This is a genomic window from Flavobacteriales bacterium, from assembly GCA_030584065.1.
Taxonomy (GTDB): domain Bacteria; phylum Bacteroidota; class Bacteroidia; order Flavobacteriales_F; family PHOS-HE28; genus PHOS-HE28.
On sequence record CP129489.1, the window covers coordinates 1,776,410 to 1,891,752 of the forward strand.

The 115,343-nt window shown below is 65.0% G+C and carries 88 protein-coding genes, 1 tRNA gene and 6 pseudogenes (1 of these 95 cut by a window edge); 53 read left to right on the forward strand and 42 right to left on the reverse strand.

The window, feature by feature from the left end:
- Positions 1 to 96, reverse strand: partial view of a hypothetical protein gene (locus QY325_07745; protein WKZ67814.1) — the 5' portion only. 459 nt of this gene lie to the left of the window's left edge; only the first 96 of its 555 coding nucleotides appear in the window; its start codon is at positions 94 to 96; its stop codon lies off the left edge, out of view.
- 74 nt (positions 97 to 170) lie between these two features.
- Between QY325_07745 and QY325_07750 the strand changes: the two genes are divergently transcribed.
- Positions 171 to 383, forward strand: a complete 213-nt coding sequence (locus QY325_07750) for a membrane or secreted protein (protein WKZ67815.1) — start codon at positions 171 to 173, stop codon at positions 381 to 383.
- 11 nt (positions 384 to 394) lie between these two features.
- Here QY325_07750 and QY325_07755 read toward each other — a convergent pair whose 3' ends face one another.
- Genes QY325_07755 through QY325_07785 form a run of 7 tightly spaced genes read right to left on the reverse strand, consistent with a single transcriptional unit; the run spans position 395 to position 7,426 of the window.
- Positions 395 to 1,387 (reverse strand): FAD:protein FMN transferase, encoded by a 993-nt coding sequence (locus tag QY325_07755; protein ID WKZ67816.1) that lies wholly within the window; start codon positions 1,385 to 1,387, stop codon positions 395 to 397.
- Between the two features lie 53 nt (positions 1,388 to 1,440).
- Positions 1,441 to 2,748: an NADH:ubiquinone reductase (Na(+)-transporting) subunit F gene (nqrF, locus tag QY325_07760; GenBank protein ID WKZ67817.1), complete on the reverse strand. Its 1,308-nt coding sequence runs from the start codon at positions 2,746 to 2,748 to the stop codon at positions 1,441 to 1,443.
- A gap of 8 nt (positions 2,749 to 2,756) precedes the next feature.
- Positions 2,757 to 3,371 carry an NADH:ubiquinone reductase (Na(+)-transporting) subunit E gene (gene nqrE, locus QY325_07765; protein WKZ67818.1) on the reverse strand — a complete coding sequence of 205 codons (615 nt, stop codon included), beginning with the start codon at positions 3,369 to 3,371 and terminating at the stop codon, positions 2,757 to 2,759.
- Positions 3,372 to 3,383: 12 nt separating this feature from the next.
- Positions 3,384 to 4,061 carry an NADH:ubiquinone reductase (Na(+)-transporting) subunit D gene (locus tag QY325_07770; protein WKZ67819.1) on the reverse strand — a complete coding sequence of 226 codons (678 nt, stop codon included), beginning with the start codon at positions 4,059 to 4,061 and terminating at the stop codon, positions 3,384 to 3,386.
- Entirely contained in the window at positions 4,058 to 4,861 is an 804-nt protein-coding gene (gene nqrC / locus QY325_07775) for an NADH:ubiquinone reductase (Na(+)-transporting) subunit C (GenBank protein ID WKZ67820.1), read from the reverse strand. Before nqrC ends, QY325_07770 begins: the two co-directional genes overlap by 4 nt.
- Positions 4,862 to 4,870: 9 nt before the next feature.
- Positions 4,871 to 6,061 carry an NADH:ubiquinone reductase (Na(+)-transporting) subunit B gene (locus QY325_07780; GenBank protein WKZ67821.1) on the reverse strand — a complete coding sequence of 397 codons (1,191 nt, stop codon included), beginning with the start codon at positions 6,059 to 6,061 and terminating at the stop codon, positions 4,871 to 4,873.
- A gap of 12 nt (positions 6,062 to 6,073) precedes the next feature.
- A complete protein-coding gene (locus tag QY325_07785; GenBank protein ID WKZ67822.1) occupies positions 6,074 to 7,426 on the reverse strand; it encodes a Na(+)-translocating NADH-quinone reductase subunit A in 1,353 nt (450 codons plus the stop codon).
- Positions 7,427 to 7,522: 96 nt separating this feature from the next.
- Between QY325_07785 and QY325_07790 the strand changes: the two genes are divergently transcribed.
- From QY325_07790 to QY325_07800, 3 genes are all read left to right on the forward strand, one after another.
- On the forward strand, positions 7,523 to 8,842 hold the full coding sequence (locus QY325_07790; GenBank protein WKZ67823.1) for a DUF5103 domain-containing protein: 1,320 nt from the start codon (positions 7,523 to 7,525) through the stop codon (positions 8,840 to 8,842).
- 96 nt (positions 8,843 to 8,938) lie between these two features.
- Complete coding sequence (locus QY325_07795; protein ID WKZ67824.1) at positions 8,939 to 9,316, forward strand: hypothetical protein; 378 nt, start codon at positions 8,939 to 8,941, stop codon at positions 9,314 to 9,316.
- A gap of 123 nt (positions 9,317 to 9,439) precedes the next feature.
- Positions 9,440 to 10,954 carry a potassium/proton antiporter gene (locus tag QY325_07800; GenBank protein ID WKZ67825.1) on the forward strand — a complete coding sequence of 505 codons (1,515 nt, stop codon included), beginning with the start codon at positions 9,440 to 9,442 and terminating at the stop codon, positions 10,952 to 10,954.
- Here QY325_07800 and QY325_07805 read toward each other — a convergent pair.
- Both QY325_07805 and QY325_07810 read right to left on the reverse strand, forming a co-directional pair.
- Entirely contained in the window at positions 10,951 to 11,805 is an 855-nt protein-coding gene (locus QY325_07805; protein WKZ67826.1) for a hypothetical protein, read from the reverse strand. The genes QY325_07800 and QY325_07805 overlap by 4 nt on opposite strands.
- A 336-nt stretch (positions 11,806 to 12,141) precedes the next feature.
- Positions 12,142 to 12,331, reverse strand: a pseudogene (locus tag QY325_07810) (cold shock domain-containing protein).
- Positions 12,332 to 12,779: 448 nt separating this feature from the next.
- Between QY325_07810 and QY325_07815 the strand changes: the two are divergent.
- Positions 12,780 to 13,223, forward strand: a complete 444-nt coding sequence (locus QY325_07815) for a hypothetical protein (protein ID WKZ67827.1) — start codon at positions 12,780 to 12,782, stop codon at positions 13,221 to 13,223.
- A gap of 163 nt (positions 13,224 to 13,386) precedes the next feature.
- A complete protein-coding gene (locus QY325_07820; GenBank protein WKZ67828.1) occupies positions 13,387 to 13,890 on the forward strand; it encodes a histidine phosphatase family protein in 504 nt (167 codons plus the stop codon).
- A gap of 15 nt (positions 13,891 to 13,905) precedes the next feature.
- On the opposite strand, the gene QY325_07825 is transcribed toward QY325_07820, so the two are convergent.
- Entirely contained in the window at positions 13,906 to 14,268 is a 363-nt protein-coding gene (locus QY325_07825; GenBank protein ID WKZ67829.1) for a CoA-binding protein, read from the reverse strand.
- 98 nt (positions 14,269 to 14,366) lie between these two features.
- Here QY325_07825 and QY325_07830 point away from each other — a divergent pair, with 98 nt between their 5' ends.
- Positions 14,367 to 15,197 carry a UDP-2,3-diacylglucosamine diphosphatase gene (locus QY325_07830; GenBank protein WKZ67830.1) on the forward strand — a complete coding sequence of 277 codons (831 nt, stop codon included), beginning with the start codon at positions 14,367 to 14,369 and terminating at the stop codon, positions 15,195 to 15,197.
- Between the two features lie 10 nt (positions 15,198 to 15,207).
- Here the strand turns inward: QY325_07830 and QY325_07835 are convergent, their stop codons facing one another.
- Positions 15,208 to 16,956 (reverse strand): GNAT family N-acyltransferase, encoded by a 1,749-nt coding sequence (locus QY325_07835; GenBank protein WKZ67831.1) that lies wholly within the window; start codon positions 16,954 to 16,956, stop codon positions 15,208 to 15,210.
- Positions 16,957 to 17,217: 261 nt separating this feature from the next.
- Between QY325_07835 and QY325_07840 the strand changes: the two genes are divergently transcribed.
- Positions 17,218 to 18,141 (forward strand): M23 family metallopeptidase, encoded by a 924-nt coding sequence (locus QY325_07840; protein WKZ67832.1) that lies wholly within the window; start codon positions 17,218 to 17,220, stop codon positions 18,139 to 18,141.
- A gap of 69 nt (positions 18,142 to 18,210) precedes the next feature.
- Here the strand turns inward: QY325_07840 and QY325_07845 are convergent, their stop codons facing one another.
- Positions 18,211 to 18,798 carry a hypothetical protein gene (locus tag QY325_07845; protein ID WKZ67833.1) on the reverse strand — a complete coding sequence of 196 codons (588 nt, stop codon included), beginning with the start codon at positions 18,796 to 18,798 and terminating at the stop codon, positions 18,211 to 18,213.
- Between the two features lie 61 nt (positions 18,799 to 18,859).
- Positions 18,860 to 18,943, reverse strand: a tRNA-Leu gene (locus tag QY325_07850).
- A gap of 288 nt (positions 18,944 to 19,231) precedes the next feature.
- Here QY325_07850 and QY325_07855 point away from each other — a divergent pair.
- Positions 19,232 to 19,561, forward strand: a complete 330-nt coding sequence (locus QY325_07855) for a hypothetical protein (GenBank protein ID WKZ67834.1) — start codon at positions 19,232 to 19,234, stop codon at positions 19,559 to 19,561.
- Between the two features lie 109 nt (positions 19,562 to 19,670).
- On the opposite strand, the gene QY325_07860 is transcribed toward QY325_07855, so the two are convergent.
- From QY325_07860 to QY325_07875, 4 genes are all read right to left on the reverse strand, one after another.
- Positions 19,671 to 20,210, reverse strand: coding sequence for an META domain-containing protein (locus QY325_07860; GenBank protein WKZ67835.1), 540 nt, complete (start codon positions 20,208 to 20,210; stop codon positions 19,671 to 19,673).
- Between the two features lie 412 nt (positions 20,211 to 20,622).
- Positions 20,623 to 21,558: a carboxypeptidase-like regulatory domain-containing protein gene (locus QY325_07865; GenBank protein WKZ67836.1), complete on the reverse strand. Its 936-nt coding sequence runs from the start codon at positions 21,556 to 21,558 to the stop codon at positions 20,623 to 20,625.
- A 12-nt stretch (positions 21,559 to 21,570) separates the two neighbouring features.
- The gene (gene dinD / locus QY325_07870) at positions 21,571 to 22,419 is read right to left on the reverse strand and encodes a DNA damage-inducible protein D (GenBank protein WKZ67837.1); all 849 of its coding nucleotides are present in this window, start codon (positions 22,417 to 22,419) and stop codon (positions 21,571 to 21,573) included.
- Between the two features lie 350 nt (positions 22,420 to 22,769).
- A complete protein-coding gene (locus QY325_07875; GenBank protein WKZ67838.1) occupies positions 22,770 to 23,297 on the reverse strand; it encodes a hypothetical protein in 528 nt (175 codons plus the stop codon).
- A gap of 189 nt (positions 23,298 to 23,486) precedes the next feature.
- Here QY325_07875 and QY325_07880 point away from each other — a divergent pair, with 189 nt between their 5' ends.
- From QY325_07880 to QY325_07900, 5 genes and pseudogenes are all read left to right on the forward strand, one after another.
- Positions 23,487 to 23,876 (forward strand): hypothetical protein, encoded by a 390-nt coding sequence (locus QY325_07880; GenBank protein WKZ67839.1) that lies wholly within the window; start codon positions 23,487 to 23,489, stop codon positions 23,874 to 23,876.
- A gap of 184 nt (positions 23,877 to 24,060) precedes the next feature.
- Positions 24,061 to 25,266 (forward strand): DNA (cytosine-5-)-methyltransferase, encoded by a 1,206-nt coding sequence (gene dcm / locus QY325_07885; GenBank protein ID WKZ67840.1) that lies wholly within the window; start codon positions 24,061 to 24,063, stop codon positions 25,264 to 25,266.
- The gene (locus QY325_07890) at positions 25,263 to 26,459 is read left to right on the forward strand and encodes a type II restriction endonuclease (protein WKZ67841.1); all 1,197 of its coding nucleotides are present in this window, start codon (positions 25,263 to 25,265) and stop codon (positions 26,457 to 26,459) included. Before dcm ends, QY325_07890 begins: the two co-directional genes overlap by 4 nt.
- A 363-nt stretch (positions 26,460 to 26,822) precedes the next feature.
- A protein-coding gene (locus QY325_07895) for an IS3 family transposase (protein ID WKZ67842.1) occupies positions 26,823 to 27,894 on the forward strand; the annotation gives its coding sequence in 2 pieces (ribosomal slippage) (positions 26,823 to 27,088 and positions 27,087 to 27,894; 1,074 coding nt in all).
- Between the two features lie 233 nt (positions 27,895 to 28,127).
- Positions 28,128 to 29,200: pseudogene (locus QY325_07900) on the forward strand (IS3 family transposase).
- Between the two features lie 198 nt (positions 29,201 to 29,398).
- On the opposite strand, the gene QY325_07905 reads toward QY325_07900, so the two are convergent.
- The 7 genes and pseudogenes from QY325_07905 to QY325_07935 form a co-directional block, all read right to left on the reverse strand.
- The gene (locus QY325_07905) at positions 29,399 to 30,349 is read right to left on the reverse strand and encodes a ParB N-terminal domain-containing protein (protein ID WKZ67965.1); all 951 of its coding nucleotides are present in this window, start codon (positions 30,347 to 30,349) and stop codon (positions 29,399 to 29,401) included.
- 782 nt (positions 30,350 to 31,131) lie between these two features.
- Entirely contained in the window at positions 31,132 to 31,347 is a 216-nt protein-coding gene (locus QY325_07910; protein WKZ67843.1) for a DUF2281 domain-containing protein, read from the reverse strand.
- A gap of 160 nt (positions 31,348 to 31,507) precedes the next feature.
- On the reverse strand, positions 31,508 to 31,894 hold the full coding sequence (locus QY325_07915; GenBank protein WKZ67844.1) for a putative toxin-antitoxin system toxin component, PIN family: 387 nt from the start codon (positions 31,892 to 31,894) through the stop codon (positions 31,508 to 31,510).
- Positions 31,895 to 31,901: 7 nt separating this feature from the next.
- The gene (locus QY325_07920; protein WKZ67845.1) at positions 31,902 to 32,165 is read right to left on the reverse strand and encodes a hypothetical protein; all 264 of its coding nucleotides are present in this window, start codon (positions 32,163 to 32,165) and stop codon (positions 31,902 to 31,904) included.
- 142 nt (positions 32,166 to 32,307) lie between these two features.
- Positions 32,308 to 32,826, reverse strand: a pseudogene (locus QY325_07925) (methylmalonyl-CoA mutase family protein).
- Between the two features lie 190 nt (positions 32,827 to 33,016).
- Positions 33,017 to 33,273: pseudogene (locus QY325_07930) on the reverse strand (methylmalonyl-CoA mutase family protein).
- 195 nt (positions 33,274 to 33,468) lie between these two features.
- A pseudogene (locus QY325_07935) lies at positions 33,469 to 33,741 on the reverse strand (methylmalonyl-CoA mutase family protein).
- Positions 33,742 to 34,029: 288 nt separating this feature from the next.
- On the opposite strand from QY325_07935, the gene QY325_07940 reads away from it, so the two are divergent.
- The 6 genes from QY325_07940 (at position 34,030) to QY325_07965 (ending at position 42,874) form a co-directional block, all read left to right on the forward strand.
- Positions 34,030 to 34,386: a hypothetical protein gene (locus tag QY325_07940; GenBank protein ID WKZ67846.1), complete on the forward strand. Its 357-nt coding sequence runs from the start codon at positions 34,030 to 34,032 to the stop codon at positions 34,384 to 34,386.
- A 106-nt stretch (positions 34,387 to 34,492) separates the two neighbouring features.
- Positions 34,493 to 38,815: a CusA/CzcA family heavy metal efflux RND transporter gene (locus QY325_07945; protein ID WKZ67847.1), complete on the forward strand. Its 4,323-nt coding sequence runs from the start codon at positions 34,493 to 34,495 to the stop codon at positions 38,813 to 38,815.
- A gap of 12 nt (positions 38,816 to 38,827) precedes the next feature.
- Positions 38,828 to 40,207, forward strand: coding sequence for an efflux RND transporter periplasmic adaptor subunit (locus tag QY325_07950; protein WKZ67848.1), 1,380 nt, complete (start codon positions 38,828 to 38,830; stop codon positions 40,205 to 40,207).
- 4 nt (positions 40,208 to 40,211) lie between these two features.
- Complete coding sequence (locus QY325_07955) at positions 40,212 to 42,092, forward strand: heavy metal translocating P-type ATPase (protein WKZ67849.1); 1,881 nt, start codon at positions 40,212 to 40,214, stop codon at positions 42,090 to 42,092.
- A 33-nt stretch (positions 42,093 to 42,125) separates the two neighbouring features.
- The gene (locus tag QY325_07960; GenBank protein ID WKZ67850.1) at positions 42,126 to 42,506 is read left to right on the forward strand and encodes a heavy-metal-associated domain-containing protein; all 381 of its coding nucleotides are present in this window, start codon (positions 42,126 to 42,128) and stop codon (positions 42,504 to 42,506) included.
- Between the two features lie 14 nt (positions 42,507 to 42,520).
- Positions 42,521 to 42,874 (forward strand): DUF3703 domain-containing protein, encoded by a 354-nt coding sequence (locus tag QY325_07965; protein WKZ67851.1) that lies wholly within the window; start codon positions 42,521 to 42,523, stop codon positions 42,872 to 42,874.
- Between the two features lie 55 nt (positions 42,875 to 42,929).
- On the opposite strand, the pseudogene QY325_07970 reads toward QY325_07965, so the two are convergent.
- The 3 genes and pseudogenes from QY325_07970 to QY325_07980 all read right to left on the reverse strand — a co-directional run bounded on the left by QY325_07970 (position 42,930) and on the right by QY325_07980 (position 47,863).
- Positions 42,930 to 43,396: pseudogene (locus QY325_07970) on the reverse strand (methylmalonyl-CoA mutase family protein).
- A 19-nt stretch (positions 43,397 to 43,415) separates the two neighbouring features.
- Complete coding sequence (locus tag QY325_07975) at positions 43,416 to 44,333, reverse strand: hypothetical protein (protein ID WKZ67852.1); 918 nt, start codon at positions 44,331 to 44,333, stop codon at positions 43,416 to 43,418.
- On the reverse strand, positions 44,333 to 47,863 hold the full coding sequence (locus QY325_07980; protein WKZ67853.1) for a methylmalonyl-CoA mutase family protein: 3,531 nt from the start codon (positions 47,861 to 47,863) through the stop codon (positions 44,333 to 44,335). Before QY325_07980 ends, QY325_07975 begins: the two co-directional genes overlap by 1 nt.
- A gap of 440 nt (positions 47,864 to 48,303) precedes the next feature.
- Here QY325_07980 and QY325_07985 point away from each other — a divergent pair, with 440 nt between their 5' ends.
- Both QY325_07985 and QY325_07990 read left to right on the forward strand, forming a co-directional pair.
- Entirely contained in the window at positions 48,304 to 49,032 is a 729-nt protein-coding gene (locus tag QY325_07985; GenBank protein WKZ67854.1) for a hypothetical protein, read from the forward strand.
- On the forward strand, positions 49,011 to 49,826 hold the full coding sequence (locus tag QY325_07990) for a hypothetical protein (protein WKZ67855.1): 816 nt from the start codon (positions 49,011 to 49,013) through the stop codon (positions 49,824 to 49,826). The genes QY325_07985 and QY325_07990 overlap by 22 nt, the downstream gene beginning before the upstream one ends.
- Here the strand turns inward: QY325_07990 and QY325_07995 are convergent.
- The gene (locus QY325_07995; protein ID WKZ67856.1) at positions 49,821 to 50,036 is read right to left on the reverse strand and encodes a hypothetical protein; all 216 of its coding nucleotides are present in this window, start codon (positions 50,034 to 50,036) and stop codon (positions 49,821 to 49,823) included. The two genes, QY325_07990 and QY325_07995, sit on opposite strands and share 6 nt — an antisense overlap.
- A 106-nt stretch (positions 50,037 to 50,142) precedes the next feature.
- Here QY325_07995 and QY325_08000 point away from each other — a divergent pair, with 106 nt between their 5' ends.
- On the forward strand, positions 50,143 to 51,033 hold the full coding sequence (locus tag QY325_08000) for a T9SS type A sorting domain-containing protein (GenBank protein ID WKZ67857.1): 891 nt from the start codon (positions 50,143 to 50,145) through the stop codon (positions 51,031 to 51,033).
- 67 nt (positions 51,034 to 51,100) lie between these two features.
- Positions 51,101 to 51,985, forward strand: coding sequence for a T9SS type A sorting domain-containing protein (locus QY325_08005; protein WKZ67858.1), 885 nt, complete (start codon positions 51,101 to 51,103; stop codon positions 51,983 to 51,985).
- A gap of 1 nt (position 51,986) precedes the next feature.
- Here the strand turns inward: QY325_08005 and QY325_08010 are convergent, their stop codons facing one another.
- Positions 51,987 to 52,634, reverse strand: a complete 648-nt coding sequence (locus tag QY325_08010) for an NAD-dependent epimerase/dehydratase family protein (GenBank protein WKZ67859.1) — start codon at positions 52,632 to 52,634, stop codon at positions 51,987 to 51,989.
- A gap of 28 nt (positions 52,635 to 52,662) precedes the next feature.
- Between QY325_08010 and QY325_08015 the strand changes: the two genes are divergently transcribed.
- Together QY325_08015 and QY325_08020 are read left to right on the forward strand one after the other, a co-directional pair.
- Positions 52,663 to 54,249, forward strand: a complete 1,587-nt coding sequence (locus tag QY325_08015) for a bifunctional GNAT family N-acetyltransferase/carbon-nitrogen hydrolase family protein (protein ID WKZ67860.1) — start codon at positions 52,663 to 52,665, stop codon at positions 54,247 to 54,249.
- A gap of 45 nt (positions 54,250 to 54,294) precedes the next feature.
- Positions 54,295 to 55,542 carry a hypothetical protein gene (locus QY325_08020; protein WKZ67861.1) on the forward strand — a complete coding sequence of 416 codons (1,248 nt, stop codon included), beginning with the start codon at positions 54,295 to 54,297 and terminating at the stop codon, positions 55,540 to 55,542.
- 49 nt (positions 55,543 to 55,591) lie between these two features.
- Here the strand turns inward: QY325_08020 and QY325_08025 are convergent, their stop codons facing one another.
- Together QY325_08025 and QY325_08030 are read right to left on the reverse strand one after the other, a co-directional pair.
- Complete coding sequence (locus QY325_08025) at positions 55,592 to 56,176, reverse strand: hypothetical protein (GenBank protein WKZ67862.1); 585 nt, start codon at positions 56,174 to 56,176, stop codon at positions 55,592 to 55,594.
- Between the two features lie 32 nt (positions 56,177 to 56,208).
- Positions 56,209 to 56,778: a hypothetical protein gene (locus QY325_08030; GenBank protein WKZ67863.1), complete on the reverse strand. Its 570-nt coding sequence runs from the start codon at positions 56,776 to 56,778 to the stop codon at positions 56,209 to 56,211.
- 98 nt (positions 56,779 to 56,876) lie between these two features.
- Between QY325_08030 and QY325_08035 the strand changes: the two genes are divergently transcribed.
- Entirely contained in the window at positions 56,877 to 58,328 is a 1,452-nt protein-coding gene (locus tag QY325_08035) for an alpha/beta hydrolase fold domain-containing protein (protein WKZ67864.1), read from the forward strand.
- A 44-nt stretch (positions 58,329 to 58,372) separates the two neighbouring features.
- On the opposite strand, the gene ftsH is transcribed toward QY325_08035, so the two are convergent.
- The 7 genes from ftsH to QY325_08070 form a co-directional block, all read right to left on the reverse strand.
- Entirely contained in the window at positions 58,373 to 60,352 is a 1,980-nt protein-coding gene (gene ftsH / locus QY325_08040) for an ATP-dependent zinc metalloprotease FtsH (GenBank protein WKZ67865.1), read from the reverse strand.
- 107 nt (positions 60,353 to 60,459) lie between these two features.
- Positions 60,460 to 60,630, reverse strand: coding sequence for a cation:dicarboxylase symporter family transporter (locus tag QY325_08045; protein ID WKZ67866.1), 171 nt, complete (start codon positions 60,628 to 60,630; stop codon positions 60,460 to 60,462).
- 89 nt (positions 60,631 to 60,719) lie between these two features.
- Positions 60,720 to 61,418: a cation:dicarboxylase symporter family transporter gene (locus QY325_08050; GenBank protein ID WKZ67867.1), complete on the reverse strand. Its 699-nt coding sequence runs from the start codon at positions 61,416 to 61,418 to the stop codon at positions 60,720 to 60,722.
- Positions 61,419 to 61,570: 152 nt separating this feature from the next.
- On the reverse strand, positions 61,571 to 64,156 hold the full coding sequence (locus tag QY325_08055; GenBank protein ID WKZ67868.1) for a T9SS-dependent M36 family metallopeptidase: 2,586 nt from the start codon (positions 64,154 to 64,156) through the stop codon (positions 61,571 to 61,573).
- A gap of 322 nt (positions 64,157 to 64,478) precedes the next feature.
- Positions 64,479 to 65,225, reverse strand: coding sequence for a head GIN domain-containing protein (locus tag QY325_08060; GenBank protein ID WKZ67869.1), 747 nt, complete (start codon positions 65,223 to 65,225; stop codon positions 64,479 to 64,481).
- Positions 65,222 to 66,292, reverse strand: a complete 1,071-nt coding sequence (locus QY325_08065) for an acyloxyacyl hydrolase (protein ID WKZ67870.1) — start codon at positions 66,290 to 66,292, stop codon at positions 65,222 to 65,224. Before QY325_08065 ends, QY325_08060 begins: the two co-directional genes overlap by 4 nt.
- Before the next feature lie 13 nt (positions 66,293 to 66,305).
- Positions 66,306 to 67,184, reverse strand: coding sequence for an exopolyphosphatase (locus tag QY325_08070; protein ID WKZ67871.1), 879 nt, complete (start codon positions 67,182 to 67,184; stop codon positions 66,306 to 66,308).
- A 139-nt stretch (positions 67,185 to 67,323) separates the two neighbouring features.
- Here QY325_08070 and QY325_08075 point away from each other — a divergent pair, with 139 nt between their 5' ends.
- From QY325_08075 to QY325_08110, 8 genes are all read left to right on the forward strand, one after another.
- Positions 67,324 to 68,847 carry an AbgT family transporter gene (locus tag QY325_08075; GenBank protein ID WKZ67872.1) on the forward strand — a complete coding sequence of 508 codons (1,524 nt, stop codon included), beginning with the start codon at positions 67,324 to 67,326 and terminating at the stop codon, positions 68,845 to 68,847.
- A 113-nt stretch (positions 68,848 to 68,960) separates the two neighbouring features.
- Complete coding sequence (locus tag QY325_08080) at positions 68,961 to 71,087, forward strand: T9SS type A sorting domain-containing protein (protein WKZ67873.1); 2,127 nt, start codon at positions 68,961 to 68,963, stop codon at positions 71,085 to 71,087.
- 4 nt (positions 71,088 to 71,091) lie between these two features.
- The gene (locus tag QY325_08085) at positions 71,092 to 73,236 is read left to right on the forward strand and encodes a hypothetical protein (GenBank protein ID WKZ67874.1); all 2,145 of its coding nucleotides are present in this window, start codon (positions 71,092 to 71,094) and stop codon (positions 73,234 to 73,236) included.
- 13 nt (positions 73,237 to 73,249) lie between these two features.
- Positions 73,250 to 75,454, forward strand: a complete 2,205-nt coding sequence (locus tag QY325_08090; protein WKZ67875.1) for a SprB repeat-containing protein — start codon at positions 73,250 to 73,252, stop codon at positions 75,452 to 75,454.
- Between the two features lie 4 nt (positions 75,455 to 75,458).
- Positions 75,459 to 77,651, forward strand: a complete 2,193-nt coding sequence (locus tag QY325_08095) for a T9SS type A sorting domain-containing protein (protein WKZ67876.1) — start codon at positions 75,459 to 75,461, stop codon at positions 77,649 to 77,651.
- Positions 77,648 to 79,837, forward strand: a complete 2,190-nt coding sequence (locus QY325_08100) for a hypothetical protein (protein ID WKZ67877.1) — start codon at positions 77,648 to 77,650, stop codon at positions 79,835 to 79,837. The genes QY325_08095 and QY325_08100 overlap by 4 nt, the downstream gene beginning before the upstream one ends.
- A gap of 2 nt (positions 79,838 to 79,839) precedes the next feature.
- Positions 79,840 to 82,065, forward strand: coding sequence for a T9SS type A sorting domain-containing protein (locus QY325_08105; protein ID WKZ67878.1), 2,226 nt, complete (start codon positions 79,840 to 79,842; stop codon positions 82,063 to 82,065).
- 4 nt (positions 82,066 to 82,069) lie between these two features.
- Positions 82,070 to 84,781, forward strand: coding sequence for a hypothetical protein (locus QY325_08110; protein ID WKZ67879.1), 2,712 nt, complete (start codon positions 82,070 to 82,072; stop codon positions 84,779 to 84,781).
- 25 nt (positions 84,782 to 84,806) lie between these two features.
- On the opposite strand, the gene QY325_08115 is transcribed toward QY325_08110, so the two are convergent.
- Positions 84,807 to 87,431: a valine--tRNA ligase gene (locus QY325_08115; GenBank protein WKZ67880.1), complete on the reverse strand. Its 2,625-nt coding sequence runs from the start codon at positions 87,429 to 87,431 to the stop codon at positions 84,807 to 84,809.
- Positions 87,432 to 87,596: 165 nt separating this feature from the next.
- Here QY325_08115 and QY325_08120 point away from each other — a divergent pair, with 165 nt between their 5' ends.
- The 12 genes from QY325_08120 to meaB all read left to right on the forward strand — a co-directional run bounded on the left by QY325_08120 (position 87,597) and on the right by meaB (position 106,159).
- Positions 87,597 to 88,058 (forward strand): DUF1573 domain-containing protein, encoded by a 462-nt coding sequence (locus QY325_08120; GenBank protein WKZ67881.1) that lies wholly within the window; start codon positions 87,597 to 87,599, stop codon positions 88,056 to 88,058.
- A 16-nt stretch (positions 88,059 to 88,074) separates the two neighbouring features.
- Positions 88,075 to 88,497 (forward strand): DUF1573 domain-containing protein, encoded by a 423-nt coding sequence (locus QY325_08125; protein WKZ67882.1) that lies wholly within the window; start codon positions 88,075 to 88,077, stop codon positions 88,495 to 88,497.
- Between the two features lie 99 nt (positions 88,498 to 88,596).
- Positions 88,597 to 89,826, forward strand: coding sequence for a pyridoxal phosphate-dependent aminotransferase (locus tag QY325_08130; protein ID WKZ67883.1), 1,230 nt, complete (start codon positions 88,597 to 88,599; stop codon positions 89,824 to 89,826).
- A gap of 117 nt (positions 89,827 to 89,943) precedes the next feature.
- The gene (locus tag QY325_08135; GenBank protein ID WKZ67884.1) at positions 89,944 to 90,276 is read left to right on the forward strand and encodes a hypothetical protein; all 333 of its coding nucleotides are present in this window, start codon (positions 89,944 to 89,946) and stop codon (positions 90,274 to 90,276) included.
- A 5-nt stretch (positions 90,277 to 90,281) separates the two neighbouring features.
- On the forward strand, positions 90,282 to 92,945 hold the full coding sequence (locus QY325_08140; GenBank protein ID WKZ67885.1) for a hypothetical protein: 2,664 nt from the start codon (positions 90,282 to 90,284) through the stop codon (positions 92,943 to 92,945).
- Positions 92,946 to 93,107: 162 nt separating this feature from the next.
- Entirely contained in the window at positions 93,108 to 93,569 is a 462-nt protein-coding gene (locus tag QY325_08145) for a hypothetical protein (GenBank protein WKZ67886.1), read from the forward strand.
- 4 nt (positions 93,570 to 93,573) lie between these two features.
- Positions 93,574 to 95,361 carry a T9SS type A sorting domain-containing protein gene (locus QY325_08150; protein ID WKZ67887.1) on the forward strand — a complete coding sequence of 596 codons (1,788 nt, stop codon included), beginning with the start codon at positions 93,574 to 93,576 and terminating at the stop codon, positions 95,359 to 95,361.
- A gap of 154 nt (positions 95,362 to 95,515) precedes the next feature.
- A complete protein-coding gene (locus QY325_08155) occupies positions 95,516 to 95,956 on the forward strand; it encodes a hypothetical protein (protein ID WKZ67888.1) in 441 nt (146 codons plus the stop codon).
- A gap of 13 nt (positions 95,957 to 95,969) precedes the next feature.
- A complete protein-coding gene (locus QY325_08160; GenBank protein WKZ67889.1) occupies positions 95,970 to 99,455 on the forward strand; it encodes a T9SS type A sorting domain-containing protein in 3,486 nt (1,161 codons plus the stop codon).
- A 271-nt stretch (positions 99,456 to 99,726) separates the two neighbouring features.
- Complete coding sequence (locus QY325_08165; GenBank protein ID WKZ67890.1) at positions 99,727 to 104,529, forward strand: hypothetical protein; 4,803 nt, start codon at positions 99,727 to 99,729, stop codon at positions 104,527 to 104,529.
- A gap of 60 nt (positions 104,530 to 104,589) precedes the next feature.
- Positions 104,590 to 105,162, forward strand: coding sequence for a hypothetical protein (locus tag QY325_08170; GenBank protein WKZ67891.1), 573 nt, complete (start codon positions 104,590 to 104,592; stop codon positions 105,160 to 105,162).
- 4 nt (positions 105,163 to 105,166) lie between these two features.
- Entirely contained in the window at positions 105,167 to 106,159 is a 993-nt protein-coding gene (gene meaB, locus QY325_08175) for a methylmalonyl Co-A mutase-associated GTPase MeaB (GenBank protein ID WKZ67892.1), read from the forward strand.
- On the opposite strand, the gene QY325_08180 is transcribed toward meaB, so the two are convergent.
- Positions 106,131 to 106,667 (reverse strand): hypothetical protein, encoded by a 537-nt coding sequence (locus tag QY325_08180; protein WKZ67893.1) that lies wholly within the window; start codon positions 106,665 to 106,667, stop codon positions 106,131 to 106,133. The two genes, meaB and QY325_08180, sit on opposite strands and share 29 nt — an antisense overlap.
- 101 nt (positions 106,668 to 106,768) lie before the next feature.
- On the opposite strand from QY325_08180, the gene QY325_08185 reads away from it, so the two are divergent.
- The 5 genes from QY325_08185 to QY325_08205 are packed head-to-tail and all read left to right on the forward strand — an operon-like array spanning position 106,769 to position 111,979.
- A complete protein-coding gene (locus tag QY325_08185) occupies positions 106,769 to 107,953 on the forward strand; it encodes a pyridoxal phosphate-dependent aminotransferase (GenBank protein ID WKZ67894.1) in 1,185 nt (394 codons plus the stop codon).
- Positions 107,950 to 108,945: a bifunctional ADP-heptose synthase gene (locus QY325_08190; protein ID WKZ67895.1), complete on the forward strand. Its 996-nt coding sequence runs from the start codon at positions 107,950 to 107,952 to the stop codon at positions 108,943 to 108,945. The genes QY325_08185 and QY325_08190 overlap by 4 nt, the downstream gene beginning before the upstream one ends.
- On the forward strand, positions 108,942 to 109,664 hold the full coding sequence (gene ubiE, locus QY325_08195; GenBank protein ID WKZ67896.1) for a bifunctional demethylmenaquinone methyltransferase/2-methoxy-6-polyprenyl-1,4-benzoquinol methylase UbiE: 723 nt from the start codon (positions 108,942 to 108,944) through the stop codon (positions 109,662 to 109,664). The genes QY325_08190 and ubiE overlap by 4 nt, the downstream gene beginning before the upstream one ends.
- A gap of 44 nt (positions 109,665 to 109,708) precedes the next feature.
- Positions 109,709 to 110,428, forward strand: coding sequence for a porin family protein (locus QY325_08200; GenBank protein ID WKZ67897.1), 720 nt, complete (start codon positions 109,709 to 109,711; stop codon positions 110,426 to 110,428).
- A 3-nt stretch (positions 110,429 to 110,431) separates the two neighbouring features.
- Positions 110,432 to 111,979 (forward strand): FAD-dependent oxidoreductase, encoded by a 1,548-nt coding sequence (locus QY325_08205; GenBank protein WKZ67898.1) that lies wholly within the window; start codon positions 110,432 to 110,434, stop codon positions 111,977 to 111,979.
- 13 nt (positions 111,980 to 111,992) lie between these two features.
- Here the strand turns inward: QY325_08205 and QY325_08210 are convergent, their stop codons facing one another.
- Positions 111,993 to 112,739 (reverse strand): RNA methyltransferase, encoded by a 747-nt coding sequence (locus QY325_08210; GenBank protein ID WKZ67899.1) that lies wholly within the window; start codon positions 112,737 to 112,739, stop codon positions 111,993 to 111,995.
- Between the two features lie 98 nt (positions 112,740 to 112,837).
- On the opposite strand from QY325_08210, the gene QY325_08215 reads away from it, so the two are divergent.
- Positions 112,838 to 115,285 carry a BamA/TamA family outer membrane protein gene (locus QY325_08215; protein ID WKZ67900.1) on the forward strand — a complete coding sequence of 816 codons (2,448 nt, stop codon included), beginning with the start codon at positions 112,838 to 112,840 and terminating at the stop codon, positions 115,283 to 115,285.
- The last annotated feature ends 58 nt before the right edge of the window (positions 115,286 to 115,343 follow it).

A 115,343-nucleotide genomic window follows, 5' to 3' on the forward strand; every position in this document is an offset into this window, starting at 1 on the left:
CCTCAGCCGGTCGCGTATCACATCCGGGTGGAGGGTGGTGCGGAAGCGGAACCGCGGGCGGAACTCAAGCTCGGTCATGCCGATGAAGATGGCCATCGGCGCATTCCCGGATGCTGACTCCGGTCAGGAGCGGAGTACATTTGCGGGCCGGGATTGCCCGACCCTGCATCATGAGCACGCTCCTCACCACCGCCCTGCTGGGCATCGGCCTGCTGGGACTGGCCTTCGCCGGCATCGCGATCAAGATCTGGGCGAAGAAGGACGGCCAGTTCGCCGGCACCTGCGCCAGCAACAACCCCTTGGTGCAGGCAGAAGGCGGGGGCTGCGGCTTCTGCGGTGCGCGGCCCGAGGAGAAGTGCCGGAGGGAGGAAGTCGGTGGTTGACGCCCTCAACCTCACTCAGGCCAGCCCTCCGTCATCCACAACGCGTACCCGCCCTTGCCATCATCGCTGATGAGGTAGCCTTGCACCTCGGGGTGGGTGCTCAGCCATTGCTTGGCGCCATCGGTACCCATCACCATCAGCGCGGTGCCCAAGGCATCGGCGGTGGCGCAATCGTCAGCGATTACGGAGGCGCTCAGGAGGTCGCTCATGGCGGGCCGGCCCGTGCGCGGGTCGATGGTGTGGCCGTAGCGCTTGCCGTTCACCTCGATGAACTTGCGGTAGTTGCCGCTGGTGGCCAGGCTGCGCTCCCTCAGCGGCACCACGGCTTGCCGCACGTGCGCATCGCCCTCCACGGGCTTGTCGATCTGGATGGTCCAGTCCTCGTTGCGCGCATTCGATCCCGAAGCCCGCACCTCGCCGCCCACCTCCACCAGGTAGTGCTCGATGCCGCGCTGCCGGAGCAGGAGCGCCATCATGTCCACTGTGTAGCCCTGGGCGATGCCATTGGGGTCGAACTGCACGCAGGGGCCGCTCTTGCGGAAGGTGAGCGGCGCCATCGCGTTCGCCCGTTCCCAGCTGTCGGGGATGTAGATGCGGGGCATGCCCACGCAGCGCAGCAGGCTGTCCACGGCGGTGGTATCGAGCGCCGCGCGCCCCTCCTTGCCCAGGCCCCAGGCCCGCACCAGCGGCAGCACCGTGGGGTCGAAGGCGCCCGCTGTGGCGTTCCACTGCTGACGGGCGAGGGCCAGGACCACCTGGAAGTGGCGGTCGTCCGTGGCGAAGGAATCCGGGGCGGCATTGAAGCGGGTGACCGTAGAGGTGCTGTCCCAGAGGCTCAGGCTGCGGTCGATGACGCGGAACAGGCTGTCCACCGGCATCGTGAGGTCGCGGCCCACCGAATCGAGGTAGGTGATGCGGAACGTGGTGCCCTGCGCCTTGCCCTCCAGCGTGGACCACTCCGGCGCCCGCGTGCCGCACGCGGCCAATGCCAGGCCGAGCGCCATGAACGAAAAGCCCCGCGCGCGGCGGGACTTTCCGGTGCTCACCGGTACGGGCATCATCCGCCGAAGTCGTCGAAGCTCACGTTCTCCTTGGGTACGCCCCAATCGTCCACCATCTTCAGCACGGCGGCGTTCATCATGGGCGGTCCGCAGAAGTAGAACTCGATGTCCTCGGGGGCCTCGTGCTTCTTCAGGTACTGGTCGATCACGGCCTGGTGCACGAAGCCGGTGAAGCCATCGCCCTCGGCATCGTTGATGTCCTTCTTCACCTTCCAGTTGTCCTCGGGCAGGGGCTCGCTGAGCACCACGAAGAACTTGAAGTTCGGGAACTCGCGAGCGATGCTGTTGAAGTGCTCCAGGTAGAACAGCTCGCGCTTGCTTCGGCCGCCGTACCAGTAGGTCACCTTGCGGCCGCTCTTCAGCGTGTGGAAGAGGTGGAAGAGGTGCGAGCGCATGGGAGCCATGCCGGCACCGCCGCCGATGTAGAGCATCTCGGCGTTGGTCTCCTTGATGAAGAACTCGCCGTAGGGTCCGCTGATGGTGACCTTGTCGCCGGGCTTGCGGCTGAAGACGTAGCTGGAGCAGATGCCGGGGTTCACGTCCATCCAGCCGTTCTTGGCACGGTCCCAGGGCGGGGTGGCGATGCGGATGTTCAGCATCACGATGTTGCCCTCGGCCGGGTGGTTGGCCATGGAGTAGGCGCGGAAGATGGGCTCGGGGTTCTTCATCTTCAGGTCCCAGAGCTTGTACTTGTCCCACTCGCCCTTGAAGTCCATGGGGTCGCGGCCCAGCGCCTGCAGCTCCGGGTGCGCGGTGATGTCCATGTCCTTGAAGTCCACCTCGCAGGGGGGCACATCGATCTGGATGTAGCCGCCGGCCTCGAAGTGCAGCGTCTCTCCGGGCGGCAGCTTCACCACGAACTCCTTGATGAAGCTGGCCACGTTGTAGTTCGAGACCACCTCGCACTCCCACTTCTTGATGCCGAAGATCTCCTCGGGCACCTTGATGTCCATGTCCTGCTTCACCTTCACCTGGCAGCCCAAGCGCCACTTGTCGGCGATGGCCTTGCGGCTGAAGTAGGGCGCCTCGGTGGGCAGGATCTCGCCGCCGCCCTCCAGCACCTGGCACTTGCACATGGCGCAGGTGCCGCCGCCGCCGCAGGCGCTGGGCAGGAAGATCTTCTGCTCGCTCAGGGTGCTGAGGAGGCTGCTTCCCGCGGCCACCTCGATGGTCTTCTCCCCGTTGATGCGGATCTTGACGAGCCCGCTCGGCGATAGCTTGGTCTTGGCGTAGAGGAGCACGCCGACGAGCAGCAGGGTGACGATCAGGAAGACCGCCAGGGTGATGAGGATGGTGGGACCCATGCTTCAGATCAGATCTTGATGCCCATGAAGGCCATGAAGGCGATGCCCATGAGGCCGGTGAGGATGAAGGTGATGCCCAGCCCGCGCAGGGGCGCGGGGATGTCGCTGTAGCGGAGCTTCTCGCGGATGGCGGCGATGGCCACGATGGCGAGGAACCAGCCCACCCCGCTGCCCAGCGCGAAGCTGGTGGCCTCGGCGATGGTGCTGTACTGGCGCTCCTGCATGAAGAGCGCGCCACCCAGGATGGAGCAGTTCACCGCGATGAGCGGCAGGAAGATGCCGAGCGCGCCATAGAGCGCCGGCGCGAACTTCTCCACGATCATCTCCACGAGCTGCACGATGGCGGCCACCACGGCGATGAACATGATGAAGGCGAGGAAGCTCAGGTCGATGTCGGCGAAGCCAGCGCCCAGCCAGCTCAGCGCGCCCTGCTTCAGCACATAGTTCTCCAGCAGGTAGTTCACCGGCACGGTGACGCCCAGCACGAAGATCACCGCGGCTCCCAGGCCCACGGCCGTCTTCACCGTCTTGCTCACGGCGAGGTACGAGCACATGCCCAGGAAGTAGGCGAAGATCATGTTGTCGATGAAGATCGCCTTGACGAAGATGTTGACGAGGTTCATGGCGTGCTGGGGTTAGGCCTGCTCGATGAGCTTCGTGTTGCGGGAGCGCTGGATCCAGATGATGATGCCCACGATGACCAGCGCCATCGGGGGCAGGATCATCATGTTGTTGTTGAAGTAGCCCCCGCCGGCCGTGGCGTACCACGCCTCGGGGATGATGCGGAGCCCCATGATGCTGCCGTTGCCGAAGAGCTCGCGGAAGAAGGCCACCACCACCAGGATCCACGCATAGCCCAGTGAATTGCCGAGGCCGTCGAGCGCGCTGGGCCACACCTTGTTGCCCATGGCGAAGGCCTCGTAGCGGCCCATGAGGATGCAGTTGGTGATGATGAGGCCCACGTAAACGCCCACCTGCTTGCTCACGTCGTACACATAGGCCTTCAGCACGATGTCCACCAGCGTCACCAGGCCGGCGGCGATCACCAGCTGGGCGATGATGCGGATGCGGCCCGGGATCATGTTGCGCAGGGCGCTGATCACCATGTTGCCCACCACCACCACGGCCAGCACGCTAAGGCTCATCACCACGGCGTTCTGCACCTTCACGGTGATGGCCAGCGCCGAGCAGATGCCGAGCACCTGCACGGTAATGGGGTTGTTGTCGTTGAGGGGGTCGGTGATGAGCTTCCGGTTCTTCTTGCTGAAGAGCCCTTCGCTCGCCTTGGCGGGTGCTGCGGTGGCGGTGCTCATGGGTTGACGGAGGTTGTGAGGGTGGTATCGGCGGCGAGGCTGTCGGCCACGATGGGCTCGGCCACCGGTGGCGGCGGCGGCGCCACCACGGATTTCAGGTACTTGTCATAGGTGGCCAGCGTGCGCAGCAGCATCTCGCTCACGCCATCGCTGGTGATGGTGCCGCCGCTGATCCCGTCCACGCCATGCGGGTCGGTGGTGCCGGTGCCGCCCTTGTACACCTTGATGCCGGCGTAGCTCCCGTCCTCCTCGGTGAAGGTCTTACCGGGGAACTGGCCGGTGAAGACCGGGGTGGCGATTTCCGCGCCCAGGCCGGGGGTCTCGCCCTTGTGGTCGAAGGTGCTGCCGAACACGGTGCGGCCATCGCTCTCCACGCTCAGGTAGCCCCAGATGGGCCCCCAGAGGCCCGTGCCCACCACCGGCAGCACGAAGAGCTCATTGCCTTCAGCGGTAGCCTTGTACACCGGGTACTTCAGGTCCTCGGCCTTCAGCACGCCGGCCTTCCAGTCCTTGTACTGCTTCAGCACGTCGAGGCTGAAGGCATCGCCTTCCACGGGCTTCCCCTCCGCATCCACGAGCAGGGTCTCCTTCACCAGCTCCTGGTACTTGGCGGGCGCGGCATCGCGCTCCACCTTCACGTTCATGCTGGCGAGGATGTTCTGCATCTTCTCGCGCCGCACGTTCTCATCGTAGGCGGGCTTCAGCGCCAGGAAGGTCACCGCCAGCAGGGTGCCCACCACCACCACCAGCACGGTGGCGAAGATGAAGGTGAACGAGTTGCTGTTCTTGTCGAAGGCCATGGCGTTCGGTTAGGCGGTTTGCAGGGCGGCAGCGCGCTTCAGGCGGCGCTTCACATTGGCCTGCACCACGTAGTGATCGATGAGCGGTGCCATCACATTCATGAACAGGATCGCCAGCATCATGCCCTCGGGGTAGGCCGGGTTCACCACCCGGATGAGGATGGCCATGGCGCCGATGAGGAAGCCATAGATCCACTTGCCGGTGTTGGTCTGTGCGGCGGTCACCGGGTCGGTGGCCATGAACACCAGGCCGAACATGAAGCTGCCGAGCATGAGCTGGTGCAGCACGGGAATCTGCATGTAGGCGTTGCCCAGCGAGGGGCCCACCAGGTTGAAGAGGCTGCTCATGGCCGCACCGCCCAGGAACACGCTGAGCATGATGCGCCAGCTGCCGATGCCCGTGAGCAGCAGGATGGCCGCGCCGATGAGGCAGGCGAAGGCGCTGGTCTCACCGATGCTGCCGGCTTCGAAGCCCCAGAAACTGTCCAGCATGGGCACCACGCCCGCCATGTTGCCCGACGCCGCATGCCCCAGCGAGGTAGCGCCGCTGAAGCCATCCACAACGGCCTGGCCGGGCTCCAGCGCGGTGTTCACCCACACCTTATCGCCGCTCATCATGGTGGGATAAGCGAAGAAGAGGAAGGCGCGCGCGGTGAGCGCCACGTTGAGGATGTTCATGCCCGTGCCGCCGAAGACCTCCTTGCCGATCACTACCGCAAAGGCGGCGCCCACGGCCACCATCCAGAGCGGGGTGTCCACCGGCATCACCAGGGGGATGAGCATGCCGCTCACCAGGTAGCCTTCCTGGATGGGGTGCCCCTTGATGCTGGTGAAGAGGAACTCGATGCCCAGGCCCACGCCGTAGCTCACCACCACGATGGGCAGCACCTTGATGGCGCCGAAGAGGAACTTGTCCCAGAAGCCCTCGCCCGCCTGGGTGAACTCGCCCAAGGCCAGGAAGTGCTGGTGCCCCACGTTCCACATGCCGAAGAGCAGGCACGGGAGCATGGCGGTGATCACGATGCTCATGGTCCGCTTCAGGTCGATGCCATCGCGGATGTGGGCCCCCTTCTCCGTGGCGTGGCCGGGGGTGAAGAGGAAGGTCTCCAGGCCGTCGAAGACCCAATGCAGCTTCTCGAGCTTGCCCCCCTTGCTGAAGGCGGGCTTCATGCCATCGACCAGGTTGCGCAGTGCTTTCACGTCGGCAGCGGCTTAGGTGGTTTCCTTCTTCAGGGCATCGAGGCCATCGCGCACGATGCTCTGGCTGTTGATCTTGCTGGTGCACACGAACTCGCAAAGGGCGAAGTCCTCGGGCGCCACTTCGTAAAGCCCCAGCTTCTCCATTTGTTCGATGTCGTTCACCAGGATGGCCTTCAGCAGATGCACCGGGTAGATGTCGAAGGGGAACACCTTCTCGTACTGGCCGCTCATCACGAAGGCCCGCTCCTCGCCGTTCTGGTTGGTGTCGGGGGCGAACTTCTTGCCCGGCATCAGCCAGGTGGGGAAGCTGCGGTTGGCGCTGAACTTGTCGAAGCCGGGCGCCGCCCAGCCGTCGGTGATGAAGAACTTGGGCTGGTCGCCCTCGGGAAGCTGGGTCACCTGGGTGTGGTAGAAGCCCAAGAAGCCGTCGGGGCCCACGTTGTCGCCCGTGAGGCAGTTGCCGCTGATCACGCGCACCTTGCCCTCCACAGCGCCCACGATGTCCTTCATCGGCGCGCCGATAACGGTGCGCACGTACCGCGGGTTGCGCGCCTCACTGCCCGTTACGGCCACGGTGCGCGAGGCATCGTATCGGCCCTGCCGGAAGAGGCGGCCGATGAGGATCACGTCCTGCACGCTCACCGTCCATGCCACCTCGCCCTTGTTGATGGGGCTGATGTGGTGGATCTGTACGCCCACGTTGCCGGCGGGGTGCGGGCCGCTGAAGGTGTGGCGCACCACGCCCTTGGCATCGAGGAACTCGCGCGCCGCCGTCTTATCGCTCACGCTCAGGTGCACCTTGCCCTTGGTGAGCTTGGCCAGGGCATCGAGGCCCGTCTGGAAGTCGGCGCCGTGGTTGCGCACCACCAGGTCCTGGTCAGGCGCCAGCGGATTCGTATCGAAGCCCGAGATGAAGATGGCCTTCGGTTCGTGCGCGGGATTGGCCACCACATCGAAGGGGCGCTGCTTGATCACCGGCCATGCGCCGCTCTTCAGCAGCTTCTGCACGATGGTCTCGCGGTTCATGCTGGCCGGGTCGCCGCTGCCGAAATCCTCGTAGCGCGTCTGTGCATCGGCCAGCACGCGCACCTCCAGCACCTTGCGCTTCTCGCCACGGATCACCTCGGCCACCTCGCCGCTCACCGGGCTGGTCCACAGCACCCGGTCATTGTACTTGTCGGCGAAGAGCGCGGAGCCGGCCTGCACGGCGTCGCCGGGCTTCACCAGTACCTTGGGCACCAAGCCATGGAAATCGGTCGGTTTGATCGCGATGACCTTCGCGGGTTCCGCCTGCACAAGGACCTTCTCGGCTTCGCCCCTCAGGCGGATGTCGAGTCCTTTGCGGATCCGGACGATGTTCGGCATGTTTGCAAACCCTCCCTTCCCGAAAGGGCGCGGCAAATGTATGAACGGAACGTTTCGCGGTACGAACGCCGAAAATCCTTGATGGGCGCGGGATTCATGTGCATACCGACCCTCGTGGCGCTCGCTCTCATCCTACCCGCATGCGCGGGAACGGCCCCCACCGCAGGCGCTGCGCCCGCACCCGAGGAGCCTCCTTACTGGCCCCCCAGCGAGCCGGTGGCCGAGGACCGCATCTACTCCCCCACCATCCGCACCGTCCAGCTCTTCAAGGCGGGGTTCGAGCTGGCTCCGCCCGTGATCGAGCTCGGCGGCAACGACCAGGTGGTGCTCCGCTTCGACGACCTCGCTCCCACCGTGGAGGACCTCTCCTACACCCTGGTGCATTGCGACCACTTGTGGCAGCCCACCGACCTGCAGCCTGGGCAGTACCTGGAGGGCGCCACCAACGCCTACCTCCCCGCTGGGCGCACCAGCTACAACACCCTGCAGCCCTTCATCCACTACGAGCTCGCCCTCCCCAACGCCGACATGCGGCCCGCACGCAGCGGCAACTACCTCCTCAAGGTGTACCGCGGCGGTGACGAGGAAGACCTTGTGCTCACCCGCCGCCTCCTCGTCTTCGAGCCCCGTGCCACCATCGATGCGCGCATCATGGCCACGCGCCAGGTGGACCTGCGCGATGTGGCACAGCAGCTCGACTTCACCGTGAACACCAATACCCTGCCCGTGCAGGATCCCTTCGGCGAGGTGCATGTGACCCTGCTGCAGAACATGCGCTGGCACGATGCCCGCACCGGTGCACAGCCCCGATTCGTGCGCGGCACCGAGCTGGTTTACGACTTCCCGGCACAGGGCCTCTTCATGGCCGGTAACGAGTACCGCAACTTCGATGCGAAGGACCTGCGCTTCACCACCAACCGCATCCGCCGCATCGCGCCCGGCCTGGGCGAGCGCATCTATGAGGTGTGGCTGCTGCCCGAATCGCGCCGCAGCATCCGGCGCTACAACACCCTGCAGGACCTCAACGGGCGCTACCTGGTGCGCAACGACCAGGTGGACGGTGACCCCCTCGGTGCCGACTACGTGAACGTGCACTTCGCGCTGCCCATGGAGGCGCCGTTGATGCAGGAGGTGTATGTGTACGGCCAGCTCACGGACTGGCAATGCCGGCCTGAGCACCGGATGGCCTGGAGCCCCGCTGACAGCGCCTACACCGCAACCCTGCTCCTGAAGCAGGGCTTCTACGACTTCAGCTTCGTCACCCTGCCGCGCGGCGAGCAGGTGCCCGACATCACCGCCATCGAAGGCAGCCATTTCGAGACGGAGAACGACTACCTCGTACTCGTGTACTTCACCGACCGCATGCAGCGCTGCGACCGGCTGGTGGGCGTGCGCTTCGTGAACAGCCGCCGGTAGGCGCCGCAACCGTCCGGCAGGTCGCACCGCCCCGTGCACGGCTTGTGCGGACAGGCCTGCGATCGCATTAGCTTCTGGCCCGTGACCTTGACGGGAATGATGGCGATCCCCAAGACCCCCTGCCCGGTGCGCGGCCTGGTACCGTGGGGCCAGGGCATCTGGCCCATCGTGTGGCGCGGGCCGCACCCTGTGCTCGGCTGGATCTACACCATACACGAGAAGCCCGAGCACGGCCCCTTGCAGGTGCACTGGAACGTGAGCCAGGCCGACATCGTGCGGGCCATGGAGGCCTTCGCCGCCTTCAAGCCGCACCAGCGCGTGCCGCTGGGGCCCACCGCTCACGGCCGCATCGTTGCGCGCAAGTGGAGCTTCGAGCGCGGCAGCTTCTTCTACCTCATCCAAGGCGCGCGTGCCGGCAGCCAGTGGAGCGTTGAGCAGAGCGAGCTGCTGCAGCGCGTGCAGCGCTTGGGGTGAGCGCGCCGAGGCGCATGGCACGCGCACGGATGCGCTGAACGCGCCGCACCGTGGACCATGGCGCCACGCCGAGCCCCATCCCTGAAGGACCGGCCGCGGAACGCGCGGTAACTTGTTCCCCGCATGCTCAATGCCTTCCCCATCGAGGAGCTCCTCTTCCTGTGCGCGGTGCTGCTGCTCGGCAGCATCATGGCCAGCAAGACCAGCGGGCGGCTGGGCGTGCCGTCGCTGCTGCTCTTCCTGGGCGTTGGCATGCTGGTGGGCAGCGACGGGTTGGGCTGGGTGCACTTCGACGATCCGAGGCAGGCTCAGCTCATCGGCAACATCGCACTCATCTTCATCCTATTCAGCGGCGGGCTCGATACGCGGTGGGACAGCATCCGACCCGTGCTGCGGCAAGGCATGGTGCTCTCCACCTTCGGGGTGGTGGTGACGGCGGTGGTGGTGGGGCTGCTGGTGCCCTGGATCACGCCCTTGGGCTGGAAGGAGGGGCTGCTGCTGGGCGCCATCATCAGCAGCACCGATGCGCCGGCGGTATTCACCATCCTGCGCTCCAAGGGCGTGGGTCTGCGCGGCAACCTGCGGCCGCTGCTGGAGCTGGAGAGCGGCAGCAACGACCCCATGGCCTACCTGCTCACGACGGCAGCGCTGCAGCTATTCACGCTGGATGCCGAGGGCATCAGCTACTGGGCGCTGGGCGGAATGCTGCTGCAGCAGATGGTGATCGGGGCCTTGGCGGGCTGGGCCATGGGCATGCTCACCACGCGCGTCGTGAACCGCGTGCAACTCGATTTCGACGGGCTCTACCCCGTGCTGCTGATGGCGATGGTGCTGCTCACCTATGCAGGCACCCAGCTCATCGGCGGCAACGGCTTCCTGGCGGTGTACCTGGCCGGCATCGTTCTGGGCAACCGCAACTTCATCCACAAGAAGAGCCTTGTGCGCTTCTTCGACGGGCAGGCCTGGATCGTGCAGATCGGCATGTTCCTCGTGCTGGGGCTGCTGGTCTTCCCCAAGCAACTGGTGCCGGTGATGGTGCCGGGGCTGCTGGTGAGCCTGGTGCTCATGTTCGTGGCTCGGCCCATTGCCGTGCTCCTCTCGCTGCTCCCGTTCCGCACCACCTGGGCCAAGCGCGCCATGATCGGCTGGGTGGGCCTGCGCGGCGCAGTGCCCATCGTGCTGGCCACCTATCCCATGGTGATGGGCATCGACGGCGCGGCCTACATCTTCAACATCGTGTTCTTCATCGTGCTCACCTCGGTGGCCATCCAGGGCACCACACTGCCGCTGGTGGCGCGCTGGCTCAATGTGCACCGGCCCGAGGAGTCGCGCCCGCGAACGGCGCTGGAGGTGGAGATCAGCCCCGAGGCGCGCGGGGTGCCCCATGTGCTGGAGGTGCCCGTGGGCAGCGCCGCAGTGGGCCTGCCCGTGCTGCGGCTGGGACTGCCGCGCGGGACGCTCATCACCATGGTGAAGCGCGACAGCGGCTTCATCGCGCCCAGCGGATCGACCGTGGTGCTGGGCGGCGACCGGCTGGTGGTGCTCGCCCGCACCCCTGAGCTGCTCGATGAGCCGGTGGCCCGACTGGGCCTTGTCCCACTGGGGCCCGTGCAGGCCGCTGTGCCCGGTGCCGCCTAGCCGATGCGCTCGAATCGCAGCAGGTTGGGCCGCTGGTCCTTGCCCTCGTTGCTGATGAGCAGCGCACCGCCCGGCAGGAAGGTGATGCCCTCGGGCTTGGGGAAGAGCGCGGCATCGAGCACATGCAGCGCCACCACCGCGCCGGCACGGTCAACCACCAGCAGCGTGCGGTCAATGGCGCTGAGCAGGTAGTAGTGGTCGCTCACGGGATCGACCGCCACGGAACTGAAGCGCAGCTTGAGCGCTGGCACCGTGCGCCCCTTGGGCGTCACGCGCTCGGGCACGGCGAATCCCTTGGCCCGCGCCTGTTCGGCGATGCGCTCCAGGGAGAGTTCCAGCACCGGCTGCTCCAGCAGGCGCTGCGCGACCGGATCGTAGGCATGGATGGCGCGGCGGTCGCGCGCCTCGGGCCCGCCCTTCTCAACGCCCTTGGGGCTGATGAGGATGAGGCCCTTGCGCTCATCGTAGCCGAGCCCCTCCAGATTGGGCTGCGGCAGCTGCACACGGAAGGTGTCGAGCACAGTCATCGCCAGGTGGCCCATGGCCATGCGGTAGATGAGGCCGTCGCTGCGCAGCGCATAGTACTCGCCGCCCACCCGGGTGAGGCCCTCCATGTCGCCCGGCTCGCCGAAGGCCCGACGGCCGGCGATAGCGCCCGTGGCCAGGTCGATCAGGTAAACGGTTGCGGCTTCATCGTGCAGGCAGGCCACGGTGCGCGCATCCACATCGGTGAGGGCGCTCACCTCAACCAGCTCGGCAGGCAGCGCGTGCCGACGGTCGGGGTGCGCGAGATCGAAGGGCTGCGCAGCGGCGAAGAGGGGCGCCAGCAGGGCGATGATCAGCGGTCGCATGGCGCAAAGATCGGCCCATCCCGATCAGGGACCTACCGCTGGGCCAGGCCGGAGCGCCTTGAAGCGCCCGCGCTGCACACCTGATGGCGGGTGCGGCTTACGCGTACACCGCCAGCAACGCGAATGCGACCAGGGCGGTGAGGAGGGCGAGGACCAGCAGGTCGGGGTGCACGCGGCGAAGGAAAGCGGTCATGGGCGTTGTTTCGGGCGCGAAGCAAGCGCGGGCATGTTGCCGGTGGTGGGCCCGTGCATGAAGCTTGCGCTATGTCCGCTACCGCCCGAAAGGCAGCGCCCCACGCCGGGCGGAGAGCTCCGTGAACGGACGGATGTGGCCGATCAGGCGTACTGCACGTTCACCGCATTGGGCCCCTTCGGACCCTGTTCCACTCCGTGGGTGACCATGTCGCCTGCGCGGCGGGGCGCACGGGTGCCGGTCTTGTGAACGAAGAGGTCCTTGCCGCCTTCATCCGGGGATGAGATCAAACCCTTTCTCCGTGCTGAAGAACCTCACTGCAACACTTGACATGCACTGGCTGTTATTGCACACCGAACGATGCGGCACCTGGTGGTTCCGGAATAAGCACCAGGGACCGTTCTGAAGACAGGCCCTGCGCAAGCGCACCCGACGGTCGCCGGATGATGATGCTGAAGCGCAGGTGCGCCAAGCAGCGCATGAGGCTGCAATACCGAGGGCCCCTCCTTGCGGAAGGGCCCCCGAAGGAAGCCGACAGGAATCATGCATGGCAAGGACCTCCCTTCCTATCCGCCATGCCGCACCATCGGACTGCCTGCTCTTGCAGGGCCTTGCGGCCACGGTGCAAATGGAAAGCGTGGTCCCCGCTCCCGCACTGACGGTAATCATTCTCGTCGCGCGTGCCGATCGTGGGATCGATCGTGCAAAACGAAAGGCGCCCATACGGCCCCACGAAGCCTGCACGGGATACATTGCCCCCACGAACGAAGGCGAGAACGAGATGACTTTCAGCGCACAGATCGACGACCTCACCACCGCCCTGCGCCACACGCGCACGCGCCTCCTGGCCCCGGTGGACCCCTTCCAGCAACAGCTCCCGCGCGACCCCGCGATCTTCGTGGAGGACACGCTCTACTACGTGATGGACCACTGGGCGGCCGACCTGCGCGAGCAGGGCAGCGTGCTGGAGGAGGACACCGAGTGGACCGGCGACGGCCGAAGCCACTACCCGCGCTACGTGCTGCGCATGGCTGGCGGCAACCTGGTGCAGCTCCACTTCACCGGCGAGTACCCCCGGTCGCTCTTCCTCAACATCAGCAAGGGCTTCCGCAACGGCCAGCAGTTCAGCGATGCCCGCCATGTGCAGATCGAGCTGCCCATCACCACCGATGCCAACGCCCTGCTGGCCAGCCTCCTCGACGGCCTGAAAGGGGTGTCGGTGTAGCGCCGCATAGGTCATCGGTGCTTGAAGGCCCGCACGGCGGCCTGCTGCTCTGCCATTCGGGAGGCTCGTTGCACAAGGCTGCCCTCCGCGCCCATCCGGTGATGGCGCCCCATGGGCTCGATTGATATGGCCTGCATCTTGCGCGCTACGCTAACTTGGCTGCATGCGCACGCTCTACCTCTGCCGCCACGCCAAGAGCAGCTGGGCCGACCCCGGCCAGTCCGACCATGCGCGCCCGCTCAACGAGCGCGGCCTGCGCGATGCGCCAGCCATGGCGCACCACTTCCGCGGGCGGGGCGAGCCGCTCGACCTTATCGTGAGCAGCGACGCCGCGCGCGCGCTGGCCACCGCCAAGGCCTTCGCTCGCGAGCTGGGCATCGCCGGCGAACGCTTCGTGCTGGAGCCGCGGCTCTACCATGCCGATGTGCCCACCATCGGCCGCGTGGTGGCCGCGCTGCCCGACAGCGCCCAGCGCGTGATGCTCTTCGGCCACAATCCCGGCTTCTCGGCGGCCGTGGAATACTTCAGCAGCGAGGATCTTGGCGACCTGCCCACCTGCGCGCTGGTGCGCATCGATTTCGTGGCCGACGGCTGGCAGGGCACCGGGCGGGACCTGGGCACCTTGGTCTGGCACGAGTACCCCAAGCGCCTGCTGGGCCTGGAGTAGGCTCTGCCGTGCCGCTCAGTACTGGCCCGTGGCCAGCATCACCAGCGTACAGGCCTCCACCGCTTCGATGCCTTGGCGCCGCAGCGCGCGCGCAAAGGCGGCATCCTCCGTGCCGGGGTTGAAGATCACGCGCCGCGGCCCCAGCGCCATGATCCGCGCCCGCCACGGCTCCAGGTTCATGGGCGCGAGATAGAGCGTCACGGTATCCACCCGCGCATCGGCTGGCAGTTCGGTGAGGATGGGCACCGCGCCGATGCGCCCCGGCCGGCGGCCCACGGCCAGCACGGGATGGCCGGCCGCCGCCAGACGTTGCACAGCCATGTGCGCATAGCGGTGGGGCTTCTCGCTCGCGCCCAGCACCAAGGTGGTCCCGATCATGCCGCAAAGGTGGCCATCAACAGGGGGTGTTCGCGGACCGCTGAGACGTAACGCATGATTCACCTTGCGGCCACATGGCCTGGGGAGCTTCGCGGGGGATGAAACGACCCATCGACGTCCTCGTCCTTTCCGACCTCCACCTGGGCACCTACGGCAGCCGTGCCGAGGAGCTGCTCGCGTACCTGCGCGAGGTGAAGCCACGCCTGGTGATCCTGAACGGCGACATCGTCGACATCTGGCAGTTCAAGAAGAGCTACTTCCCCGCAGCGCACATGAAGGTGCTGAAGCGCCTGATGAAGCTGGCGTCGCGCGTGCCGGTGTACTACATCACCGGCAACCACGATGAGGCGCTGCGCCGCTACAGCCCGGTGCGCCTGGGCAACCTGCGTTTGGTGGACCGCCTGGAACTGACGCTCGATGGCGAGCGCTACTGGTTCTTCCACGGCGACATCTTCGACGCCAGCACCCGCCACGCCAGGTGGATCGCCAAGCTCGGCGGCATCGGCTACGACCTGCTCATCCGCATCAACGACCTGGTGAACCGCATGCTCACCCTCCTCGGACGGCCGCGCATGAGCTTCAGTGCCCGCATCAAACGCAGCGTGAAGCGCGCCGTGGCCTACATCAGCGACTTCGAGGAGACCGCCGCCGAGGTGGCCATCCACGAGGGATTCGACTACGTGGTGTGCGGCCACATCCACCAGCCGCAGCTGCGCACCATCGCCACCGACCGCGGCAGCGTCCGATACATGAACAGCGGCGACTGGATCGAGCACCTCAGCGCATTGGAGTATGCCGGCGGTGCATGGTCGCTCTACACGCATCCGCGCGGCCATGCGCATGTACCGCCCTCCGCGCTCACCTCAGCCGCAGCGCCTTCCCCGCGCAAGGTGCCTGACGCGGAACCGGAGCCATGCCAGCCGGCGTAGACGGCCGCACTCAGCCCTCCATCCCCTTCTTCAGGTCCTCCACGGTCCGCTCGGGCAGCTTGTTCAGGTCCAGCACCATCAGCCCGTCGAGCGCATCGTTGAAGCGCGGGTCGCGGTTGAATCCGATGATGCGGGCATTGAGGAGCAGGTACTTCTTGAGGAGCACGGGCATCGCCGTCTCGTGGGGGTCCACCTCGGCGATGAGGCGGTCCATCTTCTTGAGGTCGGCCATGCTGGCCTGCACCAGGGCCTCGCTATCGGCCTTGTCGGGCTTCACCCGGAAGCGGTTGCGCGGGTGCACATGCCTTGCCAGGTCCACATCATAGTGGTTCTGGCGCACGAACTCCATGATGAGGGCGCGCGAGAAGCGGCTGTAGGTGCCGCTGATGGAGACGGGGCCGATGAGGTAGTGCTGCTCGGGATTGGCGATGATGTGCAGCAGCAGGCCGCGCCAGAGCATGAAGAGCGGCAGCCGCTGGCGCTGGTACTCCTGGGCGATGAAGGAGCGGCCCAGCTCGAAGCTGCGCCGCAGCACCCGCTCCATGGGACGGTCCATGCGGAAGAGCGTGCTGGTGTAGAAGCCGCGCTTGCCGTAGCGCGCCATGATGCGTCGGCCGTCGCCGATGCGGTAGGCGCCCGCCAACCGGCCGTTGGCGCGGTCCCAGAGGAAGAGGTGGTCGTAGTAGAGGTCGAACTCGTCGAGGTCGATGGCCTTGTTGGTGCCCTCGCCCACGGCGCGGAAGGTGAGCTCGCGCAGGCGGCCGATCTCGCGCAGGAGCTGCGGGATGCGGTGGCTGGGGGCCAGGTAGAGGTCGAACTCCGCCTGGCTGTTGAGCTTGAGGTCCTCCAGCCCCGCCACCTCGCGGGCCAGCGTTGCGGAGGCGCCGGCTTCCACCACCTCCTTGGGGCGGCTGGGGAAACGCAGCGGGCTGAAGAGCTCGCGGCGCACGGTGAGGCCGCTGCCCAGGGCGTAGGTCTTGGCCCGCAGGAAGCGGGCCAGCTGCTCGGCGCTGCTGAAGGCGGCGATATCCTTGGGTGCGATGGGCTTGCCGATGCGCATGCGCACGGTGCGGCCGCGCATGCGCAGCATCTCGGTGGGCAGCGCCAGCGTGCGCAGGTTGGGGTGGATCATGCCCAGCATCTGGAACACCAGGCTGTTGGCGCCATCGAACCATACGGGCACTGCAGGCACCTGGGCGCGCTGCAGCAGCTTGATCGCGGGGGTCTTCCACCGTGTGTCGGCCACGGCCTTCACCTCGGTGCGCCAGCTGCTCACCTCACCGGCCGGGAACACGCCCAAGGCGTGGCCCTGCTTCACGTGCTCCATGGCCTGGCGCATGCCTTGGAAGCTGCTCAGCGAGCCGAGCTGCTCGAAGGGGTTGACACCGATGAAACGGTCGCGCAAAGGGGCCAGCTGCTGCAGCAGGAAATTGGCCATCACTTTCAGATCGGGCCGCACGCGCCCCAGCACATGCACCAGCGCCAGCCCGTCGATGGCGCCATAGGGATGGTTGGCCACCACCACCAGGCCCCCATCCTTGGGCACCTGCTCCAGGTCCTGCTCGGGCACCTCGATCTCCAGCTCCAGCTCGCGGAAGATGGCGGCGCAGAAATCCAGGTCGTGCAGGTGCGCGGCACTGGCGTAGATGCGCTCCAAGCGTTTCAGTCCGCTCACCTCGGTGAGCAGTGCGATGCGCGGGTCGCCCGGGCGCATGTGGCTGGCCTTGGCCAGATCGGCGGGTTCTACGAGCCGCTTCATCCGTGGAGGCGAAGGTATCCCGGGGCTTCCGGCGGCGGCCCGCTGTTGATAACGCGCCGCCCAACGCCCGACCCCGTCTGCTTGAGCCCCAAGGAGTGCAGCCCCGCCCGTTAACGTCAATTAACAGGCGGCTCGTCCCCCTCAGAACCCGCATCCGTCGCGGTGTCCGCGAAATCCGTCGACTTATCGGCGCCACTTGTGGACAGAAGAGGCAACCCCCACTTGGCTCCTTCGACTCCGCGGATAGTTTTGCCCGCCACCATGCGGCTCAACGCTCTCCTCACCCTCCTCGCCGGTGCGCTGATCAGCGCACCGCTGCGCGCCCAGGTGGACACCAGCGGATACGGCGGACCCGATGGCGTGGACATCTACGACGAGCTGGTGCCGGCCGACGAAGCGGAGGACGCCACGGTGGAAATCAGCCGTGCCGCCCGTGCTCTGGGCATCCTGAACGATGTGAACGACTCCCTCTCGGTGATTCCCGGCTACGACATGTACTGCCACTGGAACACCGAGGCCATCTTCGACCGCGGCAATACCTCCCGCTTCACGCACGACACGCTGTGCCTGCACCTGAGCGTACGCGACGACGACCATGCCCTTCCCTGTCCCGGGCATCTCACCTCCCCCTTCGGCCCCCGCAAGGGCCGCATGCACTACGGGCTCGACCTGAAGCTGCAGAAGGGTGACCCCGTGGTGTGCGCCTTCCCCGGCATGGTGCGCATCTCCAAGTACAACAAGACCTTCGGCCATGTGGTGGTGGTGCGCCACCATAACGGGCTGGAGACGCTCTATGCCCACCTGAGCAAGCGACTGGTGCAGCCCGGACAGGTCATCGCAGCAGGCGATACACTGGGCCTTGGCGGCAACACCGGCCGCAGCTACGGCAGCCACCTCCACTTCGAGGTGCGCTTCCTGGACCAGCCCATCGACCCCGCACTCATCTTCGATGTGGAGAACGGCACGCTCAAGGCGCGGACCTTCGAGATCAATAAGGACACCTTCTCCGCCATGGCAGCGGCCAAGGCGGCGGCCGGCGCGCGCCGGTACCATGTGGTGCGCCGCGGCGACACGCTCTCGGCCATCGCCCGCCGGTACGGTACCTCGGTGAGCGCCCTGTGCCGGATGAACGGCATCCGCGAGCGCTCCGTGCTCGCCATCGGGCAGCGCGTGCGCTACAACTGATCAGCCGCGGGAGCCTTGCTCCAACTTGGGATGGGGCCATGGCGCGCCGGTCGGGCGCAGCCTCCGCGCTCAGCGCCCCGCTTCCACCGCCCGTTTCACCCGGCTGATGTGCTCGAGCATGTCCTGGTTGTACTCCGGCGACAGCACCACGTCATCGCCATCGCGCGTACGCAGCAGCAGCAGGTCGGCCCGCGCGCTGGGCATGCGGTCGATCATCTGCCGGCCCAGCCCCAGGGTGTAGGAGCTCAGGCCGATGTCGATGGTGCAGAAGCGCAGGTAGGCCCGCTCGGCGGCGCGACGCGAGCCGCCGCGGTCCTCCACCCGCACCGCGGCCTTCTTGCGCACGTAGTCGCGGCAGGCGGAGCGCTCGATGAGGCTGGCATCCACGATGTCCTGCGGGGCGATGGTGCGCTGGTGGCGGCCCCGGCTCAGCATCAGCCGGCCATCGCGGATCACGTACGAAGCCCTGCGTCCACGGTCGCGCAGCACGGCCAGGGCCGTCAGCACCGCCACCACGCCGGCCGCGATGCCGATCCAGTAGAGCCGGCCTGAGGAGAACCCGTAGCTGGCCGCCACGAGGAGCAGGAACGGCGCCATGCCCAGCACCAGCAGGGTGTTGTTCCACTGCTTGCGCGTCCTGAACCGCTTGTCGGCCATGGTTATGCTGCTTTGCGTCGCCTTCAAACTCGAAGGGCGGCCCGGTGGGCCGCCCTTGCTGTACCGGAGAAGGGACTCGAACCCTTACAACCTTACGGTCACACGCCCCTGAAACGTGCGCGTCTACCAATTCCGCCACTCCGGTGAGTGCCCCTGCTGGCAGGGGGCGCAAATATAGTGGCCCGGACAATGCCGCAATGCATCACGGTGCAGCCGCGGCTTTCAAGTGCGGCTTCCCGGAAGCACGAAGCCCCCATCCCGCAAGCGGGACAGGGGCGACGTGACTCTTCAGACTGACCTTTGAACTACTTGGACAGGTGGTTGAACGGCAGCCGCTGAACGGGGGTTTCACAGCGCCGGAAAAAAATCGGAGGGTGTGCTGCTGGCTCAGGAATGCCGCTGCCGCGGGAGGCCGTCTAGCTTCGCCTCCCCCATGAGCATCGCCGACGCCCGCCACCTCGCCCTTGCCGGTCTCGGCGGCGAGGAGTATGCGCACTTCGGCAAGGCCGCCTACCGCATCGCGCCGCGCAAGCCCGGCGGCAAGGCCGGCCGCACCTTCATGACGCTGTGGATCGAGGAGGGCTTCGCCGTGCTGATGCTCGACCAGGAACTGCAGGCCGCCGCATTGGACCTCTCCCCTGCCTTTGAGCCCTACCCCGGCAAGTGGGGCGCTCACGGCGCCACCTTGGCCCGGCTCGATCGGCTCGATGCGCGCACCTTCCGCCAGGCGCTGGAGATGGCGCACCGGCATGCACGGCGATGAGGCGGCGCCTCCCGGGCTGCTGACAGCACCGGCCACGGTATGCTTGAAAGGGGCGCAGGGCCCTCCGATGGAAAGCCCTGCGCCATGGCCGACGAGCATGCTCCGGCAGTCAGAACGCCTCCGTAGAAAGGAAGCGTGGCGAATCGGAGAGGCGGATGAGCATGGCTGTTTCGCCGCGCGGGCTGCGGAGGAAGAGCCGGCTGCCCGCCACTTGGATGCCCGTCGTCGCTTGAAGCGCTTCCACCAGGTCCGCCTCCTGCTCAGCCGTGCCGGGGCAGAGCTTGTGGGTGGCGCTGACGTCGCTGAACTGGATGGCCTCCCCGCTGGCGCGCACCGACCCGTTGATCTGATTGCAGCCTGTGAATCCCGTCAGCTCACCGCCTTGGATGCGGATCCACGGCATCAGCGCAGCAGGCTGCTGCACCCGGCGCGAGAAGAGGCGCAGCACCTTCCACGTGCCCGTCTGCACGGGCGGCGCGAGGTGCTTGGCTGCGTCGGTGACCTCCGGTTCGTGACCGGTCCAATCCGTAGCATCCACCGGTGCATCGATGGGTGCACTGGTTGGAACTGCCGTTTCCTCCTTGCGGCATGCCACTGCGGCCGCGATGACCCCGATGAGGAGCAGGTAAGGCCTTCTGTTCGTTCTCATGGCATTGGGTATTGGTTCTAGAAAGCGACCGAAAGCTCCCCTTGCCATGATGCCTTCGCAATACCCACTCAGCAGGATTGTGCCGACCGGTTGAGCCGTCCTGTGGCGGCGTGCAAGGCACTGCTGTCCACGCGAGCGGAGGGCCTGCGTGCTCGGCATAGGCGGCCTGGCCTTTGCGGCCCACCACGAGCTGGAAGCGCGCATCGTTCTCTTCGAACGTGCGCACCATCCACGCGAAGGTGGAAGTGCAGTTGCAGGGTTGGGCGTGGGTGGTCAGCAGGATCGTGGTTAAAAGCAACGGATGACGCGAACAGTGCGTGCATTGCATCGAATGCGAAATACGGAGATGACGCGTCCATTCGCTGCCGCCTTGGGCGTAGATGGGGATCCCAGACTGGTAAGCGCAAGCCCCTCAATCGAGCATCATCGGCACCACCAGCTCCACCTTGGCCACGGCCGGGTGACGCGCCAGCTGCTCCAGCTGCCCGATCAGGAATGGACCCGCCAGGCCGGAGACCGGCTTCGCTTCCACACCATCGCTGACCGCCTCCGAGAGCATCGCTTCGTCCGCGTAGCCGGAAGTGGTCTCCGTCAACCGGAAGCCGAACGTATCGAGGATCCGGTTGACCTCCATCATGTAGCCGAATGCGCCTGAACGCTCCATGCCGCCCGCGTAGAAAGTGATGCGCACGATGCCCGTGAAGGGGTGCTGCTGGGTCATGCTGAGCCCCGCGTGCGGCGTAACGCCCACCCATTCATGGAGATCGCGCTTCTGGTGCTCGGCATAGAGGCCAGCCGCTTTCACCGTCGGGTTCTTGCGCACCGCTTCCAGCTCGGCATTGTGATGCAGCTTGAACTTGCCGCCGCGCTTGAGCCGCAGATAGGTACAGGTATGGGGCTCACACACCAGACCCTGTTCCGCGAACCAAGGTCGTAGGCTGTCGGTGCGAACGCCAGGGTGGCAGTCCACTTCCAAGCGGCGCTCATCGAAGACCAGCCGGGGTTGACGATACCCTTCATCGATCAGGTGATACGGCCCCGTGCGCATCGTCATCCGCACCGTGTCAGGCATGGACCCATACCACTGGCAGCCGTTCAAAAGCTTGCCGGTGGCCTTCACCTGTAGCGCGTCGTAGCCCTCCGGCACCTGCTCGAAGGTGAATACGCCGTCCTTCTTCTCTGAGGGCTTTACACCGCGGTCGCGCACATCGCGCAGGGTGATGTGGGCACCGGGGAGCGGCTTGCCCTGCTCATCGTGGACGAGCACCACGAGGCGCTGGGCGCTGGCGAGTTTGAACGCGCAGGCGAATAGGATAACGAAGGGCCCGCACGGGTAGAAGGTGAACATGGTGCGCGCTCGCTATCGTTTCGGCTTCAACCGCTTCGTACCCTGCTTCACCTGCTTGGCCTCGCTCTTCAAGCGTCGTTCGACCTTCTTCACATCCTCTCCCGGCGGGAGCTGCTCCGGCTTGATGCCACGCTGGAGCATACTGCTCCGAACAGCCTTGTTGCTGGCCACATGCTCGTCACCGATCGACTTCGTACCGCGCAGGTCCTTCTCCAATACGTTGTGGCTCGTCATCTCCGTGGCGAAATCCTTCGCCTTGATCGCCAGGGTGGAAAGGAAGTCGGCCAGCGGACGTGCGTCGGGTGCGCCCAGCTTGCGTTTCATGTCGTTGGTGCTCGCGCCGCCGAAGAGCGCTTGGTCACCCTTGCAGCGGATCACCGCGAAGCCCGCGTGGTCCACGCCACGTTCGTAGATGATGCCGCTCAACTTCTTCTCACTCTTCATCAACTTCTCCCGGGCTGTCACGCGGGCCACGTCGAGCAGGCGCTGCTCGATCACCTCCTGCTTGCGCGTCTGCACGGCGAAGTAGGTCTGTGCGAAGGCAATGGCGGGCTTGGCCGGATCACCGTTCTGAGCGATGAGGTAGCAGGCGTACCGCGTGAGGGCGATGTCCTCGATCATGCGCTCGCTTCCGGAGCCAAGGGTGACCATTTTGCCGATCCCGGCAAAATGGTCGGAGACCGCTTCCCCAGCGGCTGCACAGGCCTCTTTCGCCTTGTCGATGACCGTGGAGAAATTGCTCCACTTGGTATAGCCGAGCACGACCTGCAGCTCCCGCGCGCTCCAGCACTCCACACCGTTCACCTCACCGCTCGCCGCCTCGAAACGTGCGAACAACTCCTGGATCTGGTCCTTCTTCATGACGACCTTCCCGTCGATCGGGGTTCGGACAAGATAGTGGCGGGTCTTACTTCCCGAACACCTCCCTTCGCCTTCGCTGAAGCTGCGGCGAACGCGACCGGAGCCACTCCAGGCCTTGTCCGCCGTAGCCTGGCGGAGGCGGATACTCCGCTTTCTGGCCGGCGGCCTCCGCCGGAATGGCCAGTGGCTTGCCCGTTGTCCGCCGCAGCTTCAGCGAAGGCGGGTTCGTAGGCCTTGAAGCTCTGGCCCACGGTCGCCTCGGCGAAGTGGTCCATGCCTCCGCTAAAGCTACGGCAGGCAGGCGCGGAGCGAAGGGGCGCATACGAGCCGTAGCTCGGTATCGAAGGTGATCAGCCCGCGGTCAAAGGCCTTGTCGTGGAGGGCGTTGAGAGCGATGCCGTTCTGTGGATCAAGACGGTGCTGCTCGGCCACGTTCCACGGCACGATCCCGCGAAGCGGGACAAGTAGTGCGAGGCCACGAGCAGATCGCGGATGCCGAGTCCGGTCACCGCGCACCGACCGTTGTAAGCGTTGAGCACGGCTTGGCGGAAGTAGCGCTGGCCCCGGCGCACCTTCACCGAGGCGGTGCTTTCGGTGGGGCCTTCGGGCATACGGAGCACTTTGCCATCCGGTTGTACCACGACCGGCGCATCGGGATCGCCGGTCATCAGCTGGGCCAAGAGCGCCTCGCTCTCAGGGGCCAAGGCCTCGTGCTGGGCGTGGAACTCCGCCCACACCTGACGGTCCAGCGCACTGGCGCCGGACAAGCCCCTGATGCCCCGCGCGGCCAATCGCTCGTCCAAGGAGGCCAGGTTGCTGAGCTTCATGGCCACGCTGCCCGGCGTGCGCTCCATCCGCTGGGCCACATCGATCAGCACGGGGTTGCCCTGGTCGAACTTCCCAAAGGGGATCTTCTCGTACAGGTTCAGGAGGATCAGCAGCTCCTCGCGCGACCATGGTTTGCGGGTGGTGCTTGACGATGCCGTTCCAAGTTTTCAACAAGACTTGGACCCGCCGCAATGTGTTCCTATAATGCTGTCGAAGTACTGTTGAAAAATCCGTCAATCATGAGCGTCACCTCGAACCCCATTCCACACAGCGAGCAGGAGGCCCTGGGCATGCTGCTCCCGACACTTGGTCAACCCGTGCAGCAGCTTTCGCATGACGCGTTCAAGCAGGCATGGTCAGCTGTGTTCTATCTGTATGGCGGGTTGCATCCTGATGATGCCACCGACCACGGCACCCAGCTCATCACGGGCTTTGATGGTCCCGAGGAGTACAGGTCCATCGATCCGCGACTTGTCGTGCCCCGCTATCAGCAAAGTGGCTGGCCGGTGGTGCTTGCACCCTTGGCTGCCGAAGCATGGACTAGGTATGAACTGGGCCTGCTTAGCGAGGATGAACTCTATTGCGCTGAGGTGCAACATGCCGGGTTCATGGAGCGGATGAAGGGCTGAGCGATTCCCAGGGTCTGCCGTTGATATTTCTTTCCTCTGAGCCGACCTCCATGTTCATCCTGGTCCGAAACTTTACAACGAAGAACGAGGCATGAAGAAGACCGCAAAGCCGCTCAAGCGCAAGGCGCCGTTGAGGAGGCAAGCCGCATCGAAGAGCAAGGAGTCGAAAGAGAGCAAGGCCCCCATGGCCATCAAGCGCTACTCAGGGAAGAAGGATGAGCGCGTTGCGGTGGTTGGAGAGCCAATGGTGCCCTACGGTCAAGGGTCATTCCGCTTCATCGACCTGTTCTGTGGCATCGGTGGCTTCCACATCGCTTTCTCCAAGCAGGGTGGCGAATGTGTGTTCGCATCAGACTGGGACAAGTACGCCCAGATCTCCTACGCCGCGAATCACGGCCTTACTCCCATCGGTGACATCACCAAGGTGCCTGTGAAGGACATCCCTAAGCATGAGGTCCTTTGCGCGGGCTTCCCTTGCCAGCCCTTCAGCATTGCAGGTGTGTCTAAAAAGAACAGCCTCGGGCGCAAGCACGGCTTTGAGGATGAGCGGCAAGGCAACCTATTCTTCAACATCGCGGAGATCCTGGACCACCACCGTCCGGCGGCCTTCGTGTTGGAGAACGTGAAGAACCTGAAGAGCCATGATCGCGGGAATACCTACAAGGTGATCATGGACATCCTGCGGAACAAGCTCGGTTATCATGTCGTGGAGCCCCGCATCATCGATGCCAAGCCTTACGTGCCGCAACACCGGGAGCGCATCTTCATCGTTGGCTTCTGCGATGCCGCTGCGGCAGAGCGGTTCAAGTGGCCTACGCCTCCAAGCGAAGGCCCCAAGCTGCATACGATACTTCAACCCCGTGTGCCTGAGAAGTACACGTTGACCGACCATCTGTGGGCCTACCTCCAGAACTACGCCGCCAAGCACAAGGCTGCGGGCAATGGCTTCGGCTTCGGTCTTGTGGGGCCGGATGACACAGCGCGCACATTGAGCGCACGCTACCACAAGGATGGTTCGGAGATCCTGATCAACCAAGGCCGGGGGCGTAATCCGCGTCGACTCACTCCTGATGAATGTGCCTTGCTCATGGGCTATGAGGACTTCGAGATCGTGGTGAGCGATACGCAAGCCTATCGCCAGTTCGGCAACTCGGTCGTGGTCCCTGTTGTTACGGCGATCGCTGAGCAGGTGACCAAGGCCTTGGGCCTAACCAGTGAGCAACACAAGCTGATGGCTTCCCATGCGGCCGAGCCAAGCACCACTTACACCAAGGCCAAGGCTTCCAAAGTCGGAGCGAAGGCTGTAGTTGAACAAGATCTTAACGATCTTTCGGGGGCGATCAAGCCAGGCGCAAAGCAGAAGCGCAAGGCTGATCTTGCCCTTGCATGAGCCAGTCCCTTGCAGACGTCTTTGATGCCGTAGCGCACAAGCGCCTTGTGCAGGTCGACCTTCCCGGAATGGGGTCGAACCAGCATGAATTGAATGGTGTATCAGCGCTTCGCGAGTTCTTCCAGACCAGCGAAAAGGTCGAAGGACCATTGCATTGGCACTACTTCGCCGATGATAAGGAGGTTGAAGAGCAGGAAGGGCGTTTCAGTTTCTATGATGCGAGGGCCAAGTCCGCCGAAAGGACGGGGCGCTCTGAGTGGCGTTTCTATTACTCCGGTGAGTTCCTTGCGAAGTGTGCACCAGGCGATGAGTTGATCATTGTTCGCGCGGCAGGCAAGGTGCATGCACTTGTATTTCAGCGAGGCTCAGCTCGTTTACGCGCGGCGCTTCTCCTGTTCGGCATTAGTTCCACAGGGGAGCAGATCAGTCTTCTGTCAAGTGAAGCAATAGCCAAGAGCGACCTCGCGCTTTTTCGGCGACAAGTCATCGAAGAGCTTGAGCTCGACGTCCAGTTGCCTGTTGCCGGTAACGACAAGGACTTGGTCATTGAGCGCTTCGGTGAGAAGTTCCCTTCAACCGCTGTCATGTCAGCCTTCGCGCGTGAGCAGGTCGGTTCGGATGTTGGGGACGCCGATGCTGCCTTGGTCGCGTGGCTTGATCGTGAAGAACAGCTCTTCCGCGCTCTGGAGGAGGTGATCATTAGCAAGCGCATCCAGCAAGGCTTCAAGGAGGTGGATGACTTCATCCAGTACTCGCTTACGGTTCAGAACCGCCGCAAGTCGCGCATGGGGCATGCCTTGCAGCATCACTTGGCCGAAGTGTTTACGCTCCACAAGGTTCAGTTCAAGGCTCAGGCGAAAACCGAGGGTGGCAACAAGCCCGATTTCATCTTTCCTGGCGAGGCTGAGTATCACAACGCATCCTTCGACGAGTCGCTGCTTCTCATGCTTGGTGTGAAGTCCAGCGCGAAGGACCGTTGGCGTCAGATCCTTCCGGAAGCTTCGCGAATCGCCACCAAGCACCTATGCACGCTGCAGCCTGGGATCTCAGAGAACCAGACCGATCAGATGGCCAGCGAACGTGTGCAATTGGTGATACCTAGTTCGATACAAGCCACTTACACGGATGCCCAGCGCTCCAAACTTCTGAGCGTTGCCGGCTTTATTGACTTGGTGCGTAGCAAGCAAGCGTGATGGCCAAGCGACACGACGTCTTCACCAAGGCCAAGCGCTCGGAGGTGATGTCGAAGATCCGGGGCAAGGGCAACAAAGCCACAGAGGTCGCCCTAGCCAAGCTATTTCGGGCCAGCGGCATCACCGGCTGGCGCAGACACTATCCCATTACAGGGAAACCAGACTTTGCCTTCCCCAAGCTGAAGTTCGCCGTCTTCGTGGATGGCTGCTTCTGGCATGGCTGCCCCAAGCATGGCACCCGGCCCAAGGGTGTAAGCTTCCCCGAAGTTCGGCCATTCATTGCTGGAGGTGAAGTGATCCTTGGCCCCGCGGGGCCAAGGATCGCTTCGGCCGGCCAGGGGCTACATTCAACCACACGTAGCCATGAGAAAGAGCAAGTTCACCGAGCATCAGGTCATCGCCATCCTCAAGCGTCACGAGGCTGGCTCGAAGGTGGCCGACCTGTGCCGCGAGCACGGGATCAGCAACGCCACGTTCTACCAATGGAAGGCCAAGTATGGCGGCATGGAGCCCAACCAGGTCAAGCAGCTGCGTGACCTGCAGGAGGAGCTCAGCCGCCTGAAGCGCATGTACACCGAGCTGAGCATGGTGCATGATGCCTTGAAGCAGGTGGTGGAAAAGAAGTGGGGCGCCTGACGAGAAGCGCGAGATCGTTCAGGCGATGATACAGGAGCACAGCATCTCCGAGCGCCAAGCCTGCGGCAGCGTGGGCTTGGCGCGCAGCACCGCGCAGTACTGCAAGACCCCAGCGGATGACACGCCCATTATCCAGGTCTTGGAACAGCTCACCCAGAAGCACCCGGCCATCGGGGTGTGGCAAAGCCATCATCGGATGCGCTTGATGGGTCACCTGTGGAACTTCAAGCGGGTGTATCGGGTCTACACCGGTCTGGGCCTCAACATTCGTCGCAGGGCCAAGAAACGGCTGCCTGCACGGGTGAAGCAGGCGCTGTTCCGTCCTGCTGGTCCGGACCAGGTCTACAGCATCGACTTCATGCATGACAGCCTCTGGGACGGCCGGACCTACCGCTTGCTAAATGTGATCGACGACTACAACAGGGAGGTGCTCGCGATCGAGGTGGACACCTCACTGCCCGCACTGCGCGTGATACGCGTGCTGGAACGCATCAAAGCAGTGCGTCCGCTGCCCAAGATGATCCGCGTGGACAACGGCCCGGAGTTCATCAGCGCCAAGCTCGACCACTGGTGCCGCGAACACGGCATTACCTTGACCTACATCCAGCCAGGCAAGCCCACCCAGAACGCCTACATCGAACGCCTCAACGGCAGCATCCGTCGTGAACTGCTCAGCGCCTACGTGTTCCGTACCTTGGACGAGGTGCGCGAGAAGGCCGATGAGTGGATGACCGATTACAACCATCACCGCCCACACAAGGCGCTTGGCTACCGGCCGCCAGCGCCCATCCGATCCTAAACCTATGCCCCAGGAGCCTCTAGTTATGATCGGCCCGAAAACAGGGGAAGCTTACAAGGGCAACAGCGCGTTTTGGTCCGCGAAGCTGGACGCCAACAAGGCCCGGGACCGCAAGGTGAATCGTGAGCTTCTAGCCATGGGATGGCGCGTGCTAAGGATTTGGGAATGTAAGCTCCCCCAAGATCAGGTGCGTGGGATAGTAGAAACCCACAACCCACCTGAACTTTGGAGCAATGAAGAAGAGTAAATGGACGGAAGCGCAGATCGTAGGGATGCTGCGCGAGCATGAGCAGGGCCGCAAAGTGGCGGACATCTGCCGGGAGCACAGAGTAAGCCAGCCGACGTTCTACCAGTGGAAGGCCAAGTATGGTGGCATGGGCGCAAGCGAGCTCAAGGAGCTACGGGCATTGCGCGAGGAGAATACCAAGCTGAAGCTCAAGCTGGCCGACACGATCCTGGACCGTGACATCCTCAAGGAGATCCTGGGAAAAAAGCCCTAGGGCTCGCCGAGAAGCGTGAGATGGCACACTGGCTTGTAACGCAGTGCAAGCGCAGTGTTCGGCGGGTCTGCAAGCTGCTATGCTTGAGCCAGAGCGTGTATCGCTACGAGCCCAAGCCGAAGGACGATATCGACGTGATCGAACACATGAACCACTGGGTGACCAAGAAACCGACCTGGGGCTTTTGGAAGGTGTACACTCGTGTACGCAAGGACGGCCGTGTGGTGAACCACAAGCGCCTACACCGGCTGTACACCACAGCAGGGCTCAACCTGCGTCGACCTACGAAGAAGCGCGTTCCGGACCGGGTGAAAGAGCCACTGTGTTTGCCGATCGGCCCGAACATCACTTGGAGCATGGACTTCATGGCCGACCGGCTGCTGAACGGCAACAAGCTGCGCACGTTCAACGTCATTGACGACTTCGGCCGCGAGGCACTGAACATCACGATCGACACCTCTATCCGCGCCCAGTACGTGACGCGTGAACTGGACAAGTTGATCGAGTGGCGTGGCAAGCCAGAGCGGCTGCGAGTGGACAATGGCCCTGAGTTCATCGCCCAGGAGATGGAATTGTGGGCGGAACGCAACGGCATCGCACTTACGTTCATCGAGAAGGGGCGTCCCATGCAGAACGGCCTGATCGAGCGATTCAATCGCACCTACCGGGAAGAAGTGCTGGACGCCTACCTGTTCGAGAACCTCGAACAGCTTCGCCAGCTGACCATCGAGTTCATCTGGAGCTACAACAACGAGCGGCCCCATGATGCACTCCTGGACCTGACCCCGCGCGAGTTCCTGTTGAAATGTGGACAACTCCCTGCCCACTACGCAGGCTCACGCGCGGACTTCCCCACATTCCAACAGGATGATCACCACAGATCAACAGAAGTGGTGATCTTTAGGAATTCGCGCGCCTGATCAGGGGGAGCTTACAGGAACATGACCTAACCGATAGGCGTGTTTCCCATACCATTAACCGCATTGAAGAATACATCCAGATGTCTACCGCGAAGTAGGGTTTCGGAACAATACCATTTCCTTGAACTGAGCTGAGTCTAGTTGGTTATCGACTTCTCTCTCATTGTTCGCTGCAGTTGGTCCTCTCCAAACAGGAGATAGTCGCCAATTAATGACCCCGTTCCTTATACTATTCAGCACTGTTTCGGTCCATTCTGGGGAATAGGCGCAACCTGGCGGTGTGCTAGGTAAACTCATTGCATGAACAATCACAAATTCTAATCCTTTGTTAAACCTCTTTATGCATTGTTTCCACCACTTAGTTTTCACTGAATGCTGAAGATGTGTATCATTCTCCATATAACCGAAAAGCTCCTCCTCGAAAATCTGGCAGAGTTTATCCATATTCTTAATTTCAGCATCCCTTAAGTAACCCTCAGATTGAAATGGTGCATCAGCAGGAAGAGAATTGATGAACGCCTCTACGAACACATTCCAAGATTGGTCCGTAAGTCCGTGGTTTCTCCAATTTTCACGATAGTGTCCAAGCTCGTCAAGCTGTGAGGTTACTCTTCCAATTATACGGAGCTTGGCTTCCGACCGACTAATACCCTCCCATGCAAGAGACTCACTAGCCTCGGCGCCAAAGCGGCGCTGCGCGTTTGTGAGTTCATCTTCGCTAATTGCAGAGTACTTTAATGCCTTATGTGTATACTGGTACTTATTCTGTGTGAATTCATCATGTGCATTTGCAACAACTTCTAGAAAATCCTCATGATTTGGCCCTTTAAACACAGTAACTGGAACTGGTTGATTGGGCCGAGCGATGAGGTAAGCGCACAATCGATGATTGCCATCAAATACTTTTAACTGACCATCCGAGTATCGGCATAGAATAGGCGAAAGCAATGGATTAGATCTCAGGTGCCATGCTAGGTTGATGACCTTGCGAACATCCGCTGCGCGTGTCTGTACTTGCCTGTCTACCCATAGCAGGGCTGGAGGAACAACAGTTGAAAATGAAGTCCATCTTTTATTGGTGAACTATTGATGCATGACAGGATACTCCCTGTCTTGAAAGGTGGCTATATGTCGTTGATCATCCCATACAATATGCGCCTTGTACTCTGCAGCATCAGGTGATCTCCCCGGAAGAAGGTCGTCTGAGAATCTTGTATTGGAGGCTTTGCGATGTATTTTAATATACTCAATCCATTCCTGTCCAGTGTACTTATTGCCCTTCCCCTTGTGACAGTTCCTTCTTGCGGCAGTATCATATCCATCTTCAAAACAGGAAACTCCATCCCTTGCTGCATGAACAGGGTATTGATTGGCAACAAGGTCTGCTTGACGATCTCCGACTAATCCTTGGGCTAGCCAATGATCGAACTGGATATCTCCGAAATGTGCATATCCGTCGAAGTTTGAATGTGGTAAGCCCAAGCCGTCGCACACGTAGCATCGTGGCTTCTGCTCAAGTCTGCGCTCCTTCTCTGCTCGCGTCATGGCTTTGTTTCACTTATCGTTACATATTCCTCCGGTACTGCCCCCCCACCTCGAACATCGCTTGCGTCAACCGCCCTAGCGAGCAGTACTTCGTCGCCTCCATCAGCACCGCGAATCCCGCTCCGGCATCCGTAGGCCTCGTACCTCGGCCACGGTCGCTACGGCGGGACTTCGCGCTGCTTAGCATGGTGGTCATCACAAGTCGATCAAGGGCACAACGTAGACCCGGACGTGCGCATCCACGGTAACGATGTACGTATCGAGCAGCAGCTTCATTCCATGTACTCCTTGAAGTCATCCAAGGGTGCATCGAAGTCGTCCGGCACCGTCACCATGCCCTTGGCCAAGCCGGGCACCGGCGTCTTGCGCTTCTCCTGCGGCTCATTGCCCTGCCGGCGACGCATCAGGAACTCGATGAAGTCGAGCACCTGCTGGCGAACATCCTCCGGGAGGGAGGATAGCTGGATGTAGTTGTGCGCCTTGGCCATGACACGAAGATAAGCCCGGAGCGGGTCCGGTCACATGTTCCTCCGGTTCTGACCACCTACCTCGAACAACCTGTCCCGCCTTAGCGGATCGCTTGCGTCAACTGCCCCAGCGAGCAGTCCGTCGTCGCCTTCATCAGCACGGAGCAGTTGACGCCGATGATCATTTCAAGAACTCGTCCGTGAAGTTCCGCGCGCTCAGTATCCGTGTGTGTCCATAGCTCCGCATCGAGAGCAGGTCGTCATCGCCGGTGATCAGCAGATCAGCCTTCCCCTTCTTCGCCATCAGCAGCAGATAGTCATCCTTGGGGTCGCGGGAGAGGGGAGCCTGGCCGGTGGACCGCACCTCCACGGATTCCCCAGCTTCCGCCAGGGCGAGGATCAGTTGATGGGCGAACTCTACAGGGAAATGCTTGCGGAACCTCGCTCGTGCGGCCACATCCAGCAGCTCGGCCAGTAGTTGGGGGCTCACCAGCAGAACGAAGTCGCTGTGGCGCAAGGCAGCCACGAAGCCTCCCAGCCGCTTGCCGATCAGGAAGCTGATGAGCACGTTGACGTCAACGACGACGCGCAGCGCGGCTCGCTTCCTTTTTGGCGGCGGCATAACGTTGGGCCCTTACGATATCCACCTCCTTGCGGATGGTCTCTTCATCGATGTCCACGCCCTTGAGCTTGGACATGAGTTCCTCCAGCCGGTCGAGCGCGCGTTCCCGCTCCAAGGCCTTGACCAGGGCCGCCTTCTTTTTCTCAGGCAATTGCTTGGCCAGCTCCACCACCTGGTCGGGGGTGAGATCGATACGGAATCCGCGGTCGAATGACATGACCCAAAGATAAGCGATGCCCGGCCTTACATGTTCCTTCTGTACTGCCCACCCACCTCGAATCCCGCTCGTATGCCCGTACGCCTCGTTCCTCGGCAACGGTCATAACGGCGGGACTTCGCGCTGCTCAGCATACGCCTCATCACATATTACGTCGGTACTGTCCACCGACCTCAAACATAGCGGCGGTGAGCTGCCCCAGCGAACAATACTTCGTCGCCTCCATCAGCACCGCGAACATATTCTGGTTCCTGATCGCCGCCTGCTGAAGATCCTTGATCGCCTTGGCCGCCTCTGCCGAGTATGCCTGCTTCAAGTTCTCGACGGTGGCGATCTGCGCCTCCTTCTCCTCCTCGGTGGCGCGGATCACCTCCTTGGGCAGGATGGTGGGCGAGCCCTTGCTGCTGAGGAAGGTGTTCACGCCGATGATGGGGTATTCGCCGGTGTGCTTCAACGTTTCGTAGTAGAGGCTTTCCTCCTGGATGCGGCTGCGCTGGTACATGGTCTCCATGGCGCCCAGCACGCCGCCGCGCTCGGTGATGCGATCGAACTCGGCCAAGACGGCCTCCTCCACCAGGTCGGTGAGCTCTTCGATGATGAAGCTGCCTTGCAGCGGGTTCTCGTTCTTGGCCAGGCCGAGCTCCTTGTTGATGATGAGCTCTTGGGTACCACACCGCACCCCGTTCCGGCGCCATCCGCCTTCGGCGGCCCCTTCGGGCGGGCGCGCTCGTCCGGCCATGCTGCGTTGCTCGTCGGTCGGCTACCTCGTGGTAGCCTCCCTTCCTCGCGCCTTGCCTGGCCGAACGATCATCGCCCGTGGCATCCGTTCGGGGCACGGCGTGGTACCCTGTGGCCATGGCGCGGCGCACGCTTTCCTCGGTGCCTGAGCCTGCCCCGGCCTCCGAGCCGGGGTGGTGATGGCCTCGTCGTAGGCGTTGGTGTGCAGGCTGTTGCAGTTGTCGTAGATGGCGTAGAGCGCCTGCAACGTGGTGCGGATGTCGTTGAAGTCGATCTCCTGCGCGTGGAGGCTGCGGCCGCTGGTCTGGATGTGGTACTTCAGCATCTGGCTGCGCTCGTCGGCGCCGTAGCGGTGCTTGAGCGCCTTGGCCCGTTGGGTGCCACGAAGTCCACCGAGCAGCGCCACTGCGGTGTAGCCGCTGCCCTTCGGGTGAGCGCCGCTCATTCGCCCATACTTCGTTGCTTCCTCAGTCAGCTACCTATGGGTAGCCTCTCTTCGTCGCGCCTCGTCTGGCCGAACGATCGTCACTCATGGCATCTGCCCGGCGAACTCCGAGGCACCCCGGCGGCGCGCCACGCGGCCCATCACGGCGTACTCGGGGTCCATGCCGTTGCTGAAGAAGAAGCTCAGGTTGGGCGCGAAGGCGTTGATGTCCATGCCCCGGCTCAGGTAGTACTCCACGTAGGTGAAGCCGTTGGCCAAGGTGAAGGCAAGCTGGCTGATGGGGTTGGCGCCGGCCTCCGCGATGTGGTAGCCGCTGATGCTGACGCTGTAGAAGTTGCGGACCTTCTTGTCGATGAAGTATTGCTGCACATCGCCCATCAAGCGCAACGCGAACCTGCCTGTCCGGTAGGCAGGCTCGGTGCTGAAGATCGTTGTTCTGCGCCTGGTGGTTATGCCCGCCCTGAGCTTGTCGAAGGGTTGGGCGTGCCCCCTCGCAAAAGCCTCGGGGTCGCGTGCTTCGCTTTAGCCGGACTTGTCAGGGCCAGCATCCACGGCGCTGCGGGGTCCTCCTTCGTCGGCCTCCTCGCTGCTCGTGGTTGCAAGGCCCTTCCAGCGCCGGGCTGCCGCTTCGCCCGCTCACGCAGATCCATTGTACCACGTTGAACGTGTACTTTTGTCCCAATGCGCCGCCTCCTCTTCCTCCTAACCCTTGCCCTTTATGGCTATAGCGCCATGGATATGCGCGAGTGGGTGCGAGTGCCGCAAGTGGTACTTCATATGCTGGAGCACCACAGCGATCTGGGCCACCATGACGAGGAAGGCTCGGACCATGAGCACGGTACCGGCCACGACCACATGCCCTTCGATTGTGATTGCCATGGCGAGTTCTGCGCATGCAGCGGCACGGTGGCCTTGTCCACTGAACCACAAGCCGCGCTGATCTCGCTTGTTCCGCTCACCGCCACCTTGGGTGCCGCTGAACTTCCCATCGCTTCGGGTGCGTTCTCGGGCAACGTGTGGAACCCGCCCAAAGCCTGAGTTGCCGCCACGTGCGGTAGTTCCTGCCTGTTCCGCCTGAGCGGATCGGGCTTGTCCGCGTTCCCGCGAACGCATTCCATTTCGTTCCATCTCGAAGTCATTTCCCATGATCGACCGGATCATCAAGTTCTCCATCCACAACAAGGCCATCATCGGGCTGTTCACGCTCGTGCTGGTGCTTTACGGGGCGTACTCGCTCACGCAATTGCCGATCGATGCGGTACCCGACATCACCAACAACCAGGTGCAGGTGATCACCACCACGCCTACGCTGGCCGCGCAGGAGGTGGAACAGTTCGTTACCGCGCCCATCGAGCGGGCCATGGCCAGCCTGCCCGATCTGGTGGAGATCCGCTCCATCAGCCGCTTCGGGCTAAGTCTTGTGACCATCGTATTCGATGAGGACGTGGACGTGTACTTCGCCCGCACCTTGGTGGACCAGCGCCTGGGCGAGGCCGCCGCACTGATACCGCCCGGGGTGGGCACACCGACCATGGCCCCGGTAAGCACCGGGTTGGGCGAGGTGTACCAATACGTGCTGCACCCCAAGGAAGGGTACGAGGGCACCTTCAGCCCCAGCGAGCTGCGCACCATCCAGGAATGGATCGTAGTGCGGCAGCTGTTGGGCACACCCGGTGTGGCCGAGGTGAACAGCTACGGCGGCGAGGTGAAGCAGTACGAGGTGAGCGTGGACCCCAAGCGCTTGCAAAGCATGGGCGTCACCATCGGTGAGCTACTGCTCGCGTTGGAGAGCAACAACGAGAACACCGGCGGCGCCTACATCGAGAAACGGCCCAACAGCTACAGCATCCGGGGCGAAGGACTGCTGCGCACGCTGGACGACATCCGCAAGGTGGTGGTGAAGATCCCGCCCGGCGGTGTGCCGCTCCTGGTGGGCGATGTGGCCGAGGTGGGCTTCGGTGCGGCCCCGCGCTACGGTGCGCTCACCCGCAATGGCGAAGGCGAAGCGGTGGGCGGCACGGTGATGATGCTGAAGGGTGGCAACAGCGCCGAAGTGGTGAAGGCTATTGAAGCGCGCATACCGAACGTGCAGAAGGCCCTGCCGGAAGGGCTGATGATCGAACCCTATCTGGTGCGCAGCGAACTGGTGGGGCGGGCCATCGGCACGGTGAAGACGAACCTGATCGAGGGCGCGTTGATCGTGATCTTCGTGCTGGTGCTCTTTCTAGGAAATTGGCGCGCGGGCCTCATCGTGGCCTCGGTGATCCCACTGTGCATGCTCTTCGCCATCATCCTCATGAACGCCTTCGGCGTCAGCGGCAATTTGATGTCGCTTGGTGCCATCGATTTCGGATTGATCGTGGACGGCGCCGTGATCATCGTGGAGGCCACCCTGCACCACCTGCATGCGCGCTTCAAGGGAAGGATCCTTACCCGCGAGGAGATGGACCGCGAGGTTTTCGTGAGCGCCAGCAAGATCCGGACGAGCGCGGCCTTCGGCGAGATCATCATCCTGATCGTGTACATCCCCATCCTCACACTGGTGGGCATCGAGGGCAAGATGTTCCGCCCCATGGCCATCACCGTCAGCTTCGCCATCCTGGGTGCCCTGTTGCTCTCGCTCACCTATGTGCCCATGATGAGCGCGCTGGTGCTGCCGCGCAACACGGCGCACAAACCCAACTTCAGCGACCGCATGATGGACCGTTTCCAGAAGTGGTACGATCCCATCATCGGCTTCGCCTTGCGCAACCGGATCAAGACCGTGGGTGTGGCCGTGGCGCTCTTCATCAGCTCGGTCTTCCTGTTCGCACGCATGGGCGGCGAGTTCATTCCCACCTTGGAAGAGGGCGACTTCGCCTTCCACAGCATCCTGCCGCAGGGCGCATCGCTCAGCCAGAGCATCGCCAACAACGCCAAGGTGGAGAAGATCCTGCTGCAATTCCCGGAGGTGAAGCAGGTGGTGGGACGCACCGGCAGCGCCGAGATCCCCACGGACCCCATGCCCCCCGAAGCCACGGACCTCATGATCATCTTGAAGGACAAGGACGAATGGACCACCGCGCACGACCGCGAGGCTTTGCAGGACACCATGCTGCAAGCCTTGAGGCAGGTACCCGGCGTGTTCTACGAAGCCACCCAACCCATCCAGATGCGCTTCAACGAATTGATGACCGGCATACGGCAGGACGTGGCCGTGAAGATCTACGGTGAGAACATGGACACCCTCGCGGTGATCGCGAACAAGGTGGCGGCGATCATCGGCGAAGTGCAAGGTGCGGGTGAACCGCAGGTGGAAAAGGTGGTGGGCCTGCCACAGATCACCATCACCTACGATCGTGCACGGGTAGCGCAGTACGGCCTCAACATCCGCGAACTGAACCGCACCGTGCGCACGGCCTTCGCGGGCGAGGCCACCGGCGTCATCTACGAGAACGAGCGCCGCTTCGATCTGGTGGTGCGCCTCGGTGACCAACAGCGGCAGAGCATCGACGATGTGCGCACCCTCTTCGTGGCGCTGCCCGGTGGCGGACAGATCCAGTTGCAGCAGGTGGCCGATGTGTCCTTGACACCCGGCCCGGCCCAGATCAGCCGGGAGGATGCCAAGCGCCGCATCGCCGTGGGCGTGAACATCCGTGGCCGTGACGTGGAAAGCTTCGTGGAAGAGCTCCAAGGCCGCATCGATGCCGAAGTGCCAATGCCCGCGGCCTACTACTACACCTTCGGCGGCACCTTCGAGAACCTGCAGGCAGCTAGCAAACGCCTGATGCTGGCGGTGCCCATCGCGCTGGCCCTCATCTTCCTGCTGCTCTTCTTCACCTTCAACAGCGTGAAGCGCGCCCTGCTGATCTACACCGCCATCCCCATGAGCGCCATCGGCGGTGTGCTTGCGCTCATGGCGCGCGGCATGCCCTTCAGCATCAGCGCGGGCGTGGGCTTCATCGCGCTCTTCGGCGTGGCGGTGCTCAACGGCATCGTCCTCATCGCCACCTTCGACCAACTGGAAAAGGAAGGCATCAGCGACCTGAAGGAGCGCGTGTTGAAAGGTACCCGCACACGGCTGCGTCCCGTGCTGATGACGGCGGCGGTGGCCTCGCTCGGTTTCCTGCCCATGGCCTTGAGCGGCAACGCGGGCGCGGAAGTGCAACGCCCCCTGGCCACGGTGGTGATCGGTGGCCTCATCACCGCCACGGCCCTCACCCTCATGGTGCTGCCGGTGCTTTACCTGCTCTTCATGGGCGGAGGCAGGAGGCGCAACGATGCCAATGGCGGCAAGGCGAACGCACCGCTGATCGTCGCGACCGTGCTGTTGATCATGATCGGCGGCACCAGCAGCGCACAGGAACCGATGCCGATGGACACGGCGATCGCACGCGCCTTGCGCACCCATCCGAGCATGACCGCTGCGGAACTGCGTGTGCAGGAACAGGATGCCCTGCGTGGCACGGCCTTCGGGCTGCAGCCGCTCAACGCGCAATTCTCCCATGGCCAGACCCAGGGGCCGTATCCCAAGGACATTATCCTGGAAGCCAATACCGGGTTCGCATTTCCCACCACCATTGCCCGACGCGCGGCCTACCTGAAGGAAAGCCTGCACCTTGCGGAGAACGAAAAGCTGAACACGGCGGCCTACGTGAAGGAGAGCGCGGGAGGGGCCTACCTGCAATGGGCCATGGGCCTTGAACAGGTGCGTATCCTGCAACAGCTGGACAGCGCGTACGCATCCATGGCGGCCTTCGCGCTGCAGCGCTTCGAGCTCGGTGAGACCGGCCGCTTGGAAAGCACCAGTGCGCAAAGCCGCGCCGAGCAGGTGAAGGTGCGCTTGCGCCAGGCACAGGCTGATCTGGTGGCCTACCAGGTGGAAGTAGAACGCTGGACGGGCCCGCTCAGTGGTGCCGTGCCGGTGCCCGAGGAATTGCTCAACACCGCACGAGCGCCGGATCCCGGCGGCGGCAACGACCCGCTCCTGCTCTCCTTGCAGCAGCGCACGCAGGTGGCCGAGGCCGAATGGAAACTGCAACGCAGCCAATGGGCACCCAGCCTGCAGGGCGGCGGCTTCTACCAGACCTTCGATGGCACGTCGCCCTTTTCGGGCTTCCTCATCGGTGCTTCGATCCCCCTGCCCGGCAGCGGCCAGGGCGGTCGCACCTCGGCGGCACGTTTGCGCAGCGAGATCGCCGCGCAGGAACTGGAAGCCGCACGCCGACAGCGCAGCAGCGAGCGCGCCACCACGCAGGCGCAGCTCACTCAATTGCGCGAGAGCCTCGCCTTCTATGAAAGCACCGGTGCCGCGCTGGGTGCTACCCTGCGCGACGATGCCCTGCGTGCCTATCGCGCGGGCGAAGCCGACTACTTCCAATTCACTCAAGGCATCGAGCAGGCCTTTCAACTCAACGCCGAGCACCTGCGCGTGCGTTACGAGCTCGCACTTACCGTCCTCCACCTCCGTGCCCTCAATGGGCTCTAAGACCGCATAGACATGAAAACGCAACCGATCAACAGCGCTCTTCAGCGCATGCCGAATACGCTCTTTCTGCTCCTGCTCACCATCGCACTGGCCGCCTGTGGCGGTGGCGCGGCCTCCGGCGAAGAAGAAGGCCATGGCCACGGCGAAGAGGAGGGCCACGGCGGTGGGAGCACCGTCACCGTTTCGCCGCAACAATTCGCCGCCATCGAGGGCAAGCTTGGCAAGGTGGAGATGAAGGACCTCACCACCGCCCTCAAGGCCGTCGGCTTTTTGAAAGTGCCGCCGCAGAACGTCGCCGACATCACCGTGGCCATGGGAGGCACCGTGCGCGAAGTGCTGGTGCAGGAAGGCGACCATGTGAACAAGGGGCAGGTGCTCGCTACGGTCACCGACCCTTCGATCATCCAACTGCAACGCGACTACCTCGATGCGAAAGCACGACTGGTGTACGCCGAAACGGAATTGGAACGCCAGACCGAACTGGCCCGCGCCAACGTGAGCGCGCAGAAGACCCTGCAACAGGTCACGGCGGAACACGCCTCCTTGCGGGCCAGCGTGAACGCCCATGCCGAGCAGTTGCGCCTGATCAACATCGACCCCGAGAAGCTCACTGCCAATGCACTGCGCTCAGCCGCGGGCATCGTAAGCCCCATCGATGGCACCGTGGCGCACATCGCGGTGAACGTGGGAAGCAAGGTGAGCAACGATGCCACAATGTTCCGCGTGGTGAACAACAGCAAGCTCCACGTGGACCTCTTCCTCTACGAACAGGACATCGCCTCCGTGAAGGTGGGCCAGACCATCGACCTCAGCCTCACCAACCTGCCGGGCAAGAACTACACGGCCGTGGTCTTCGCCATCGGCAGTGCCTTCGAACGCGAGACGAAGACGATCCCGGTGCACGCGGAGATCACCGGCGACAAAGTGGGCCTGATCGACGGCATGGGCGTTACCGGGCGCATCAGCGTAGGCAACGCCACCACCACCGCCGTGCTCACCGAGGCCATCGTGAACATGGAAGGCAAGGACTACGTGTTCATCAGGACCGAAGGTGAAGAGGAGCATGGGCACGGGCATGATGAAGAGCCCGCGCACAAGGAGGAACCGGCGCACAAACACACCGAAGGGGAAGCACACGATCACGCGAAGGAGAACAAGGCAACCCATGCACAAGGTGAGGTGCACGAACATGACCATAGCGATGAACATGCGCACGAGGCCGCAACCGGCAGCATGAGCTTCCAACGCATCGAAGTGAAGCGTGGAACGACCGATGGCGCGTACACAGCAGTAACCTTCCTGCAACCGGTGGACCCGGACGCCGAAGTGGTGACCGGTGGCGCCTACTACCTGATCGCGATGATGAACACGAGTGAAGGACACGAGCATTAAGATCATGAGCACCCATCATTCCCTCGCTGCTCGTTCCACCTGGCGGACCTACCTGCCTGCTATTGTTTCGTTCATCCTGCTCCTCAGCGGCATCGCCATCGACCAGCTGGCACCGCAGCTCTGGCAACAGGCATGGTGGCGTTTCGCCTGGTACTTGGCCGCGTACCTGCCGGTAGGCTGGCCGGTGCTGGTGAATGCGGTACGTACCATCGCGAAGGGCGCGGTCTTCAGCGAGTTCTTCCTGATGAGTTTGGCCACCATCGGCGCGTTCTACATCGGCGAGTACCCCGAGGGCGTGGCGGTGATGCTGTTCTATGCCGTGGGTGAACTGTTCCAGAACGCCGCCGTTGATCGGGCCAAGCGCAATATCCAGGCCTTGCTGGATGTACGTCCGGATACCGCGAACGTGCTGCGCGACGGCATCCCGGTGGAAACGCCCGCTGCTGAGGTGAAGGTCGGTGACATCCTCCGCATCCGCGTGGGCGATCGCGTGCCGTTGGACGGTAAGCTCCTCAGCGACCAGGCCTCCTTCGATACTGCGGCCCTTACCGGTGAAAGCGTGCCGCGTACCATCGTGAAGGAAGCACCGGTGCTCGCGGGCATGATCGCCACGGACAAGGTGGTGGATATGGAAGTGACCAAGCCCTTCGGCGAAAGCAGCCTCGCACGCATCCTCGACCTTGTGCAGAACGCGGCGAAAAGCAAGTCGCCTACGGAGCTCTTCATCCGCCGCTTCGCGCGCATCTACACGCCCATCGTGGTGGCGCTGGCCGTGGGCATCGTGCTGGTGCCCATGCTCATCGTGGAACCTTACGTTTTCAATACATGGCTTTATCGCGCGCTCATCTTCCTGGTGATCTCGTGCCCTTGCGCGCTGGTCATCAGTATTCCGCTGGGTTATTTTGGTGGCATCGGCGCGGCCAGCCGAAAAGGCATCTTGCTCAAGGGCGGCAATTATCTGGACGTGCTCACCAAGGTGAACACCATCGTGATGGACAAGACCGGCACGCTCACCGAAGGCGTGTTCGCCGTGCAGGAGGTGAAGCCAGCTACGGACATCACCGAAGACCGTTTGCTGGGTGTGATCAAAGCGATGGAGACGCACAGCACGCACCCCATTGCGCAGGCGGTACTGAAACATCCGCAGGGCGATGTGGTGGGCGATGCGACGAACGTGGAAGAGATCAGTGCGCATGGCATGCGTGGCATCGTGGAAGGCAAGGAGGTGCTCGTGGGCAACACGCGCTTGCTGAAGAAGTTCAACGTGGCCTATCCAGCAGAAGTGGATGCTGTGGAAGACACCATCGTAGTCTGCGCCATCGGCGGTGCATACGCGGGTTACCTCACCGTGGCCGACAGGATCAAGGCCGATGCGAAGGAGACGATCGGCCTGCTGAGGGCCCAAGGCATCCGGGATATCGTGATACTCAGCGGCGACAAGACGGCCATAACCCACCGCGTGGCTGCTGCACTTGGCATAACCAAAGCCTTCGGCGATCTGCTACCCGAGGACAAGGTGACCAAATTGCAAGAAGCGAAGAAGGACCCCACCGCCGTGGTCGCCTTCGTGGGCGACGGCATCAACGACGCACCCGTGTTGGCCCTCAGCGATGTGGGGATCGCCATGGGGGGCTTGGGCAGCGATGTGGCGATCGAGACCGCCGACGTGGTCCTCCAGAACGACAAGCCCAGCAGCATCGCCGAGGCCATCCGCATCGGCAAGGCCACCAAGCGGGTGGTCACGCAGAATATCGTGCTCGCCTTTGGAGTGAAGGCCATCGTGCTGGTGCTTGGCGCGGGAGGTTTGGCCACGCTTTGGGAAGCCGTGTTCGCGGATGTGGGCGTGGCGCTGTTGGCGATCCTGAACGCGAGCAGGATGCGGTGAGGGTTCTGGAACATAACTTGCGTGGCTACGAACATGAAACAGCTGACCACCCTGCTCTTTGCCTTTTGCACACTGGGCCTATCTGCACAAACCGGTGCAGTTTCCCCGCCCGCCAAAGGCAAGAAGACCGCCACCATCGCCATCCAGAGCACTGGCATCTGCGATATGTGCGAGAAGACCATCGAGACCGAACTCGTCTATACCAAGGGCGTGAAGAAGGTGGATGTGGACCTCAGCACCGCTGCCGTGAGCGTGACCTACGATCCGCGCAAGACCGACGCGGACAAATTGCGTGCAGCACTCACCAAGCTGGGGTACTCCGCTGATGGTACACCGGGTAATGCCTCAGCATTTGCCAAGTTGCCCCAATGCTGCCAGAATGAAGGCTGCGGCAAGTTGCCGGTGAAGCAATGAAGCTTCATTGGGCCATGCCGACGCAGGTGCGGCCATACTACGGAGCAGAGTTGCGCAAGAGCGAAGAGGCTCGCACGCTCGGCGATCTGCAACTCGAATGGCACCATCTCGAGCGGGCCCATATTCTCGGCCAGCGTTGGCCCTTGGAGCACAACGCGGTGCATTGGCGCATGCTGAAGTTCGGGTTCCGTACCAAGAACATGCGCGAGATCATCGGACAGTTGCCGCGTCTGGTCTTCGGTGGGGTGAAGAGCTTCGCGGGCACGGTGCCGATCGGGAATACGGGCGGAGCGAATGTGCCGGCGCTGAAGCCGCTGGCGTTACCAGACGACCTAGCAGCGATACTCAATGACACCTTTGCCGTGTGATCGATAGTGCGATCACCGTGTCCGAGAGTGAATGGAGTATCGTGCCCTTCGCGGGTCACATATTCCGCCGATACTGCCCCCCCACCTCAAACATTGCAGCAGTTAACTGACCCAGGCTGCAATACTTGGTCGCTTCCATCAAGACCGCAAACATGTTCTCGTTCTTGATCGCAGCCTCTTGAAGCTTCCGAGTGCGGCTTTCCCTTCAGCCTCATAAGCCTTCTGCACGTTCTCCACGGTGCGGATCTGCGCTTCCTTCTCCTCTTCCGTAGCACGGATCACTTCCTTCGGGAGAACGGTCGGCGATCCTTTGCTCGACAAGAACGTGTTCACCCCAATGATCGGATACTCACCCGTGTGCTTCAGGGTCTCGTAGTACAAGCTCTCTTCCTGGATCCTTGAGCGCTGGTACATGGTCTCCATGGCGCCCAGCACGCCGCCGCGCTCGGTGATGCGGTCGAACTCGCTGAGCACGGCCTCTTCCACCAGGTCGGTGAGCTCCTCGATGATGAAGCTGCCCTCGCGCGTTCCCTTGCTTTGATCACACTACGATGTACCGCTCTTGCAAATACGTTAGCCACTTATCGAAATCGGGTGATGGCGAATGCTCCTGGCAGATATCAAGAAATCGTTCATAAGTAAGCGTCATGAACCTGCCGTCCGGTGCGGCTAGGAAGGACTTGTAGCCTGTGCAAGCGTCGTCCATGTGCTTATTGCCTTTCGGGAACAAGGTGAGCGAGGTAGCGTGGGCAAATCGCTCAGGATGCTTGAGCAGAATGCTCTCCGCGAGTAGGTGGTTCCGCCAGATCTGCCGGTAATCGTCTGTGATCACCTGTGTTTCGCATCCCGGCTTGAATATCCCACAGGCAGCCATGACCTTGAAGTAAATAGAGGCTCGGTCATTCACAGTTCGCTCTTCCGTGGAGCCATGCTTCAATTTGTAGGCGCGTTCGGTGTACTTCACCTCAATCCCGATAAGCCCCCGCCGACCTTCCTTATCAGTGCTTTCGGTATATGCATCGAAAGATGTACCATCATTCAAATACTCTGAACGTGGCGACGGCGCAAACTCGATGCGAATCGGATCGACAGTGCTCAAGGGTTCTCCAAGCAAGTCTGAGAAAACCTGCAGGCGATACTTATCGTCCAAGTTCAGGGGCCAGAGCATGTTCAACGGAATGTGCTCGCTCCGAAGCATGTTCCCATAGACCTTCTCGCTCGTTATCGGATAACGCTTCCTAGCGGCTTCCAAGATGCCTAACTCGGGATAGAAGTTGCATCCTGCATCCGCGTCGCATGGCGTTAGGAAGTTGCCGTAGTTCTTCGTCTTACTCCATCCGTGTGGCAATTTCAACCGCTCTGCACGGAATCTTGATTGATGAAGGCGCGCCTTCTTCAGGAATTCGGACTTATCGAGTCCGTCATCCCCGCTGTATTGTGGTCCGATACCGTAACTCATCACATATTCCTTCTGTACTGTCCGCCGACTTCGAACATGGCCGCAGTGAGTTGACCGAGACTACAGTACTTGGTGGCTTCCATCAACACTTCGAACATGTTCTCATTCTTGATCGCAGCTTGCTGGAGGTCTTTGATGGCTTTGGCCGCCTCATCCGCATAAGCAGTTCGGAGATTCTCGACGGTCGCTATCTGGGCTTCTTTCTCCTCTTCCGTAGCTCTGATGACCTCTTTCGGCAAGATCGTCGGTGATCCTTTGCTCGACAGGAAGGTATTCACCCCGATGATGGGATACTCACCCGTGTGCTTCAAGGTCTCGTAGTACAAGCTTTCCTCCTGGATGCGGCTGCGCTGGTACATCGTTTCCATCGCACCCAAGACCCCACCACGTTCCGTGATCCGATCGAACTCCGTCAACACCGCTTCCTCGACGAGATCCGTCAATTCTTCGATGATGAAGCTGCCCTGCAACGGGTTCTCGTTCTTGGCCAGGCCGAGCTCGCGGTTGATGATGAGCTGGATGGCCATGGCGCGGCGCACGCTTTCCTCGGTGGGCGTGGTGATGGCCTCGTCGTAGGCGTTGGTGTGCAGGCTGTTGCAGTTGTCGTAGATGGCGTACAGCGCCTGCAACGTGGTGCGGATGTCGTTGAAGTCGATCTCCTGCGCGTGCAGGCTGCGGCCGCTGGTCTGGATGTGGTACTTGAGCATCTGGCTGCGCTCGTCGGCGCCGTAGCGGTGCTTGAGCGCCTTGGCCCAGAGGCGACGCGCCACGCGGCCCATCACGGCGTACTCGGGGTCCATCCCGTTGCTGAAGAAGAAGCTCAGGTTGGGCGCGAAGGCGTTGATGTCCATGCCCCGGCTGAGGTAGTACTCCACGTAGGTGAAGCCGTTGGCCAGCGTGAACGCGAGCTGCGAAATGGGGTTGGCGCCGGCCTCCGCGATGTGGTAGCCGCTGATGCTGACGCTGTAGAAGTTGCGGACCTTTTGGTCGATGAAGTACTGCTGAACGTCGCCCATCAAACGCAGCGCGAACTCGGTGCTGAAGATGCAGGTGTTCTGCGCCTGGTCCTCTTTGAGGATGTCGGCCTGCACGGTGCCGCGGACGCTCTGCAGGGTCTCCGCCTTGATCTTCTCGTAGACGTCTTTCGGGAGGACTTGGTCGCCGGTGATGCCGAGCAACAACAATCCTAGGCCATCATTGCCCGCAGGTATTTCTCCGTGGTAGCGCGGTCGAGGTGAATGGTGAATGGGAGTTGGTGAATGGGAAGAGCCCTTCCCTCCATTCGCCATTGACCATTCGCCATTCGCCTTCTCCAACTTCTCCCAGCGCTCCTTGATCTTCTTCTCCACCTCGGCCTCCAACCCGTGCTCACGGATGTACTTCTCACAGTTCTGGTCGATCGCGGCGTTCATGAAGAAGCCGAGGAGCATGGGCGCGGGACCGTTGATGGTCATGCTCACGCTGGTGTTGGGCGCGGTGAGGTCGAAGCCGCTGTAGAGCTTCTTGGCATCGTCCAGGCAGCAGATGCTCACACCGCTGTTGCCCACCTTGCCGTAGATGTCGGGCCTGCGACCGGGATCGTGGCCGTAGAGCGTCACGCTGTCGAACGCGGTGCTGAGGCGCTTGGCGGGCATGCCCTGGCTCACGTAGTGGAAGCGCTTGTTGGTGCGCTCCGGACCGCCCTCGCCGGCGAACATGCGCGCGGGGTCCTCGCCCTGGCGCTTGAAGGGATAGATGCCCGCGGTGTAGGGGTACGACCCCGGGGTGTTCTCCTGCATGGCCCAGCGCACCTTGTCGCCCCAGCTGCGGAACTTGGGCAGCGCCACCTTCGGGATCTTCAGGTGACTGAGGCTCTCGGTGTGGTTGGGCACCTTGATCTCCTTGCCGCGGACGGAGTAGGTGTAGAATTCACCGGAGTATTTCTCCTCCTCCTTCTTCCAGTTCTGGAGCATGGACCAGAGGTGGGGGTCGAGGTCTTTGCGGATGTCCTCGAACTTCTTCACCAGCTCAGTAACGAGTGGTGAGTGGCGAGTGGCGAGTGTGCCGTCGGAGGCAGCACTCGCCACTCGCGACTCGTCACTCACCACTCCGTGAAGGACGTCAGGCCCGCCGAGCGTGAGGATCGATGAGTACAGACCATAGAGTTGGTCCGCAATACGTGCCTGTTTCGTCACCCGATCATCATACCTCCGGTTGTTCTCGCTGATCTCGCTGAGGTAGCGGCTCTTGGCGGGGGGAATGATCCACACCTTCTCGCTCATCTCGTCCATCCCGTGGAAGGTGCTCTTGAAGTCCACGCCGGTCTTCTCGGCGATCTTGGTCATCAAGCGGGCGTAGAGCGTGTTGGTGCCGGGATCGTTGAACTGGCTGGCGATGGTGCCCACCACGGGGAGCGTGTCATCGTCGGCGTCCCACAGCTGGTGGTTGCGCTTATACTGCTTCTTCACGTCGCGCAGGGCATCGAGGGCGCCGCGCTTGTCGAACTTGTTGATGGCCACCACGTCGGCGAAGTCGAGCATGTCGATCTTCTCCAGCTGCGTGGCCGCGCCGAACTCCGGCGTCATGATGTAGAGGCTCACATCGCTGTGGTCCAGGATCTCGGTATCGCTCTGGCCGATGCCGCTCGTCTCCAGGATGATCAGGTCGAAGCCCGCGGCCTTCAGCACGCTCACGGCCTCCTTCACGTGCTTGCTGAGGGCCAGGTTGCTCTGGCGCGTGGCGAGGCTGCGCATGTATACACGCTCGCCGCGGATGCTGTTCATGCGGATGCGGTCGCCCAGCAGCGCGCCGCCGGTCTTGCGCTTGCTCGGGTCCACGCTGATCACGCCGATGGTCTTGCCTTGGTCCGGGCTTGACCCGGACTGGTCCAGGATGAAGCGGCGGATGAGCTCGTCCACCATGGACGATTTACCCGCGCCGCCCGTACCCGTGATGCCCAGCACGGGAGCCTTGTTCGCCTCGGCCTGCTTGTGGATCTCGTCGGCGATCTTGGCGAACACCTCGGGATGGTTCTCGGCCGTGCTGATCAACTTGGCGATGGCCGGCCAGTTCTGCGGCGTCAGCTTCTTCGCCTCGCCGTTCACCTTATCGCTCAGGTCGAAGTCGGCCTTCTCCAGCATGTCGTTGATCATGCCCTGCAGGCCCATCGCGCGACCGTCATCCGGATGGTACAGGCGCGTGATGCCGTACGCGTGCAGCTCCTCGATCTCGCTGGGCAGGATCGTCCCGCCGCCACCGCCGAAGATCTTGATGTGCCCCGCGCCCTTCTCCTTCAGCAGGTCGAACATGTACTTGAAGTACTCCACGTGCCCGCCCTGGTAGCTGGTCATGGCAATGGCGTGGGCATCCTCCTGGATCGCGGTGTTCACCACGTCCTCCACGCTGCGGTCGTGCCCCAGGTGGATCACCTCGGCGCCGGTGCTCTGGATGATCCGCCGCATGATGTTGATGGCGGCATCGTGGCCGTCGAACAACGAGGCGGCGGTGACCACGCGGATCTTGTTCTTGGGCTGGTAGGGAGGAGCTTGCACGAACGTTGACATGTACGGAGGCCGCAAGTGAGGTACGCGGCTTGCCGCGAAGGTACCGGTCCAAGTTCGATCGGTAAACGTTTGGGCGTGCCCCTTCCCCCGGATGCCACTCCGGGGCTCAGGGTCCGGCTCTTCGCTGTACTCCTCCCCCTCGCCCCCCTCGAATCCGCTCCGCTGCGCTCTGGGCCCCCGGGTGCGGGGTGCCGCTGCGATCCGTCACGCGGATCCCCGGACTACAAAGCGCTTCGGTACATTAGCCACACTACCAATGACAAGAAACATGGCAATAGCGATCAGCGGCGCGGTCATCGTAGAAAACGGCAGCCGTATAAAGTACCGGCAGAAGTGCGATAAGTGCGGCCATTCCCCTAGTACGGTCATCGCTATTGGAGCACCCACGGGTGCCAACAAGCTCACGACATCATTCAAATGCCCCAAGTGTGGAAACCAGCAGCGCTTTGAGATCGCCGGTCGTTGAACCGCAAGCCAGGACCTATTCCGCTTGGCTCGAAGTGGAGATAGGTCTTGATACCAGTTCGATAGCGCTATCATGGCGACAGCGGAAGCAACTATTCGAGGACAGGATCGAGGCCTGCCTTCAAGGGCTAGAGCGCGCCACCCCAGGAATCCGGGCCAAGCTTGAAGTGCATCCTGCCCGGCCATTCGCTTTCACGGGCGCGCTCAGCGTAGAGGATATCCGTGCGATATGGCACCTGCCTGAGCTGCGCATGCTTTCCGACCGCGATGCTCAAGAGCTACCTGTGCCCGATGATGCTGGTCGCCTGCCCTACGCCGTGGAGGTGCTCCAGCATGTCCAAGCGGAAGAGAGCACGGTCGTCGATCAAGAGCGCATGGTCGTGATCGTCCACGCGACCGATGAGGATGAGGCTAAGCGCATCGCGCTGGCTGAATGCAGCACCATGCCCGCACACTTCATGGGTGGTGACTACCGCATCCACCGCCGCTGGTGGACCGCTGAGCGCGCCATCCTCAACACCCTCTACGACGAGCGCACGCGTCACGGAGAAGCGATCGTCGTTGATCAGTGGAGCCAATCGAAGCTGAAAGACCAACTGAATTGGCGGCCAGATGCCAGCGTTGAACACGTGGCGTATGGAAGCCCGAAACAACGGCCGAGTACATGGGAATGGATGATCGCAGCGCCTTGATCGAAGCACTCAGATTCAGCTATGAATCTGAGTATTGCCGTAGCGGTGCACCAGATTGGGCTTTCCAAGGTGTCGCACCAGCGATTCCATACATCGGTGAGCGCTTCCTTGAATCTCCTATAAAGGCATTGATCTATGCCAGTGCGGAGAATCTCGCCAGTGACACTGGGCATCTAGAAGGACTTCGTACGCAAGATGTGAGGCAGCAAATGGTACGCTCATATGGACTGAAGCCACGGGCGAATCAAGACCAGAACGTGCATATCGAGCCCATCAACAATGGTGCGCTGCTCAAGGTGGCTCGCCATATTCTGTCCTACCACCCGAGCGATGAAGCGCTCTTAAAGCATTCATCGAAGTTTTTTCTTGAACAAGTAGCGGTCGCTAATCCAGGCAAGTTCAGCATCGACCCATCGAAGCACAAACAGAAGGTTAACCTGGACTACGCAAGGGACTGGAAGAAATTCAAGGACCAGATCGCCTACGTTCAGGCAGACTTGGAGCACCTAACACCTCATTGGCTGATCCTTCCAGCAACTATCCATCGCTCACTCGTTCGAGCCGGGCTGAAGTCTGCTCTTGAACGCATTCCAACCATCGTATCCATCCAACAAGTTCAACAACGAGCTATCGTCCGGAAGCATGGGAATAGAGTTCCCAAAGACGACACCATAGAGTTGCCCGGTGGGTACGGAGACTGGAAGGCCCCTCACTATTCCAACACATACATCCGTTGGATGATTGAGAATGCTGGCAGATTCGCCATGCAAGAGAAAGGCCGAATAACTCTATAGCGCAATGTTAACTACATCCTCCACGCCGCGGTCGTGCCCCAGAGCCTGCCCCGGCCTTGAGCCGGGGTGGATCACCTCGGCGCCGGTGCTCTGGATGATCCGCCGCATGATGTTGATGGCGGCATCGTGGCCATCGAACAACGAGGCGGCAGTGACGACACGGATCTTGTGTTTCGGGACGTAGGGCGGGGCTTGGACGAAGGTGGACATGCGTGAACGCCGGAGGACTGATCGCGGCTTGCCGCGAAGGTACCGGTGGAACACCGTTCCTCAAATCATCAGTAGAAGGCCACGGGAGTAGGCGTAGGTTAGTCATATGCAAGTACGCAACGCCCTCCTCTCCGGTTTCCTGCCTGCCACTCTTTCTGCGCAGAACTGGTGCGCACCCGGTGCGACTTGGAATTACGCCACGCAAGCCTCTTGGGGCGAGGGATGCTATGAGCACTTGTACGTCGGCGCCACGTTGCTAGGTGGGGTTATCGGTCAGAACATCTTCACAGCATCGAACTTCTACTACGTGGACCTTGGGGCCGTGGTGTATGAGCCCCCTCATTACTACATCACTACGCGATGGCAGGACGATATCGCATGGTGGTGGGTGCCGGACCTCATGGACTGGGACACCTTGTACAATTTCGGCGCGGTACCAGGGGACAAATGGCTCCCTCCGAACTTCGTGGGCCTGTGCCCGCCCTACGAGTGGATCGAGGTTGTCGATACCGGATCCGTCCTCGTCTCGGGTGTCTCGCTGCACTACCTCGACATCATGCAGGCCGGTACGGAGGACACCGTGTACAGCCGCATCACCGAACGGTTCGGCTGGGAGTGGGAGATCAACATTTGGCCACCGTGCGTGGGCCCACCCGAGATCATCTCGGGCCTGATCTCTTATAGCGACGATGAGATCAGTTGGACGAACCCCGCGTGGACCGAAGGGTGCTTCGGTGTTGTTGGTATCGAGGAGCAAAGCAGTTCGGGGATCCGCCTCTTCCCCAACCCCGGCAACACCCAATTCACCCTAGACCTCCCAGCCGGCCCGCACACCATCACCCTCTTCGATGCCACGGGCCGCCTAGTGCTGCAGCAACGCACCACCGACACCCGGCCGGTGGTCGGCACGGAAGTGCTGCCCGCAGGGCTTTACCGCATCAGTGTGAGCGATGAATGCGGCATGGTGACGGGCGCGATGTGGGTGAAAGCGGACTAATGGCTGATGGGACTGCACAGGCAGCATTCCATCCAACCACCCCGTCTCCTGCCTACATTCGCTCATCATGCGCGCTGCACTCTTCTCCCTGGCCCTACTGCCCGTGCTTGCCGCCGCACAGAGCTGGTGCCCGCCGGGGGCCAGGTGGACCTTCCGTTACTTGGACCAAGCCTTCGGAGGCGGACAAGGCGTGACCCGTGTGGTCTACGAAGGAGACACGCTGGTCGGTGGTTTCACTGCCCAGAAGCTGCGAGAGACGGATGTGACCGCTCCGTGGGGCTCGACCAACTACGCATCATCCACGTACTCGGCCCCCATACTGACCAGATCCGCCGATGGCATCGTGTATGTCTGGGACGGGAGCAATGCCTTCGATACCTTGATGTGGTTCAGCGCCGCGCCCGCTCAGTACTGGGCAAGCCCTGGCTTGGACAACGACCCCTACAACCGGATCACCGTCCTCGATACCTCCACCGTCGTGATCGGGGGTACGCCGTTGCGACAACTCATCGTGCAACGCGGTGACTGGGATTGGATGCCTCCTGACACGCTGCGGGAGCGCATCGGCTTCCACTTCAACTATTTGAACGGATGGTCGTGGTTTCTCACCGACCAGCCTTGGAGCGGGCTCATGTGCTACAGCGATCAGAGTATCGACTTTGTGGTACCGGGTATTACGGACTGCGGCTTCACGCTAAGCGTGAACGAGCTTTCATCGGAGGATCACCTCGGGATGTTCCCCAACCCCGGCACCACCCACTTCACCCTTGACCTCCCACCCGGCCCGCACACCCTCACCATCTTCGATGCTACAGGCCACATGGTCCTGCAACAGCGCACCTCCGATGCCCGGCCGGTGATTGCCACGGAAGCGCTGCCCGCCGGGCTGTACCGCATCACCGTGCGCGATGAACAGGGAGCAGTGGCGAGTGCGACGTGGGTGAAGGAATAGGCTAGCCCTTCGCCAGCGCCTTGATGTCCTTCACCTCCACCACGTTCTTCGGATAGCCCTTCTCGACGGCGTGGATCATGGCCAAGCCCACCTGCTTCATGCTGCAGGTCACCCAGGGCATCACCAGACCGAAGACCGGTACTAGTGCGCGCATCCACCACTTCGGGTTCTTCATGCCGGGGCTCAACGTCATGATGCCCGGACGGAAGTTGAACTGCTGCCGGAACCCGAGCCGCGAAAGTTCGTTCTCGGTGCGTCCCTTCACCCGCGCCCACATCAGGCGTCCTTTCTCCGTGCTGTCCGTGCCGCTGCCGGAAACGTAGATGAAGGTGGCCTGGGGTGAACCCGCGCGCACGGCCTTCGCGAAGGCCATGGTGGTATCGTAGGTGGCGCGCGTGTAGTCCGCCTCGTTCATGCCCACCGAACTGATGCCCGCGCAGAAGAAGCAGCCATCGTAGCCGATGAACCGGTCCTTCACCGATTCCAACTTGAGGAAATCGGGCACCAGCAGCTCGGTCAACTTCGCATGGCTGCGACCGCAGCTCCGGCGTCCAACCACGAGCACTTCCTCCACGACGGAGTTCCCGAGGCATTCGAGCAGCACCCCTTCACCCACATAACCGGTGGCACCAGTAAGGATGATCTTCATTCCCATGGGACGAAGGTACCTTTGAGGTATGCCCAAGGATATCCGCATCCGCCTGCGCCACTTGAAGCTCGAGGATTTCCAGAACCTGCGCGAGGCCATGGTGCAGGCCTATCCGGACATGGCCGGCGCCATCTGGCGGGAGGACCACATCCGCACCCTCATCGCCCGCTTCCCCGAAGGGCAGTTCTGCGTCACGGTGAACGGCAAGGTGGTGGCTTCCGCGCTATCCATCATCGTCGACTATGACCTCTATGGTGACAACCATACCTACCGCCAGATCACGGGGAACTACACGTTCAGCACCCACGACCCGTCGGGCGATGTGCTTTACGGCATCGATGTGTTCGTGCACCCCGAGTACCGCGGCATGCGACTGGCGCGGCGGCTGTACGAGGCCCGGAAGGTGCTGTGCGAGCGCCTCAACCTGAAGGCGATCGTCGCGGGCGGGCGTATCCCCAACTACGCCAAGTACGCGGATGAGCTGAGTCCGCGGGCCTACATCGAGAAAGTGCGCCTCAAGGAGATCTACGACCCTACCCTCTCCTTTCAGCTCAGCAACGATTTCCACGTGCTGAAGGTGATGAAGGGCTATCTGGAGGGCGACAGCAGCTCACGTGAGTATGCCACCCTCCTCGAATGGAACAACATCTACCATGACCAGCGGCCCAAGATCGCCGGCCGGGCCAATGAGGTGGTGCGGCTGGGACTGGTGCAATGGCAGATGAGGCCCATGACCAACCTCGGCGCCCTATGCGACCAGGTGGAGTTCTTCGTGGATGCCATCAGCAGCTACCAGGCGGATTTCTGCCTCTTCCCGGAGCTCTTCAATGCACCCCTGCTCGCCGAGTTCAACGACCTCGACGAGGCCTCGGCCATGCGCGGACTGGCGCGGTACACCGAACCGCTGCGCGACAAGTTCATCGACTACGCCATCCGGTACAATGTGAACATCATCACCGGCTCCATGCCCCTGCTTGATGGAGACCACCTGAAGAACGTGGGCTACCTCTGCCGGCGCGATGGAACCTGGGAGAAGTTCGAGAAGGTGCACATCACCCCGAACGAGGTGCAGTATTGGGGCATGACGGGCGGCGATGAGGTGAGGGTCTTCGATACGGATTGCGGCAAGGTGGGCATCCTCATCTGCTACGATGTGGAGTTCCCCGAACTCTCGCGCCTGCTGGCCCTGCAGGGCATGCAGATCCTCTTCGTGCCCTTCCTCACCGACACGCAGAACGGGTATATGCGCGTGCGACGGTGTGCGCAGGCCCGCGCCATCGAGAACGAGTGCTACGTGGCCATCGCCGGCAGCGTGGGCAACCTGCCGAAGGTGGAGAACATGGACATCCAGTTCGCCCAGAGCGCCGTGTTCACCCCCAGCGATTTCGCCTTCCCCACCAACGGCATCAAGAGCGAGGCCACCCCGAACACGGAGATGACCCTCATCGTGGATGTGGACCGCGACCTGCTGAAGGAGCTCAATGCCCATGGCAGCGTGCGCATCATGCGCGACCGCCGCACTGATCTCTACGACCTGAAGCTGCTGAAGAACCCACCGGCGATCGCAAGACCCGGCAAGGATGACCGTTCAATTCGGTCCGGTATCAGAAAGTAGTCAGCCCATCGTTACTTGCTCCATCCGATCGCATTGAGCGTTCACATGATCCGATCGGTACTCTTCTGCCTGTTCTGGCTGACGGTGAAGTTCAGTACGTTGGCCTGCACCGCCTTCAAGGTCTCCCACGAGAGCCGCACCTTCATCGGCTGCAACGAGGATTCGTGGAGCATCAACGCCAACGTGCGTTTCGAGCAGGGCCGGGATGGCGGCTACGGCACCCTCTACTTCGCGAACTACAACGGCCACCCCACGCGCGCCATGGCCGACCAGCTGGGCATGAACGAGGCCGGGCTGGCGTTCGATATCCTGATCGTGGAATACGGACCGGTGAAGCGGCGCACCAATATGCCCACGGTGGAGACCCCCGATGCCATCCGCCACATCATGCGCAGCTGCGCCACGGTGAAGGAGGTGGAAGCCTACCTGCGCACCGTGAACACGGGGCCGGCAGTCGGTCAGCTCTTCTTCTGCGATGCGCAAGGCGCTTACCTGGTGCTGGAGCCGGATACGCTATTCACCGGCAACGACCCGTGGTTCGCGCTCGGCAACTGGCGCATGAGCCGGTGCAGCGATCCCGGCACCATTCCGATCGCGCGCCTCCAGGCCGGCCGGCAGGTGCTGATGAACGGGGGCGGCACATCCTGGGAAGGCGCGGAGAACGTCCTCTACACCATGACCGCGTGCCGATCGAAGATGGGGGAAGGCACTCTGTACAGCGTGCTGTTCGATCCTGCCGAAAAGAGGGCCCACCTCTACTTCTACCACGACTTCAGCGAGCGTGTCACCTTCGACCTGAAGGAGGAACTGGCCAAGGGCGACCGTCGCGTGGACATGGCCTCGCTCTTCGGGCCGCGTCCCGAATATGATCGGCTGAAAAGCCACCTCACGCCCTTCCACCAGCGTTGGCTGTTCTGGGCCTTGCTGGCAATGGCCGCTGTGGCGGTCATTGTGGGCGCGGTGAACCTGGTGCAGCTCATCGGCCGAAGCGTGGCCAAGGTCCGAGGGCGGAGCGCCCGTTCGCTGATCACGCCCATCCTTTCAGGACTTGCCAACGCGACGGTGATCGGCCTGATCGGCGTGCTGCTGATGCAGGAAGGGGTGTACTACTTCGGGCTGGGCAGCGTGCTATCCGCGCTTGCGTGGGTACCGCTCCTCTTCATCACACTCAGCGGTCTTCACTTGTGGCGGACGAAGAGAACCAACGAGGCGGCGTGGCTGCGCATTGCGGCGATCATGATCATCTCGCCGATGACTGCCGCGCTCGCCTGCTGGGGCATGCTGCTTCCATGAGGAACACCGTTCCAAGGGCGCAGCAGCACTCAAGCGGCCGGACCCTTGGCTACCCTGCCCTGCGGAACACCAGCCCCAGCCATCCACGGTCCACGCGGATCTCCTGCAGCACGCCGTCGCGGTACACGTAGTGGTTCTTCTCCTTGTTGGGAAGCCGCAGGATGTACTCGCCCGGCGCGATGCGCTCCACGGGGCACTCGGACAGCTCGCTCTCCACGAAGACGCTGTCCTGGCCAAGCGGCTCCTCATAGTATAGCCGAGTGGTGGTCCACGGATTGGCCGGCAGCGCCGCGCTGTACACCTTGTCAGGGTGCACCACATAGAGCCCGCGCCCTCCGATGGCGCGGAGTGCGCTGCTGTCCCTCAGGGTCGCGCCATCCCGCACGATGGTATGGCAGCCGGTCACCCGCCCATCCACGTAGAGCGTGCGCACCACCGTGTTCACCTCGCGCTTCCACAGGAAGGTGAAGTTGGAGCGTGATGTCATCGAGTAGGTCACGCTATCGCCCCGGGCCACGCGCAGCACGTTGATGGTACCCAGTTTCTTCCCGTTATGCAGGATGTGGAAGAAGCCATCCTGGGCCGTGCATGCGCCGGCCACGAGGAGCAGGCAAACGGAAAGCACGCGCATCATCGGCGGGGAGGCGAGCTAAATATAGGCGTCCGCTACCGAATGCCCTCGTCGGGGAACACGAATCGGCTGGGGCCGCCCAAGGGATCCTTCTCCTCCTTCGGCTTGGCGAATACACGCTGCGAAAGGACCAGCGCGAGCACGCCGATCAGCGCCGTGAGCGCGCTTCCTGCGATGAGCCACGGATCGCCCTGGCCCTTGGCCACGGCCTTCAAGGCGCCCAACAGGCCCGATGCACCCAGCAGGTTGCCCCAGCCCACCCACTCGATCACCTGGCCCTGCCAACGGTAGATGCTCCAGCCCACGAGCAAGGAGGCGATGGGCACCAGGCTCAGGTAGGCCGTGGCCTGATCCATGCGGATCGCATCCTGCAGCACGGGCCGCAGCACGCGCACGGCTGCCGATGCGGCGATTGCCGCCATCAGGGCCATGTGCACGGTGCGGTACCGCTCGCGCGCCTGCTGCGATGGCCTGTAGCGCAGCAGTTCCGCGATCCGCTTCGGCCTGGCTTCGGGATGCTCCATCACCAGGGTCTCGAATACGGCCTGCTTGGACATGCCGAAGCCCAGCAGCTCCTTCGCCTTCGCTCGGATGGCCTTGCTCATGGATGCGGCGAAGGTCGGTGGCAGAAGCCTGCACGGGCCGCCGCCGGTTGAGCGCGGCGGCCGTTCATCCATGCTCCGAGGGTTACCTTGGTGGCATCATGCGGCCCGGCCCATTGCTCCTGATCGCCCCGTGCATCCTCGTCTCGCCATGCGCCATCGGCCAGGATTACTCAACGCCTGACCAGTACGGCTTCACCGTGGAGAGCGACCTGGTGTACGGCATCGCCGCCAACTACCTGGGCGTCGCTGACACGCTGCGGCTCGACATCTACAAGCCCATCGGCAATCCCGACACGCAGCGCCCCCTGGTGGTCTGCGCCCATGGAGGAAGCTGGCTCGCCGGGTGCAAGGACGAACCCAACGGGATCGTGCAGCTGGCCCAGCAGTTCGTGAAGCGCGGCTATGTGGTGGCCAGCATCAACTACCGCCTCGGCTGGCACAAGGACGATTACGTGAGCGACCCCGTGGCGGGCTACCCGCCCTCCCTCTGGCCCGAGGCCTACCGCGCCCTTTATGCCGCCGACACCCTGGAGATCATGCGCGCCATCTACCGCGGCATGCAGGACATGAAGGGCGCCATCCGCTACATGAAGGAACGGGCGCCGCAGGACAGCGTGTGCGTGGAGAAGGTCTTCGTGGCCGGCGAGAGCGCGGGCGCCTTCATCGCCCTGGCCACCGCCTTCCTCGACCGCGATGCGGAGAAGCCTGCCAGCTGCGCCGCCCTGCCCGATGCCCCTGCACCCTACTTCAAGTGCGCCAACCTCACCGCACTCGAATGCGTGGTGCGCGAATGGGAGGTGGACGCGCCGATGCGCGCGCGCCCCGACCTCGGCCCCGTGGAGGGCATACTGAACCTGAACGGCAGCGATGCCCGCGTGCGCGGCGTGGCGGCCTTCTACGGCGGCGTACCGCTCGATGCCCTTGCGCTTGACTGGATGCAGGGCCCCGACACGCCCTCGGTGTACCTCTATCACCAGACCTGCGATGGCGTGGTGCTCTCCGGCGCAGGCCGGCCGTATGCCACGATCAGCACGCATTGCAACCTGGGCGCCACGCCCTGGCACCATGGCCTTCCGATCATGGTGGGCAGCGCAGGCCTGCAGCAGCTCTTCAGCACGCTGGATGCTCCTCCGCCCCTGCTGGCCGATCTGCAGCCCTGCGATGCCTTCAACCCGGGCCTCGCCCTCTTCGAATGCGCGCGCTACGGCGACAACGGCAGCTACCATTACACCGCCAACCTCCCGCTCCGCGCCGCCAACCTCAGCGGCTGGTGGGCCGCCATCGCCACGGATCCGGACGCCTGCCTGAGCACGGGCCAAGGTGAGCGGTCCGCCTCTCTGCCTCTTGCCTATCCGCAGCCGGCCAGCACGCTGCTCCATGTGCCGGACTGGGCCGGTGAGCCCATCCGCATCCTCGATGCCGCGGGCCGCACCGTGGCCCGCATGCGCGTGCAGGGCGAAGCGGTGGATGTGAGCGGCCTGTCCCCGGGCATCTACCTCCTGCGGCGCGAGCGCGACGGCCTCGCGCTGCGGGCCCTGGTGCACCGCTGAGCGCACCAGCTGGTCGGAGCATCCCCTGCGCTGCGCCGCCCCATTCAGACGAGGGGCTCACGCGCCTTCGTCGCCGGCTTCAGCCCCGTCACCTCCTGGATCTCCCGCTCGTCGAGCGTCTCGCGGTCGAGCAGGGCCTTGGCCAGGGCATCCAGCTGCGCGCGGTGCGCGCTGAGCAGCCGCGTGGCCTCGGCGTGGCATTCGCCGATGATGCGGCGCACCTCCGCATCGATCCGCTGGGCGGTGTGCTCGCTGATGTCCTTGCGCCCCAGCGCGCCGTAGCCGTTGCTGAGGTAGGGGTTCTCGCGCGCGGCCAGCTCCACCATCCCCAGCTCGTCGCTCATGCCCCAGCGGGTCACCATGCGCCGCGCGATGCCGGTGGCCTGCTCGATGTCGTTCTCGGCGCCGGTGGTGCGGTCTCCGTAGACGATCTCCTCGGCCACGCGTCCGCCCAGGATGCCCACGATGCGTGCCTTGAGGAAGCCCTCCGTGTAATTGTAGCGGTCCTCGTCGGCACGCTGGTACGTGACGCCCAGGGCCTGTCCGCGCGGCACGATGCTGACGCGCTTCACGGGGTCCGAGCCGGGCACCAGCAGGCCCAGGACGGCGTGCCCTCCCTCGTGGTAGGCGATGCGCTCGCGGTCGGCGGGGTTGAGCAGGAGCGCCCGTGCCGGGCCCAACAGGACCTTCTCGAGGGCATCCATGAAATCGGCCTGCATCACCTCTTGGCGGTTCCGGCGCGCTGCCAGGAGAGCGGCCTCGTTCACCAGGTTCTTCAAGTCGGCGCCGCTGAGGCCGGGCGTGGCGGCGGATACCTCGGCGAGCACCACATCAGCCGCCAGCGGCACCTTGCGCGTGTGCACCTGCAGGATGGCCTCCCGCCCTCTCTTGTCGGGCAGGTTCACCACCACGCGGCGGTCGAAGCGGCCGGCGCGCAGCAGGGCCTTGTCCAGGATGTCCGGCTGGTTGGTGGCAGCCAGCACGATCACGCCGGTGGTGCTGCTGAAGCCGTCCATCTCGGCGAGGATCTGGTTCAGGGTCTGCTCCTGTTCCTGCGCGCCACCGAAGGCGGTGAGGCCGCGCGCCCGGCCGATGGAGTCGATCTCGTCGATGAAGATGATGGACGGCGCGTTCTCGCGGGCCTGCTTGAAGAGGTCGCGCACGCGGGCCGCCCCCACCCCCACGATCATCTCCACGAATTCCGAGCCGCTCATGCTGAAGAAGGGCACGTCGGCCTCGCCCGCCACGGCCCGCGCCAGCAGCGTCTTGCCCGTGCCCGGCGCACCGATCAGCAGCACGCCCTTGGGTGCCGCGCCGCCGAGCCGGGTATACTTCTGCGGGTCCTTCAGGAAGTCCACGATCTCCACCAGCTCGTCCTCCGCATCGTCGATGCCGGCCACGTCCTCGAAGGTCACGCGCTTGTCGGTCTCCTTGTCGAAGCGGCGCGCGCTGCTCTTGCCCAGACCGGTGAGGCCGCCCATGCCCCCTCCCAGCGGGCCCTGGCGCATGCGCCGGAACAGCCAGATATACATGGCGATGATGAGCAGCGCCGGACCGAACATGAACAGGAAGGAGAGGATCGGGTTGGTATCCTCCACGATGGGCTCGGCACTGATCTCCACGCCACGGTCGAGCAGCAGTTCCTCCAAGCGAGTGTCGGCGAAGGCGGGCAGGATGGTGGTGAAGTGCTTCACCTCGGTGGGCTTCCTGCCGCGTACATCCGCGGCGGTGGTATCCTGGGGCCAGGTGACGGGCGCGGTGAAGGTGCCGCTGATGGACTCGCCCTTGCCGTACACCTCCTTCACGTTCCCGCGCTCCACCTCGGCCTTGAAGAGCGTGTAGGGCACGGTGACGGGCTCCTCGGCGCCGCCTTTCATGAAGGAGCGCACGAACCAGATGTTGAGCAGGAGGATGATGACGAACCAGAACCACGAGATCCGCGGCAGCTGGGGCGGCTTGGGGAGGGCGTTCCGACCCGGTGGCTGCTGACGGGCGTTGCCCGGCGATGGGGTGTTGGCTGCCATTCCCGCGAAGGTATCGGCTCCGGTGCACGACCGCGGTAGATCAGCGCACCACCGCCGTCATCATCGGAACCATACCGATGCCGTCGGAGCCATCCCCGCAGTGGCCATCACCGCTCCGCCCTGCGCGCCCTCCCCTCGAACCAGAGGCAGGTGGTCATGTCGTTCATCACATTCAAGGCGGAGCGCACCATGCCCAGCAGGCGGTCCACGCCGATGATGATGCCGATGCCCTCCACGGAGATGCCCGCACTGCTGAGCATGGTGGCCAGCACGGTCACGCGGTCCCAGGTGCGGAAGGCGTGCCGATCGACGCGGTCACAGTGGTCACCACCACCATCACGATGGCCGGGGTGCCCAGTTCGAGGCCCTAGACCTGCGCGAGGTAGATGGCGGCAATCGCCTGGAACACGGCCGTGCCGCTCATGTTGATGATGGCACCCATCGCCACCACGAAGCGGGCGATGGGCTCGCGGATGCGCAAGGTCTCCAGCGCGGTGCGCAGGTTCAGCGGCATCTCCGCCCCGGAACTTGCGGCACTCAAGGCGAGCCGCATCATGTCACGGCATCCGCGCAGGAACCTTTCGGGGCGCACGCCGCACCACCACGCCAACAGCACATTCGCCAACGCCAGCAGGGCCATGGCTAGCAGCACGGCGAAGACGTGAATGCCCAGCCCGCTCAGCGCATGCCAGCCCACCGACGCCGTCACCTGGCACATGAGGCCGAACACCGCCAGCGGCGCCAGCTTCATCGCCCAGCGGATGATCGTCATGCAGATCTCCTGTACGACCCCCAAAAGGTGGATCACCGGTTCGGCGGTGGTGGCATCCAGCGACAGCATCGCAATGCCCGCGATGATGGCGAAGGCCACGATGCACACCATCTCGCCCGAGGCCATCGATGCCAGCGGGTTCTCCGGCAGCAGGTCGGTGAGGAAGCCCATGACCGAAGGCCGCACGGTGGAGATGATCGGCACCGCTGCTCCCGCGCTCCAACTCTGGGCCGCGAGCAGATCGCCGGGGCGCAGCCTGCTGGCCACGCCGATGCCGATAACGATGGCCGCCACGTGAACGCCATGAGGAACAAGCCCCCCGGGCCCAGCCCCTTCGGTTAAGCAGGGGTCGCCACCACCTACGATGCCCCGGTCACCGAGCTGACCACGGGGAGATCATGATCATCCGGATGAGCCTGATGAAGAGAAGGCCCGCTGGCGAAGGCTCACTGCACCACCAAGCGCTCGGTGAGCACGCGTCCCTCGACGCTCAGCTCCGCGACGTAGACCGCCGGGGGAAGCCCCGCCAGGTCGAGCACCGCACGCACGGTGCCGGCGGGTATGCGCTCGGTGCGCCACAGCCGCCCATCGACGCCAAGCACGCGGAGCCGCGCATCGGTGCGTAGGGCCCTGGGCAGCACCAGCTCGGTGCGGCCGCCCGCCGGGTTGGGCTGCAGGCCGAAGGCGGAAAGCCCTTCAAGCGCGCCGAGGCCCGTGCTCAGGCATTCGTTGGGCACATCGAAGGCCTCCTGCTGATCGAAGCGGCTGAAGGAATCGCCCTGGTCGGCGCCGAGGCCAAGGCCGCGCCGTGCGAATGCATGCCAGATGAGGCAGGCGTTCTGGCCGCCGGTGAGCAGCTCATCGGCCAGCAGGATCGCATCGCGCCCGTCCACGAAGCCGGGGTTGCATGGCTGCAGCTTCATGCCATCCATCACCAGCTGGAGGGCCAGGTTGTTGCCGCCGGTCCCCGCATACAGGTCCGGATCGTAACCGTACTCGTCGACCAGTGCCCAGGTGAGGTCCCAGAGCATCGAAGCCCACACGAAGCCCACGCCGTGCGGCTGGGACAGGTCCCCCTCGTTGGTGGCGCCGTAGGTGTAGGGGTTGACGGACAGGTCCGTGGTGTATGGTGCAGGCCGGATGCCCGCTCCTGCCGGCCCCTGGTCGCGGACGAAGGTGCCCACGCCGCGCGGCATGGCGGCCGCATCGCCGGGCTGCATGGTCAGCACCATGCCGATGTAGTCGCTCCAGCCCTCGCCCATCTGCTCCTCGTTCCACAGACAGTCCACGTTGGCGGGACCGCCGGTGAGGCGGTTGCTGACACCGTGGCCGTACTCGTGCGCGATGATGCCATTGTCGAATCCCGAATCCCGCAGGTCCTCCCCATCCTCGCCCACCAGGGTGGCATTCACCGGGCCGTTGAGCAGCGCCTGCTTCAGCAGAAGGCCGTCCGCCTGCGAGATCATCACGCTGGGGATCACGATGCCCTGTCCGCCAGTGCCGCCCATGGCGATGGGGTCGCCAGCCGTGTTGTTCACCACGATCACGGCCAGTGCACCGGCCGCCTGAAGGGCCTCCACCTTGCTGATGAAGGTGCATTGGCCGCGGTCCACCATGGCGATGCTGCCCGCGATGGCGCCCGCGTTGGTGAGCGCTTCGCAGGCGTTGTTCACCGGGGCCGTGCCGTCCTCGGCCAGCACGAGACCGGCCGTGATGGGCTCGGTGGGCAGCGGCGGACCGAAACCGGCCAGGGCATTCACGTACACGCCCGCCACGGTGGCCGGGGCATTCACCGTGAGCGAGCTGTCAATGCCTGCGCGCCACAGGTACATCTGCATGCGGCCGCTCTGGCCGTCGGCCGGTGTGCCGAAGTTGGCGTTGTTCATGCCGCCGCCGTCCTGCGCCTGCGCGATCACCTCATCGTTGCCCTCGCCGCCGGCATCGAGGTTGTTGGCCTGGAAGTTCCCGCTCGCCGCATCGAAGCCATAGCGATGAAGGACATCGTGCAGCGCGTTGCAGGCGAAGAAGAGATTGGTGATGGAGGCGTCCAGGTAGTCCTGCGGCCCCTGCGGCGGCGCATAGTCGAAGTCGAAGCTCAGGGCGGCGCCGCCGTCCGGGCTGTAGCCCGGCTGGTCGTCGTCGTCCGCATCCTCGTAGGCGAACACGTTGTTGCCGCGGGTGATGGTGTACTCCGCCCCCGGCACGCCATCGGTATCGTGCCAGCCGAACGGCGATGCCTGTACGTCGGCGGGCTCGCTCACCAGCACCTGCGGGCCGTGGGCCGGGCTCTCCGTTGGGAAGGGGAACACGCGGTAGCCCGAGCCGTCGAGCGGCAGCGGAGCCGGAGGCGCGTCAGCGCGCACGAGATCGCTGAGCGCGGAATACGGCCGGCCGAAGGCACCGGGCGCGTGGCTGCAGCGCACGATGCGGTCCATGGCGTGCACGATGGCGCCGTTGGATGCATCCACCGCCAAGTGCCACCAGTTGGGCGCATCGGCCGCACGGATGGTGAGCTCCCAGCAGAGCAGCACGGCACCCTCGGCGCCCACGGCATACGACAGCCGCGCCGGTATGGGGTCCAAGGAGACCCCAGCGCCATCGAGCAGCAGCTCGGTGGGCGAGCGCTCCTCGAGCACGCGGGGCGAGGCCTCGCCCAGGCCGAGCTCGCGAGCGGCACGGCGCAGCGCCCCCTGAGCATCCAAAGCCGGCTGCGGCACCGATGCGCGCTGGGTCAGGCCGCGCTGCAGGCGATCGCCGTGGCCCACCACCTGGCCTTGGCGCACGGCGAAGTTGGCCACGGCGCCCAGCACGGGCAGGCCATGGACGGTCTGCTGGATGTACACGTAGCTCACGCCCTTGCGATCGGCGTGCATGTCGGTGACGGCATAGGCGGAGGCCTCTTCGGCCGTGAGGCCGAGCGCCGTATGCCGCTCCAGCATCCAGCGCTGGACAACGGTTTCAGCATCCTGTGACCAGGCCGGGGCGGCGAAGGCGCAGGCGATGAGGAGCGGCAGGCGGTTGGAATGGAGCATGGTGACAGGGAAGCGGGATGCCCGGTTCCGGGCCCAACGAATGTAGCGGGCCTCCGCCATCACCGATCGACCGTTCCGCTTGCCAGGCTTGGGGAGCAGCACGCCATGCCGCTCCGGCCCGCCGCTGCCGGAGAGCCGTGGCGGCGAAGACCCGCCTCTCCATCCTGCGCGTCGACGACCGCCATGCCCCTGGCCTGCACCGCTTGCGCAGGGGCGGGCTTCATGACCGACGCCAGCCTGATCCCCGCCATCGCAAGGAATGGCGCAGTCCACCTGGACCGCCGCCTTCCAGAGCCCCCCTCGGACCTCCGGGTCCCCATGCTCATTGTTCGCGGATCAATCGGCCGCTGCCGGTGATGGCACTGGTCACCAGCGCCGGATCCCCAGCGTAGTACACGTCACCCACGCTCCGCACCTGCGCATCGAGCGACTCCCGGGCACGGCAGCGGATGTCGGCTACGCTGCTGTTGTTCACGTTCACCCATCGGGCATCCATGGCCGCAGCGTCGATGGGCGCCATGATGCCGCTGTAGAGGTTGAGCTCGCCGCACCGTCCGCGCAGGATCACCGTACCCGCACCGGTGTGGAGGGCGATGTCGGCGCGGTCGGCGCGCAGCAGCAGCATGCACTCGCCCTGCCCCCCGCGCTGCTCGAGCAGGAATGACGGCGCCCGCAACGTGTCCGCACAGCTCACTCGTCCGGTGCCGTTCAGCTGCAGCCGCTCCAGGGCGGCCGCCGGGGCGCGCACGGTGATGCGCGGCTTGAAGCTGCGCACCCAATTGCAGGTGTTGCGGTTGCGGATGCGCAGCGTGCCGCCCTCCAGCTCCGTGTCCACCTGCCCCAGCAGGTTGGCCCCCGCCTCCACGATCACCGTGCCCGGCGTGCGGTCCTCGAGCACCAGATCCACGCGGTCGTCGAGCACGATGGCCCGGAAGGCGCCCACCGCGCGCTCCTCCGCCGCCATGGGGCCGGTGGGCGTGAAGCAATCATCCAAGCGCTCGCGCTGGCAGCCGGCCATCACCAAGGCCAGAAGGCCCGCAAGGGCGAAGCGGATGCGGATCGGATTCATGGCCAACGGTAGCCGATGCCGAACTCCCAATGGTCGGCGGCGGCGAAATGGGACTTGAGGCAGACGCTCGCCAGCAGGCGGCGCCCCAGCCGGTAGCGCGCTCCCAGCCGCTGGTACACCGGGGCATCGTCGGTGATCGGCGAGATCAGGTAGGCGCCGAAATGCAGCAGCAGCTCGCCCCGGCCGAAGAGCAGCGCCCCGCCGCCATGTACGCCCAGCTGCGTATAGACGATCCGCGGCCGGCCCTCCAGCTCGGCATGCACCGTGGGCAGGTCGCCTTTGTTGAAAAGGTCCATGCCCGCGCTCCAGGCGCCCTTGCGGCCGGCGCGCCAGCTGGCATCGGCGCTGATGGAGACGGCATCGCGCTGGCCGTTCAGCGGACGGCCGCTCTCGCTCAGGCCGAATGCCGCCACCACGCTGATCTCGCGCCGGGGCCGCTCGTAGCGCGCGGTATCAAGCGGCAGCGGCCCGGGGGACGGTGCGCCCAGTGCGCAGGCGGCGCCGATGGAGGCCGAGATGTAGTTGAGGCCCAGGTTGGGCTGCTTGGCGCTGCCGTTGCTCCAATGGTCGAGGCCCAGCGCGGCGTGCAGGCTCAGGCGCCCGGCCTGCCACCGCAGCTCGGGCATGAGCTGGATGGCGGTGTTGAGGCGCGAGCCGATGGCGATCTGCACGGTGTTGCTGCGGCGGTCGAAGGGCTTGGCCACATAGCCCACGCCCCAGCCCATGCGCAGCCCGAGGACCAGGCGGTCGCCCTGTGCCACGGGCAGCACCAGGTAGGGCACGGCACCGATGGCGTCTCCGATATGCCGGGGATTGGCCAGGCGCGTATGCACCAGCAGCGCCCCATAGCGGGGCCTGCCGAAGGCGCGGTGCCAGGGCCTGTCGCCGCTCACTTGGCGCTCGACGAAGACCTCGGCGGCACCTGCATGGCCCTCCACCAGGATCCAGCTGGCGGGGCGGTGCGCCCACAGGAAACCGTAGTGGCCGCGCGCGCCCACGGACCAGGGCTGCTGACCCGCAGCGGCAGCCGCACCGAGCAGGAAGGCGAGCGCGAGGGCGTGGCGCATGCCTGCGGGAGGGTCAGGCCCCGACGGGCTCGTTGCGGGGGTAGCGCACGTTGCCGCGCTGCCGCATGTACAGGTCGTAGATGATGCCGTCGGCGAGGCCCACCTTGGGCACGAAGACCTCCTCGATGTCGGCGAACTCCATGATGCGGAGGAAGATGTCGGCGGCGGGGACGATCACGTCGGCGCGGTCCGGGCGCAGCCGCAGCAGGCGGATGCGGTCCTCGTAGGAATGGCCCGCGATGCGGTCGCGCTGCCGCTGGATGTCGGACCGCGAGAGGGGCTCGCCGAAGAGGTTGCCGTTCTCCTTGAAGATGCGGTTGATGTTGCCGCCGGTGCCGATGGCCATGAGCTGGCCGTGCTGCGCGCGCAGGTCGTCGAGGAACTCCTGCATGTCCGCCCACACGTCGGGGTTCACCTTGCCCTTGAGCGTGCGCACGGTGCCTACCTTGAAGCTCGCGCTCTTCACGCGGCGGCCGTGCTCCAGCCAGGTGAGCTCGGTGCTGCCGCCGCCCACATCGATGTAGAGGTAGCTGCGGTCCTTCAGCAGGTCCTGCGTCCAGAAGGTGTTCGTGATAAGGTCGGCCTCTTTCTTGCCGGAGATGGTCTCGATGTGCACGCCGCTCTCCATCTCCACCCGCGCGCGCACGTCGTCGCCGTTGGTGGCCTCGCGCATGGCGCTGGTGGCGCAGCAGCGCAGGTACTGCACGCCATGCACCTCGGCGAGCAGACGGAAGGCCTTGAGGCTCTTGATGAGGTAGTCGCGCTTGGTGCTGCTGATGGCGCCGCCATCGAACACATCCTCGCCGAGGCGGATGGGCACGCGCACCAGCGCCTGCTTCTTGACCACGGGATGGTCATCGCGCTCGATGACCTCGCCGATGAGGAGGCGCACCGCGTTGGACCCGATGTCGATGGCCGCGTATGTGAGGTCGCGTGCGATGCCGCGAAGCTAGGGCGCGGCATCGCCACGGCGCATGGCCGCGGCCATCCGATCGCCCGAACCGCTTTCTTCGCCGTCCACAACCGCATCCATGAGCACCACCAAGCGCAGCGGCGTGGACCGCTTCCTCTCCATCATCGAACGCGCCGGCAATGCCCTTCCCCATCCGGCCACGCTCTTCGCCATCCTGGCCGGCGTGGTGGTGGTGCTGAGCTGGGCGGCCGAGCTGGCCGGACTGAGCGCCACCCACCCCGCCACCGGCGAGCCCGTGGTTCCGGTGAACCTGCTGAGCGCCGAGGGCCTGCACCTGATCCTCACCAAGACGGTGACCAACTTCACCGGGTTCGCGCCGCTGGGCACGGTGCTGGTGGCCCTGCTGGGCATCGGCATCGCCGAGGGCAGCGGCCTCATCGGGGCGGTGCTGCGCGCGGTGGTGCTGGCCTCGCCCAAGCGCCTGCTCACCTTCGTCATCGTCTTCGCCGGGGTGATGAGCAACGCCGCCAGCGAGGTGGGCTACGTGCTGCTGGTGCCCCTGGCCGCGGTGATCTTCCTCGCCGCCGGGCGCCACCCCCTGGCGGGCCTCGCCGCCGCCTTCGCCGGGGTGAGCGGCGGCTACAGCGCCAACCTGCTCCTGGGCACCATCGACCCGCTGCTCGCAGGCCTCAGCCAGGAGGCCGCCCGCATCATCCAGCCCGACTACCTGGTGAACCCCGCCTGCAACTACTACTTCATGGCGGCGAGCACCTTCGTGATCGCGCTGCTCGGCACCTGGGTCACCGAGCGCATCGTGGTGCCGCGCCTGGGCGCCTACTCCGGCAGTGAGAAGGCCGAGGAGATCCGCAGCGCCACCAAAGAGGAGAAGCGGGGCATGCGCTTCGCCGCCGTCACCGTGGCGGGGGTAATCGCCTTCGTGCTCGCCGGGCTGCTCCCCGAGCAGGGCTTCCTGCGCGACCCCAAGACCTTCGAGGTGCTGCATTCACCCTTCATGAGCGGCATCGTCACGCTCATCTTCATCAGCGCCGCGCTCGCGGGCATCGCTTACGGCATCGGTGCGGGCACCTTCAAGAGCGATAACGACGTGATGAAGGGCATGGCCAAGAGCATGGAGACCCTCGGCAGCTACATCGTGCTCGTCTTCTTCGCCGCACAGTTCGTGGCCTACTTCAACTGGACCAACCTCGGGCTCATCCTCGCCATCAAAGGGGCCGGTGCATTGAAAGCGGCCAACCTCGGTCCCATCCCCCTGTTGCTCGGCTTCGTGCTCATCAGTGCGGCCATCAACCTCATCATGGGCAGCGCCAGCGCCAAGTGGGCCATCATGGCGCCCGTCTTCATCCCCATGTTCATGCTGCTGGGCTTCTCGCCGGAGCTCACCCAGATGGCCTACCGTGTGGGCGACAGCGTCACCAACATCATCAGCCCCATGATGAGCTATTTCGCGCTCATCGTGGCCTTCATCGGGCGCTACGACAACAAGGCCGGCATCGGCACGGTGATCAGCACCATGCTCCCCTACTCCATCGTCTTCCTCATCGGTTGGAGCATCATGCTCATCATCTGGGTGCTGCTGGAGCTTCCCATCGGGCCGGGGGCGGGCATGTTCCTGCAGCCGTAGGCGGCATCCATTGGTCGAAAACCGTATCCCGGGCTTGCGGATGCGGCCGGTGTGAGGCACCTTCACACAACGGTATCGGCGCACCTGCGTCTTCACCGTGTGAAGCCCTTCGCATGATCCGGACCCCTACCCTCGCCTGCCTCCTTCTCCTCCAACTGCCGCTGCATGCCGTGCAGGTCACGCTGTACGTGCAGCCCGCGCGCTGCGGGCTCAACAACGGGCAGATCACCAGCAACGCCTTCGGCGGTTTGCCGCCGTACAGCTACGCATGGAGCAACGGCGCCACCACCGCTTCGATCGGCAACCTGGCGCCGGGCGACTACACACTGACGGTGACGGACGGACAAGGCGGGACCGCCGAGGCCAGCGCGACCGTGCAGGCCGTACAGGAGCTGGGAGCGCCCGGTCAGCAATTGATGCAGGCAGCCTGTGCGGGGGCCTGCTCCGGCCACGTGCTCATCTTCGAAGCGAGCCTCGGGGGCACGCCGCCCTACAGCTACAGCTACTGGTCCGTGTACCCCGAGGCGCCCGGCGTGCAGCGCTTCACCTCCCTCTGCCCCGACGCCACTACGCCCTTCACCGTCACCGACGCCACCGGCTGCGCGGGTTCCTTCACCACCCTCCCCTCCGAATTCCCGGAGGTCCGGGTGCCGGTGCTCGTCGGCAGCTCACCGAGTTGTGGTGAAGCTGGCGGCTCCATGCTGCTCGACCAACCGGAACAACTGAATTCCTACTGGGTAACGAATCTGGAAGGCACTTACGACGAGCTGCATATCTATTGGGAAACCCCGGGGCCCCATGCCATCACCGGGCTGCCGCCCGGGAACTATACCGTCCAGCTCTGGGACCCGCAGAACCTCATGGTCGGGTATTGCACGGGCGCACTCACCGATGTGATCATCGAAGCGCTGGAGGAACCATGCGGCTCGGTCAGCGGGCGCGTGTTCCACGATGCCGATCAGGATTGCGCGTTCAACGGCGATGACATCGGATTGCCCTACCGGGTGCTCCCCATTGAACCGGGAGCGCAGCTGGCCATCACCGATGGGGCCGGCGACTACTTCCGTGCGCTGGAGCCGGGCGCCTACACCCTGGCACAGCCGCTCGTCGACGCGGTGCAATTGTGCCCGCCCGTAGCTCCCGTACCCTTCATCATTCCCGGCAGCGGTGGCGAGGTCACCGTGGATCTCGCCGACAGCAGCACCGTGCCGCACGACGTCCGGATCTTCGTCTCCACGCATACCGCAGCGCGACCCGGCTTTCCCACGAGCGTGGGGATCACCGTCCGCAACCTGTCGTACTACCCCAGCGGAGCCCTGGACATCGCGCTCAGCTACGATCCGCTGCTGCAATCGCCGGGCACCTCCACCTGGTCCCACCCCGGACTGCCGCCCTTCGGTGAGGCGCAGTTCGATTTCGGTGCCATGGTGCCTGCGGATGTGGGCCTGCTGGGCCAGGAACTGGTCTATACCGCCACGGTGAGCAACACCGCCCCCGAGCAGAACACCGTCAACAACGCCTACACGGCCACGCGCACCATCACCGGCAGCTACGACCCCAACGTCAAGCGCGGCGTGGCGAACGCCAGCGGCAGCGATACGCAGTTCTTCCTGGACAGCGATATGTGGATCGACTACACCGTGCGTTTCCAGAACACGGGTACGGACACCGCCTTCACCGTGGTCATCCGCGATGAGATCGAACCGGACCTGGACCTTCTGAGCCTCGAGATCCTCGGAGCCTCGCACGCATTCACTCCATCCTTTGGAACAGGGCGCGAGCTGGTCTTCACCTTCACCGGCATCCAGCTGCCCGACAGCACCACCGACCTCCCAGGCAGTCAGGGTTACGTGGCCTTCCGCATGAAGCCCCGGCCAGGCCTGCTCCCCGGTGACCTGATCGAGAACGCCGCCGCCATCTTCTTCGACTTCAACCCGCCGATCATCACCGAGCCGAGCGTACTGGTGGTGGAGACCAGCACCGGAATGGGGGAAGCAGGTCCAGATGACCCGCGCGCTTACCCCAATCCGGCAAATGACATCCTTTTCATCGCTGGACTGAACGGCACTGAGCGTGGAAGGGTCGACGTGCACGCCATGGATGGCCGCCTCGTACTGTCCGCTCCGGTCAACGCGGACCCTGCATCTCTCTCCATCGCGCACCTGTCCCCCGGCGCCTATCGGCTGCTGATGTCGACCCCTGATGGCCGCACATACCGGAACCTCTTCATCAAACAGTGATTCCATGTGCCGCACTCCTGCAACCGCGTTGGTGCTTCTGCACGCCTTGTCAGCATCCGCCATTGAGGTGAATGTGCAGTTCCTGCCGGCCACGTGCGGTCAATGCAACGGTGCGGCCCAGGCGTTCGTGTCCGGAGGCACGCCGCCCTATTCGTATGCGTGGTCGCCGAGCCCACCCAATGGCCAGGGCACACCCGGCATCTCGGGCCTCTGTCCCGGCCAATGGTCAGTGCTGGTCACCGATGCCATCGGAGCCACGGCCACGGCCGATCTCACCATCGACGGCCTGCCCGGCCTGTCTCCCTTCCTGGTGGCGCAGCAGACCCTCTTCGCCTGCGATGGCCAGTGCAACGGGTGGGCCACGGCCAACGAAGGCTCCTTCGGTGGCACACCGCCATACAGCTACGATTGGCAGATGATGGATCCAGGCCTCATGGGCCCGGGCACCGTGACCTTCCAAGGACTTTGTCCAGGAACCACATCCATCACCGTCATCGATTCCGAAGGCTGTCTTGGTTTGGTCCAGGCCATGGTGGATCTCGGAGGCCCATTCTACACCACCGCAGGCGCAACGCCTGCATGCGGTGCGGCTCCGGATGGGACCATTTACGCCACGGGGCCAGGTGATAATGGCATCTTCCGCGTGCAGGGCTTGGGGTTCGATTCCCTGTACATCCAATCCGGCTTCCCGCCTTTCGCATTGGGGGGTGTGCCCGCCGGGGAATACACCGTGTCACCGTTGGGGTGGGCGCCTTGGAGCGGAGGCTACCTGGACCTATGGTGCACGGTACCGGCAATGGTCACCGTGCCCGCGCTGCCCGAACCGTGCGGCACGCTGACAGGCCTGATCTATCACGATGCGGATCAGGACTGCGTGCTGAACAACTTCGACATCCGCCTGCCCTACCGGGTGTTCAGCATCGAGCCGGGAGAGGCCTTCACGATAAGTGGGGGCAACGGACAGTTCGCCCGCAACCTGCCCAACGGCAACTTCACGATCGCACAGGGTCCGCTAACGGATGAGGTGGCGTTCTGCCCGGCATCGGGTTCCGCAGCGTTCAGCATCGACACGGGCACGCCCACCGCATATGTCGAGTTCGCCAACCTCAGCACGGCACCGCACGACGTGAGCATCCATCTCACCAGTTCCGCGGCACGGCCCGGCTTTCCCACGCAGGTATGGGTCACGGTGAGCAACAACTCCGCCTTCCCGAGCGGCGATGTGACGGTCGATCTGTACTTCGATCCACTGCTGCAGGACCCGAACCCGGCAGCACCGTGGAGCATCGGCGTCATCGCACCCTATCAGTCCGTAACGCTGCCCTTCACGGCGGACCTGCCGCCGGATGTGGGCCTGGTGGGCAACGTGCTCACCTACACGGCCACGGCTGGCAACACCAGCAGTGAACCCGATCTCGCGAATAACACCGCAACGCTCAACGTGACCATCACGGCCAGCTACGACCCCAACGACAAGGTGGGAACCTCGAACTCAAGCGGGAGTACGTCCCAATATTTCATAGGGGCTGATGCGTGGATCGACTACACCGTGCGCTTCCAGAACACGGGCACGGACACGGCCTTCACCGTGGTCATCCGCGACGAGATCGAACCGGACCTGGACCTTCTGAGCCTCGAGATACTCGGAGCCTCGCACGAATTCACTCCATCCTTTGGCACAGCGCGCGAGCTGGTCTTCACCTTCACCGGCATCCAACTGCCCGACAGCACCACCGACCTCCCAGGCAGTCAGGGTTACGTGGCCTTCCGCATGAAGCCCCGGCCAGGCCTGCTCCCCGGTGACCTGATCGAGAACGCCGCCGCCATCTTCTTCGACTTCAACCCGCCGATCATCACCGAGCCGAGCGTGCTGGTGGCGGAGTTCAGCACGGGGGTGTGGGAGGAACGTATCCCACGGATCCATGCATCGCCTTCGCCCGCGAGCGAATGGATCACTGTGAGCGCCGACCAGGTGATCGATCATATCGCGGTGCACGCCGCCGACGGACGCATGGTGCAGGATCTTGCGGTGCGCGCTGATCGTGCGCGGGTCGATGTGATGGGCCTGCGTGACGGCCCTTTCCTGCTCGTCGTCACTCTTTCTGATGGCACCACGTGCTCCCTCAAGACCCTTGTCCTTCACGACTGAAGAACCTGCATCCATGAACAGGGCTTTCCTCCGGCTTATCACAGCCTCACTGGCCTTCGCGCCGTTTCTCGCGAACGCGATCAGCGTGAGCGCCACTTTGGTGAACCCTTCCGCCTGCGGTGCGCCCACAGGAGCTATAGTGATCCAGGTTTGGGGCGGCACGCCGCCCTACACGTTCGCATGGAGCAATGGCGCCACCACGTCGAACATCTACAACCTGCTGCCGGGCAACTACTCCGTTACCGTGACGGATGCCAATTCGGATCAGGCCACGGGGGCATGGGATGTTGGTGTTTCCATCTTGGCGCCAGCTCCGAATGCGCAGGATGGCCATTGCAGCTGCAATGGAAGCATGAGCGGGCAGGTGCAGATCATTGAATGGGGCATCGGAGGCACACCGCCGTACACCTACAACCCGCCGCCCGATGGCTTCGATCCGCAAGGTGATCCCTACTTCGTCTACTTCGGGATGCCAGCGGGCACCACGGTGGCCATTGAGGTCACTGACGCGAACGGATGCGCGGGCATCTCCTACCAGACCATCCTTGGGCCGATGCCGCCAGGTGGGCCTTCGATGCAGGTCTTGAGCACCTCCGGTTCCTGTACAGGCACCTCGGGCGGATCGGTGACCATAGGCAACGTGAGCGATCCGCAGTTCTTCCTCAATCCCAGCCCGCAGCTCACGGTCCTCGATCAAGCGCAGCAATTCGTCACCAGCCTTGCGCAAGCCGGCAGCACCGCCACGATCAACGGCCTCGCGCCCGGCAACTATACGGTGGTGCGCGATTGGGATCCGACCGATTACCTGATGGCATACAACTGCGATGGCAATCCGTACGATGTGCTCGCCTTCACCATCGCGGACCTTGGCAACAACTGCGGCAGCCTGAGCGGATCGGTCTTCATCGACAACAGTGATGATTGCGTGCAGGACCCTGCTGAAGTGGGCGTGCCGTACCAGGTGCTCGCCATCGAGCCGGGAGGGCTGTTGGCGATCACCGATGGCGATGGCGCCTTTGCGCGCGATCTTCCCAGCGGCAACTACACGCTCGCGCAGACCGATCCCACGCTGGTGCAGCAATGCCCGGTGGCCGCGCCGGTGCCCTTCACCATGGGGACCGTTCCGATCGAGATCCATCTGGCGGACAGCAGCACCGTGCCTTTGGACCTGAGCGCACAGCTCCAGAGCAGCGCCATGCGGCCCGGCTTCGCAGGCAACTATTGGGGCTGGGTGCGCAACCTCTCTCCACAGGTGAGCGGGGCGGTCACGGTCACCCTCAGCATCGATGCGGACCTGATCTACACGGGCGCCGCACCGCCGCCGACCACCGTCCTGGGCAATACGCTGACCTGGGACCTCCCGCCCTTCACGGCGCTGCAAGTGCTGCCCATTACCGTGAACGTGGCCGTGCCAGCGGGCACTACGCTGGGCACACCGGTCTCCACGGGGCTATCCGTGGTGAACACGCTGAATGACGGCAATGCCTTTAACAATACCGCCACAAGCAGCACGGTCGTTACCGGAAGCTACGACCCCAACGATAAGACGGCGATCACGAGCAGCGGCTGGAGCCAGGAGCTGTACTACATCGATCAGGATGAATGGATCGACTACCTGATCCGCTTCCAGAACACCGGCACCGACACGGCCTTTACGGTGGTGGTCACCGATACGCTGAGCGAGGAGCTCGACATGGCCAGCTTCCAGCAGGGCGTGGCATCGCATGCGTTCCATGTTGCATTCAAGCCCGGCCGCGTGGTGGAATGGACATTCCCCAACATCCTATTGCCTGATAGCAACGTGAATGAAGCGGCGAGCCATGGCGCGGTAAGCTTCCGGATCAAACCGGTCCTGCCACTCCTGGCGGGCACCACCATCGAGAACATCGCCAACATCTACTTCGACTTCAACCCGCCGGTGATCACCGAACCGAGCGTTCTGGTGGCGGAGTTCAGCACGGGGGTGGTGCAGCGCGATGGCGGGACCCGGTTGCAGCTGTTCCCGAATCCTGCGCGCGATGCGGTCACCATCTCCGCAGGGAAGGAGCGGATCGTTCGTTGGATGGTGACGGCCAGCGATTCGCGCCTGGTGCTTTCCGGAAGTTCCGACGGGGTCATGGCCATGATCGATCTGGACGGACTCGCGCCAGGAACGTACTGCATCCATGCCGAGAGCGGTTCCGGAACGCGTCTTCAGGCCAGCCTGATCAAACAATGAACCCATGAGCCTTCGCACGCCTTTCCTGACCTCATTGCTTGCACCAAGCTTCGCCATTGCGCTCAACGTCAGCATAGTGGACCAAGCCGACTGCCTCTGTGGCAATCCCAACGGCTATGCCACGGCCTCTGCGTCAGGCGGAACGCCGCCCTATGGTTACCTCTGGAGCAATGGGGCCACCACGGAGACCGCGCAGGGCCTGGCACCGGGCATCTACACGGTGACCGTGACGGATGCCGTGATGGACGAGGCCACCGCACAGGTGACGATCGGCGAAGTGCCGAGCACGCTGTACGCCAGTTTCTCCGGGGCGGGTCTGCACGGATGCAACGGCCTGTGCAATGGCGGGCGCAACATCGGCGTTTACCCTTTGCCCCCGAACCTCACACCTCCGGTCACCTTCTGGCCGCCGCTCAGCGTGGACAACGGTGGCCTGGTCGGCGGGTCCTATGGCCTGTACACAGGCCTGTGCCCAGGCGAGATCCTGCAGTTCACCGTCACCGATGGGACGGGCTGCCAATTGGTGGTGATCGACAATTGGACACCGGAAAGCAGCACCCCTTCGCCCATGAGCATCCTGGGGGTCACACCCGCGTGCGGTACGCTCGCCACAGGCAGCGTCACCATCGATGCCGGTCTGGACGCGACCAGCCCCTTTGGGATGATCTGGGAGGTGGTGATCCTGAACGAGGCCATGCAACAGGTGGGCGGGTCCATCAGTGGACTGAACACCGCACCCGACCAGAACGTGGCCACCCGTGAAGGATTGGCGGCCGGGAACTATTTCGCCAAACGCTACTTCAGTTGGCATCCAGAGGACTGCCAGGACCTCGTGCCCTTCACCATCCCCGACCTGGGCATCGATTGCGGGCTGCTCACCGGTACCGCATTCGTGGATTACGACCTCAGCTGCACCCGGCAAATGAACGAGCCCTGGGTGCCCAATGCGGTGTTGGAGGTGCTGCCCGGTCCCTATTACACGGCCACCAACGCCAACGGCCAGTACAACCTCGTGCTGCCCCCCGGTGCCTATACCGTGCAGCAGCAAGGCAACGTCCTGAGCGAGCATTGTGCGGGTGCGCCCATCCCGTTCACTATCACCAACGGCGCTTCGTCCACAGTCCATCACCCGGACACCGCATTGGTGCCACTGGACGTGAGCATCTCGCTCTCCAGCGGGGCCGCCCGCCCGGGCTTCCAGTTCGACTACGCGCTGGTCGTATGGAACCAGACACCGGCCACCAGCGGTGCGGCCACGGTCACCTTCACCTACGACCCTGCCCTCACGTTCGTCTCGGCATCGCCCACGGGCATTGTGAACGGCAACACCATCACGTGGAACCAGGCGCAGCTCTTCGCTTGGCAGGCCCGGTACTTCTCCGTCCGCTTCCAGGTGCCGCCCGATGTGGGCCTGCTGGGCTACGAACTGGTGGCCACGGCGAATGTGAGCACCGCCAACAGCGACGGCGACCTCTCCAACAACACGGCCACCAATCTGCGCACCATCACCGGTGCGTACGACCCCAACGACAAGATTGCCTACACCAGCAGTGGGAACACCTCGGTCTGGCAGATCAACGAGGATGATTGGATCGACTACACCATCCGATTCCAGAACACGGGCACCGATACCGCATTCAATGTGCTCATCACCGACACCCTGCCCCCCACGCTCGATCCGGGCAGCATCATCTGGGGCGCGGCCTCGCACACCCATTCCCGCATCATCGAAGGACAGGGAGTGCTGAAGTTCCACTTCCCGAACATCCAGCTGCCCGACAGCAACGTGAACGAACCGCTGAGCCACGGCTTCGTGGGCTTCCGCATCCGGCCGCGGCTGCCCCTGCTGCCCGGCGACGATATCATCAATATCGCCAACATCTACTTCGACTTCAACCCGCCGGTGATCACCGAGCCGAGCGTGCTGGTGGCGGAGTTCAGCACGGGGGTGGAAGGCGTTCGTACGTCCGGTGTGAGCATCGCCCCGAATCCGGTCGATCACAGTCTGCAGGTGAGGTGCGCTGGCGGCCGCATCGCTCAGCTTCAGATCCACTCCACGGATGGTCGGCGGGTATCCGCTCCGTACGACCACCACCTGGGTTTGGTCGATACCAGCGCGCTGGATCCGGGTGGCTATGTTCTTACGGTGCGCTTAGCCGACGGCACGGTCCATCACGAACGATTCATCCGGCAATGAGATCACTGCTCACCCTGTTCCTGGTACTCGCCGCAATTGCGTCGAGCGCCATCACCGTGAGCATCCAGGTGACCGAGCAACCCATCTGCGCGTACAGCAACGGTATCCTCACCGCGAGCGCCAGTGGGGGTGTCGGGCCATACACCTACCTCTGGTCCACGGGGGCCACTTCAGTCACCATCAATGGCCTTACGGCCGGCACCTATTCGGTGACCGTCACGGATGCGAACCTTGACGAAGCCACTGACGAGGTCACCGTGACGGCCACGGACTTCGGCCCGTCGTTCAGCGCCATGAACTGGTCGGGCGATGCCTGGTGCAGCGGTTTCCTCGTTCCGCAGCCCTTCTTCCGCTGGGCGCCGTCCTGGCCGATGACGCCCCCATACACCTTCAACGGAGTACCGCCCTTGGACGACCCCCTCAGCATGGATGGCTGGCACTATGTGGGCATCCCCGGAGCACCGGGCCAGATTGTGACCATGAACTTCATGGACGGCACCGGTTGCGCCGCGACCTTCCAGATCGAGGCCCTTCATGAGGTGGAGTGGCCGATCGTGACGGTCATGCAGGTGGAGGGTGCGTGCGCGGGCGGCGCGAATGGCAGCGTGCAGGTGGCCTTCGGGCCAGAAGGGCATGGATATCCTGTTTCAGCGGAGATCCGGAACATGCAGGACCAGGTCGTGTTGCAGGGCGGCTATGACTGGTACGGCAGCGCGGTCTTCTACAAGACCTATACGGGCCTTGGTCCAGGCACGTACCGGCTCATCCAGCGCCTTACCATGAGCTCACCCAGCCAGTTCTATTCGGGCTGCAGCGACGAGACCTTGTTCACCATCCCGGACCTGGGGCCCACCTGCGGAACGGTGAGCGGGCAGGTGTTCGTGGATGGCAACTACAACTGCACCAAGCAGACCAACGAAGCCGCGGTGCCCAGCGCGATCCTGGAGGTGCAGCCCGGCCCCTACTACATCACCGCGAATGCGCAGGGGAGCTACGCGACGAACCTGCCCATCGGCGCTTACACCATCGCCCAGGTGAGCGCGCAGTTCGAGGAGCATTGCGCCGGCGTGCCCCAGCCTTTCACGATCAGCGGGTCCCCTGGATCCGTGACCGTGAACTTCCCGGATTCATCGCTCGTGCCGCTCGATGTGAGCGTGGAGATGGCCAGCGGGGCCGCCCGTCCCGGATTCCAGCTGCAGTACGGCATCAACGTGCGCAACCACACGCCCACCAACAGCGGGGCCACGCAGGTGGTGATGACCTTCGATCCGGCCCTGGGCTACCTGAGCGCCAACCCTGCGCCGAGCAATGTGAACGGCAACGTCATCACTTGGAACCAGTCGCAGCTCACGGCCTGGCAGCAGCGCCACTACAGTGTGCGCCTGCAGGTGCCACCCGATATCGGTCTGCTCGGAACGGTATTCAACGGCAGTGCCACCGTTTCAACGGCGAACGCCGATGCCGCCCCGGCCAACAACAGCAGCAACCACGCGGTCACCGTGACGGGCAGCTACGACCCGAACGACAAGCTGGCGCGCACCAGCAGCCAGTACAGCGATGCCATCTACTACATCGGCACCGATGAATGGATCGATTACACGATACGCTTCCAGAACACCGGCACCGACACCGCCTTCAATGTGGTGATCACCGATACGCTGCCGCCCACCTTGGATCCCGCTTCCTTGGTCATCGGCGCCGGGTCGCATCCGTTCACCTGGGAGGTGCGGGACGATGGTGTGCTCAAGTTCTACTTCATCAACATCCTCCTCCCGGACAGCAACGTGAACGAGCCTGCCAGCAATGGCTTCGTCGGTTTCCGGATCCGCCCGCGCCTGCCGCTCACCCCAGGCACGTTGATCGAGAACATCGCCAACATCTACTTCGACTTCAACCCGCCGGTGATCACCGAGCCGAGTGTGCTGGTGGCGGAGTTCAGTACGGGGGTGGGGGAGGAAAGCACCCCTCGCATGACCATTCAGCCCAATCCGGCCATGGACAGGCTGTACGTCCTTACCCAAGCGCCGACCTCTGGATCCTACAGTGTTCTCGCCGCCGACGGGCGTGAAGTGCGGCCGCCCGGCAACTGGCATGGCCATCGGCTCGAACTGGATGTGAGCTTGTTGACGCCGGGGCTTTACATGCTCCAACTGGACGGATACGTCGAGCGATTCATCAAACAATGATCATGATGAGGACCTCCTTGTTCCTTGCTCTGGGTCTGTGCATCACGTCAAGTGTAGTGGCTTTGGATGTGCAGGTGAACGTGTACGCAGCCAGTTGCAGCAGCGGCATGGGATACGCTGTCGCCACGGCCAGCGGCGGTACACCGCCTTATACGTACAACTGGAGCGATGGCAGCACCGGTCCCGAAGCATCGTTGCCTCCGGGCCAGGGCTACACCATCACCGTGACCGACAACGCCGGTGCCACCGGGTCACAGACCTTTGATGTCCAACAGGCTTCCGGTTGTTGCTCCTTCCAGGACATCTATTTCGCCGGTTTGGAGCCGTGCCAGGGTGAATGCAACGGAGGCTTTCGGATCTACCTGCCGCTTGTGGTGGGGGGCTATACCTTCAGTACCACTCCGCCCATGCAAGTGCAGGAGTCTTTTCCGTCATCAGGCCAGCAGGTGGAGTATTTCACCTTGTTCGTGTTTACCGGCGCCTGCCCGGGCCAAAGCGTCAGCCTCTCCTTGAGCAATGATTGCGGTTCAGCTTCGACCGAAGTGACCATTCCTGCCGCCTTGGTGGACCCTACGGTGGACGTACTGCAGATCACCGGCAGCTGCACGAATTCTAGCAATGGATACCTGTCTGGCGTCATGAATTATTCGGGGGCCGGCCTGACCGCAGGGTGGAACATGCAGGCGGTGGATGACGTGGGGGCCACTGTGCCCAGCCAGCCGATGAACTTCGGCGGTTTCCCACCCATTCCTGTTGAGCTCTTCGGACTGCATCCGGGCAACTGGGTGATGCGCTTCACCAGCCAGGAGAGCTTTGGCTCCATCCAATCGCCGTGTGTGGTGGACATCCCCTTCACGATCACCGATCTCGGTTCCGACTGTGGCGCGCTCTCGGGAAGGGCTTATGTGGATGCCAACGAGAATTGCGTCCAAGGCTCCGGAGAGCCCAACCTTCGGCAGACGGTCGTGGTGGCCCAGCCCGGCGATCACCATGCCCTCACGAACGCGTCCGGACAATACACCATGAGCTTGCCGTATGGGACCTACACCGTCACCACCGCCAGTGCGGTGTACCAGGAGCACTGCGGTGTGAGCGCCACGCCCTTCACCCTGAGCGCTGGACAACCCAACCTGGTACGAAACCTCGCCGACACGAGCCTGGTGGGGCTGGATGTGATGGTCGGCCTGGGGAGCGGACCGGCGCGTCCCGGGTTCCCCATGACCATGGGCATGGAGGTCCGCAACCTCACCGGTGTGCTGCCCGGGACCACCACGGTGACGCTCACCTACGATCCCGTTCTGGCGTTTGTAAGCGCCAACCCCGCACCGACCTCAGTGAATGGCAATACGCTCACCTGGACAAGCGCGAACCTGGGGGCGTTGCAGGACTGGGACTACGTCGTGAACTTCACGGTGCCGCCCGATGTGGGTCTCCTGGGCACCTTCCTCGCCAGTACGGCGACCGTGAGTGTCTCGAACCCGGAAGCCAACCTCACGAACAACAGTTACACCGACCTGATCCTGGTGACCGGTTCCTATGACCCGAACGACAAGACCGCGCTGACCAGTTCGCGTCAGAGCACGGAGCAGTATGTCCTCGGCACCGATGAGTGGATCGACTACACCATCCGCTTCCAGAACACCGGCACCGACACGGCCTTCTTCGTGGTGATCACCGATACGCTGCCCCCCACGCTGGACCCCGCCACCTTCCTGCCCATGGCCGCTTCCCATCCGCATGCCGTTTCGCTTTCGGGCCAGGGCATCCTGCGGTGGAACTTCCCCACCATCCTGCTGCCCGACAGCAATACGAACGAACCGCGCAGCCACGGCTTCGTCACCTTCCGCATCCGGCCCAAACAACCCGTGCTGCCCGGCACCGCCATCGAGAACATCGCCAACATCTACTTCGACTTCAACCCGCCGGTGATCACCGAGCCGAGCGTGCTGGTGGCGGAGTTCAGTACGGGGGCGGGGGAAGGAGGCACTGAAGGTGGAATGCTGCTCTACCCGAACCCGGCCGAGCGGCTGCTGAATATCGATGTGCCCGGAGCGGAGGGGCCGTTGCAGATCGAAGCGCACGCCCTCGACGGCAGGCTGGTGGCTTCGACCCGATCGCAGGGGCTCCGCTGCTCTCTGACAGTGGGGCACCTTTCAGCCGGGCTATACAGTCTGCAGGTCACTAGCGCTGATGGTCGCACGACCAACCGCCTCTTCATCAAACAGTGAACGCATGAACCGCATCACAGCCACGCTGCTCTTCGCCCTGTGCGTTGCCTCCGCCGAGGCCGTCACGGTGACCATTCAAGTGCTGAAGACGCCAACGTGCACGTATGCCAATGGGCAGCTGCGCGCCAGTGTGAGCGGCGGCACCGGCCCTTACACCTACGCATGGAGCAACGGCGCCACCACGCAGATCATTGATGGCCTGTTGCCTGGGGCGTATTCCGTGACGGTGACGGACTTCGGCGGAGAACAGGCCTCGGCCAACCTCAGCAACCTGGCCGCAGGGGATTACGGCTACATGACCGGCATCTTCTTGGGCGATTACTTCAACTGGGGGCAGCCGCTGTGCAACTCCTGGACGACCATCGGCTTCGACCCGGCCGCAGCGGAATTGGCAGGGCCCGGCCCCTACACCCTTGGCGGCGTGCAGATGGATACGATGTGGATACCGAACGATGTGGAACCGTGGTTGCCGGACTACCCTGTGCTGGCCCGGCCCTTGTTCAACCCGACCCACGGGCAAACGAATGAATTCGATTTCGCGGATGCGAACGGGTGCCCGGGCATCTACCACGTGCAGATCGGCTGGCCCGTGCAGTTCCCGCAGACCACCATCGATGACATACAGGGCGCCTGCACGGGAACAACCAGCGGGAGCGTCACGCTGTCCTTCACCGCGGAGGGCCACGACCAGCAGTTGCAAGGCATGATCGAGCCACAGCCGAATGGCATCAACCCGTATTTCAGCTGCGGCAACGGTCCAAGCACGCACACCTATTCCGGATTGCCTGCTGGCGACTACACCGTGACGCTTTTCATCAGCAACTCGAGCTTCCTGCCCAGTTCAGGCTGCAACACGCAGATCAGCTTCACCGTCCCGGACGTGGGGCCCACCTGCGGCGTGGTGAGCGGCCGTGTCTTCGTGGACAACAACCAGAACTGCGTCTCCAATTCGGGCGAAGCCGCGGTGGTGGGCACCATCCTGGAGATCCTCCCCGGACCGCACTACCTCACCACCGACGCGCAAGGGCACTATGCCAAGGTGCTGCCCCTGGGCAGCTACACCGTGGAGCAGCAGAGCACGCAGTTCGACGCGCATTGCGAGAGCGGTCCCACGCCGTTCACCATTTCCGCAGGCACGCCCTTGGTAACGCGCAACATCGCCGACACGAGCCTGGTGGGCCTGGATGCCATGGTGTCGATCGGCAGTGGTGCGGCGCGGCCCGGCTTCGAGTTCAGCTACGGCCTCCAGGTGCGCAACCTCACGCCCACGAGCACCGGCGCCCTCACCGTCACGCTCACGATTGATCCCACGCTCATCTACCAGAGCGCCACGCCCGCGCCGAGCAGCGTGAACGGCAACACGCTCACCTGGAACCAGACCGCGCTGGGCGCGTGGCAGCAGCGGGGCCTCAACGTGCGCACCCAGGTGCCTCCTGACGTCGGCCTGCTGGGAACGGTGCTCTCGTCAACGGTCTCACTGACCACCACCACCAACGACGGCGAGCTCTCCAACAACACCGCCACCAACCTGCGCACCATCACCGGCGCGTACGACCCCAATGACAAGCTGGCCTACACCAGCAGTGGCAGCACATCGGCGTGGCTGATCGATGAGGATGAGTGGATCGAGTACACCATCCGCTTCCAGAACACCGGCACCGACACGGCCTTCAATGTGGTGATCACCGATACGCTGCCACCGAACCTGGATCCGGGCAGCATCATCGTGGGTGCGGCTTCCCACAACTTCACCTGGGAGTTGCGCGATGCGGGCACCCTGAAGTTCTACTTCCCCAACATCCTCCTGCCCGATAGCAACGTGAACGAACCCCGTAGCCACGGCTTCGTCGGCTTCCGCATACGGCCGCACGAAGGACTCAGTGCGGGCGATCAGATCACCAACATCGCCAACATCTACTTCGACTTCAACCCGCCGGTGATCACCGAGCCGAGCGTGCTGGTGGCGACGCCCGTGGTGAAGGCCGACGTGCGCGCCTTCCTCCAGGGGCCTTTTGATGCGCAGACCGGGATGATGCGCGACCTCCTGCGCGCTCAAGGCCTGGTGCCGCCTTCGGAACCCTATACCGAGCTGGGCTACGCGCACACGGGCGGCGGCGGCAACGAGAGCGCCCGACCCGGCACGCTCGATGCCACCGGCCCGCAAGCCATCGTGGACTGGGTGGTGGTGGAGCTCCGAAGCGCCGCCCAGCCGGCCACGGTGCTGCACAGCCGCGCAGGGCTGCTGCGGTGCGACGGCCGCGTGACGGACAAGGACGGCACCAGCCCTCTTTCCTTTCCGGCACCTGCGGCCAGCTATGCGGTCAGCATCCGCCACCGCAACCACCTGGGCGCCATGATGGCGGCGCCGATCGGCCTCTCCCCCACGCCTGCGCTGATCGACTTCACCGATCCGGGCAGCGCGCTACACGGGCTGGAAGCCACCGATACCGCCAACGGTGTGCGGCTCCTCTGGGCGGGCGATGCCGATGGCAACGGGATCATGAAGTACGTGGGGGCCGGCAACGACCGCGATCCCATCCTGGTGGGCATCGGCGGCAACACCCCCACGCAGGTCATCCCCGGTGTGTACAGCCCGCTCGACATCAACCTCGACGGACAGATCAAGTATGTCGGCAGCGGCAACGACCGGGACCCCATCCTGCAGACCATCGGGAGCGTGGTGCCTACGGCAACCCGGGTGCAGCAACTGCCCTAGCCCAGCGCCGAAAGCCGGACGAAGCCTACTTCAGCACCGCCAGCCGCTCCTCCAGCGCCTTGATCTTCGCCTCCGCATCCGCCTTCTTCTTGCGCTCGTTCTCCAGCACCTGCGGCGGCGCGCCGCTCACGAAGCGCTCGTTGCTGAGCTTCTTGTCCACGCTGGCCAGGAAGCCGCGCAGGTAGTTGAGCTCCTCCTCGGCCTTCTTCGCCTCGGCGGCGGCGTCCACGTTGCTGCCCAGGTCGATGGCGTACTCGGTTGTGCCGACCAGGAAAGTGACACTGCCCTCACTGGCTTTCTCCACCCCGTGGATGGCACCCACGTTGGCGAGCTTGTTCACCAGGGATGCAACAGCGGCCCGCAGCGGGGCGGAGCCCTTCACCTGAAGGTCCAACGCTTCCTTGGGGCTCATGCCGCGCTCATTGCGGGTGTTACGCACGGCGCTCACCAGGTCGAAGGCATGCTGCACCTCGGCCTCCAGCTCCGCGTCGCCTGCACCGCCCTTCGGCCATGCCGCGATGATGATGTCCTCGCCCGCCTTGCGCTCGCGCAGGTGGTGCCACAGCTCCTCGGTGAGGAAGGGCATGTAGGGGTGCAGCAGCTTCAGCACATCCTCGAAGAGACCGATGGTGGCCTCGTAGGTCGCCGCATCGATCGGCTGCGCCACGCCGTCCACGAAGGCGGGCTTGATGCTCTCGAGGTACCAGCTGCAGAGCTCGTCCCAGATCAGCTTGTAGGTGGTCATCAGCGCCTCGCTGATGCGGAACTGGTCGTACAGGCCATCGAGCTCGGCGGTGGTGCGCACCACGCGGCTGCGCATCCAGGCCACGGCCGCCGCATTGCCTGCGGGTTGTTCCTGCTGAGCTACCGTCCAGCCCTTCACCAGGCGGAAGGCGTTCCAGATCTTGTTGCTGAAGTTGCGGCCCTGCTCGCAGAGGCTCTCGTCGAAGGGCAGGTCGTTACCGGCCGGTGAGGAGAAGAGCATGCCGGTGCGCACGCCGTCAGCGCCGTACTTGGCGATGAGGTCGAGCGGGTCGGGGCTATTGCCCAGGCTCTTGCTCATCTTCCGGCCGAGCTTGTCGCGCACGATGCCCGTGAGGTACACGTTCTTGAAGGGGATCTCGCCGCGGTACTCCATGCCCGCCATGATCATGCGCGCCACCCAGAAGAAGAGGATCTCCGGCGCGGTCACCAGGTCGTTGGTGGGGTAGTAGTACTTGATGTCGGCGTTGTCCGGGTCCTTGAAGCCGTCGAACACGCTGATGGGCCAGAGCCAGCTGCTGAACCAGGTGTCCACCACGTCCTCGTCCTGCTTGATCCCGTTGGTGCTTTGCCCTGCCTTGGTGAACTGGTCAATGGCCTCCTGTTCGGTGCGGCACACGGCCACATCACCGGCCTCGTTGTACCACGCCGGGATCTGCTGGCCCCACCACAACTGGCGGCTGATGCACCAGTCGCGCACGTTCTCCATCCAGTAGGTGTAGGTGTTCACGAACTTCTGCGGGTGCAGCTTCACGCGGCCGTCCTTCACCACTTCCAGCGCGGGCTTGGCGAGCTCGCCCATCTTCACGAACCACTGCAGGCTCAGGCGCGGCTCGATCACGGCATCGGTGCGCTCGCTGGTGCCCACCTTGTTCACGATGTCCTCGGTCTTCACGAGGTGCCCCTTCTCCTCCAGTTCCTTCGCGATCTTCTTGCGCACCACGAAGCGGTCCTCGCCCACGTAGAGCTGCGCGGCGGCGCTCAGCGTGCCGTTGGGTTCCAGGATGTCGATGGTCTCCAGGTCGTGCTTCTTGCCCAGCTCGTGGTCGTTCACGTCGTGCGCGGGCGTCACCTTCAAGGCCCCGGTGCCGAACTCGCGCTCCACGTACGCATCGAAGATCACGGGGATGCTGCGTTCGATCAGCGGCACGAGCACGCGCTTGCCCTTGAGGCGCGCATAGCGCTCGTCTTCGGGGTGCACGGCCACGGCCGTATCGCCGAGGATGGTCTCCGGGCGCGTGGTGGCGATGGTTACCCACTCGTCCGCGGTGCCTTCCACCTTGTATCGCACATGGTAGAGCTTGGAGTTGACCTCTTTGTAGATCACCTCCTCGTCGCTCACGGCCGTCAACGCCACCGGGTCCCAGTTCACCATCCGCAGGCCGCGGTACACGAGGCCCTTCCTGTGCAGGTCGATGAACACGTCGATCACCGCGTCGCTGAGGTCGGGCTCCATGGTGAAGCGCGTGCGGTCCCAGTCGCAGCTGGCGCCGAGCTTCTTCAACTGCTCCAGGATCACGCCGCCGTACTTCTCCTTCCACGCGAAGGCGTGCTCCAGGAACTTCTCGCGGCCGATCGCGCTCTTCTTGATGCCCTGCTCGCCGAGCAGCCGCACCACCTTCGCCTCGGTGGCGATGCTCGCATGGTCGGTGCCCGGCACCCAGCAGGCGTTCTTCCCCAGCATGCGGGCGCGGCGCACCAGCACGTCCTGGATGGTGTTGTTGAGCATGTGCCCCATGTGCAGCACGCCGGTGACGTTGGGCGGCGGGATCACCACGGTGTAGGGCTCGCGGCCGTCGGGCACGCTGCGGAAGTAGCCCTTCTCCATCCAATGCTGGTACCACTTGCCTTCGGCCTGCTGCGGCTCGTATCGCTTGGGGATCTCCATCTGCTGAAAATGAGGCGCGAAAGTAGCCGCGCCGGCCCACCAGGCGCGGATGCGGCCTTCGGCGGGACGCGATACGGCCGCTGTTAATGTCCTGTTAAGGTCCCGGCGACGGTTCAACGCGGCATCACCTTTGGCGTACGCAATCCACGAAAACCAACCAATCGCATGAACAAGCTTCTCCTCTCCCTCGGTTTCGGCCTGGCCGTGCTCACGGCTGCCGCTCAGACCACCGCCAAGCCCGTGGGCGGCTCCGGCCCCATGATCAGCGTGGACAAGGAATCGCACGACTACGGCACCATCCCGCAGGGCGCCAACGGCACCTGCGAGTTCACGGTGACCAACACCGGCGATGCCCCCCTGATCATCACCCAGTGCCAGGGCAGCTGCGGCTGCACCGTGCCCAAGTGCGACACCACCCCCATCAAGCCCGGTGAGAAGAGCACCATCACGGTGAAGTACGACACCAACCGCGTGGGCCCCATCAACAAGAGCGTCACCATCACCAGCAACGCCACCAACGCCCCCAGCAAGATCGTCACGATCAAGGGCACCGTGGAGGCCGCTGCCTCCACCCCCACCTCGCCGGTGAAGGAGGCCAGCCCGATGGCCCCGGTGGAGAAGCACTAAGCACCCTGCCGCATCCATGAAGAAGCTCCTGCTCCCCTTCGTCCTGCTGCTCGCCACCGCCACGGCCCACGCCCAGGTGGAAGGCAAGCCCGTGGGCGGAACCGGCCCCATGATCAGCGTGGACAAGGACGTGCACGACTACGGCACCATCGCCCAGGGCGCCAACGGCGAATGCACCTTCACGGTGACCAACACCGGCGATGCGCCCCTGATCATCACCAACTGCAAGGGCAGCTGCGGCTGCACGGTGCCCAAGTGCGACACCGAGCCCATCAAGCCCGGCGGCAAGAGCGCCATCACCGTGCGCTACGACACCAAGCGCACCGGCCCCATCAACAAGAGCGTCACCATCACCAGCAACGCCACCAACGCACCGGACAAGGTGGTGCGCATCAAGGGCATGGTGGAGGGCTCCGCGGCCGCGCCCGCAACGAACTGACCACTCCCCGGAGCGCACGCCGAAGGGCCCCTCCCGCCAGGAGGGGCCCTTCGCTTTGTCCGGCTATGCCGATCTTCGCGCCCCTCAACCGAACCCGCCATGCCCGCGATCTCCTCCAAAGGCCGGATGATGCCCCCCTCGCCCATCCGCAAGCTCGTGCCCTATGCCGAAGCGGCCAAGAAGCGCGGCACCTCGGTCATCCACCTCAACATCGGGCAGCCCGACATCGCCACGCCCCAAGTGGCCCTCGACGCCATCCGCAGGCTCGACCGCACGGTGATCGAATACAGCCACAGCGCCGGCTACGAGAGCTACCGCAAGGGCCTGGCCGCCTACTACGCCGGGCACGGCATCGCCGTCACCCACGAGCAGATCATCGTCACCAACGGCGGCAGCGAGGCGCTGCTCTTCGCCATGATGGCCTGCTTCGAGCCCGGCGACGAGGTGATCATCCCCGAGCCCTACTACGCCAACTACAACAGCTTCGCCGTCAGCGCCGGCGTCACCGTGGTGCCCGTGCGCTGCACCATCGGCGACGGCTTCGCCCTGCCGCCCATCAGCGCCTTCGAGGCCCTGATCACCCCGCGCACCAAGGGCATCCTCATCTGCAACCCCGGCAACCCCACCGGCTACCTCTACAGCCGCGCCGAGCTGGAGACCCTCCGCGCCATCGTCCTCAAGCACGACCTCTTCCTCTTCGCCGACGAGGTCTACCGCGAATTCTGCTACGACGGCGCCACCCCCGTGAGCGCCCTGGCGCTGGAGGGGCTGGAGCAGCATGCCGTGCTGGTGGACAGCGTGAGCAAGCGCTACAGCATGTGCGGTGCACGCGTGGGCGCCTTCGTCACCCGCAACGCCGAACTGCTCGCCGCCGTGCTCAAGTTCGCCCAGGCCCGCCTCAGCCCGCCCACCTTCGGGCAGATCGCCAGCGAGGCCGCCCTGCGCACACCCCAGTCGTACTTCGATGACGTGAAGGCCGAGTACGTGCAGCGCCGCGACATCCTCGTCGACGGCCTCAACGCCATCCCCGGCGTCACCTGCCCCAAGCCCAAGGGCGCCTTCTACTGCGTGGCTGAACTGCCCATCGACGACAGCGACGCCTTCTGCCAGTGGCTCCTGGAGTCCTTCAGCCACGAAGGGCATACCGTGATGATGGCCCCCGCCACCGGCTTCTACGCCGACCCGGCCACCGGCCGCCGGCAGGTGCGCCTGGCTTACGTGCTGGAGCAGCCCCTGCTGCGGCGCGCCGTGGAATGCCTGCGCCGTGCCCTGGAGGTCTACCCCGGCCGCACCGCCCTTGCGCCGGCCGCCGCCGTCGCCGCCCGCTGAGCCCCTTCCGCTCATCCGCTGCGCCCGGCCGCTTCATCGGCCTGTAACCCCCATTCGTCGGCGCCCGTTGAAGCGGGCCGGCTCGGACCACTCATCCGGGCCGTGAATACGACCGACATGCGCACGATCCATTGGACCCTCAGCCTGCTGCTGGCCCTCGCCGCCCTCACCGGCCGCGCCCAGGAGGGACAGGAAGGCGAAGAGCACCGCTACCAGTTCCAGGTGAACGGGGAGCTGAGCGCTTACACCGAGAAGCTCCTGCTCGAATCCATGTCCGGCTTCGATCCCGCCATGCGCGTGGACATCGACCGGCCCACCCGGGCGATGAAGGTGCTGGCCTACCGCCCCCTCGACCCCCAGGCCGTGGTGGACCTGGCCGCTCAGTTCGGCGTGGCCCTCGCGCCCCGCCGCCTCCATCCTGCGCCCCGCGTGGACAACCCCATCCAATAAGCACCATGGCACGCTCCTCCCGCACCCTGGCGCTCCGCTCGCTCCTGCTCCTCGGCCTGGCCGCCGCAACCCTTGCCGCCAGCGCGCAGACCGCCACCGACGCCTGCGGCTACAACGCCGGCAATGAATACCCCGTGGGCACCTCCTGCGCCTACAACGACTTCGACAAGCCGGGCTCCTTCACCGCCACCTACACCGCCAGCGGCTGCACCGGCGGCAGCTACGACGACGCGTGGGGCTGGTTCACCGCCATCTACAGCACCACCAACATCACCTACGACCCCGACGACAACCACCGCGCCATCGTGCACGTGTACACCGGCACCTGCACCGCGGGGCTCACCCAGGTGGCCTGCCTCAACTCCGGCGGCGGCGGCAACAACGTCAACATCACCGGCCTCACCACCACCCCGGGCACCACCTACATGATCCGGGTGCAGCGCCACAACGACAACAGCGGCATGAACGGCCGCATCTGCATCTGGAGCCCCATCCCGCCGGCCAACGACGAGCCCTGCGGCGCCACGCCCCTCACCGTGGGCCAGACCTGCTCGCTCACCGCCACCACTACGCAGAACAGCACCGCCACCGCGGGCATCCCCGCACCGGGCTGCGCCAACTTCACCGGCAACGATGTGTGGTACTCCTTCGTGGCGCCCGCCAACGGCATCGCCAACATCGAGACCACCGCCGGCTCGCTCACCGACTCGGGCATGGCCCTCTACAGCGCCACCGCCTGCAACGGCACCTTCACCCTCATCGAGTGCGACGCCAATGACGGCCCCGGCAGCATGAGCGAGATCAACCGCACCGGCCTCACCCCCAACCAGACCTACTACGTGCGCATGTGGGGCGAGGGCAGCAACACGGGCACCTTCAACATCTGCATCTGGTCGCCGCCCGTGAACGACGATCCCTGCGGCGCCATCGCCCTCACCCTGGACGCCACCTGCAGCTACACGGCCTACGCCAACACCAATGCCTCCGCAACAGCGGGCATCCCCGTGCCCGGCTGCGGCAATGGCACCTACAACGACGTGTGGTTCACCTTCACGGCGCCCGCCAACGGCCTGGTCACCCTGCGCACCACCACCGGCTCCCTCGGCAATCCGCAGTTCGCCGTGTATGCGGCCACCAGCTGCAGCGGCCCCTTCACCCTGGTGAAATGCGACAACGCCAGCGGCCCGGGCAATGCCCCCTTCATGACGCTCACCCCGCTGGAGCTCGTGGCCGGCCAGACCTACTACGTGCGCGTGTGGGGCAGCTTCGGCAGCCGGGGCTCCTTCAACCTCTGCGCGTCCACCGCGCCCGCCGCGGGCGATTGCATCTATGTGCTGCGCATGTGGGACAGCCAGGGCGACGGATGGGGCAACAGCTACGTGTCGGTGCAGGTGGGCGCCGCACCCGCCGTGAACTACAGCATCGCCAACGGCGACGAGGATGTGGCCTACATCCCCGTGGCCACCGGCCAGACCGTGCAGCTCTCCTACGCCACCGGCGGCTCGGGCAACCAGGGCGAGATCCGCTACGTGCTGCAGCTCATGTACGGCGCCGTTTACATGGATGGGCCCACGCCCGGCACCGGCCTGCGCTACGCCGGGGTGGCCGACTGCCAGTCCGCCGCGCCATCCAACAGCGATTGCTACGGCCGCTCCGCCATCTGCGGCGCCCAGCAGATCAGCGCCAACCCCAACAACACCGGCCTCACCGCCGACCTCAACGTGCACAGCCGCGGCTGCCTGGGCTCCAACGAGCGCCAGGGCTACTGGTACCAGTTCACCCCTTCCAACGGCGGCACCGTCGGCTTCACCATCGCACCCGATAACCCCGCCGACGATTACGACTTCGCCGTGTGGGGGCCATTCGGCTCGGCCAGCTGTCCGCCCACCATCGCGCCGGTGCGCTGCAACTACAGCGGCACCACCGGCAACACCGGCCTCTCCACCCTGGGCACCAATCCCAGCGAGGGCGGCAGCGGCAACAAGTGGAGCACCCTGCTGCCGGTGAACACCGGGGAGACCTACTTCCTCTACATCAGCAACTACAGCCAGAGCGGCCTCGCCTTCAACCTCTCCTGGCAGCTCACCAATGGCGCCAGCCTTGACTGCTTCCTCCTGCCCGTGGAGCTGCTCGGCCTCAACGGCTACCCCGTGCCCCAGGGCATCCGGCTGGAATGGACCACCGCCACCGAGGCCAACAGCGCCTTCTTCGCCGTGGAGCGCATGGACGAGACCGGCGCCTTCCAGCAGATCGGCCAGGTGGCCGCCGCCGGCTACAGCACCAGCGCCAACGACTACGCCTTCCTCGACCCCCTGCCGCTGCCCGGCTTCAACTACTACCGCCTGAAGATGGTGGACGCCGACGGCAGCGCCGCCCTCAGCGACGTGGTGGCCGTGGCCAACCGCTTCGGCTCGGTGGTGAGCGGGCTGCACCCCAACCCCGCCACCGACCAGGTGAGCGTGGTGATCGACGCGCAGGCCGACGGCGAGGCCCTCGTCTCCGTGCACGATGCCAGCGGCCGCCTCGCGCGCCAGCAGCGCATCGCCCTGGTGGAAGGCCAGCAGCGCGTGAGCGCATCGGTGCTCGGCCTCGAGCCCGGGCCCTACACGCTCTCCCTGCACCTGCCCGGCGGACAGGCCCTGCATGCCGGCCGCTTCCTGGTGGAGTAAGCAGCCCATGATCGCAAGTGCGCGCGGCCGGGCCCCTGCCCGGCCGCGCGCACTTGCGCCCCGGCACTTGCGCCGTCGGGACGAATCACTATTTTGGGCAGGCCAACGCTCTGTGGGACAACCTGTGCGGGTGATGAGCGTCTCTACTTCAAGCCACCTCGCATGCGCACGCCCTACCGTTCCTCCGCCCTGCGGCCGCTCCGTGCCGCATTCGCCATGGCCGCGCTCATCGCGCTCACCGGCAGCGCCGCCGCGCAGACCCCCGCCATCCACCACTTCCGGTGCGATGCCCCGCTCGACGGCCTCGCGCTGAAGACCGCGGCGGAGAACCTGCGCGCCCTCGACGACAAGGCCCTGCTCTCCAACGACCACGACCGGCTGAAGGTGCGCATCGACGCCGCAGTGCCGCACGAGCTGGTGCTGCGCGCCCTCAACGCCGGGCCCCGCCAGTTCCGCAGCGATGGCACCGCCGCCGTGGGCCAGGGCTTCCCCGTGCGCATCGACACCGGCGACCCCGCCGCCGACGACCAGCGCCACGCCGCCGCCAAGGCCGCCTGGATGCAGGCCCACCCCCAGGAGTACCAGCGCATGATCGATGCGCCCACCGCACCCCGCAATCCCTGAGCCCATGATCGGACGTTACGCCCGCATTGCCCTCCTCGGCGCCGCGCTCACCGCCTCCGGCTCGGCCCGCAGCCAGTGCGCCAACGACAACACCTACTGGCAGACCACCACCCCGGCCTGCCCCGGCAGCACCGTGGCCAGCACCTGCCTCTTCGGCGGGGAGTACCAGCTCATCAACGTGGTGGCCGGCAACACCTACACCTTCAGCACCTGCGGCACCACCACCTGGGACACCCAGATCACCCTCTACAACAACGCCGGCGGCGGTTTCCTCGGCTACAACGATGACGCCTGCGGCGTGCAGAGCAGCGTCACCTGGACGGCCACCTTCACCGGCCAGCTGCGCGTGCTCATCGATGCCTTCCCCTGCCTGCCCAACGCCTCCTGCGCCACCCTTACCGTGGGCTGCACCGCCCCCGTGACGCCTCCGCCCGGCGGCTGCGTGTACTACCTCAACCTCTACGACAGCTTCGGCGACGGCTGGGGCAGCTCCTTCGTGAGCGTGAGCATCAACGGCGGGCCCGCCACCAACTACACCGTGGCCGGCAGCGCCAACTCCATCCCCATCCCCGTCACCCCCGGCGCGGTAATCGTGCTCACCTACAACAACTCCGGCCCCTGGCAGGGCGAGAACTCCTACAGCCTCACCCTGGGCGGCAGCGCCGTGTTCAACTCCGGCACCCCGCCCGTGGCCGGCCTCGCCTATGCCGGCACCCTCACCTGCGTGCCGCCGCCCGCCCCGCCCGAGGACTGCGTGGGCTCCATCACCATCTGCAACGGGCAGAGCTTCAACAACACCACCACCAACACCGGCAACGTTGCCGACCTCACCCTCACCACCGCCGGCTGCCTCGGCGCGCTGGAGCGGCAGGGCACCTGGTACAACTTCACCCCCAGCAGCAGCGGCCAGATCGGCTTCACGATCAACCCCGCCGACCCGCTCGACGATTACGACTTCGCCATCTGGGGCCCCTTCCCGCCCGGCAGCACCCCCAGCAGCATCTGTCCGCCGCTGAGCGCCCCCCTGCGCTGCTCCTTCGCCGCGCCCCCCGGCGCCACCGGCCTCAACTTCAGCGCCACCGACCTCTCCGAGACCCCCCTCGGCGACAAGTGGGTGCGCTACCTCGATGTCACCGTGGGGCAGGTGTACCTGCTCTACATCAGCAATTTCTCCCAGAGCGGACTGGCCTTCAGCCTCGATTGGAACCTGCAGGGCGGCGCCTCGCTCGACTGCACCATCCTGGGCGCTGAGCTCATGGGCCCCCATGCCGCCGACCAGCCGGACCACGTGGATGTGCACTGGACCACCCTCAGCGAAGGCGGCACCGCCCGCTTCGTGGTGGAGCGCGCCGCCACCGGCACCGCCTTCGCCCCCGTGGGCGAGCTCGCCGCCACCGGCAGCGCGCACCACAGCGCCGAATACCGCTTCGTGGACCCCGCACCCCTCGCCGGCCTCAACCGCTACCGCCTGCGGCTGATCCACGCCGACGGCTCCTTCGCCTACAGCAGCGAGGCAGCCGTGGTGCACGGACGGCTCGTGGCAGAAGCCACCGTGCGCCCCAACCCCGCCCAAGGCCAGGCCACGGTAGCCTTCCAATCCGCCGCCGAAGCCGAGGGCACCGTGGAGCTCTTCGACCCCGCAGGCCGCCTGCGCCACAGCCAGCGCCTGCTGGCCCAGCCCGGCTACAACGAAGCCGCCCTGCCCCTGGCGGGATTGGCCGAGGGCGCCTACACCGTGCGCATCACCGTGGGCGGCGCTCCGGTGCACCTGCGCCTGGCCGTGGTGCGCTGAGCCGAAGGCAACGAAAAGCACGGTCATCCGTCTAAATGGGAGCCCACGGATGGCGCCCCATTGATAGCCTGCCGTTGACAACCTGGTCATGGACGCTATTCCTTGGGGGTCAGAAACATCTAAATTGGGCGCCGACTTCCCAACCTGTTCATCCATGATGCTACGCACCACGGCCCTGATGCTCGTGCTCGGCGCAGGGCTGATTGCCCGCGCCCAGGCGCCCGGCTTCCACTATTTCCAGGCCGCGCAGCCCCTCACCACCGCACAGCTGAAGCTGGCCACCGAAGCGGTGATGAACGCCGACCCCTATGCGGAGCTCTTCCATTCCGACGACCGCACCATCGTGCAGGTGAAATCGCCGCTGCTGCAGCCCGAGGCGCTCTACCGCGCCGCCATCGCCGCGCAGGCGGTGACGCTGCTGCCCGGCACCCGCACGCCCGATGAACTGGGCGTGAACACCGCGCCCGCCGTGCCCGTTTACGTTCCCACCGGCGATGAGGCCGCCGACCTGGCCCGCTACCGCGCTGCGGTGGAGGCCTGGAACGCCGCCCACCCCGACCAGCCGCTGAGCCCCACCCCCGTTCACGCCCGCTAACCGCCGGATGCCCATGAAGCAGCTCTACGCGCTCCCGCTCCTCGCCCTTGCCCTGCTGGCGGCCACGGCCCAGGCCCAGGTGCCGCCCTGCCTGACGAATTTGACCACACCAGCTGGCCAATCCGCTGTAGCCGCCGGCTCCTGGGGCGGTGCCACACTGCCGCCCAGCACGACGATCAACATGAACCTGACCACCACGGCTGGTTCCAACCTGGCCACGATCACCAGTTGCAATGCGGCACTGATCACGAATCTGGCGGGCATCTCCGGGCCCAACGTGCCGGCGGGCACCAGCATCAGCGGCGGCGCCTGCGGCACCAACACGGTGCAGCTGAGCCAGAACGCCACCGTAACGGGAGCGGCGGTGCACACCTTCACGATGCCAGCCTACGCCTCCAACTTCCCCCCCACCAACCAAGGGGTGCCCACCGGCCTCAACTGCTCGGTCTGCCCCGCGCTCTTCACCGTGCCCATGTGCGCCGGCCAGCGCTTCAACTACTACATGTGCGTGGGCAACATCTACACCTTCAGCATGTGCAGCTCGGCTGCCAGCTGGGATTCGTACATCTCCATCACCACCACCAACGGCATCGCGCTGGCAACGGGATCGCCCACCTCCGATGATGATGGCTGCGGCACCGCCAACGGCCACGCCACCCTCTCCTTCGTGCCCACCGCGACCAGCACCTACATGATCCGGGTGTGGAACGGCAACTGCCTCACCACGCCGGCGGGCACCTGCGGCACCATGCAGGTGGCCTGCAACCCCGTGCCCCCGCCCCCCTCGAACGACGAGCCGCAGAACGCCATCAGCCTGGGCGCAACGGCCAGCACCGTGTGCACCTTCGTCAACGGCACCACCACCTGGGCCACGCAGAGCGCAGGTACTCCAGGAATTGCCAGCGGGAATGCGGCCAACTGCAACCTCAACGGTGGTGGCTGCGGCACTTGGTCGGGCACGTTCTCGGGGGCCGATGTGTGGTATTCGGTGGGTGTCCCCGCTAGCGGCAACCTGAGCATCATCTTCCAAGACAATAGCCAGACGAACGGTGCCTTCGCGGTGTATACCGGTGTGCCCGGCACGCTCACCCAGGTGGTGGGCAGCTGCCGCTGCAATGACTTCGTCTCGCTCAGCGGCCTGCCGGCCAACCAGACGGTTTATATCCGCGTTTGGCCAGAGGCCGGCCAGGTGAATTCGGGCACCTTCCAGATCTGCGCCTACGAGCCCATTCCGCCGCCCAATGACAACCCCTGCGGCGCCAGCAGCGGCACCTATGCACTGACGGTGAACGCCACGTGCAGCAACACCACCTTCAGCACCGAGAGCGCCACGGACATCGCGGCCCTCTACACCGTGCCCGCCCCCGGCTGCGCTACCGTGAACAACAACGATGTGTGGTTCAGCGCCGTGATGCCCGGCACCGGCTCCATGACCATCAACACCCAGGCGGGCACGCTCACGGACATGGCCATGGCGGTGTACACCGTTTCGGCCGGCACCGTCACGGACTGCGCCTCGCAGGGCCCGGCCAGCCTGCAACTGGTGCAGTGCAACGCCGTGAACAACGGCGACCCCATGCCGAGCCTCACCATCTCGGGCACGTCGGGCGTGCGCTACTACATCCGCATGTGGAACCAGGGCACGGGCTTCGGCACGGCCAACATCTGCGCCGTCGTGAACACCCCGCCGGCGAACGACAACCCCTGCGGCGCCATACCCCTCACGGTGACCAACGGCTGCGTCTTCCCCGCGCCCTTCTCCACGCAGTTCGCCACCCTCGGGCCCACCATCCCACCATGGCCCGCCGGCGTCTCGGGCATCACCAACATCGGCGGCTGCACGGGCCCCTTCAACAGCGACGTGTGGTTCACCGCGGTGGTGCCGGCCAGCGGCCAGCTGCAGCTGAACACCGACGACCTGGGCATGACCTCGGCCGGCATGGCGGTGTATACCGCGGGCGGCACCAGCTGCCCCAACCTGACGCTGAACCAGGTGGCCGGCACCTGCTACATCAACGGCAGCACCTACTCGTCGCAGATGCCCGGCGGCACCATCTCGCTGCCGGCCGGCACCGTGGTGTACATCCGCGTGTGGCGCCGCAACAACAACGACGGCACCTTCCTGCTCTGTGCGCGCAACCCGGTGAACCCGCCGGGCTGCTACTACACGCTGAACCTGGCCGATGCGGCCGGTGACGGCTGGAACGGCGGCTACGTGCGCCTCTGCGTGGGCGGCAGCTGCACCAACTACACCGTGTACGGCAACGGCGGCAACCTGGTCTTCCCGGCCAGCCTGGGCCAGACGGTGACGCTGGAGTATTTCCCGGTGGGCGGCTTCCAGAACCAGGTCTCCTTCGGCATCCAGGCCAACAACGGCTTCAACATCTTCAACAGCGCCAACCCGCCGGTCGCCGGCTTCAACACGGCCTTCATCGTCAACGCCGACTGCAACGTGCCGCCGGCGCCCATCAGCGACTGCATCGGCTCGCAGCAGGTGTGCAATACGCAGACCTTCTCCTATGCGCCGGGCAACTTCGGCAACAGCCAGGACCTGGGCCCCACCAACCGCGGCTGCCTCAGCAGCAACGAGCGGCAGGGCGCGTGGTACCGCTTCACCACCAACGCGGCGGGCACCATCGCCTTCACCATCGGCATCGGCATGGGCACTGACTACGACTTCGCCGTGTGGGGCCCCTTCAGCGGCGCGCCCACCTGCCCGCCCCCGGGGCCGCCCCTGCGCTGCAACTGGTCGGGCACCACGGGCCCCACGGGCCTCAACTACACCGCGCTGGGCACCAGCGAGGGCGCCGGCGGCCCGCCCTTCTCCCGGTGGATCGATGCCCTGGCCAACCAGACCTACCTGCTCTACATCGACAACTACACGATGAACGGCCTCACGTTCTCGCTCTCGTGGAACACCAACCCGGCCAACCTGCTGGATTGCGTGCTGCTGCCGGTGGAGTGGCTGGCATTGGAAGCCGAGCCGAAGGGCACCGAGGTGAACCTCACCTGGGCCACGGCCAGCGAGCACAACAGCGACTTCTTCCGCATCCAGCGCTCGGCGGATGGGGAGCGCTACGCCACCGTGGGCGTGGTGGAGGCCGCGGGCAGCAGCAGCGTGCGCACCGACTACCTCTTCACCGACAAGGCGCCGCACGCGGGCCTCAACTACTACCGCGTGGAGCAGGTGGATGCCGATGGCCGCACCTACGCCAGCAACGTGGTCACGGCCCTCTTCCGCCCCGGCGCGGGCCTGAGCGTGTACCCCAACCCGGCGGGCGAGAGCCTCTGGGCCAGCTTCGACCTGGTGGATGAGGGCCTGGTGGCCTGGCGGATCCTGGATGCCAGCGGCCGCGAGGTGGGCGCCGGTCGTGCCGATGCCGCCGCCGGGGTGAACCAGGTGGAGATCCCCTTGGGCATCGAATCGGGCACCTACGCGCTGCTGCTCACCGACAGCCGCGGCAATCCGCTGGGCACGGCGCGCTTCATCAAGCGCTGAGCGGCGCCATCGCCTTTCCCTGCGAGGGACCGATCGGGCAACCGGTCGGTCCCTCGTCGCTTGGGGGAGGAACCACGAGTTATCAACCCCGCGCAACCCCGGGGGGCAAGCGCCGTCACCCGGATGCGGGGTCCTCTTGGCCCCGCACCAGGCCATGCACCCGGCGAACCGGACAGCCCCCCCGGCGGTTATCCACCGGGAATCGGTGATATCTTCACCTCCTCGTCCGTTCGTCCGCCCGTTCCGTCCCTCACCCTCATCCGCCCTGCCCATGAGGATCATTACCCTTCGCCGCCCCCTCCTCCGCATCGCAAGCGCCTTCGGCACCGCCCTGGCCCTGATGTGCGCGGCCGGGCCTGAAGCGGCGGCCCAGTGCACCGGTGTGGCCATGGGGGGCACGGCGGCCGTACCCGCCGGCAACTGGAGCCCGGCCACCGTGCCGCCCACGCAGTCGGTGAACCTGAACATGACCACCACGGCGGGCTCCAACCTGGCCACCATCACGGGCTGCAACGCGGTGCTGATCACCAACCTGGCGGCCATCAGCGGCCCCAACGTGCCCGGCGGCACCACCATCAGCGGGGGGGTGTGCGGCGCCAACACCGTGCAGCTGAGCGCCAACGCCACGGTGACGGGCGCGGCCATCCACACCTTCACCATCCCGGCCTACGGCTCCAACGTGCCGCCGGCCAACCAGGGCATCCCCGCGGGCATCAACTGCTCGGTATGCCCCAGCACCTTCACGGCGAGCATCTGCGCCAACCAGTACGTGCAGTTCTATGCCTGCGCCGGCAATGTGTACACGATCAGCATGTGCAGCAGCGCGCCCGCCTCGGATTTCACCCTGAGCGTGACCAACAGCGATGCGGGCTTCACGGCCGTTCCGGTGGGCTACTTCGGATCCACCTTCGACAACGACGGCTGCGGCACCGGCAACGGCCCCAGCACGCTCACCTTCAGCCCGCAGACCTCGGGCACCTTCCGCGCCCGCGTCTTCCAGGACCCCTGCGTGGTGAACACGCTGCTCTGCGGCACCATCAGCATCTCCTGCAGCATCCCCACGCCGCCGCCCAACGACGTGGCGTGCAATGCCATCGCGCTGCCCGTGCCCACGGCCTGCTCCTACCAGCTGGCCGATGCGTCGTGGGGCAACACCGAAACGGGGATCCCCGCCCCGGGCTGCGGCGCCTACTTCGGCCGCGACAGCTGGTACTCGGCGGTGGTGCCCGCCAGCGGCAACCTGCGCATCCAGACCACCCTGGTGAGCGCCAACAGCCTGGGCATGGCGGTGTACACCGCGCCGGCCTGCAACGCCCCGCAGATCAACTGGAGCGTGGTGCTGTGCAGCCCCGGTCCATCGCCCCTGCTGGATGTGAGCGGCCTGGTGACGCCCAACACCACGGTGTACATCCGCGTGTGGCCGAACAGCAACATCGGCAACATGGGCACCTTCAACATCTGCGCCTTCGAGCCCACGCCGCCCTTCAACGACCTGCCCTGCGGCGCCTTCAACCTGCCCACGCCGGCGGTGTGCGCGCCCAACACCTACACCACCGAGTTCGCCACCAATAACATCCCGCTGGGCATCACGGCCGATCCCCCCGGATGCGGCGGCGCCATCAACAACGACGTGTGGTTCGCGGTGACGGTGCCGCCCACCGGCGCCTTCACCATCAACACCTTCGCCGGCAGCATGAGCGACCTGGCCATGGCCTGGTACCGGCTGAACACGGGCGGCTCGCTGTGCAACCCGCCGGGCTTCGCCGGCAACCTCACGCTGATCGCCTGCAACGACGACCAGTTCGCGCCCACCAACCTGATGCCGCGCATCAACAGCCAGACCACCGCGCCGGCCATCACCCCGGCCCTGGTGGCGGGCGAGACCATCTACGTGCGCATCTGGCCGAAGGGCGCCGCCAACACCCCGGCCACCAACGGCACCTTCAGCATCTGCGCCACCGAGAACGTGCCGCCGCCCAACGATGAGGCCTGCGGCGCCATCCCGCTGCCCACCAGCCTCAGCTGCAACCTGATCCCCACCACCAACGAGGGCGCCTCCACCAACAACGCCTACCCCGTTCCGCCCTGCGGGGTGCCGGTGCAGAACGATGTGTGGTACACCTTCACCGTGCCACCCAACGGGCAGATCGAATTCAACACCCAGGCCGTGGGCCTCACCGATGCGGCCTTCGCCCTGTACGAGAGCAGCGGCGGCTGCGCGCCGGCCAACCTCACCCTGGTGACGGCGCCGAATTGCCAGGTCGGCGGCAGCTCCTTCGGAGCGCTCATGCCGCAGCAGCTCTTCGCCGGGCTGAGCGCCTCCACCACCTACTACCTGCGGGTGTGGCGGCAGGGCGGCAATGTGGGCCCCTTCAACATCTGCGCGCGGCAGACGGCGGCGGCGCCCATCAGCGGCTGCGACCTCAACTCCAGCGACAGCGGCGGCCCGCTGGGCAACTACGGCAACAACGAGGTGTATGAGCAGACCTTCTGCCCGGTGAACCCCGGCGATGTGGTGGCCATCGACTTCACCGCCTTCAGCACCCAGGCCAACAACGACTTCCTCACGGTGTACAACGGCCCCAGCACGGCCTCGCCGGTGCTCGGCGTCTTCTCCGGCGGAACGCTGCCCCCGGGCCTCGTCTCCACCGCCGTCGGCGGCTGCCTCACCATCCGCTTCACCAGCAACGCCTCGGTGGTGAGCAGCGGCTGGGTGATCAGCGTGAGCTGCGGCCCGCCCCTGCCGCCCATCCCCGCCGCACCCGCGCCCTGCAACACCACCATCTACGACAGCGGCGGCGCCTCGGGCAACTACACCAACAACGAGTTCGTGACGCAGACCTATTGCCCGCCCACCCCGGGCGAGGTGGTGACGCTCACCTTCACGCAGTTCGCGCTGGAGCAGAACTGGGATTTCCTTACGGTCTTCAACGGCCCCACGGTGGGCGCGCCTTCGCTGGGCACCTTCACCGGCACGAACAACCCCGGCAGCTTCACCAGCACGCACCCCAGCGGCTGCCTCACCATCCGCTTCACCAGCGACGCCAGCATCGTTACGCCGGGCTACGCCGCCACCATCCGCTGCGGGCTGCCCCAGCCGCCGCCGCCCATTCCACCTGTGAACTTGTGCGGTTCTATAGTTTATGATCCTGGGGGGCCAACTAATAACTATCCTAATGCTGTGAACCAGAACCCAAACAACCAAGGTGGAAACGGTTGTTGGGATCCGCCTGGGCCTCAAGGCCCGTGCGCACCGGCAGGACCTTATCCGCCGCCGGCTGGTACTTGGGGGCAATATTGGTCTGAAACTTATTGTCCACCTATCGCAGGTACAGCTGTTACGCTGTCATTCCTCACTTTCGATATGGAGAGTGCCTTCACGAATTGGGATAATGTCTATATCTACAATGGCCCCACGGTAGACCCCTACAACGTGAACGGCACCCAGTTCCTCAGCGGTGCCGGTCTGCCCAATTGTGGAGGACCTGTGGGTTGGTGCAATCAAACGCTCGGGCCTGGAGGCTTCTCAGGATCAGCGAATCCAGGATCATTCACTTCAACTCACCCGAGCGGATGTATCACAATCGCCATGACCAGCGATGATATCGTAAGTTTCTCGGGATGGTCTGCTGTGGTTGAATGCCAGAGCGTCTTCAACCCCAACGCCGACTGCATCTACGCGCTGCGCCTCTATGACAGCTTCGGCGACGGCTGGGCCGGCTCCACCCTCACCGTGGTGGTGAACGGCGGCGCGCCCGCCACCTACACCATCCAAACGGGCACCTTCCAGCAGGTGCTGCTCAGCTTCGACAACGGCGACAACGTGCAGATCACCTACAACGGCGCCGGCTACTTCCCCGGCGACAACTACTGGACGCTGGACCTGGTGGGCACCGAGTACTCGCTCTACCACAGTGCCATCCCGGCGGTGAGCGGGCCGCAGAGCTTCACCATCAACTGCGCCCTGCCCATCGGCCCGCCGCAGGAGGACTGCCCCGGCGCCCAGATCCTGTGCAACACCAACCCGGTGACGGTGCAGACCAGCAACTTCGGCAGCATCGGCGACCTCACCCCCGCCAACAATGGCTGCCTGAGCATCAACGAGCGCCAGGGCGAGTGGTTCGTGTTCCGCGCGGGCGCCGTCACCCCCAGCCTGGGCTTCTCCATCGCCCCCACCGGCAGCGCCGACATCAACTGGGCCATCTGGGGGCCCTACTCCGTGGCCCTTACGGTGGACCAGATGTGCGATGCCATGACCGCGCCGCCCATCCGCTGCTCCTTCGCCACGGCCGCCAGCACCTTCGCGGCCACCGGCAGCTACAATACGGGCATGGGCTCGCCCACCTATTCGGCGCCCCAGTTCAACCCCGCCGCCACGCCCACCTCGCAGGGTGCCGGCGGCAACGGCTGGGTGCCGGGCCTCACCGCCACCCCGGGCGATGTGTACATCCTTTACGTGAGCAACTTCACTCAGAACGGCACGCCCGCCACCCTCACCTGGACCAACGGCACGCTCGACTGCTTCCTGCCGGTGGAACTGCTCAGCTTCGACGCCAAGGCCCTGGAGGATGAGGTGGAGGTGCACTGGAGCACCGCCAGCGAGGTGAACAGCGCCTGGTTCATGGTGCAGCGCTCCGCCGACAACGAAACCTTCGAGACCATCGGGCGCGTGCAGGCGCGCGGCACGGTGAGCAGCCAGACGGACTACGCGTTCACCGACCGCAGCCCGCTGCCCGGCCTCTCGTACTACCGGCTGGAGCAGGTGGACCTCGACGGCACCGTGACCTACACGCACAGCGTGCCTGTCCGCTTCAAGCCGGCCGGCGCCACGCTGCAGCTCTACCCCAACCCGGTGCGCGAGGAACTGAACCTGCTGTTCGAGGCCAGCGTCGGCACCGTGCATTGGCTGGTGCTCGATGCCTCGGGCCGCACGGCGCTCCACGGCAACGCGGGAGCCTCCGATGGCCCGCAGCAGCTGGTGCTCCCCACTGGCGCCCTGGAGTCCGGCGCCTACCTGCTCATCCTCACGCAGGAGGGCAACGAACTGGGCCGCCGCCGCTTCGTGAAGCACTGAGGCGCCGCCCCGCCCACTGGACCTGCGGGCGGCACCGGGCGTACCTTAGCGGCTAGAGCCATGAAGCGCCTGCTGGTCATCCCGCTGCTCCTGCTCGCCCTCGCGGCCCGCGCGGGGGGCGGCGAGCCGCCGGTGGCCACCTACACCTTCGGCATGAGCCTGATGACGGGCATGAACAGCGAGCTCTTCACGCTCTTCATCGTGAAGGAGTTCGAGGGCCGCATCATCCAGACCGAGCCCATCACGCGCGGCCAGTTCATGATGCAGGCGCAGGGCACCGTGCCCAGCAAGGCCAACCCCGGCGGCGTCAACCTGTTCCGCAAGTACGAGGTGGCCGGCTGCCTGCTGCCGCCCGAGCTGGACGACGGCACGCGCACGGTGAGCGACTGCGGCGTGTTCGACGAGCTGTGGAAGCTGCGCTTCTGGGAGTACCCCTTCAAGCAGCGCGAGGGCCAGCACCCCGGCCAGGGCTGGGCCGAGAGCCGCACCCAGCCGAGCCCGCGCCAGATGCTGCTGCTCTCGGGCTACGGCATCAACAGCCTGCACGACCTGGCCTGCGGCGAAGACCTCTTCCGGCTGCTGCGCGACATCGGCGACCCCGACTGGGTGGACAACTACCGCAAGGGCTACTGAGGCCATGGCTGACCTGGACGCGCTGCACGAGGCCCTGCTGCTGGGCGACCGCGCGGCGCTGGGGCGTGCCATCACCTTGGTGGAGAGCCGGCGCGCCGAGGACCGGGCCGCTGCGGCGGAGCTGGTGGAGCGCTGCCGGCCCCGCGCGGGCCATGCGCTGCGGCTGGGCATCACCGGCATACCCGGTGCCGGCAAGAGCACGCTGATCGACGCGCTGGGCCTCTGGCTCATCGGGCAGGGCCATCGGGTGGCCGTGCTGGCCGTCGACCCCAGCAGCGCCCGCAGCGGCGGCAGCATCCTGGGCGACAAGACGCGCATGGAGCGCCTGGCGCAGCGCCCCGAGGCCTTCATCCGCCCCACCGCCGCCGGCGGCACACTGGGGGGCGTGGCACAGCGCACGCGCGAGGCCATCGTGCTGTGCGAGGCCGCCGGCTACGACCGCATCGTGGTGGAGACCGTGGGCACCGGCCAGAACGAGCTGGAGGTGGACCGCATGACCGACCTGAACCTGCTGCTGCTCATCGCCGGCGCCGGGGACGAGCTGCAGGGCATCAAGCGCGGCATCATGGAGAGCGCCGATGCCATCGCCTTCACCAAGTGCGAAGGCGAGGCCCGTGACCGCGCCGAGGCGGCGCGCCGCGAGCTGCGCGGGGCGATCCAGCTGCTGCCGCCGCGGCCCAGCGGCCGGCGGCCGGAAGCGCTGCTCACCAGCGCGCTCACCGGGGCGGGCATCGCCGAGCTGGGAGCGCGCCTGGAGGCCCTGCACGCGCAGGACCTCGCCAGTGGCCTGGTGGACGAGCGGCGGCGCGAGCAGGCGCTGCACTGGATGGAGCAGTCCATCGACCTGGGTCTGCAGGAGGCCTTCTACGCCGATCCGCGCGTGGCACACGCGCTGCCCGCGCTGCGCGAGGCCGTGCGCCGCGGGGAGCGGAGCCCTGTTGATGCCGCGGCCGCGCTGCTCGCGCTCTTCAGAACAGGCGGCGCACCTCTTCCTTGATGGCCACCAGGCCCTCCTGCGAGGGCGTGTGCGAGAGCCGGGAGGCATTCTCGAACACCTTGCGCGACAGGTCGGTGCCCGCCGCCCCTTCGCCCACCTGCTCAAAGCTCATGTTCACCAGGCGGATGGTCTCCTCCTTGGCCTGCCGCACCTTCTGCCAGGCGCGGTCGCTCACGTAGATCTGCTGCGTCACGTTGTGGTCGAACTCCTCGCGGATGGTGGCCACCAGCGCCGATTGCAGGGCCCGGGCATCCATGCTGCCCCGGTGCACGCGCAGCACCAGGGGGCCGGGCTGGATGCGCTCGAGCAGGAGCGTGAGCCGCTCGTAGGCCTGCAGCCGCAGCGGCAGCACCTGCTTGCGGTCGTCCTGCCGCAGCTCGGCCATGCGCTCGGCGCCGCGCTCGGCGGAGCGGGCGCGCAGGAAGTGCCGGATGGTGTAGAACGCGGTGAGGAAGACCACCACGCTGGGCATGATGGCCACCAGGACGAGCACAACGGGATCGTTCATCGTGGGAAAAACGGTGGACGAATATCGGCCAAACGCGGGGGAAGCGCCGGTGCGGGCTTCGTTAGCTTCGCGCCTTCGCCGCCAGCCAGGCGGTGCACGGCATGCATTTATCCCCGCTCGTCCAGTCCATCGTGGAGCCCGCCACACTGCTCATGGCCCGCCGGGCCCGCGAGCTGCGCGCCCAGGGCCGCGACATCATCGACCTCAGCCTCGGCGAACCTGACCACGACCCGCCCGCCTTCGCCCTGGAGGCAGCCCACGAGGCGCTGCGCGGCCCCTGGCACAAGTACCCGCCCGTGAACGGCTTCCTCGATGTGCGCCAGGCCATCGCGGACAAGTTCCAGCGCGACAACGGCCTCGCCTATTCGCCCGAGCAGATCGTGATCAGCACCGGCGCCAAGCACAGCATCATGAACGTGGTGATGAGCCTCTGCGGGCCGGGTGATGAGGTGGTGATCCCGGCACCCTACTGGGTGAGCTACTCCGAGCAGGTGAAGCTGGCCGGCGCCACCCCCGTGCTGGTGCGCAGCACGCTGGAGGAGGACTGGAAGGCGCCGGTGGAGCGCATCGCCGCCGCCATCACGCCGCGCACGCGCCTGCTGATGTTCAGCTCGCCCTGCAACCCCAGCGGCTCGGTGCTCTCCCTGGCCGAGCTGGAGGCGCTGGCCGAGGTGGTGCGCCGCCATCCGGATCTGTACGTGATCTCCGACGAGATCTACGAGCACATCGTCTTCGAGGGCCGCCACCTGAGCTTCGCCGCCCTGCCGGGCATGATGGAGCGCACCATCACCGTGAACGGGCTGAGCAAGGCCTTCGCCCTCACCGGCTGGCGCATCGGCTACATCGGCGCGCCGCTGTGGATCGCGCAGGCCTGCACCAAGATCCAGGGCCAGTTCACCAGCGGCGCCAACAGCATCGCCCAGCGCGTCACCATGGCCTGCGTGGCCGCCGACCCCGCGGTGCTGGCGCCCATGCGCGCCGACTTCCTGCGCCGCCGCGACCTCACCCTGAAGGCCATGGAGGCCATCCCCGGCTGGCGCTGCAATGTGCCGCAGGGCGCCTTCTACCTGATGCCCGATGTGAGCGCCTCCATTGATGGGAGGACCATCAAGGGCTCGGTTGACCTGAGCCTGTACCTGCTCGACGCCGCGGGCGTGAGCCTGGTGGAGGGCCGCTCCTTCGGCGCCGAGGGCACCTTGCGCATCAGCTACGCCACCAGCGACGACAAGCTCACCGAGGCCATGGCGCGCGTAGCGCGGGCCATCGAACAGCTGCGCACGGCATGAGCGGAGCCGGCCGTTTCCTCGATCGCGCCGCAGGCACCACCGTGCTGGTGGTGGGCGACGTGATGGTGGACGCCTACCTCTGGGGCCGCGTGGACCGCATCAGCCCCGAGGCGCCGGTGCCCGTGGTGCAGGTGACGCACCGCAGCGCGCGCCTGGGCGGCGCCGCCAACGTGGCGCTGAACGTGAAGGCCCTCGGCGGCCGCGCGATCATCGCCGCCACCGTGGGCGAGGACGCCAACGCCGACCTCATCACGCGCCTCTTCCACGAGCAGGAGCTGGTCACCGATGGGCTCGTGCGCTCGCCCTTCCGCCGCACCACGGTGAAGACCCGCGTGATCAGCGGTCACCAGCACGTGGTGCGCGTGGACGAGGAGCAGGAGGACGACCTGCGCGCCGAGGACGAGGAGCTGCTGCTGGAGCGCATCGCCCTGGTGATCCGCAACGACCGGCCCGGCGTGATGGTGCTGGAGGACTACAACAAGGGCGTGCTCACCGCCCGCGTCATCGAAGGCGCGGTGGCCCTGGCCCGTGAGGCGGGCATCCCCGTGGCCGTGGACCCGAAGAAGAAGAACTTCCTCGCCTACCGCGGCGTTACCCTCTTCAAGCCCAACCTCAAGGAATTGCGCGAAGGCCTGAAGACCGATGTGGACCCGGCGGACGACGCCAGCGTGGAGCGCGCCGTGCGCAAGCTGGCCGAGCAGCTGGGCAACGCCCTCTCGCTGGTGACCTTGAGCGAGCACGGCGCCTACGTGCACGACGGGGCGCACGGCACGCGCATCGCCGCCCACAAGCGCCGCATCGTGGATGTGAGCGGCGCGGGCGATACGGTGATCGCCGTGGCCGCGCTGTGCCTGGCGCAGGGCCTGCCGCCCGTGCCGATGGCCGCGCTGGCCAACCTGGCCGGCGGCCTGGTGTGCGAGGAGGTGGGCGTGGTGCCCATCGACCGTGAGCGCTTCCGCGCCGAATGCGAACGCCTGGGACTGCCCGCATGACCGTGAAGCCCTACACCGACGAAGGCTCGAAGCGCGAGCAGGTCGAGCACATGTTCGACGCCATCTCGCCGAAGTACGACCTGCTGAACCGTGCCTTCTCCCTGGGCATCGACCAGGGCTGGCGCCGCAAGGTGATCCGCCTGGTGAAGCAGGAGCCTGTGGCGCGGCTCCTCGACGTGGCCACCGGCACGGCCGACCTGGCCATCCTGGCCGCTCGCCGCGGCGCCGCCAGCGAGGTGATCGGCGTGGACATCAGCGAGGGCATGCTGGGCCACGGCCGGCAGAAGGTGAAGGCCGCTGCGCTCGATGCGCGCATCACGCTCCAGCGCGCCGACAGCACCGCACTCCCCTTCGCCGACGGCAGCTTCGACGCGGTGACCGTGGCCTTCGGCGTGCGCAACTTCGAGGACCTGGAGAAGGGCCTGCGCGAGATGCTCCGCGTGCTGCGCCCCGGCGGCCGCCTTTTCGTGCTGGAGTTCAGCAAGCCGCGCCGGGCGCCGATGAAGCAGCTCTTCCGCTTCTACTTCCACCGCGTGATGCCCGCCGTGGGCCGCCTGGTGAGCCGCGACAGCGCCGCCTACACCTACCTGCCCCAGAGCGTGGATGCCTTCCCCGAGGGCGCGGACTTCCTGCGGATTATGGAGCGCTGCGGCGGCCGCGAGGCCCGTGCGCGGCCGCTAACCGGCGGCATCGCCACCCTGTACACCGCGCGCCGCTGATCGCCGTGCGCACGGATCGCGCCCTACTTTCGTTGCCCCCACCGATGATGCGCCCGCTCCTTCTCTGCGCCCTGCTGCTAGCCGGCCATGCCGTGCACGCCCAGCGCGGCAACCGCATCGTGCAGGAGAACCTGCCCAATTTCGACCTGCGCCGTTTCCACTTCGGCTTCCTGCTCAGCTACAACACCAGCGACCTCTTCGTGAAGCTGAAGCCGGACGTACCCTTCCGGGACTCGCTCCTGGTGCTGGACCACATCAAGCAGCCGGGCTTCAACCTGGGCATCGTGGCCAGCTACAACGCCAACAAGAACCTGAGCTTCCGCTTCCTCCCCACCCTGAGCTTCCAGGAGCGCAAGCTGCAGTACCAGTTCCGCCGCGGCGACGGGCGCGTGGTGTACTTCCAGAAGCCCGTGGAGAGCACCTACCTCGAGTTCCCCCTCCTGGCCAAGCTGCGCAGCGACCGCATCAACAACTTCGCGGTGTACCTGCTCGCCGGCGGCAAATTCGCCATCGACATGGCCAGCCAGAAGGACGTGGACAATGCGCTGGACGACGAGATCGTGGTGAAGCTGGCCAAGTACGACTACGCCGCCGAGGTGGGCGGGGGCTTCGACATGTTCCTCCCCTACTTCAAGTTCGGCATCGAGCTCAAGGGAAGCTTCGGCATACCCAACCTGCACATCGACGATGAGACGCGCTTCAGCCGTCCCATCGACAGCATCCGCAGCAAGGCCTTCATCCTCACCTTCACCTTCGAGGGCTGAGCCATGGAGCGCACGGTGGACATCGTGCTGCCCCCCGTGGAGGCCGCCGATCCCGTGCTGGTGCGGCAGGCGGCGGAGGAGGCGGCGGGCCTCGCCCGCGGCCGTTCGCGCACCGCCCGCGTGCTGAAGCGCTCCATCGATGCCCGCAGCCGGCAGCCCCGCATCCGCCTGCGCGTGCTGGTGAGCGATGCGGCGCTCGCCGAGGCGCCCATCGCGCCGCCGGCGCTCCCCGATGCGGGCGCGGCGCCCCCGGTGGTCATCGTGGGCGCGGGGCCCGCAGGCCTCTTCTGCGCGCTGCGCGCGATCGAGCGCGGGCTGCGCCCCATCGTGCTCGAGCGCGGCAAGGACGTGCGCGCCCGGCGCCGCGACCTGGCCGCGATCAACCGGCTGCACACGGTGGACCCCGACAGCAACTACTGCTTCGGCGAAGGCGGTGCCGGCACTTACAGCGACGGCAAGCTGTACACGCGCAGCCACAAGCGCGGCGACGTGGAGGGCGTGCTGCGCACCCTGGTGGCCTACGGGGCCTCGCCCGATATCCTGGTGGATGCGCATCCGCACATCGGCACCAACAAGCTGCCGGGCATCATCACCGCCATGCGCGAGGCCATCCTGGGGGCGGGCGGCGCGGTGCATTTCGGCACGCGCGTCACCGACCTGGTGCTGGAACAGGGCCGTGTGCGCGGCGTGCGCACGGCGACAGGGGCGGAGCACCTGGCCGATGCCGTGGTGCTGGCCACCGGCCATTCGGCGCGCGACATCTTCGGGCTCCTGAGGGCGAAGGGCATCCGCATCGAGCGCAAGGACTTCGCCCTGGGCGTGCGCGTAGAGCACCCGCAGGCCATCATCGACCGGGCCCAGTACCACTGCGCCGTGCGCGACCCCTACCTGCCACCGGCGAGCTACAGCCTGGTACAGCAGGTGGAGGGGCTGGGGGTCTACTCCTTCTGCATGTGCCCGGGCGGCATCATCGCGCCCTGCGCCACCGCGCCGGACGAGGTGGTGACCAACGGCTGGAGCCCCAGCAAGCGCAACAATCCCTTCGCGAACAGCGGCGTGGTGGTGGAGGCGCGGGGGAACTTCGCGGCGGCTGACCCGCTGGCCGGCATGGCCTACCAGCGCGACGTGGAACACGCCGCGTGGATCGCGGGCGGTCGCACCCAGGTGGCACCGGCCCAGCGGCTGGAGGACTTCATCCAAGGGCGCCTCTCTGCGGACCTGCCGGAATGCAGCTATCCGCCGGGCATCCTCTCCCACCGCGTGGACCAGCTGCTGCCGCGCGAGATCGGCCAGCGGCTGCGCGAGGGCTTCAAGGCCTTCGGGCAGAAGATGCGGGGCTACCGCACCAACGAGGCGGTGGTGGTGGCGGTGGAGAGCCGCACGAGCTCGCCGGTGCGCATCCCGCGCGACCCGCAGAGCCTCCAGCATGCGAGCGCGCCGGGACTGTTCCCTTGCGGCGAAGGCGCGGGCTATGCGGGAGGCATCGTGAGCGCCGCGATGGACGGGCAGCGCGTGGCGGATGCAGTGGCGGCCGCCGTGCTGCGCCGCTGAGCTCCTCCCGGGTCTACACAGTGCGCGCTTGCCGCATGAACTCCATGCACAGGGCGCTGGCCGCCATGGCCACGTTCAGCGATTCCGCTTGGCCGGCGCGAGGCACGGCGATTGCCTTGGCCTGCAGCGCCCGCACCGCGGGCGAAGGCCCATGCGACTCGCTCCCCAGGATCAGCACCGCCGGCCGCCGCAGCGCCGCATCGAAGGCCTCGGCGCCCTCCATGGTGGCCAGGTAGAGCCCAGCGCCTGCGGCCCGCAAGCGGTCCAGCTCGGGCGCCAGCACGGCACGGTGCACCGCCACGCGGAACAGCGAGCCCATGCTCGCCTGCACGCACTTGGGGTTGAACTCCTCCACGCAATCGGCGCTGCACAGGATGCGCCGCACCCCGAACCAGTCCGCGATGCGCAGCAGGGTGCCCAGGTTGCCGGGGTCGGCGATGCCATCGAGCGCCAGCACCAGCTCGCTGCTCTCCAAGGGCGCCATGGCGCCCCGGCGCGGCATCTCCGCCACGGCCACCACCTGGTTGCCGCTCTCCAGGGTGCCCATGCGCTCGAGGTCGTGCGCCGCATGCACCTGCACCCCTTCATGCATGATGCGGGCCGCGGCCTCGGCGGTGGCATGGATGGCGCGCACAGGCCAGCCGGAGGCCAGCAGCTCGGCCACCAGCTTAGGTCCCTGCACCAGGAAGAGGCCCTGCTCGGCGCGGTGCTTCTTCTGATGCAGGGCACGCACGGCACGCAGCGCGGGAGCGGTGGTCAAGGCTCGGATATATTTGGCACTGAGCGCAACCAGCGCCCAGTAAGCCGCCGAAATTAGGCAGCACCCTCCTCTCCTTGGGGCTCACCGCGCAGCATATCATGGCAGGACTGGCCGCAGTGGTCCTGCTGGCCGGCTGCGACCCCACCCGGCGGCTTGCCGGCGATGAGGCCCTGCTGAAGCGCAACAAGGTGCACCTGACGGAACGCGCCGATGTGGAGCGCTCGCAGCTCGAGGCGATCATCAAGCAGAAGCCCAACAAGCGGGTGCTCGCGGTGCCCTTCTACCTCCATGTCCACAACCTGCCGGATCCCGCCCGGATACCCGTCTGGCAGGCCCGCAAGAACGCCCGCATCGACCGGGTGAACCTGCGGCGGAAGGCCCGCGGCAAGGACACACTGGCCTACAAGCGGACCCGCGCGGACTGGCTGCGCGAGACCGTGGGCGAGCCGCCCGTGGTGCTCGACACCGGCCTCACCGACCGCAGCAGCGAGCAGATGCGGCTCTACCTGGCGAAGGAAGGCTACTTCCACGCGGCGGTGCAGGACACCGTGACGCTGACCCATCACGCGTGGTACGGCCGGCGGCTGCACCGGCCCAAGGCACAGGTGACCTACACGGTGACCCCCGGGCAGCCCTACCGGCTGCGCACGATCCGGTTCGAGGTGGACGATACGCGCATCAAGCACCTTGTAGCCTCGGCTTGGGAGGCCTCGTTGCTGAAGCCGGGCGACCGGTTCGACGGTGACCGGCTCGATGCCGAGCGGACCCGCATCTCCGATCACCTGCGGGGCGAGGGCTACCTCTACTTCCACCGCGACCTGATCCAGTACAACGCGGACACCACGGCAGGGGGCCGGCAGATCGACCTGACGCTCTCCTTCGAGCGGCCTGTTGCCCGCCACGAGCGCGGGTTGGCCGGCACCCCGGAAGCGACGGTCTACGACATCCGGGAGGTGTACGTGAGCACCTTCCGCAGCGCCCGCGGCAGCGTGGCGGGGTCGGACACCCTGCGGGAGAGCGGGTACACCTTCCTCTTCCACGACCGGCTGCGCTACCGCACCAAGGCGCTCCTGCACCCCCTCTTCATCCACCCCGGGGCGCGCTTCGACCACCGCCTGACGGACCGGACCTACCGGCGCCTGGTGAGCACCGGCGTATTCGATCGGGTGGACATCGCCTACGACACCACCGGGGCCATGGGGCGCGGCTTGGCCGATGCACGCATCTCGCTGCTACCCGGCAAGCAGCAGACCCTTTCCACCGAGGGCTTCTTGACCAACCGCGGCGGCGTATTGGGCACCTCGGTCAACGTGGGATACCGCCATCGCAACCTCTTCGGTACGCTCGGCTCGCTGCAGGCCCAGGTGAGCGTGGGCCTCGAGGCCCAGCAGCGGATCGCCGGCGGCGGCGGCGCCGAGCAGAGCACGGGCGATGTGCGCTCCCTGACGGCCCTGAACACCGTGACCATCGGCCCCGAGGTCACCCTCTCCTTCCCGCGCCCCTTCGCCGGGCTGTTCAGCAAGTCGAGCGGCTCCATGCTGCTGGTGAACGCGCTCTTCAACTACCAGCGCCGTCCCGACTTCACGCGCGACCTGCTCAAGCTCTCGGCGGGGGTGCAATGGCAGGAATCGCGGGCCAACACCATCGGGCTGTTCCCGATCGAGCTCAATACCATCCGCATCCCGCAGATCTCCGATGCGTTCCGGGACTACCTGGTCCGCTCGAACAACCCGGTGCTGCTGAACAGCTACACCGACTACCTCATCGCAAGCATGCGCGGCACCCTGCAGCACAATGCCCCCGACGCCTCCGCGCGGCGCAACGCCTTCTACGCGCGCACCGTGCTGGAATGGGCGGGCCACCCCCTGCTCCTGCTCATGGCCGAGGATGCCCGCGACACCACCGGCACCGAATTCCGCACCGTGGCCGGTGTGCGCTACGCGGAGTACATCAAGGGCGAGGTGGACCTGCGCTGGCGGCGCACCCTGCACGAGCGCAGCAGCCTGGCCTTCAGGCTGGCGGGCGGCGCTGCCCTGCCTTACGGCAACCTGGGCGTACTGCCCTTCGAGAGCAGCTTCTTCGTGGGCGGGGCCAACGGCCTGCGTGCCTGGCGGGCGCGCTCCATCGGCCCGGGCTCCTTCAGCGAGCCGCTGGTGGCCTTCGACCGCATCGGCGAGATGCGCCTGGAGGGCAACGCCGAATACCGCTTCAAGCTCATCGGCTTCCTCGAGGGCGCACTCTTCGCCGATGTGGGCAACATCTGGAACCTGCGCAGCAATGCGCAGCAGCCCGGCGCGGCCATCAGCTCCGACTTCCTGAGCGAGCTGGCGGTGGGCACGGGCGTGGGCGCGCGGTTCAACTTCGACTTCTTCATCGTGCGATTCGACCTGGGCCTGCAGACCAAGGACCCCTCACTGCCCAAGGGCGAGCGCTGGCTCTTCCAGCCGAAGGAGGGCCACGAGGCACGCATGGCTCTGCTCACGGGAACGGCCTACAGCTATCGGCCGGAGGTCAACTTCAACCTGGGAATCGGCTATCCGTTCTGAGGGCGTGCGCCGGCCGGCCTGCCCGTCATGCTTGCCGCCCTTCCCTACATTCGCGGCC

Coding starts and splice junctions, on each gene's coding strand:
- QY325_08170 (WKZ67891.1), top strand. CDS start 104,590: ATGAAGCGCCTGCTGGTCATCCCGCTGCTCCTGCTCGCCCTCGCGGCC.
- QY325_07860 (WKZ67835.1), bottom strand. CDS start 20,210: ATGAGAACGAACAGAAGGCCTTACCTGCTCCTCATCGGGGTCATCGCG.
- QY325_07795 (WKZ67824.1), top strand. CDS start 8,939: ATGATGGCGATCCCCAAGACCCCCTGCCCGGTGCGCGGCCTGGTACCG.
- QY325_08090 (WKZ67875.1), top strand. CDS start 73,250: ATGAACAGGGCTTTCCTCCGGCTTATCACAGCCTCACTGGCCTTCGCG.
- QY325_07800 (WKZ67825.1), top strand. CDS start 9,440: ATGCTCAATGCCTTCCCCATCGAGGAGCTCCTCTTCCTGTGCGCGGTG.
- QY325_08185 (WKZ67894.1), top strand. CDS start 106,769: ATGCATTTATCCCCGCTCGTCCAGTCCATCGTGGAGCCCGCCACACTG.
- QY325_07770 (WKZ67819.1), bottom strand. CDS start 4,061: ATGAGCACCGCCACCGCAGCACCCGCCAAGGCGAGCGAAGGGCTCTTC.
- QY325_07990 (WKZ67855.1), top strand. CDS start 49,011: ATGGATGATCGCAGCGCCTTGATCGAAGCACTCAGATTCAGCTATGAA.
- QY325_07755 (WKZ67816.1), bottom strand. CDS start 1,387: ATGGCGCTCGGCCTGGCATTGGCCGCGTGCGGCACGCGGGCGCCGGAG.
- QY325_08165 (WKZ67890.1), top strand. CDS start 99,727: ATGAGGATCATTACCCTTCGCCGCCCCCTCCTCCGCATCGCAAGCGCC.
- QY325_08075 (WKZ67872.1), top strand. CDS start 67,324: ATGAGCACCACCAAGCGCAGCGGCGTGGACCGCTTCCTCTCCATCATC.
- QY325_08095 (WKZ67876.1), top strand. CDS start 75,459: ATGAGCCTTCGCACGCCTTTCCTGACCTCATTGCTTGCACCAAGCTTC.
- QY325_07840 (WKZ67832.1), top strand. CDS start 17,218: ATGCGGCTCAACGCTCTCCTCACCCTCCTCGCCGGTGCGCTGATCAGC.
- QY325_07750 (WKZ67815.1), top strand. CDS start 171: ATGAGCACGCTCCTCACCACCGCCCTGCTGGGCATCGGCCTGCTGGGA.
- QY325_08200 (WKZ67897.1), top strand. CDS start 109,709: ATGATGCGCCCGCTCCTTCTCTGCGCCCTGCTGCTAGCCGGCCATGCC.
- QY325_07845 (WKZ67833.1), bottom strand. CDS start 18,798: ATGGCCGACAAGCGGTTCAGGACGCGCAAGCAGTGGAACAACACCCTG.
- QY325_07785 (WKZ67822.1), bottom strand. CDS start 7,426: ATGCCGAACATCGTCCGGATCCGCAAAGGACTCGACATCCGCCTGAGG.
- QY325_07920 (WKZ67845.1), bottom strand. CDS start 32,165: ATGTCATTCGACCGCGGATTCCGTATCGATCTCACCCCCGACCAGGTG.
- nqrF (WKZ67817.1), bottom strand. CDS start 2,748: ATGGGTCCCACCATCCTCATCACCCTGGCGGTCTTCCTGATCGTCACC.
- QY325_08205 (WKZ67898.1), top strand. CDS start 110,432: ATGGAGCGCACGGTGGACATCGTGCTGCCCCCCGTGGAGGCCGCCGAT.
- QY325_08130 (WKZ67883.1), top strand. CDS start 88,597: ATGCCCGCGATCTCCTCCAAAGGCCGGATGATGCCCCCCTCGCCCATC.
- ftsH (WKZ67865.1), bottom strand. CDS start 60,352: ATGGCAGCCAACACCCCATCGCCGGGCAACGCCCGTCAGCAGCCACCG.
- QY325_08125 (WKZ67882.1), top strand. CDS start 88,075: ATGAAGAAGCTCCTGCTCCCCTTCGTCCTGCTGCTCGCCACCGCCACG.
- QY325_08105 (WKZ67878.1), top strand. CDS start 79,840: ATGATGAGGACCTCCTTGTTCCTTGCTCTGGGTCTGTGCATCACGTCA.
- meaB (WKZ67892.1), top strand. CDS start 105,167: ATGGCTGACCTGGACGCGCTGCACGAGGCCCTGCTGCTGGGCGACCGC.
- QY325_08115 (WKZ67880.1), bottom strand. CDS start 87,431: ATGGAGATCCCCAAGCGATACGAGCCGCAGCAGGCCGAAGGCAAGTGG.
- QY325_07975 (WKZ67852.1), bottom strand. CDS start 44,333: ATGAGTTACGGTATCGGACCACAATACAGCGGGGATGACGGACTCGAT.
- QY325_07950 (WKZ67848.1), top strand. CDS start 38,828: ATGAAAACGCAACCGATCAACAGCGCTCTTCAGCGCATGCCGAATACG.
- QY325_08085 (WKZ67874.1), top strand. CDS start 71,092: ATGTGCCGCACTCCTGCAACCGCGTTGGTGCTTCTGCACGCCTTGTCA.
- QY325_08010 (WKZ67859.1), bottom strand. CDS start 52,634: ATGAAGATCATCCTTACTGGTGCCACCGGTTATGTGGGTGAAGGGGTG.
- QY325_08055 (WKZ67868.1), bottom strand. CDS start 64,156: ATGCTCCATTCCAACCGCCTGCCGCTCCTCATCGCCTGCGCCTTCGCC.
- QY325_07865 (WKZ67836.1), bottom strand. CDS start 21,558: ATGTTCACCTTCTACCCGTGCGGGCCCTTCGTTATCCTATTCGCCTGC.
- QY325_08060 (WKZ67869.1), bottom strand. CDS start 65,225: ATGAATCCGATCCGCATCCGCTTCGCCCTTGCGGGCCTTCTGGCCTTG.
- QY325_07880 (WKZ67839.1), top strand. CDS start 23,487: ATGAGCGTCACCTCGAACCCCATTCCACACAGCGAGCAGGAGGCCCTG.
- QY325_08150 (WKZ67887.1), top strand. CDS start 93,574: ATGATCGGACGTTACGCCCGCATTGCCCTCCTCGGCGCCGCGCTCACC.
- QY325_08100 (WKZ67877.1), top strand. CDS start 77,648: ATGAGATCACTGCTCACCCTGTTCCTGGTACTCGCCGCAATTGCGTCG.
- QY325_07830 (WKZ67830.1), top strand. CDS start 14,367: ATGAAACGACCCATCGACGTCCTCGTCCTTTCCGACCTCCACCTGGGC.
- QY325_07995 (WKZ67856.1), bottom strand. CDS start 50,036: ATGTCCACCTTCGTCCAAGCCCCGCCCTACGTCCCGAAACACAAGATC.
- nqrE (WKZ67818.1), bottom strand. CDS start 3,371: ATGAACCTCGTCAACATCTTCGTCAAGGCGATCTTCATCGACAACATG.
- dcm (WKZ67840.1), top strand. CDS start 24,061: ATGGCCATCAAGCGCTACTCAGGGAAGAAGGATGAGCGCGTTGCGGTG.
- QY325_08160 (WKZ67889.1), top strand. CDS start 95,970: ATGAAGCAGCTCTACGCGCTCCCGCTCCTCGCCCTTGCCCTGCTGGCG.
- ubiE (WKZ67896.1), top strand. CDS start 108,942: ATGACCGTGAAGCCCTACACCGACGAAGGCTCGAAGCGCGAGCAGGTC.
- QY325_08120 (WKZ67881.1), top strand. CDS start 87,597: ATGAACAAGCTTCTCCTCTCCCTCGGTTTCGGCCTGGCCGTGCTCACG.
- QY325_07965 (WKZ67851.1), top strand. CDS start 42,521: ATGCCGACGCAGGTGCGGCCATACTACGGAGCAGAGTTGCGCAAGAGC.
- nqrC (WKZ67820.1), bottom strand. CDS start 4,861: ATGGCCTTCGACAAGAACAGCAACTCGTTCACCTTCATCTTCGCCACC.
- QY325_07815 (WKZ67827.1), top strand. CDS start 12,780: ATGACTTTCAGCGCACAGATCGACGACCTCACCACCGCCCTGCGCCAC.
- QY325_08035 (WKZ67864.1), top strand. CDS start 56,877: ATGCGGCCCGGCCCATTGCTCCTGATCGCCCCGTGCATCCTCGTCTCG.
- QY325_07910 (WKZ67843.1), bottom strand. CDS start 31,347: ATGGCCAAGGCGCACAACTACATCCAGCTATCCTCCCTCCCGGAGGAT.
- QY325_07825 (WKZ67829.1), bottom strand. CDS start 14,268: ATGATCGGGACCACCTTGGTGCTGGGCGCGAGCGAGAAGCCCCACCGC.
- QY325_08140 (WKZ67885.1), top strand. CDS start 90,282: ATGGCACGCTCCTCCCGCACCCTGGCGCTCCGCTCGCTCCTGCTCCTC.
- QY325_07955 (WKZ67849.1), top strand. CDS start 40,212: ATGAGCACCCATCATTCCCTCGCTGCTCGTTCCACCTGGCGGACCTAC.
- QY325_08080 (WKZ67873.1), top strand. CDS start 68,961: ATGATCCGGACCCCTACCCTCGCCTGCCTCCTTCTCCTCCAACTGCCG.
- QY325_07855 (WKZ67834.1), top strand. CDS start 19,232: ATGAGCATCGCCGACGCCCGCCACCTCGCCCTTGCCGGTCTCGGCGGC.
- dinD (WKZ67837.1), bottom strand. CDS start 22,419: ATGAAGAAGGACCAGATCCAGGAGTTGTTCGCACGTTTCGAGGCGGCG.
- QY325_08190 (WKZ67895.1), top strand. CDS start 107,950: ATGAGCGGAGCCGGCCGTTTCCTCGATCGCGCCGCAGGCACCACCGTG.
- QY325_08030 (WKZ67863.1), bottom strand. CDS start 56,778: ATGAGCAAGGCCATCCGAGCGAAGGCGAAGGAGCTGCTGGGCTTCGGC.
- QY325_07960 (WKZ67850.1), top strand. CDS start 42,126: ATGAAACAGCTGACCACCCTGCTCTTTGCCTTTTGCACACTGGGCCTA.
- QY325_07805 (WKZ67826.1), bottom strand. CDS start 11,805: ATGCGACCGCTGATCATCGCCCTGCTGGCGCCCCTCTTCGCCGCTGCG.
- QY325_08065 (WKZ67870.1), bottom strand. CDS start 66,292: ATGCGCCACGCCCTCGCGCTCGCCTTCCTGCTCGGTGCGGCTGCCGCT.
- QY325_08135 (WKZ67884.1), top strand. CDS start 89,944: ATGCGCACGATCCATTGGACCCTCAGCCTGCTGCTGGCCCTCGCCGCC.
- QY325_08015 (WKZ67860.1), top strand. CDS start 52,663: ATGCCCAAGGATATCCGCATCCGCCTGCGCCACTTGAAGCTCGAGGAT.
- QY325_07890 (WKZ67841.1), top strand. CDS start 25,263: ATGAGCCAGTCCCTTGCAGACGTCTTTGATGCCGTAGCGCACAAGCGC.
- QY325_08155 (WKZ67888.1), top strand. CDS start 95,516: ATGATGCTACGCACCACGGCCCTGATGCTCGTGCTCGGCGCAGGGCTG.
- QY325_08025 (WKZ67862.1), bottom strand. CDS start 56,176: ATGATGCGCGTGCTTTCCGTTTGCCTGCTCCTCGTGGCCGGCGCATGC.
- QY325_07820 (WKZ67828.1), top strand. CDS start 13,387: ATGCGCACGCTCTACCTCTGCCGCCACGCCAAGAGCAGCTGGGCCGAC.
- QY325_07835 (WKZ67831.1), bottom strand. CDS start 16,956: ATGAAGCGGCTCGTAGAACCCGCCGATCTGGCCAAGGCCAGCCACATG.
- QY325_08180 (WKZ67893.1), bottom strand. CDS start 106,667: ATGAACGATCCCGTTGTGCTCGTCCTGGTGGCCATCATGCCCAGCGTG.
- QY325_08020 (WKZ67861.1), top strand. CDS start 54,295: ATGATCCGATCGGTACTCTTCTGCCTGTTCTGGCTGACGGTGAAGTTC.
- QY325_08215 (WKZ67900.1), top strand. CDS start 112,838: ATGGCAGGACTGGCCGCAGTGGTCCTGCTGGCCGGCTGCGACCCCACC.
- QY325_07940 (WKZ67846.1), top strand. CDS start 34,030: ATGCGCCGCCTCCTCTTCCTCCTAACCCTTGCCCTTTATGGCTATAGC.
- QY325_08145 (WKZ67886.1), top strand. CDS start 93,108: ATGCGCACGCCCTACCGTTCCTCCGCCCTGCGGCCGCTCCGTGCCGCA.
- QY325_07790 (WKZ67823.1), top strand. CDS start 7,523: ATGTGCATACCGACCCTCGTGGCGCTCGCTCTCATCCTACCCGCATGC.
- QY325_08005 (WKZ67858.1), top strand. CDS start 51,101: ATGCGCGCTGCACTCTTCTCCCTGGCCCTACTGCCCGTGCTTGCCGCC.
- QY325_07945 (WKZ67847.1), top strand. CDS start 34,493: ATGATCGACCGGATCATCAAGTTCTCCATCCACAACAAGGCCATCATC.
- QY325_08110 (WKZ67879.1), top strand. CDS start 82,070: ATGAACCGCATCACAGCCACGCTGCTCTTCGCCCTGTGCGTTGCCTCC.
- QY325_08000 (WKZ67857.1), top strand. CDS start 50,143: ATGCAAGTACGCAACGCCCTCCTCTCCGGTTTCCTGCCTGCCACTCTT.